Annotated in this window: 114 protein-coding genes (2 of these 114 cut by a window edge); 51 read left to right on the top strand and 63 right to left on the bottom strand. The window is 66.4% G+C overall.

The window, feature by feature from the left end; all coding sequences use genetic code 11:
• The 3 genes from GGQ61_RS02500 to GGQ61_RS02510 all read left to right on the top strand — a co-directional run.
• Positions 1-1,766, top strand: the 3' portion of a protein-coding gene (locus GGQ61_RS02500) for a DUF1156 domain-containing protein (RefSeq protein ID WP_221220811.1). It extends 1,027 nt beyond the left edge of the window; the window shows 1,766 of its 2,793 coding nt (coding positions 1,028-2,793); its start codon lies off the left edge, out of view; it ends in the stop codon at positions 1,764-1,766.
• A gap of 14 nt (positions 1,767-1,780) precedes the next feature.
• A complete protein-coding gene (locus tag GGQ61_RS02505) occupies positions 1,781-5,077 on the top strand; it encodes a DUF499 domain-containing protein (protein ID WP_183769781.1) in 3,297 nt (1,098 codons plus the stop codon).
• A 73-nt stretch (positions 5,078-5,150) separates the two neighbouring features.
• Positions 5,151-6,116, top strand: a complete 966-nt coding sequence (locus GGQ61_RS02510; RefSeq protein ID WP_082730586.1) for a LysR family transcriptional regulator — start codon at positions 5,151-5,153, stop codon at positions 6,114-6,116.
• Here the strand turns inward: GGQ61_RS02510 and GGQ61_RS02515 are convergent.
• The 11 genes from GGQ61_RS02515 to trbB are packed head-to-tail and all read right to left on the bottom strand — an operon-like array spanning position 6,049 to position 15,706.
• The gene (locus GGQ61_RS02515) at positions 6,049-6,288 is read right to left on the bottom strand and encodes a DUF2274 domain-containing protein (RefSeq protein ID WP_054362464.1); all 240 of its coding nucleotides are present in this window, start codon (positions 6,286-6,288) and stop codon (positions 6,049-6,051) included. The two genes, GGQ61_RS02510 and GGQ61_RS02515, sit on opposite strands and share 68 nt — an antisense overlap.
• Position 6,289: 1 nt before the next feature.
• On the bottom strand, positions 6,290-7,546 hold the full coding sequence (locus tag GGQ61_RS02520) for a TraB/TrbI/VirB10 family type IV secretion system protein (RefSeq protein WP_054362463.1): 1,257 nt from the start codon (positions 7,544-7,546) through the stop codon (positions 6,290-6,292).
• The gene (gene trbG, locus GGQ61_RS02525) at positions 7,543-8,571 is read right to left on the bottom strand and encodes a P-type conjugative transfer protein TrbG (RefSeq protein WP_054362462.1); all 1,029 of its coding nucleotides are present in this window, start codon (positions 8,569-8,571) and stop codon (positions 7,543-7,545) included. The genes GGQ61_RS02520 and trbG overlap by 4 nt, the downstream gene beginning before the upstream one ends.
• On the bottom strand, positions 8,568-9,251 hold the full coding sequence (gene trbF / locus GGQ61_RS02530; RefSeq protein WP_054362461.1) for a conjugal transfer protein TrbF: 684 nt from the start codon (positions 9,249-9,251) through the stop codon (positions 8,568-8,570). Before trbF ends, trbG begins: the two co-directional genes overlap by 4 nt.
• Positions 9,252-9,253: 2 nt before the next feature.
• A complete protein-coding gene (gene trbL / locus GGQ61_RS02535; protein ID WP_066652932.1) occupies positions 9,254-10,606 on the bottom strand; it encodes a P-type conjugative transfer protein TrbL in 1,353 nt (450 codons plus the stop codon).
• Between the two features lies 1 nt (position 10,607).
• Positions 10,608-10,928 (bottom strand): putative entry exclusion protein TrbK-alt, encoded by a 321-nt coding sequence (gene trbK-alt / locus GGQ61_RS02540; protein ID WP_054362459.1) that lies wholly within the window; start codon positions 10,926-10,928, stop codon positions 10,608-10,610.
• Between the two features lie 11 nt (positions 10,929-10,939).
• Positions 10,940-11,701 carry a P-type conjugative transfer protein TrbJ gene (gene trbJ, locus GGQ61_RS02545; RefSeq protein ID WP_054362458.1) on the bottom strand — a complete coding sequence of 254 codons (762 nt, stop codon included), beginning with the start codon at positions 11,699-11,701 and terminating at the stop codon, positions 10,940-10,942.
• Entirely contained in the window at positions 11,698-14,136 is a 2,439-nt protein-coding gene (trbE, locus tag GGQ61_RS02550; RefSeq protein WP_054362457.1) for a conjugal transfer protein TrbE, read from the bottom strand. Before trbE ends, trbJ begins: the two co-directional genes overlap by 4 nt.
• Before the next feature lie 12 nt (positions 14,137-14,148).
• A complete protein-coding gene (locus tag GGQ61_RS02555) occupies positions 14,149-14,427 on the bottom strand; it encodes a VirB3 family type IV secretion system protein (protein ID WP_200912150.1) in 279 nt (92 codons plus the stop codon).
• Positions 14,427-14,768: a TrbC/VirB2 family type IV secretion system protein gene (locus tag GGQ61_RS02560; protein ID WP_066652935.1), complete on the bottom strand. Its 342-nt coding sequence runs from the start codon at positions 14,766-14,768 to the stop codon at positions 14,427-14,429. The genes GGQ61_RS02555 and GGQ61_RS02560 overlap by 1 nt, the downstream gene beginning before the upstream one ends.
• Positions 14,765-15,706: a P-type conjugative transfer ATPase TrbB gene (gene trbB, locus GGQ61_RS02565; protein ID WP_246370423.1), complete on the bottom strand. Its 942-nt coding sequence runs from the start codon at positions 15,704-15,706 to the stop codon at positions 14,765-14,767. The genes GGQ61_RS02560 and trbB overlap by 4 nt, the downstream gene beginning before the upstream one ends.
• 380 nt (positions 15,707-16,086) lie before the next feature.
• On the opposite strand from trbB, the gene GGQ61_RS02570 reads away from it, so the two are divergent.
• The 3 genes from GGQ61_RS02570 to GGQ61_RS02580 are packed head-to-tail and all read left to right on the top strand — an operon-like array spanning position 16,087 to position 17,590.
• The gene (locus tag GGQ61_RS02570; RefSeq protein WP_054362455.1) at positions 16,087-16,686 is read left to right on the top strand and encodes a TetR/AcrR family transcriptional regulator; all 600 of its coding nucleotides are present in this window, start codon (positions 16,087-16,089) and stop codon (positions 16,684-16,686) included.
• A 10-nt stretch (positions 16,687-16,696) separates the two neighbouring features.
• Positions 16,697-16,981 (top strand): YciI family protein, encoded by a 285-nt coding sequence (locus GGQ61_RS02575; RefSeq protein ID WP_054362454.1) that lies wholly within the window; start codon positions 16,697-16,699, stop codon positions 16,979-16,981.
• Between the two features lie 3 nt (positions 16,982-16,984).
• The gene (locus tag GGQ61_RS02580; RefSeq protein WP_054362453.1) at positions 16,985-17,590 is read left to right on the top strand and encodes a DNA-3-methyladenine glycosylase I; all 606 of its coding nucleotides are present in this window, start codon (positions 16,985-16,987) and stop codon (positions 17,588-17,590) included.
• 18 nt (positions 17,591-17,608) lie between these two features.
• Here GGQ61_RS02580 and GGQ61_RS02585 read toward each other — a convergent pair whose 3' ends face one another.
• The 3 genes from GGQ61_RS02585 to GGQ61_RS02595 form a co-directional block, all read right to left on the bottom strand.
• Positions 17,609-17,782, bottom strand: a complete 174-nt coding sequence (locus tag GGQ61_RS02585) for a hypothetical protein (protein WP_246370424.1) — start codon at positions 17,780-17,782, stop codon at positions 17,609-17,611.
• A 12-nt stretch (positions 17,783-17,794) separates the two neighbouring features.
• The gene (locus GGQ61_RS02590) at positions 17,795-18,157 is read right to left on the bottom strand and encodes a hypothetical protein (RefSeq protein ID WP_054362452.1); all 363 of its coding nucleotides are present in this window, start codon (positions 18,155-18,157) and stop codon (positions 17,795-17,797) included.
• A gap of 89 nt (positions 18,158-18,246) precedes the next feature.
• Positions 18,247-19,017, bottom strand: coding sequence for a hypothetical protein (locus GGQ61_RS02595; protein WP_054362451.1), 771 nt, complete (start codon positions 19,015-19,017; stop codon positions 18,247-18,249).
• Between the two features lie 181 nt (positions 19,018-19,198).
• Between GGQ61_RS02595 and GGQ61_RS02600 the strand changes: the two genes are divergently transcribed.
• From GGQ61_RS02600 to GGQ61_RS02610, 3 genes are read left to right on the top strand one after another with little or no spacing between them, the layout of a single operon-like run.
• Entirely contained in the window at positions 19,199-19,582 is a 384-nt protein-coding gene (locus tag GGQ61_RS02600) for a helix-turn-helix domain-containing protein (protein WP_054362450.1), read from the top strand.
• Positions 19,579-21,027, top strand: coding sequence for a VIT domain-containing protein (locus GGQ61_RS02605; protein WP_066652942.1), 1,449 nt, complete (start codon positions 19,579-19,581; stop codon positions 21,025-21,027). The genes GGQ61_RS02600 and GGQ61_RS02605 overlap by 4 nt, the downstream gene beginning before the upstream one ends.
• Positions 21,024-21,599: a hypothetical protein gene (locus GGQ61_RS02610; RefSeq protein WP_066656330.1), complete on the top strand. Its 576-nt coding sequence runs from the start codon at positions 21,024-21,026 to the stop codon at positions 21,597-21,599. Before GGQ61_RS02605 ends, GGQ61_RS02610 begins: the two co-directional genes overlap by 4 nt.
• On the opposite strand, the gene GGQ61_RS02615 is transcribed toward GGQ61_RS02610, so the two are convergent.
• Positions 21,529-22,089: a hypothetical protein gene (locus tag GGQ61_RS02615; RefSeq protein ID WP_066652946.1), complete on the bottom strand. Its 561-nt coding sequence runs from the start codon at positions 22,087-22,089 to the stop codon at positions 21,529-21,531. The two genes, GGQ61_RS02610 and GGQ61_RS02615, sit on opposite strands and share 71 nt — an antisense overlap.
• 39 nt (positions 22,090-22,128) lie before the next feature.
• Positions 22,129-23,370, bottom strand: a complete 1,242-nt coding sequence (locus tag GGQ61_RS02620; RefSeq protein WP_152982305.1) for a hypothetical protein — start codon at positions 23,368-23,370, stop codon at positions 22,129-22,131.
• 133 nt (positions 23,371-23,503) lie between these two features.
• Here GGQ61_RS02620 and GGQ61_RS02625 point away from each other — a divergent pair, with 133 nt between their 5' ends.
• A complete protein-coding gene (locus GGQ61_RS02625) occupies positions 23,504-23,875 on the top strand; it encodes a hypothetical protein (protein WP_054362446.1) in 372 nt (123 codons plus the stop codon).
• A gap of 41 nt (positions 23,876-23,916) precedes the next feature.
• On the opposite strand, the gene GGQ61_RS02630 is transcribed toward GGQ61_RS02625, so the two are convergent.
• The 18 genes from GGQ61_RS02630 to GGQ61_RS02715 form a co-directional block, all read right to left on the bottom strand.
• Complete coding sequence (locus GGQ61_RS02630; protein WP_425500966.1) at positions 23,917-24,372, bottom strand: CopG family transcriptional regulator; 456 nt, start codon at positions 24,370-24,372, stop codon at positions 23,917-23,919.
• Positions 24,356-26,344, bottom strand: coding sequence for a conjugal transfer protein TraG (locus GGQ61_RS02635; RefSeq protein ID WP_054362469.1), 1,989 nt, complete (start codon positions 26,342-26,344; stop codon positions 24,356-24,358). The genes GGQ61_RS02630 and GGQ61_RS02635 overlap by 17 nt, the downstream gene beginning before the upstream one ends.
• Before the next feature lie 22 nt (positions 26,345-26,366).
• Positions 26,367-28,106: a relaxase/mobilization nuclease domain-containing protein gene (locus GGQ61_RS02640; protein ID WP_054362444.1), complete on the bottom strand. Its 1,740-nt coding sequence runs from the start codon at positions 28,104-28,106 to the stop codon at positions 26,367-26,369.
• 244 nt (positions 28,107-28,350) lie between these two features.
• Positions 28,351-29,067, bottom strand: a complete 717-nt coding sequence (locus tag GGQ61_RS02645; RefSeq protein WP_054362443.1) for a lytic transglycosylase domain-containing protein — start codon at positions 29,065-29,067, stop codon at positions 28,351-28,353.
• 4 nt (positions 29,068-29,071) lie between these two features.
• Positions 29,072-29,425 carry a DUF736 domain-containing protein gene (locus tag GGQ61_RS02650; RefSeq protein WP_054362442.1) on the bottom strand — a complete coding sequence of 118 codons (354 nt, stop codon included), beginning with the start codon at positions 29,423-29,425 and terminating at the stop codon, positions 29,072-29,074.
• Between the two features lie 68 nt (positions 29,426-29,493).
• Positions 29,494-30,051: a S26 family signal peptidase gene (locus GGQ61_RS02655; protein WP_066652952.1), complete on the bottom strand. Its 558-nt coding sequence runs from the start codon at positions 30,049-30,051 to the stop codon at positions 29,494-29,496.
• Complete coding sequence (locus GGQ61_RS02660; protein ID WP_066652954.1) at positions 30,048-30,569, bottom strand: DUF2840 domain-containing protein; 522 nt, start codon at positions 30,567-30,569, stop codon at positions 30,048-30,050. Before GGQ61_RS02660 ends, GGQ61_RS02655 begins: the two co-directional genes overlap by 4 nt.
• Complete coding sequence (locus GGQ61_RS02665; protein ID WP_066652957.1) at positions 30,566-30,820, bottom strand: hypothetical protein; 255 nt, start codon at positions 30,818-30,820, stop codon at positions 30,566-30,568. The genes GGQ61_RS02660 and GGQ61_RS02665 overlap by 4 nt, the downstream gene beginning before the upstream one ends.
• A complete protein-coding gene (parA, locus tag GGQ61_RS02670) occupies positions 30,817-31,470 on the bottom strand; it encodes a ParA family partition ATPase (RefSeq protein ID WP_066652959.1) in 654 nt (217 codons plus the stop codon). Before parA ends, GGQ61_RS02665 begins: the two co-directional genes overlap by 4 nt.
• A complete protein-coding gene (locus tag GGQ61_RS02675) occupies positions 31,467-32,642 on the bottom strand; it encodes a replication initiator protein A (protein ID WP_425500948.1) in 1,176 nt (391 codons plus the stop codon). Before GGQ61_RS02675 ends, parA begins: the two co-directional genes overlap by 4 nt.
• Positions 32,611-32,892, bottom strand: coding sequence for a helix-turn-helix transcriptional regulator (locus tag GGQ61_RS02680; RefSeq protein WP_066652962.1), 282 nt, complete (start codon positions 32,890-32,892; stop codon positions 32,611-32,613). The genes GGQ61_RS02675 and GGQ61_RS02680 overlap by 32 nt, the downstream gene beginning before the upstream one ends.
• A gap of 138 nt (positions 32,893-33,030) precedes the next feature.
• On the bottom strand, positions 33,031-33,453 hold the full coding sequence (locus tag GGQ61_RS02685) for a DUF2285 domain-containing protein (RefSeq protein ID WP_231731395.1): 423 nt from the start codon (positions 33,451-33,453) through the stop codon (positions 33,031-33,033).
• A gap of 82 nt (positions 33,454-33,535) precedes the next feature.
• Positions 33,536-33,790 carry a transcriptional regulator domain-containing protein gene (locus GGQ61_RS02690; RefSeq protein ID WP_183769782.1) on the bottom strand — a complete coding sequence of 85 codons (255 nt, stop codon included), beginning with the start codon at positions 33,788-33,790 and terminating at the stop codon, positions 33,536-33,538.
• A 113-nt stretch (positions 33,791-33,903) separates the two neighbouring features.
• Positions 33,904-34,176 (bottom strand): DNA -binding domain-containing protein, encoded by a 273-nt coding sequence (locus GGQ61_RS02695; protein ID WP_082730589.1) that lies wholly within the window; start codon positions 34,174-34,176, stop codon positions 33,904-33,906.
• 115 nt (positions 34,177-34,291) lie between these two features.
• On the bottom strand, positions 34,292-34,546 hold the full coding sequence (locus tag GGQ61_RS02700; protein WP_082730590.1) for a helix-turn-helix domain-containing protein: 255 nt from the start codon (positions 34,544-34,546) through the stop codon (positions 34,292-34,294).
• A gap of 195 nt (positions 34,547-34,741) precedes the next feature.
• The gene (locus GGQ61_RS02705; RefSeq protein ID WP_054362415.1) at positions 34,742-35,068 is read right to left on the bottom strand and encodes a DUF736 domain-containing protein; all 327 of its coding nucleotides are present in this window, start codon (positions 35,066-35,068) and stop codon (positions 34,742-34,744) included.
• A gap of 584 nt (positions 35,069-35,652) precedes the next feature.
• Positions 35,653-36,261 carry a hypothetical protein gene (locus tag GGQ61_RS02710; protein ID WP_246370425.1) on the bottom strand — a complete coding sequence of 203 codons (609 nt, stop codon included), beginning with the start codon at positions 36,259-36,261 and terminating at the stop codon, positions 35,653-35,655.
• Positions 36,236-36,403 carry a hypothetical protein gene (locus tag GGQ61_RS02715; protein ID WP_183769783.1) on the bottom strand — a complete coding sequence of 56 codons (168 nt, stop codon included), beginning with the start codon at positions 36,401-36,403 and terminating at the stop codon, positions 36,236-36,238. The genes GGQ61_RS02710 and GGQ61_RS02715 overlap by 26 nt, the downstream gene beginning before the upstream one ends.
• Before the next feature lie 360 nt (positions 36,404-36,763).
• On the opposite strand from GGQ61_RS02715, the gene GGQ61_RS02720 reads away from it, so the two are divergent.
• A complete protein-coding gene (locus tag GGQ61_RS02720) occupies positions 36,764-37,468 on the top strand; it encodes a hypothetical protein (RefSeq protein WP_054362413.1) in 705 nt (234 codons plus the stop codon).
• 42 nt (positions 37,469-37,510) lie between these two features.
• Here GGQ61_RS02720 and GGQ61_RS02725 read toward each other — a convergent pair whose 3' ends face one another.
• The 8 genes from GGQ61_RS02725 to GGQ61_RS02760 all read right to left on the bottom strand — a co-directional run bounded on the left by GGQ61_RS02725 (position 37,511) and on the right by GGQ61_RS02760 (position 48,619).
• Positions 37,511-38,437, bottom strand: coding sequence for a DUF2493 domain-containing protein (locus GGQ61_RS02725; protein WP_054362418.1), 927 nt, complete (start codon positions 38,435-38,437; stop codon positions 37,511-37,513).
• A gap of 326 nt (positions 38,438-38,763) precedes the next feature.
• Positions 38,764-39,804, bottom strand: coding sequence for a DUF7146 domain-containing protein (locus tag GGQ61_RS02730; RefSeq protein ID WP_054362412.1), 1,041 nt, complete (start codon positions 39,802-39,804; stop codon positions 38,764-38,766).
• Positions 39,804-44,150 carry a strawberry notch family protein gene (locus tag GGQ61_RS02735; RefSeq protein ID WP_183769784.1) on the bottom strand — a complete coding sequence of 1,449 codons (4,347 nt, stop codon included), beginning with the start codon at positions 44,148-44,150 and terminating at the stop codon, positions 39,804-39,806. Before GGQ61_RS02735 ends, GGQ61_RS02730 begins: the two co-directional genes overlap by 1 nt.
• A 151-nt stretch (positions 44,151-44,301) precedes the next feature.
• Positions 44,302-44,598 carry a hypothetical protein gene (locus GGQ61_RS02740; protein ID WP_054362410.1) on the bottom strand — a complete coding sequence of 99 codons (297 nt, stop codon included), beginning with the start codon at positions 44,596-44,598 and terminating at the stop codon, positions 44,302-44,304.
• A complete protein-coding gene (locus tag GGQ61_RS02745; protein WP_054362409.1) occupies positions 44,595-44,858 on the bottom strand; it encodes a DUF6117 family protein in 264 nt (87 codons plus the stop codon). The genes GGQ61_RS02740 and GGQ61_RS02745 overlap by 4 nt, the downstream gene beginning before the upstream one ends.
• The gene (locus GGQ61_RS02750) at positions 44,855-45,271 is read right to left on the bottom strand and encodes a hypothetical protein (protein WP_066650626.1); all 417 of its coding nucleotides are present in this window, start codon (positions 45,269-45,271) and stop codon (positions 44,855-44,857) included. The genes GGQ61_RS02745 and GGQ61_RS02750 overlap by 4 nt, the downstream gene beginning before the upstream one ends.
• Positions 45,272-45,367: 96 nt before the next feature.
• Complete coding sequence (locus GGQ61_RS02755) at positions 45,368-47,626, bottom strand: ParB/RepB/Spo0J family partition protein (protein ID WP_246370427.1); 2,259 nt, start codon at positions 47,624-47,626, stop codon at positions 45,368-45,370.
• Positions 47,627-47,668: 42 nt separating this feature from the next.
• The gene (locus tag GGQ61_RS02760) at positions 47,669-48,619 is read right to left on the bottom strand and encodes an ArdC family protein (RefSeq protein ID WP_066650625.1); all 951 of its coding nucleotides are present in this window, start codon (positions 48,617-48,619) and stop codon (positions 47,669-47,671) included.
• A 239-nt stretch (positions 48,620-48,858) separates the two neighbouring features.
• Here GGQ61_RS02760 and GGQ61_RS02765 point away from each other — a divergent pair, with 239 nt between their 5' ends.
• The 5 genes from GGQ61_RS02765 (at position 48,859) to GGQ61_RS02785 (ending at position 53,377) form a co-directional block, all read left to right on the top strand.
• Complete coding sequence (locus tag GGQ61_RS02765) at positions 48,859-49,470, top strand: DUF6088 family protein (RefSeq protein WP_054362405.1); 612 nt, start codon at positions 48,859-48,861, stop codon at positions 49,468-49,470.
• Between the two features lie 36 nt (positions 49,471-49,506).
• Positions 49,507-50,289, top strand: a complete 783-nt coding sequence (locus tag GGQ61_RS02770) for a DUF5131 family protein (RefSeq protein WP_054362404.1) — start codon at positions 49,507-49,509, stop codon at positions 50,287-50,289.
• Positions 50,290-50,315: 26 nt separating this feature from the next.
• Positions 50,316-51,584 (top strand): three-Cys-motif partner protein TcmP, encoded by a 1,269-nt coding sequence (locus tag GGQ61_RS02775; RefSeq protein ID WP_054362403.1) that lies wholly within the window; start codon positions 50,316-50,318, stop codon positions 51,582-51,584.
• Positions 51,585-51,767: 183 nt separating this feature from the next.
• Complete coding sequence (locus GGQ61_RS02780; protein ID WP_054362402.1) at positions 51,768-52,145, top strand: helix-turn-helix domain-containing protein; 378 nt, start codon at positions 51,768-51,770, stop codon at positions 52,143-52,145.
• Complete coding sequence (locus GGQ61_RS02785) at positions 52,145-53,377, top strand: type II toxin-antitoxin system HipA family toxin (protein WP_054362401.1); 1,233 nt, start codon at positions 52,145-52,147, stop codon at positions 53,375-53,377. The genes GGQ61_RS02780 and GGQ61_RS02785 overlap by 1 nt, the downstream gene beginning before the upstream one ends.
• 463 nt (positions 53,378-53,840) lie before the next feature.
• On the opposite strand, the gene GGQ61_RS02790 is transcribed toward GGQ61_RS02785, so the two are convergent.
• Entirely contained in the window at positions 53,841-56,021 is a 2,181-nt protein-coding gene (locus tag GGQ61_RS02790; RefSeq protein ID WP_183769785.1) for an esterase/lipase family protein, read from the bottom strand.
• 149 nt (positions 56,022-56,170) lie between these two features.
• On the bottom strand, positions 56,171-56,647 hold the full coding sequence (locus GGQ61_RS02795) for an Lrp/AsnC family transcriptional regulator (protein WP_183769786.1): 477 nt from the start codon (positions 56,645-56,647) through the stop codon (positions 56,171-56,173).
• Between the two features lie 126 nt (positions 56,648-56,773).
• On the opposite strand from GGQ61_RS02795, the gene alr (GGQ61_RS02800) reads away from it, so the two are divergent.
• The 8 genes from alr (GGQ61_RS02800) (at position 56,774) to panB (ending at position 62,302) form a co-directional block, all read left to right on the top strand.
• On the top strand, positions 56,774-57,913 hold the full coding sequence (gene alr, locus GGQ61_RS02800; protein ID WP_183769787.1) for an alanine racemase: 1,140 nt from the start codon (positions 56,774-56,776) through the stop codon (positions 57,911-57,913).
• A complete protein-coding gene (locus tag GGQ61_RS02805; protein ID WP_183769788.1) occupies positions 57,910-59,166 on the top strand; it encodes a D-amino acid dehydrogenase in 1,257 nt (418 codons plus the stop codon). The genes alr (GGQ61_RS02800) and GGQ61_RS02805 overlap by 4 nt, the downstream gene beginning before the upstream one ends.
• A gap of 16 nt (positions 59,167-59,182) precedes the next feature.
• Positions 59,183-59,527: a RidA family protein gene (locus tag GGQ61_RS02810; protein ID WP_183769789.1), complete on the top strand. Its 345-nt coding sequence runs from the start codon at positions 59,183-59,185 to the stop codon at positions 59,525-59,527.
• A gap of 108 nt (positions 59,528-59,635) precedes the next feature.
• Positions 59,636-59,983: an ArsC family reductase gene (locus GGQ61_RS02815; protein ID WP_183769790.1), complete on the top strand. Its 348-nt coding sequence runs from the start codon at positions 59,636-59,638 to the stop codon at positions 59,981-59,983.
• A gap of 135 nt (positions 59,984-60,118) precedes the next feature.
• Positions 60,119-60,490 carry a DUF6249 domain-containing protein gene (locus GGQ61_RS02820; protein ID WP_183769791.1) on the top strand — a complete coding sequence of 124 codons (372 nt, stop codon included), beginning with the start codon at positions 60,119-60,121 and terminating at the stop codon, positions 60,488-60,490.
• A gap of 27 nt (positions 60,491-60,517) precedes the next feature.
• Positions 60,518-61,099, top strand: coding sequence for an RNA polymerase sigma factor (locus GGQ61_RS02825; protein WP_183769792.1), 582 nt, complete (start codon positions 60,518-60,520; stop codon positions 61,097-61,099).
• Positions 61,092-61,472 (top strand): hypothetical protein, encoded by a 381-nt coding sequence (locus tag GGQ61_RS02830; protein ID WP_183769793.1) that lies wholly within the window; start codon positions 61,092-61,094, stop codon positions 61,470-61,472. Before GGQ61_RS02825 ends, GGQ61_RS02830 begins: the two co-directional genes overlap by 8 nt.
• Before the next feature lie 2 nt (positions 61,473-61,474).
• The gene (gene panB / locus GGQ61_RS02835) at positions 61,475-62,302 is read left to right on the top strand and encodes a 3-methyl-2-oxobutanoate hydroxymethyltransferase (RefSeq protein WP_183769794.1); all 828 of its coding nucleotides are present in this window, start codon (positions 61,475-61,477) and stop codon (positions 62,300-62,302) included.
• Here panB and GGQ61_RS02840 read toward each other — a convergent pair.
• Positions 62,299-62,559: a helix-turn-helix domain-containing protein gene (locus GGQ61_RS02840; RefSeq protein WP_183769795.1), complete on the bottom strand. Its 261-nt coding sequence runs from the start codon at positions 62,557-62,559 to the stop codon at positions 62,299-62,301. The genes panB and GGQ61_RS02840 overlap by 4 nt on opposite strands.
• Before the next feature lie 302 nt (positions 62,560-62,861).
• Here GGQ61_RS02840 and GGQ61_RS02845 point away from each other — a divergent pair, with 302 nt between their 5' ends.
• From GGQ61_RS02845 to der, 5 genes are all read left to right on the top strand, one after another.
• Complete coding sequence (locus tag GGQ61_RS02845) at positions 62,862-64,124, top strand: dicarboxylate/amino acid:cation symporter (protein WP_183769796.1); 1,263 nt, start codon at positions 62,862-62,864, stop codon at positions 64,122-64,124.
• A gap of 23 nt (positions 64,125-64,147) precedes the next feature.
• Positions 64,148-64,810, top strand: a complete 663-nt coding sequence (locus tag GGQ61_RS02850) for a TetR/AcrR family transcriptional regulator (protein ID WP_183770576.1) — start codon at positions 64,148-64,150, stop codon at positions 64,808-64,810.
• A gap of 100 nt (positions 64,811-64,910) precedes the next feature.
• Positions 64,911-65,687 (top strand): tetratricopeptide repeat protein, encoded by a 777-nt coding sequence (locus GGQ61_RS02855; protein ID WP_183769797.1) that lies wholly within the window; start codon positions 64,911-64,913, stop codon positions 65,685-65,687.
• Positions 65,684-67,075 (top strand): PQQ-like beta-propeller repeat protein, encoded by a 1,392-nt coding sequence (locus GGQ61_RS02860; RefSeq protein WP_183769798.1) that lies wholly within the window; start codon positions 65,684-65,686, stop codon positions 67,073-67,075. Before GGQ61_RS02855 ends, GGQ61_RS02860 begins: the two co-directional genes overlap by 4 nt.
• Before the next feature lie 20 nt (positions 67,076-67,095).
• Positions 67,096-68,727, top strand: coding sequence for a ribosome biogenesis GTPase Der (gene der / locus GGQ61_RS02865; protein ID WP_183769799.1), 1,632 nt, complete (start codon positions 67,096-67,098; stop codon positions 68,725-68,727).
• Here the strand turns inward: der and GGQ61_RS02870 are convergent.
• Genes GGQ61_RS02870 through radA form a run of 5 tightly spaced genes read right to left on the bottom strand, consistent with a single transcriptional unit; the run spans position 68,675 to position 73,979 of the window.
• On the bottom strand, positions 68,675-69,424 hold the full coding sequence (locus GGQ61_RS02870) for an SDR family NAD(P)-dependent oxidoreductase (RefSeq protein WP_183769800.1): 750 nt from the start codon (positions 69,422-69,424) through the stop codon (positions 68,675-68,677). The genes der and GGQ61_RS02870 overlap by 53 nt on opposite strands.
• Positions 69,417-70,439, bottom strand: coding sequence for a bile acid:sodium symporter family protein (locus GGQ61_RS02875; protein WP_343056000.1), 1,023 nt, complete (start codon positions 70,437-70,439; stop codon positions 69,417-69,419). The genes GGQ61_RS02870 and GGQ61_RS02875 overlap by 8 nt, the downstream gene beginning before the upstream one ends.
• Positions 70,440-70,492: 53 nt before the next feature.
• Complete coding sequence (gene purF / locus GGQ61_RS02880) at positions 70,493-71,986, bottom strand: amidophosphoribosyltransferase (protein WP_183769801.1); 1,494 nt, start codon at positions 71,984-71,986, stop codon at positions 70,493-70,495.
• Positions 71,983-72,606 carry a CvpA family protein gene (locus tag GGQ61_RS02885; RefSeq protein ID WP_183769802.1) on the bottom strand — a complete coding sequence of 208 codons (624 nt, stop codon included), beginning with the start codon at positions 72,604-72,606 and terminating at the stop codon, positions 71,983-71,985. Before GGQ61_RS02885 ends, purF begins: the two co-directional genes overlap by 4 nt.
• Positions 72,607-72,611: 5 nt before the next feature.
• A complete protein-coding gene (gene radA, locus GGQ61_RS02890) occupies positions 72,612-73,979 on the bottom strand; it encodes a DNA repair protein RadA (RefSeq protein WP_183769803.1) in 1,368 nt (455 codons plus the stop codon).
• Between the two features lie 148 nt (positions 73,980-74,127).
• Here radA and GGQ61_RS02895 point away from each other — a divergent pair, with 148 nt between their 5' ends.
• Complete coding sequence (locus GGQ61_RS02895; protein ID WP_183769804.1) at positions 74,128-75,300, top strand: Yip1 family protein; 1,173 nt, start codon at positions 74,128-74,130, stop codon at positions 75,298-75,300.
• Here GGQ61_RS02895 and alr (GGQ61_RS02900) read toward each other — a convergent pair.
• The 3 genes from alr (GGQ61_RS02900) to GGQ61_RS02910 form a co-directional block, all read right to left on the bottom strand.
• Positions 75,297-76,388 carry an alanine racemase gene (gene alr, locus GGQ61_RS02900; RefSeq protein ID WP_183769805.1) on the bottom strand — a complete coding sequence of 364 codons (1,092 nt, stop codon included), beginning with the start codon at positions 76,386-76,388 and terminating at the stop codon, positions 75,297-75,299. The two genes, GGQ61_RS02895 and alr (GGQ61_RS02900), sit on opposite strands and share 4 nt — an antisense overlap.
• Positions 76,389-76,467: 79 nt before the next feature.
• Positions 76,468-77,958: a replicative DNA helicase gene (locus GGQ61_RS02905; protein WP_183769806.1), complete on the bottom strand. Its 1,491-nt coding sequence runs from the start codon at positions 77,956-77,958 to the stop codon at positions 76,468-76,470.
• Between the two features lie 155 nt (positions 77,959-78,113).
• Entirely contained in the window at positions 78,114-80,462 is a 2,349-nt protein-coding gene (locus GGQ61_RS02910; protein WP_343056001.1) for a TonB-dependent receptor plug domain-containing protein, read from the bottom strand.
• Positions 80,463-80,752: 290 nt separating this feature from the next.
• Here GGQ61_RS02910 and GGQ61_RS02915 point away from each other — a divergent pair, with 290 nt between their 5' ends.
• The 6 genes from GGQ61_RS02915 to GGQ61_RS02940 all read left to right on the top strand — a co-directional run bounded on the left by GGQ61_RS02915 (position 80,753) and on the right by GGQ61_RS02940 (position 86,710).
• Positions 80,753-81,394, top strand: coding sequence for a DUF4129 domain-containing protein (locus GGQ61_RS02915; protein WP_183770580.1), 642 nt, complete (start codon positions 80,753-80,755; stop codon positions 81,392-81,394).
• Complete coding sequence (locus tag GGQ61_RS02920) at positions 81,391-82,608, top strand: DUF4350 domain-containing protein (protein ID WP_183769808.1); 1,218 nt, start codon at positions 81,391-81,393, stop codon at positions 82,606-82,608. Before GGQ61_RS02915 ends, GGQ61_RS02920 begins: the two co-directional genes overlap by 4 nt.
• Entirely contained in the window at positions 82,595-83,551 is a 957-nt protein-coding gene (locus tag GGQ61_RS02925; RefSeq protein WP_183769809.1) for an AAA family ATPase, read from the top strand. The genes GGQ61_RS02920 and GGQ61_RS02925 overlap by 14 nt, the downstream gene beginning before the upstream one ends.
• Before the next feature lie 68 nt (positions 83,552-83,619).
• Complete coding sequence (locus GGQ61_RS02930; protein ID WP_343056002.1) at positions 83,620-84,858, top strand: DUF58 domain-containing protein; 1,239 nt, start codon at positions 83,620-83,622, stop codon at positions 84,856-84,858.
• Positions 84,855-85,850 carry a stage II sporulation protein M gene (locus GGQ61_RS02935; RefSeq protein ID WP_343056003.1) on the top strand — a complete coding sequence of 332 codons (996 nt, stop codon included), beginning with the start codon at positions 84,855-84,857 and terminating at the stop codon, positions 85,848-85,850. Before GGQ61_RS02930 ends, GGQ61_RS02935 begins: the two co-directional genes overlap by 4 nt.
• Complete coding sequence (locus tag GGQ61_RS02940) at positions 85,847-86,710, top strand: RDD family protein (RefSeq protein ID WP_183769811.1); 864 nt, start codon at positions 85,847-85,849, stop codon at positions 86,708-86,710. The genes GGQ61_RS02935 and GGQ61_RS02940 overlap by 4 nt, the downstream gene beginning before the upstream one ends.
• 4 nt (positions 86,711-86,714) lie before the next feature.
• Here the strand turns inward: GGQ61_RS02940 and GGQ61_RS02945 are convergent, their stop codons facing one another.
• The 5 genes from GGQ61_RS02945 to GGQ61_RS02965 all read right to left on the bottom strand — a co-directional run bounded on the left by GGQ61_RS02945 (position 86,715) and on the right by GGQ61_RS02965 (position 89,640).
• Positions 86,715-87,506 carry a YciC family protein gene (locus tag GGQ61_RS02945; RefSeq protein ID WP_183769812.1) on the bottom strand — a complete coding sequence of 264 codons (792 nt, stop codon included), beginning with the start codon at positions 87,504-87,506 and terminating at the stop codon, positions 86,715-86,717.
• Between the two features lie 142 nt (positions 87,507-87,648).
• Complete coding sequence (rplI, locus tag GGQ61_RS02950; RefSeq protein WP_183769813.1) at positions 87,649-88,233, bottom strand: 50S ribosomal protein L9; 585 nt, start codon at positions 88,231-88,233, stop codon at positions 87,649-87,651.
• 13 nt (positions 88,234-88,246) lie between these two features.
• Positions 88,247-88,519, bottom strand: a complete 273-nt coding sequence (gene rpsR, locus GGQ61_RS02955; protein ID WP_183769814.1) for a 30S ribosomal protein S18 — start codon at positions 88,517-88,519, stop codon at positions 88,247-88,249.
• Positions 88,520-88,536: 17 nt separating this feature from the next.
• A complete protein-coding gene (gene rpsF, locus GGQ61_RS02960; protein ID WP_183769815.1) occupies positions 88,537-88,899 on the bottom strand; it encodes a 30S ribosomal protein S6 in 363 nt (120 codons plus the stop codon).
• 195 nt (positions 88,900-89,094) lie between these two features.
• On the bottom strand, positions 89,095-89,640 hold the full coding sequence (locus GGQ61_RS02965) for a peroxiredoxin (protein ID WP_183769816.1): 546 nt from the start codon (positions 89,638-89,640) through the stop codon (positions 89,095-89,097).
• A gap of 217 nt (positions 89,641-89,857) precedes the next feature.
• Between GGQ61_RS02965 and cpaB the strand changes: the two genes are divergently transcribed.
• From cpaB to GGQ61_RS03000, 7 genes are read left to right on the top strand one after another with little or no spacing between them, the layout of a single operon-like run.
• Positions 89,858-90,703: a Flp pilus assembly protein CpaB gene (gene cpaB, locus GGQ61_RS02970; protein ID WP_183769817.1), complete on the top strand. Its 846-nt coding sequence runs from the start codon at positions 89,858-89,860 to the stop codon at positions 90,701-90,703.
• A 23-nt stretch (positions 90,704-90,726) separates the two neighbouring features.
• Complete coding sequence (locus tag GGQ61_RS02975; RefSeq protein ID WP_183769818.1) at positions 90,727-92,040, top strand: type II and III secretion system protein family protein; 1,314 nt, start codon at positions 90,727-90,729, stop codon at positions 92,038-92,040.
• Positions 92,041-92,064: 24 nt separating this feature from the next.
• Positions 92,065-93,252 carry a CpaE/TadZ family protein gene (locus GGQ61_RS02980; protein WP_183769819.1) on the top strand — a complete coding sequence of 396 codons (1,188 nt, stop codon included), beginning with the start codon at positions 92,065-92,067 and terminating at the stop codon, positions 93,250-93,252.
• Positions 93,252-94,616, top strand: a complete 1,365-nt coding sequence (locus tag GGQ61_RS02985) for a TadA family conjugal transfer-associated ATPase (RefSeq protein ID WP_183769820.1) — start codon at positions 93,252-93,254, stop codon at positions 94,614-94,616. The genes GGQ61_RS02980 and GGQ61_RS02985 overlap by 1 nt, the downstream gene beginning before the upstream one ends.
• Positions 94,616-95,578 carry a type II secretion system F family protein gene (locus GGQ61_RS02990; protein WP_183769821.1) on the top strand — a complete coding sequence of 321 codons (963 nt, stop codon included), beginning with the start codon at positions 94,616-94,618 and terminating at the stop codon, positions 95,576-95,578. Before GGQ61_RS02985 ends, GGQ61_RS02990 begins: the two co-directional genes overlap by 1 nt.
• Positions 95,579-95,580: 2 nt before the next feature.
• Entirely contained in the window at positions 95,581-96,537 is a 957-nt protein-coding gene (locus tag GGQ61_RS02995) for a type II secretion system F family protein (protein ID WP_246370429.1), read from the top strand.
• 58 nt (positions 96,538-96,595) lie between these two features.
• Positions 96,596-97,567 carry a phosphoribosylaminoimidazolesuccinocarboxamide synthase gene (locus tag GGQ61_RS03000; RefSeq protein WP_183769822.1) on the top strand — a complete coding sequence of 324 codons (972 nt, stop codon included), beginning with the start codon at positions 96,596-96,598 and terminating at the stop codon, positions 97,565-97,567.
• 2 nt (positions 97,568-97,569) lie between these two features.
• Here the strand turns inward: GGQ61_RS03000 and GGQ61_RS03005 are convergent, their stop codons facing one another.
• The 3 genes from GGQ61_RS03005 to GGQ61_RS03015 are packed head-to-tail and all read right to left on the bottom strand — an operon-like array spanning position 97,570 to position 100,098.
• Positions 97,570-98,706, bottom strand: coding sequence for a DUF3667 domain-containing protein (locus GGQ61_RS03005; protein WP_183769823.1), 1,137 nt, complete (start codon positions 98,704-98,706; stop codon positions 97,570-97,572).
• A gap of 53 nt (positions 98,707-98,759) precedes the next feature.
• Entirely contained in the window at positions 98,760-99,362 is a 603-nt protein-coding gene (locus GGQ61_RS03010) for a 2-hydroxychromene-2-carboxylate isomerase (protein ID WP_183769824.1), read from the bottom strand.
• 10 nt (positions 99,363-99,372) lie between these two features.
• Positions 99,373-100,098 carry an SDR family NAD(P)-dependent oxidoreductase gene (locus GGQ61_RS03015; RefSeq protein WP_183769825.1) on the bottom strand — a complete coding sequence of 242 codons (726 nt, stop codon included), beginning with the start codon at positions 100,096-100,098 and terminating at the stop codon, positions 99,373-99,375.
• A gap of 80 nt (positions 100,099-100,178) precedes the next feature.
• On the opposite strand from GGQ61_RS03015, the gene GGQ61_RS03020 reads away from it, so the two are divergent.
• On the top strand, positions 100,179-100,646 hold the full coding sequence (locus tag GGQ61_RS03020) for a winged helix-turn-helix transcriptional regulator (RefSeq protein ID WP_183769826.1): 468 nt from the start codon (positions 100,179-100,181) through the stop codon (positions 100,644-100,646).
• Here the strand turns inward: GGQ61_RS03020 and GGQ61_RS03025 are convergent.
• Positions 100,624-102,699 carry a prolyl oligopeptidase family serine peptidase gene (locus GGQ61_RS03025; protein WP_425500968.1) on the bottom strand — a complete coding sequence of 692 codons (2,076 nt, stop codon included), beginning with the start codon at positions 102,697-102,699 and terminating at the stop codon, positions 100,624-100,626. The genes GGQ61_RS03020 and GGQ61_RS03025 overlap by 23 nt on opposite strands.
• Before the next feature lie 215 nt (positions 102,700-102,914).
• On the opposite strand from GGQ61_RS03025, the gene GGQ61_RS03030 reads away from it, so the two are divergent.
• From GGQ61_RS03030 to GGQ61_RS03045, 4 genes are read left to right on the top strand one after another with little or no spacing between them, the layout of a single operon-like run.
• The gene (locus tag GGQ61_RS03030; protein ID WP_183769828.1) at positions 102,915-103,709 is read left to right on the top strand and encodes a thioesterase family protein; all 795 of its coding nucleotides are present in this window, start codon (positions 102,915-102,917) and stop codon (positions 103,707-103,709) included.
• 35 nt (positions 103,710-103,744) lie between these two features.
• Positions 103,745-104,425, top strand: coding sequence for an ABC transporter ATP-binding protein (locus tag GGQ61_RS03035; RefSeq protein ID WP_221220813.1), 681 nt, complete (start codon positions 103,745-103,747; stop codon positions 104,423-104,425).
• Positions 104,403-106,970 carry an FtsX-like permease family protein gene (locus GGQ61_RS03040; RefSeq protein ID WP_221220814.1) on the top strand — a complete coding sequence of 856 codons (2,568 nt, stop codon included), beginning with the start codon at positions 104,403-104,405 and terminating at the stop codon, positions 106,968-106,970. Before GGQ61_RS03035 ends, GGQ61_RS03040 begins: the two co-directional genes overlap by 23 nt.
• Positions 106,970-108,043 carry a lipocalin-like domain-containing protein gene (locus tag GGQ61_RS03045; RefSeq protein ID WP_183769830.1) on the top strand — a complete coding sequence of 358 codons (1,074 nt, stop codon included), beginning with the start codon at positions 106,970-106,972 and terminating at the stop codon, positions 108,041-108,043. Before GGQ61_RS03040 ends, GGQ61_RS03045 begins: the two co-directional genes overlap by 1 nt.
• On the opposite strand, the gene GGQ61_RS03050 is transcribed toward GGQ61_RS03045, so the two are convergent.
• Positions 108,040-109,119, bottom strand: coding sequence for a zinc-binding dehydrogenase (locus tag GGQ61_RS03050; protein WP_183769831.1), 1,080 nt, complete (start codon positions 109,117-109,119; stop codon positions 108,040-108,042). The genes GGQ61_RS03045 and GGQ61_RS03050 overlap by 4 nt on opposite strands.
• A gap of 93 nt (positions 109,120-109,212) precedes the next feature.
• Here GGQ61_RS03050 and fabD point away from each other — a divergent pair, with 93 nt between their 5' ends.
• From fabD to GGQ61_RS03065, 3 genes are all read left to right on the top strand, one after another.
• On the top strand, positions 109,213-110,157 hold the full coding sequence (fabD, locus tag GGQ61_RS03055; protein ID WP_183769832.1) for an ACP S-malonyltransferase: 945 nt from the start codon (positions 109,213-109,215) through the stop codon (positions 110,155-110,157).
• Position 110,158: 1 nt separating this feature from the next.
• Complete coding sequence (gene fabG, locus GGQ61_RS03060) at positions 110,159-110,899, top strand: 3-oxoacyl-[acyl-carrier-protein] reductase (protein ID WP_183769833.1); 741 nt, start codon at positions 110,159-110,161, stop codon at positions 110,897-110,899.
• Positions 110,900-111,040: 141 nt separating this feature from the next.
• A protein-coding gene (locus GGQ61_RS03065; protein WP_056019455.1) for an acyl carrier protein crosses the window boundary here: on the top strand, positions 111,041-111,187 show its 5' portion. The gene runs 93 nt beyond the window's last position; 147 of the gene's 240 nt are visible here — the first part of the coding sequence; it begins with the start codon at positions 111,041-111,043; its stop codon lies off the right edge, out of view.

Consider the following 111,187-nt stretch of genomic DNA (forward strand, 5'->3'; position numbering starts at 1 on the left):
CTGCGGAGGCGCACGAGCATCTCGCTTTTTCGGCAAAACCCGACTGGAAACCAGGAACCAGTTTGCCGAATGATCCACGGAATTTCTGGACCGTGGACTACGGTTTGGCGACCTTCGGTGATTTGTTTACCGACCGACAGTTGGTAGCGCTGAACACCTTCAGCGAGTTAGTCCAAGAGGCGCGAACACAGATTCAGACTGACGCATTGGTTGCCGGGCTCGCTTCTGATCCGACCCCACTGCGCGATGGCGGCAAAGGTGCCAAAGCCTACGCCGAAGCTGTCAGCGTGTATTTGTCGTTTGCGATTGACCGGCTTGCGGATGCTGGCAGTTCGATCGCCACATGGTCGTCATCGGAGTTCATCCGTTTCACGTTTGCTCGGCAGGCGATCCCGATGACTTGGGATTTCGCTGAATGCAATGTCTTCAGCGATAGTACTGGAAACTATCTCGGTGCCGTCGATTGGGTCTGGAAGGCTCTCTCTGGGCTGAGTCCAAACGCGGCCGGCACTGAGATCCAGCACGATGCGCAGAATGTACGTTTGCCGAATGGAGCAGTCGTTTCGACTGATCCGCCATACTACGACAATATAGGATACGCGGATCTATCAGATTATTTTTATGTATGGCTCAGGCGTAATATCAAGGATGTTTATCCTGATCTTGGAAGCACTATTTCCGTTCCTAAAGAAGAGGAGCTGGTCGCGACGCCTTATCGGCACGGCGGGAAAGCGAATGCTGAGGAGCATTTTTTGACGGGTATGACGGCGGCTATATCTAGCCTCGCCCGCCAATCATCTTCATCATTTCCCGCGACAATCTACTATGCCTTTAAGCAAAGCGAGGTCGAGCAAGACGGCCTGAGTTCAACCGGCTGGGCAACCTTCTTACAAGCTGTGATTGAAGCAGGTTACGCGATTGTTGGAACGTGGCCTGTTCGAACGGAGCGTTCAGCCCGGACAATTGCGACTGGAACCAACGCTCTCGCAAATTCGGTCGTCTTGGTGTGCCGGAAAAAGGAGATCACAGCCGAGGTCGTTACCCGTGCCGAATTTATCCGTGCCCTGAAACGTGAATTGCCGCCGGCGATCTCAGAGCTTCAGGCTGCTACCATTGCACCAGCAGATATGCCGCAATCTGCGATTGGACCCGGCATGGGGGTATTCTCGCGTTATAAGGCTGTACTGGAGTCGGACGACAATCCGATGAGTGTGAAGACCGCACTACAGCTGATCAACAAGGAACTGGACGAATACCTGGGCGGTATCCAGGGGGAGTTCGACCCAGACACGCGCTTCGCTATCACCTGGTTCGAGCAGAATGGGCTGAAGACCGGCGAGTACGGGACGGCCAACAGCATCGCCACGGCGCGCGGCATCTCGGTCGAAAGCGTCAAGCATGCCGGGATCGTGGACAGCGCGGCCGGCAAGGTCCGCATCCTCGCCCGTGATGAACTCGACGAGGATTGGGACCCGGAGGAGGACCGACACCTGACGGTGTGGGAGTGCCTCCAGCATCTGGTCAGGCGGCACGAGAAGGACGGCATCTCCCACGACACCGCTGTCCTGTTGAAGAAAATCAACACCCAGGCCGAGGCGGTGAAGGATCTCGCCTACTGCCTTTACGACATCAGCGCCAACAAGCGGAAGGATGCGAAGGAGGCCACGGCCTACAACGCCCTGATCGCCGATTGGACCGAGCTGACAAAGGCTGCGGCAGCCATCCACGACACAAGCGGCGATCGTCAGATCCGGCTGGACATTTAAGGGGGGAACGGACCGTGGCAAAAAGTACGCGCCAATATGTGTTTGAAGGGATGGAACTGCTGCCGGCGGCGCTGATTCCCTTCGTCGAAAAGCGGCTCGAAACCTCGCTCAAGGGGCACTGGCAGGTCCAGGTTCTTGAGAAGCTGCCGGGCCTGCGCCCAAACAGCAATGGCGAGGTCGGTTGGGATCAGGCCGCGCTCTTCAATGCGATGGATCGTTTCTGGAGCGAGGCGTTCAAGGCGGTTCTCGGCCGCGCCGAACGCTCGTTGGTCAACGAACTGGGCGACGTCCGCAACAAACTCTCGCACAACGAGACCTTCACCTACGACGATGCCGAGCGCGCGCTCGATTCTATGCGTCGTCTAATGGAGGCGATCAGCGCCGGCGAGACGGCCGAGCTCCTTGGCAAGATGCGCGATACCATCCTCCGCACGAAATTCACTGAACTTCAGCGCAATGAGGAGCGGCGGAAAACCCAGCGCCTCGAGATCTCGGTAGAAACGGTGGCGGGGCTTTTGCCGTGGCGCGAGGTGGTCGAGCCGCACCAGGATGTCGCTACCGGCGAGTTCCAGCAGGCTGAGTTCGCGGCCGACCTCGCCAAAGTCCACTCGGGCAGCGCGCCGCCGGAGTACCGCGATCCGCGCCAGTTCTTCAGCCGTACGTATCTTACCGAAGGTTTGAGCGCACTTCTGGTCGGGGCCGCGAAGCGGCTGTCAGGCACCGGCGGCGATCCGGTCGTCGAGCTTCAAACCAACTTTGGCGGCGGCAAGACGCACTCGATGCTGGCCCTCTATCACATGGCGGGACCGACGCCGGTCCAGGACCTGTCCGGCCTGGACCAGTTGCTCGAGAAGCAGGGGCTCAGCGTGCCGAAGGCCATCAACCGGGCCGTGCTCGTCGGCACGTCACGGGGGCCGCAGGACTTGCTCCTTGCGGAGGGCGACCGCAAGATTCGCACGACCTGGGGTGAACTTGCTTGGCAGCTCGGCGGCGCTGACGCTTACGCGATGGTGGCGGAAAACGACGCCAGCGGCATCGCGCCGGGCTCACACCTCCTAGAGGCGCTCTTCAAGAAATACGCGCCGTGCCTGATCCTGATCGATGAATGGGTCGCTTACCTGCGGCAGATCTACAAGGTCGAGGGGCTGCCTTCGGGATCGTTCGACGCGAACCTGTCCTTCGTCCAGTCGCTGACCGAGGCGGTCAAGGCCAGCCCTGGCACACTACTCGTCGCGTCCTTGCCGGCCTCGCAGATCGAGGTCGGCGGCGAAGGCGGTCAAGAGGCGCTTGCGCGTCTCAAGCAGACCTTCAGCCGCGTGGAATCCTCGTGGAGACCGGCTAGTCAGGAAGAGAGTTATGAGATCGTCCGGCGGCGGCTGTTCAAGGACATCCCGGGAGACAAATTCCACCACCGCGACAACACGCTGAAGCAGTTCGCCAAGCTCTACCGCGAGAACGCCAACGATTTCCCGCAAGGCTGCGCGGATGAGGATTACCGGCGCAAGCTGGAAAAGGCTTATCCGATCCATCCCGAACTGTTCGACCAGCTCTACACAAGTTGGGGATCCCTCGAAAAATTTCAGCGCACGCGCGGCGTGCTGCGCCTGATGGCGCAGGCCATTCACGAGCTTGGGATGAATGCCGATCCGTCGGTGATGATTATGCCCGGCAGCGTGGCGGTGAGTTCGCCGCGTGTGGAGCCGGAATTGCTCCACTATCTCGACGTGAGCTGGCAGTCGATCATCGCCGGCGATGTCGATGGCACTGCGTCGACTCCCTACAAAGTCGATCAGTCGGCGCCGAACCTGAACCGGTACTCGGCGACCCGCCGCGTTGCCCGCGCGATTTTCATGGGAACGGCGCCCACTGCCCAGCAACAGAACACCGGCCTCGACGATAAGCAGATCAATCTCGGCGTCGTGCAGCCGGGCGAGCGCCCTGCGATCTTCGGCGATGCGCTGCGCCGGCTGACCAACCAGGCTAAGTTCATGCACGCCGATCTTGGTCGGTACTGGTATTCGATGTCGGCGAGCCTCAATCGCATCGCCGCGGACAAGGCTGCGCAGATCGAGGCGGCGCTTGTCGACGTGACGATCGACGCCGAACTCGGAAAATATGTGAACGGCCTCGCCGACCGCGGGCATTTCGATGCCGTGCAGGTGGCACCCGCGTCATCAGCTGAAGTTCCCGACGAGGCGGGCGGCGTGCGCGCCGTCGTGCTGGGCGTCAAATATCCCCACAACGGGCGCGATGGCTCGGATGCACTGGTCGAAGCGAAGGACATCCTCACTCAGCGGGGCAGTACGCCGCGCGTCTATCGCAACATGCTGGTGTTCATCGCAGCGGAAGCCCGGCAACTCGACCATCTGCGGGATGCCGTTCGCGCGTCCCTGGCTTGGGGCGAAATCGTCCGCGACAAGGAGCGCCTTGAACTCCGGCCGAGCGACCAGAAGCTCGCCGAGGCGAAGCAAGCCGAAGCGAGAGAAACGATGAAGACCCGCCTCAAAGAGGCGTGGTGCTATCTGCACTATCCGGCCCAGGAGAGTGCCCAGGCCGATTGGGAGTGGGTGTCGGGCAAGATTCCGGCGCAGGACGGGCTGCTGGCTCGGGCTAGCAAGAAGCTGGTGGCTGAAGAGGGCTTGCTGATGGAGTTGGGGCCGTCGCGCCTCGACCGCGATCTCCAGAAATACATCTGGAACGACAAGCCGAGACTGTCGCTCAAGGATCTGCGGGAATATCTGAACCGCTACATCTATTTGCCGCGCCTGAAAGGGCAGGATGTGCTGGTCAAGGCGGTGCATGCGGCGATCAGCGGCATCCTGCCCGGTCCTTTCGCCTATGCCGAGCGGTGGGACGAGAAGACGGACACCTATGCGGGGCTTGCTATCGAGCGGGCGGGCAATACGCCAGTGGTCATCGACAGCGACAGTGTCATCATTAAACCGGATGTCGCCGACGCACACCGTCCGGCGCCAGTACAAACCGATGCTGGCGGCACGCTAGGGGGCGCTGGCGGTACTCTGCCGACGCCGGGCGAACCTGTCATCGGTGGCGGACCTACCACGTCGCCGACAGAAAAGAAGCCGACGCGATTTATTGGCGCGGTGATGATCTCACCTGAGCGGCCAGCGCGGGACATCCATCAGATTGTCGAGGCGATCGTCGAGCAGCTCACAACGCTTCCGAATAGCGCCGTGAAACTTCGTTTGGAAATCGACGCTGATGTTCCATCAGGCCTAGATCGAGCAAAAGTGAGAACGTTGATTGAGAACGCGAACACCCTCGGGTTCATCGAGAAGTCAGTCGAATGAAAGTAGAGTTACCTAATTCCTCAAACTGCAGACGGCGATTGGCCCGAATCGGAGAAGAGGCGGAGTTGCTGCGTTGCCCTTTGAAATTCGGCACATTCGTTATGTGATTGCCGCTGCCGATCACGGTAGCTTTCGCCGAGCAGCTGCCGCACTGGGCATACAGGAATCAGCTATCAGCCGCCGAATTCGTGATCTGGAAGATCGGCTTGGCGCCCCCTTGTTCACGCGATCGGCAGGTGGCGTGCAACTCACCCAAGCAGGCAGGCAATTCGTTCAACGCGGTCGAAAGGCACTGTCGCAAATCGGGATGGCGCGAGCGGAAGTGTCTGCGATCGGCCGCGGGGAAGATGGCGAAGTTCGAATCGGCATCTTTTCGTCGCTGGCCTCTGGCTTTCTGGCTGACCTCTTCCAAGCCTTCGGGCAGCGCTACAAAGCGGTGAAGTTGAGCTTTGCCGATGGTAATCCCGCTGAACACGTCGCCGCCGTGCGGCAGCGTCAACTCGACGTTGCGTTCTTGACTGGGCTCACGAGCTGGCCGGATTGCCAGAGCCAGCACCTTTGGACGGAACGCATCTTCGCGGTGTTGCCTTTGCATCACCCTCATGCCGACGACATGGAAGTCACCTTCGGCGATCTGGCTGGCGAGCCCTTCATAGTCAGCGAGAGCGCGCCCGGCGAAGAAATCCACGACTATCTCGTCCAGCGTCTCGCCGACCTCGGACACCATCCCGAGATCCAGCAGCAGGCGGTAGGACGAGATAATCTGATGCAGCTTGTGGCGCTCGGACGCGGACTCACCGTGACCAGCGAGGCCACGACGGGCACGCAGTTTCCCGGCGTGGTGTTTCGCCCGATCGTCGGCGAGATATTGCCATTTCGCGCCGTCTGGGCGTCGCGCAATGATAATCCGGCATTCCTGCGACTGCTCGATCTCGCGCGTTCAATGGCGCGAGTGGATCAGTCTTTCGGGATCAACGGTTCCGCGAAGTCGGCAGCATTGCACGCCGGGCCTTCACAAACTCCCGATCCGTCGCGATGAAGCGCTGCAGCATTGGCACGATCAGACGAACAGGATCGCCAACAGCCTGCCCGGCGTCGCTGGCGAGGATGTCTGCATAGGCAACAAGTTCGCGGTGCAGACCGGCCGGCAGTTCCAGCGTGACTTTGACCGGCTTGTCGTCGGTTATGGGGCCGAGTTTCAGCTTCGCCATGTCAGCCTCCGTAGGGTTCGAGTACAAGATCGCGCGTGACGATCACGCGGACGGGGAAGCCCGGCCGGATGGTGAGCGTTGGTGCGATATTGAGCTGGCGCTGGACGATCTGCTGGCCGGTCTGGCTGATGCTGTTCGATGCGCCGTTACGCAGGGCCCGCACAATGTCGCTTTCGCCGCTCGACGAACCAGATTCTGCGCCGACGCTGAGCAGCGTGGACAAGGCCGCGGCCTTGAACAGTTCGCCCCAATGGTAATCGACGCCATCCTCCAGCCCGGCATAGCCCTCGGCGTCGGCGCCGGGTTGGCGTTCCAGTACGATCGAGTGGCCATTCGGGAAGATTAGCCGGCTCCAGACGAGCAGGATGCGGCGCTGTCCGAACCCGACGCCGCTATCATACTGGCCGATGACGCGGGTGCCCTGCGGCACGAGTAGGATCTTACCCGTCGGGCTGTCATAGACATTCTCCGTCACCTGCGCCGTGATCTGGCCTGGCAGATCGGAGTGGATGCCGGTGATGAGCGCGGCGGCGATCACCGCGCCAGCCTGAAGCACATTCTTCGACGCGGGCGCTACAACGCGATCCGGGGAGACGGTGCGCTTGTCGGGCGTCTGGTTGAGGAAGGCGAGTTGCCGATCCTGCGCCGAGGGTGTGGCTGGCTGCGGCGCGAGGCCGAGACTGGCGAGATCGGGTTGCGGTACGGTCGCGGTAGTCGGCGTTGTGGCGGTGTTCCCCGGCCTCGTTTCGGTGTTGGCGAACAGCCTTGCGGTCCGCGCCGATTCCAGTTCCTGCGCCCGGCGTTGTTCCTCCGGTGTTGGTCCGACAGGCCCCAAAGGGGTGGCAATCCCCGGCGTCGGTACGGGCTGACCGGCATTCTGTGCGTTGAGGATCGGACGGCCGAGATCGCCGGGCAGCGGCGGGCCGAGTTTGGGGACGCCGCTATAGTCCTTGGGTAGTCCGGCGAGGCCATCCGGCGTGGTGCGGTTATCGGTTGAGATCAGTTCCTGGCCTTGTTCGCCGCCATGACGGGTCTGGAGCGCATAGATCAGCGCGCCGCCGACGCCGACGCTGGCGGCAAGACCGAGACCTGCGAGCACCTTGCGCGACAGGCGGGTGATGCGCGGCGGCTCGGGCCGCAGCCGCATCGGCGCGACCGGCTCGCCGGTCAGCGGGCGTGCATTATCTTCAGTGGGCTCGACAGGACGCCCAACCTCTGGCTCGCGCCCTTCTTTCTTGTCGGGATCATCCTGTTTCACGACGCTGGCCTCCCATCGGTGCGGGAGATGCGGACGCGCTTCTGGTTCTTGTCGGCTCCGAAGCGAAGCTCGGCGGCGGCGAACAGCCGATCGACGATCATGTAGTTGCCGCGCACGCGGTAGTTCACGAGTTCGGATGTCGCGCCCTCCGGCCCGACGACGAACAGCGGCGGCATCTCGCCCTGGCCGATGCCGCGCGGAAACTCGATGAACACCTGCCGGCCGTCGTCGAATGCGCGGAGCGGCCGCCACGGCGCGCGGTCGCCCAACACCTCGTAGCGGAAATTTACACGGGAGAGATCGATGCCGTTCGCGATCGGTTGCTGGGCCTCGGCTTGGCTGTTCTGGCGACGCAGCGCGATGAGCTGGTCCTGCGGATATTGCCAAGACACTGACGCCATATAGGTCGAAGGCGTCGAGCGCAGTTCCATATGGTAGGTGCGACGATCAGTGTTGATAACCAGGTTGGTCATCAGCTCGGCGCGCGTGGGCTTCACCAGGATATGCACGACCTTCGCCGCGCCTGTGCCGCTCTCGGTATCGCCGATTATCCAGCGCACCGTGTCGCCAGCGGCGACCGGGCCGGAGCCGACGAGCTGTTCTCCGGGCTGGAGCGAAATGTCGGTGATCTGCCCCGGCGAGGCATAGACCTGATAGAGCGCGCCATCGACGAAGGGATAGACCTGCATCGAATTGATGAAGCCGTTACGCACCGGCTGCATCCGCGCGGCGGCATTGGCCTGGTTGACGCGCACGGTCGGATCGGCGGCTTCTGGCTCGGGCTTGCCGTCCTTGCTGACCGGTTTCAACTGGCCGGGAAGCGGCAGCGGCCTGGGCAGCTCGACGACCTGCACGGGCTTGGGCGGATCGGCGGCGATGACGGCCGGAGCCGCATCGTCATAGGAAATCTCCGGCGGTGGGGTGTGCCCCGCACAGCCCGTGAGGGCGCAAGCGGAAAGCAGGAAAGCCGCGAGTGAGGCATTGCGGAAAGCCGGCCTCCCAGCTTTGCGGAAGGTCGGTGTCATTGTCCAAGCTCCTTCGACCAGTTGATGGCGTTGATGTAGATTCCCAGCGGGTTCTTCCGCAGCGTGTCGGCATCGCGGGGCGGCTGTACGGCGACGGTGAGGATCGCGGACCAGCGTTCGGAGCTGGCGAGCGAACCGTCCTGATAGCGGCGCTCGATCCAGGCGACGCGGAAGCTCGATGGCGAGGCGCGGATCACACTCGACACCTCGACCGCGACCTGCTGCCTGCCGACCTTGGCGAACGGATCGTTCGAGCGCGCATAGTCGTTGAGCGCCAGCGCGCCGGCCTGCGTGGTGAAGTCATAGGCGCGCAGCCAGTTCTGCCGCACGATGATGGCGTCGGCCGGAATGCCCCGGACCTGCTCGATGAACCGCGCGAGGTAGAAGGCGATCTGCGCGTCGTTCGGCTGATAGTCGGCGGTCGCGGGCGCAATCGCCTGCGCCTGTCCAAGCCGATCGACCTGCACCACCCATGGCACGATCGAACCGTTCATCGACTGCCAGAACACTCCGGCCGAGAGAGCGGCGGAGAGCGCCAGCGAGCCGAAGGCCATCAGCCGCCAGTTCTTCGCCTGTACACGGGCCGAGCCGATGCGGTCGTCCCAGACCTGGGCGGCGCGCTGATAGGGCGTCTCGGGTTCGGGGGATTTGCCGTAGTGGGTGGAAGGTCGCTTGAACATGGTCAGTCGCTTTCGGAGAGGTTGACGGAAGAGCCGCCGCCATGGGCATCGCCGGATTTGACGGCGTGGGCAGCGGCCTGGACGCCATGCGTCATCTGCTGGCCGCGCTTCATGCGTTTGGCCCAGGCGGGCGGGCGGTCGGCGGACGATGGCGTGGCGGAGGCGGCGGGTGCAGATGCGGCGGAGCTGGCATCTGCCTCGGCCGCGCCCGCATCACCGGATACGGCGCGGCCACCCGCTTCAAAGCTCTCGCGCATCGAGGCGGCGGCACGCCGGAATGGGCTGGCGATGGCAGAGCCGGCTTTCGATGCGCCGGTCGATGCGACATTGCCAAGACCGGAGGCAACGCCGGATGCGCCGGACTGGCCGGCCGCGCCAAGGCTGTAGGCGGTGGACGCGCCACCCGCGAGTGTGGCCCCGCCACGGGCGGCAGCGGCAGCGCCTCCGGCAAGGGCAGCTCCACCAGATGCCACGGCGCCGACCGTCGCTGCACCCGCCGCGACCATGCCACCGGCGGCGAGACCCGTGCCGACCGCCGCGCCCGCACCAAGCTGCGGGCCGCCGGAAACGAGACCGTTGGCGATGCCGGGGCCGAAGATGCCCAAGCCCAGCAGTGCCAGGGCCGCGAGCACGATGGTCATGGCGTCGTCGATCGAGGGCGTCGCGCCGTTGAAGCCGGCGGTGAACTCGGAGAACAGGGTCGAGCCGATGCCGATGATGACGGCGAGCACCAGGACTTTGATGCCCGACGAGATGACGTTGCCGAGGACGCGCTCGGCCATGAAGGCGGATTTACCGAACAGGCCGAACGGGATCAGCACGAAGCCGGCGAGCGTCGTCAGCTTGAACTCGATCAGGGTGACGAAGAGCTGGACGGCGAGGATGAAGAAGGCGAGCAGGATCAGCGCCCAGGCGAACATCAGGCAGGCGATCTGGATGAAGTTCTCGAAGAACGAGACCCAGCCCATCAGGTCGGAGATGGAATCGAGCAGCGGCCGGGCGGCGTCGAGGCCGGTCTGCGCGACCTTGCCGGGGCGCAGGAGATCGGCGGTGGTGAACCCCGTGCCTGACGCCTTCAGCCCGAGACCGGCGAAGCTCTCGAAGACGATGCGGGCGAGGTTGTTCCAGTTGCCGATGATGTAGGCGAACACGCCGACAAACAACGTCTTCTTGACCAGCCGCGCGATGATGTCCTCATCGGCGCCCCACGACCAGAACAGCGCCGCCAGCGTCACGTCGATGACGATCAGCGTGGTCGCGATGAACGCCACTTCGGGGCGCAGCAGGCCGAAGCCGCTGTCGATATAGCGGGTGAAGACATCCAGGAAATGGTCGATGACGCCGGCGCCCTGCATCTCAGCGGCTCCCGTTCTGGTCTGGTATGGACGGGGTTGGAGCGGTCGGCTCCGGGGACGCGACCGGCGCGGGCTGGCCCAGGAAGCGGCGACGGTTTTCGGCCCAGGCGTGAAGGCAGGACGGATCGCGCCCACCGGCTTCGCCCATTGCGCCACACCGCGCGAGTTCCACGCGCAGCGGATCTCGCGCCGGTGCCGGTCGCACCTGCGCGACCGGATCGTCCGCCCGCTCGGCGGGCCGGTTTATCTCGATTGCGGTGGCGGTGATCGCCAGCGCGACGAAGACGATGGCGCCGATACGCGCGAGGGTCTTGCCGTCCATCACGCCCCCGCTCAGTTGTTACCGTGGAACATCTGCGCGTTGCCGGGCTGGTAGCCCGATCCCGGCGTCAGGAAGCGGCGGCGCTGTTCCTGTCCCTGTGCGGCGGCGGCAGCGCGTTCGGCATCCGTCAGCGCCTGCGCCCGGCCGTTGGCGGCAACGAGCGCGGTGAGGTCGGCGAGTTGCTGGGCCTGGAGCGCGAGAAGCTGGTTACCGGCCTGCGTCGCCTGCAACGCGCCGGTCGCCGACTGGCTCGACCCGACCAGCGCCGACATCTGCGTGCGGTTGGTGTCGATGTTGCCGACCACGGTGGCCTGCACGCGCATCGCGTCCTGCAAGCCGCCGACCGTGTTCTGCCAGCGCGATTTCGCGTCGGCGACGAGCTGCGCGTCCGACGCCGACATGGAAGCGGTCGAGTATTTCTGGCTGAAGACCTGATCGATCTTCTGGACGTCATAGGCGATGTTCTGCGCCTGGCTGAGCAGTTGCTGGGTGCGCTGCACCGACTGCTGCAACTGCTGGAGTGACGAGTAAGGCAGGCTCGCCAGATTGCGCGCCTGATTGATGAGCGACTGCGCTTCGTTCTGGAGCGAGGTGATCTGGTTGGTGATCTGCTGAAGCGAGCGCGCGGCGGTCAGCACGTTCTGCGCATAGTTGGACGGATCAAACACGACCCATTGCGCCTGCGCTGGTGTCGTGATGATCGGCGACAGGGCCAGCGGGACGGACAGGATGGACGCGGCAAGCAACGCCGCGCGTGAACGGCGCAGTTTCATTGGGACTTCTCCTTGTTGGTGAGGTTGGGAATGAGATCGGCGGCCCAGCCGACGCCGCGATGGCGCAGCCAGGCGTCGAGGAATCCGTCCGTGCCATGCTCGGCGGTGACGCGGGCGATGGCGGCCTGATCGGTCTTCGAGGATGCGGCGCAGAGCGCTAGCGCCACCTCCGACAGGCCCAGCTCGAACAGCCGGTTGCCGCGCCGCGACTGGCAGTAATAGTCACGCTTGGGCATGGCCCGCGCGATGATCTCGATCTGCCGGTCGTTGAGACCGAAGCGGCGATAGATGGCGGTGATCTGCGGCTCGATCGCGCGCTCGTTGGGAAGCAGCAACCGGGTCTGGCAGCTTTCGATGATGGCGGGCGCGATGGCGCTGCCGTCGATGTCCGACAGCGACTGCGTGGCGAAGATGACGCTGGCGTTCTTCTTCCTGAGCGTCTTCAGCCATTCGCGGAGCTGGCCGGCGAAGCCCTCGTCGTCGAGCGCGAGCCAGCCCTCATCGACGATGATGAGGGTCGGCGATCCGTCGAGCCGGTCTTCGATGCGATGGAACAGATAGGCCAACACGGCGGGCGCGGCTTCGGTGCCGATCAGCCCCTCGGTCTCGAACGCCTGCACCGTCGCCGTGCCGAGATGTTCGGCCTCGGCATCGAGCAACCGGCCCCACGCCCCGCCAATGCAATAGGGACGCAGCGCCTGCTTGAGGTCGTTGGACTGCAAGAGGACGCAGAGGCCGGTGATCGTGCGTTCCTCGATCGGCGCGGAGGCCAGCGAGGTCAGCGCTGTCCAGAGATGCTCTTTCACCTCCGGCGTGATGGCGACGCTTTCGCGGGCGAGGATCGCGCCGAGCCAGTCGGCCGCCCATGCCCGTTCGGCGGCGTCATCGACGCGGGCGAGCGGTTGCAGCGATACGCTGTCGGCGCTGCCCTCGGTCAGCCCGCCGCCGAGATCGTGCCAGTCGCCGCGCATGGAGAGCGCCGCCGCGCGGATCGAGCCGCCGAAGTCGAAGGCGAAGACCTGCGCGCCGGCATAGCGCCGGAACTGCAAGGCCATCAGCGCCAGCAGCACCGACTTGCCCGCGCCGGTCGGGCCGACGATCAGCGTATGGCCGACATCGCCGACATGAAGGGAAAACCGGAACGGGGTCGAGCCTTCGGTCTTGCCGAACAGCAGCGGGGGGGCTGCGAAGTGCTCGTCCCGTTCCGGCCCCGCCCACACCGCTGACAGGGGAATCATGTGGGCGAGATTGAGCGTGGAGATCGGCGGCTGCCGGACATTGGCGTAGACATGGCCGGGCAATGATCCCAGCCAGGCGTCCACGGCGTTGATGGTCTCGGCCATCGCGGTGAAGTCGCGGCCCTGAATGACCTTCTCGACCAGCCGCAGCTTCTCGTCGGCGATGCGCGGATCGGCGTCCCACACCGTCACCGTCGCGGTGACATAGGCGATGCCGGCATAGTCGGCGCCGAGTTCCTGAAGCGCGAGATCGGCGTCCGCTGCCTTGTTCGAGGCGTCGGTATCGACCAGCGCCGACGCCTCGTTGGTCATCACCTCCTTCAGGATCGCGGCGATCGACTTGCGCTTGGCGAACCATTGCCGCCTAATCTTCGTCAGCAGCTTCGTCGCGTCCGTCTTGTCGAGCAGGATCGCGCGGGTGGACCAGCGATAGGGAAAGGCCAGCCGGTTCAGCTCGTCGAGCAGGCCCGGCGTCGTGGCGGTCGGGAAGCCGGTGATGGTCAGCACGCGCAGATGCGCCGACCCCAGGCGCGGTTCCAACCCGCCGGTGAGCGGCTGATTGGCGAGCAGCGCGTCGAGATAGACCGGCGTCTCGGGGACGCGGACGCGATGGCGGTGTGTCGAGACGCAGCCATGCAGATAAGTCAGCGTTTCGCCGTCATCGAGCCAGCGGCATTCCGGCATGAAGGCTTCGACCAGGCGCAGCAGCCGGTCGGTGCGGTCGGCGAAGCCAGCCATCACCTCATGGGGATCGATACCGGTCTTCTCGCGGCCCTCATAGAGCCAGGTCTCGGCGCGCGCCGCGTCCTCGGCCGGCGGCAGATAGGTGAAGGTGAGGAAATAGCCCGACTCGAAATGCGATCCGGCTTCCTCGAAATCGGCTTTCCGTTCCGCATCGACCAGCGCCGACGCCGAATCCGGGAAGGTGCTGTTCGGATAGGTCGCGGCGGCATGGCGCTGCGCCTCGACGAAGATCGCCCAGCCCGAACCCAAACGGCGGAAGGCGTTATTGAGGCGGCCGGCGACGGCCACCAGCTCGGCCGGCACGGCCGAATCCAGATCGGGACCGCGAAACCGCGCGGTGCGCTGGAAGCTGCCGTCCTTGTTGAGCACGATGCCGGGAGCCGCCAGCGCCACCCAGGGCAGGAAATCGGCGAGCCGGGCTTGTCTGTCGCGATATTCGGCGAGGTTCATCATGGCCGCGCCCCCTCAGACCGAAAGGTGCGCGGGGATGCGTAGATGGCGGCGGCCGACCTCGACGAAGAGCGGATCGCGCTTCGCCGCCCACACCGCCGCGAAATGCCCGATCGCCCAGATGAGGATGCCGGCCAGCCAGAGCCGCAGGCCGAGCCCGACCGCGCCGGCCAGCGTACCGTTCATGATGGCGATGGCGCGCGGCGCGCCGCCGAGCAGGATGGGTTCGCTGAGCGCCCGGTGCAGCGGGACGGTGTAGCCCGGCACCTCTCCGCCCTGATCGACGACGCCCATCAGACCAGCGCCCCGCCGCCGAACGAGAAGAACGACAGGAAGAAACTCGACGCGGCGAACGCGATCGACAGGCCGAAGACGATCTGGATCAGTCGGCGGAACCCACCGTTGGTATCGCCGAAGGCCAGCGTCAGGCCGGTGGTGATAATGATGATGACGGCGATGATCTTGGCGACGGGTCCTTCGATCGACTGGAGGATGGATTGCAGCGGCGCTTCCCACGGCATCGATGAGCCGGAAGCATGGGCGGGCGCCGCCACCATCACGCTGAGCGTGGCGACCGAAACGGTCATGGCGAGGCGCCGGCGCGACAGGCGCAGGCGGTGGACAACAGGCATCATTGGGAGGCTCCTTCAGGCTGGGGGTGATGGTTGACGGGCGCGATGCGGTAATCCCCGTCCGGGCCGAGGCCCGCGACGCGGGCGAGTTCGGACACGCGCCGCGCGGAACCGCGGCCGGACAGCACGGCCACCAGGTCGATCGTCTCGGCGATCAGCGCGCGGGGTACGGTGACGACGGCTTCCTGAATGAGCTGTTCCATCCGCCGCAAAGCGCCAATGGCGCTGCCGGCGTGGATCGTGCCGACACCGCCGGGATGGCCGGTGCCCCATGCCTTCAGGAGGTCGAGAGCTTCCGCGCCGCGCACCTCACCGATGGGGATGCGGTCGGGGCGCAGGCGTAAGCTGGAGCGGACGAGATCGGAGAGCGAGGCGACGCCATCCTTGGTCCGCATGGCGACGAGGTTGGGTGCAGCGCATTGCAGTTCGCGGGTATCCTCGATGATGACGACGCGATCGGAGGTCTTCGCCACTTCGGCCAACAGCGCATTGGTTAGTGTGGTCTTGCCGGTCGATGTACCGCCGGCGACGAGGATGTTGGCGCGGGACGCGACACCCTCGCGCAGCGCATCGGCCTGGGCCGCCGACATGATCCCCGCCGCGACATAATCGTCCAGCGTGAACACGGCGACGGCGGGCTTGCGGATGGCGAAGGCCGGGGCCGCGACCACGGGTGGCAACAGCCCCTCGAACCGCTCTCCGGTTTCGGGCAGCTCGGCCGAGACGCGCGGGGCGCCGGCATGGACCTCGGCGCCGACATGGTGGGCGACCAGGCGGACGATCCGCTCGCCATCGGCGGGCGACAGCCGCTCGCCCGTGTCGGACAGTCCTTCGGAAGGCCGGTCGACCCAGATGCGCCCGTCCGGGTTCAGCATCACCTCGACGACGGACGCATCTTCCAGAAACCGGGCAATCGCTGGCCCTAGCGCCGTGCGCAGCATCCGCGCGCCGCGTGCGAAACCTTCTCGATTGTGTTGTGAAGCCTTCATGTCACCCCGAGTTCAGCGGGGATCGACAGACCTTCCCCTTGCGGGGTTGATTAAAAGAGCCGGATTTTGGGCGGTTACAACAAGTATTCAGCGTCGTAGTAGTGTAGCGTGCAAATACAGGAGAACGGCGGAACGCCATGTCCTATTGCTGACAACAGCTTCGAGGTTGACGAAGAACGCGGTGATGCGCCGTCGGCGATTCGCTGAGCAGACATAGTGCCTCAATCGAGGCTCTTGACGCCGTAGGACAATCGACCTAGAAAATTAGGTCAAATGTCCTACGGCGCGGGTCAGGTTGGCTTGTCTCTGCGCCCTGATCGTGGAAGCCGTATATGAGTGCGAGCAATACACGCCGGCAGATCGTCGATGTCGCCGACCGTCTCTTTTACGAGCATGGCTTCGAGGCGTCGTCGTTTGCCGACATCGCCAGGGATGTCGGCCTGTCACGCGGCAACTTCTATTATCACTTCAAGACCAAGGACGAGATCCTCGCCGCGGTGATCGCGCAGCGCATCTCGAACACCCGCGCCATGCTGGAAACGTGGGAGCAGGATACGGAATCGCCTTCGGATCGCATCCTGAGCTTCGTGCATATCCTGATCGCCAACCGCACGAAGATCATGGCGTATGGTTGCCCGGTTGGAACGCTGTGCAACGAGCTGGCCAAGCTCGATCATGTGGCAAAGGATGAGGCCGCTGGCTTGCTCACGTTGTTCCGCAACTGGCTCGCGGGCCAGTTCGCGGCGCTCGGGCGTGATGCGGATGCGGATGCGCTGGCCCTTCATCTCTTGATGCGAAGCCAGGGCGTCGCAACACTCGCCACTGCCTTTCGGGACGAACAGTTTATCCGCCGCGAGGTCGCGGACATTGAGGCGTGGCTGCGTACAGAATGTTCGGCCGCCTTAGCCGCCGATTCCCGCCACCCCGCTTGAGGATGCCAGCATGTTCATCATCACCCTTCGCTTCGCCGACAAGACCAAGGCTCCGCAGTTCATGGACGGGCATAATGCCTGGATCAGGCAGGGCTTCGACGATGGCGTCTTCCTGCTGGTTGGAAGTCTCCTGCCGAACATGGGCGGCGCGATCATCGCGCACAACGCTTCGGCCGAAGAGATCGAAACGCGGGTGCGCGACGATCCCTTCGTTGCCGAAGGCGTGGTCAGCGCCGATATCCTCGCCGTCACGCCCGGCCGCACCGATGACCGGCTCGCCTTCCTCAAGGTTTGAGCTATGAACGCAACCATTCCCGGTCCCGACGATCGCCCGCGCTGTCGCTGGTGCGCGGCGGCGCCCGAGTTCCTGCACTATCATGACACCGAATGGGGCTTCCCGGTCGCTGATGATCGCCGTCTATTCGAGAAGTTGTGCCTCGAAGGGTTCCAATCGGGTCTGAGCTGGCGGACCATCCTTGCGAAGCGCGAGAATTTCCGTGCCGCGTTTCACGGGTTCGATTTCAACCGCATCGCACGCTTCACCGATGCGGATGTCGAACGCCTCCTCGCCGACGCCGGCATTGTCCGACATCGTGGCAAGATCGCCGCTGTCATCAACAATGCCAAGCGGGCGCAAGAGATGGTGAAGCGGGAAGGCTCGATCGCCGCCTATATCTGGCGCTTCGAGCCGAAGGCGGACGAACTGGCTGCGCCGCAAACGGCGTCGACCACGGCCGCTTCCATCGCATTGTCGAAAGACCTCAAGAAACGCGGCTGGGCCTTTGTCGGCCCGACCACCGTCTATGCATTCATGCAGGCGATGGGCCTCATCAACGATCACGTCGTTGGATGTGTGATCCGCGAAGAGGCGGAACTCATGCGAGCAAGGTTCAAGCGTCCGTGACGCTATGTGACCTGATACCTACCCAGACTCGTTTGACGGCACGTCCTCCGAGATTTCCTGCCGCAGATTCGGTCCTTTGGCGAGACGGCGGCCGAGCGCGGTGACGAACTGATCGTAGCGCTCGCCGGCCGTGGCGCGTGCCGCAAGCGGATCGGCGCGGCTGCGACGGTTGGCGGCACTCGGTTCACGCACGTTGCGCGTTGCTTAGGAGCCGGGGTCAAGGATCATGACGCTGACGCAGACCAGCAGAAAGACTGGGATCAAGTTAGCGACGCTGATCGCCAATGCGCATCGTCTCGCGCCACGCGCCCGAACGATGCCGATAGCAGCAATGAAACAAAGAAGGACCACGGCCGCATACTGGCCGAATATCATCCGTTCCCGGATGTGCGTGCCGACCGCATGATGGTCTATCACGAAAGGACCCAAGAAAATCGTGAGACCCCACGGTATGATCATGAACAATAAGGCATTCAGACGACGCCGTACCTCCGGTGCCTTCGGAAAGGAGCGGACGACGATCACAACGGATCCGATCCACGCGAGAAGCAAGACCCAAATAAACATAGGGAGTTGTCGCCTTCCTGTCCTGGCGATCGTCCATAGACCACCAGGTATCGGCCTTTTAGCGATGTGGGCAATCAGATGATTGCTGCTCACCGCTTCGCATACATTGCTCTTAGTGCGTCAAAAAGCCGTCCGAGAGCCTCGCGGTTGGCGACAGGCTCGCTGTCGTCGCGGCGAATGTAGGTGGTCAGCAGCAACCGCTTCGTGCTGTTGGCGGTCATGGTGCAGATGCCCTCGCGTGACACCTTTATCGGAAACGCGATGCACCACGCCGCGGGGCCTTTGCCCGTGCTGCTCGTGCGCGCCAGTTCTCCGATCGGCATGTCGATGAGCCGGTCGGATTTCCACGCCAGCATCGACGCCGCATCTTCGGGCGCGGCGTTGGCGGGAACAACCGGGTCATCGAACAGATAGACTTCGATCGGCCTTGCACCCGCATAGACGACCCGTGACCGCGCGATCCATTTGGCATCCCGGGGCGGATCGAGATTGACCTCGTGCTGCACCACGCGTTCGGGTCCATCACCGCTGCCGACTGGCGGGAGGGTGCTGGCGAGCGCGCGTGCGGTGAACTCCCGCTCGCCCTCGGACATTCCGGGCGTTTCCTTCCTGACGCCCGAGGCACCGGAGAGATTGCCAAGCGCGAGCGCATCCTTCGCAAGCTCGACCGTGCGGTTGTAGCTGTCGATATCGGCGCGGGCGTCGAAGCCGCCTGCAAGGGCATTGGTCGCGGCAAAAGGTTCGGTCGTTTCCTGCGATCGGTTCTCCCCTTCCAACTGCGTCGCGGTGTTCGAGCTGTCCGATGGCCGATTGCATCCCGACAGCAACGCGATGGTCAGCAGCGCTAGACGCATATTCATCCGACTCGTCCCCTGTCTCTTTTGACAAGAATATTGTCGCAAGAAGCGAGATATACGGCAAGGGAGAATGTGCGCACCGTCACCGACCGAATTGCTTTTCACAAATCATGTGTTAAAAGGGAGCAACGGCGATGCTGGAATTCCTGGGTCGCCCACGGACAGGTCGATATGCTGATATCCCATGAAACTCGATGACCTGGCCGCCGCGACAGGCGCGACGGTTCGCCAGATCCGGTTCCTGATCGGCGAGGGCTTCGTTCCTTCGCCGGATGGCGGGCGGACCTATGCCCGCTACGGTGACGCGCATGTCAAGGCGATCCGGCGGTTCCAGCGCCTCAAGGATCTTGGCTTTCCCAACGCGGCGATCCGGTTGCTTCTCGACGCCCGCGAAGGCGTACCCGTTCCGGTCGTGGATGGCGTGACGCTGGTCATCGCGCCCGAGCTTCTGGGCAGTGATGCGGCGGTCGATCAGATCGTCGAGCGGACGGAGGCGCGGTTGCGGTCCGCCCTGTCCAGCGGGGCATCGAAGCCGCGCCGGCGCGCAGCGGCCGGGGGGGCGGGATGATCGAGCCGACCGGCCCCGGGCTGACCGATCCGCTGCTGCCGCTGTTGCGGCCCGCGGCGACACCCCGCCCGCCGTTGCTGCTCGATACCACCGACATCCGGCTCCGCATTGTGCCGCCGATCGCCCGGCTGATCCTCGTGCGCACGTTTACCAATCGAGAACACGTGCCGATCGAGGTGGTGTTGACGATGCCACCAGCGCTGGCCGGGGCCGTCGTCCACGACATGGCGGTCAGCATCGGCGACCAGCGCTGGAGCGCGCGCGCGCGCGCGCGTCGTCGCGCCGAAGGGACCTATGACGGCGGTGCGATCGACGGGAACCGAGCGATCCTTCTGGAAGAACTGAAGCAGGGCTGGCAGGCGCTGTCGGTCGCCGGCGTCCGGCCGGGAGAGTCGGTCACGCTGCGTTTCGAAAGCGTGATCGGTATCGGGGAGACCGGCGCGATGCTGCGGCTGTGCCCGGGCGTGGATCCGGACCGCGCCGTTCCGGCGTTGCCCGATCATTTGCTGCCGCGCCACAGCGGCGTGTCGCATCCGGTCACGCTGACCATTGAGGGCGCCGACGCGATCCGGGTGCTCGCCGCCGGACGCGATCTGCCGCCGAAGCAGCGGATCGACGGGTCGCCGATAATGCTGGAGGTCGTCGTCCCAGCCGGCTTCAAGGGGGCGCTGACCGATCGCTCGGCCGACGACGTGCGCGCGGAAATGGCGCTGCATTGCGCGACCGAAATCGCGGCGCTGCTCACGGCCGGCGGCAAAGTCGATCGCGCGCGGGTGCGCGACCTGGCGGTGAAGGGCAATCTGCTGACGACGGAAACCAGCCTCGTCTTCGTCGGCCCGGAGGGAGAGGCGTCCGGCGTCCTGCCCGCGATGCGCAAGCTCGCGCTGGTCGATGCGCGGGCGGCCGAGGTCCAGCCCGTCCCCGCCGCGATGCCGCCGGTCGCGGAACCCGTCTCACCGGTCATTGAAGCGCCGCCACTGGATGATGGTGGCGACATCCAGCCCGGCCGGCGAGGCAGGACATTGCCGAGGCTTCCGACCCCCAACGCCCGCGCGCCGTGGACCGTCCGGCTTGGCAACTGGCTGCGCGATCATCTGCTGCCACGGACACGGCCGCTCAACCTGCCGCTGCTCGGCCGCCGTCTGCGGTCGGCGGCCGGACAGGTGCTGTGGCGTCAGGACGGGATGCTGTCGCTGCGCTCCGGCGATCCCGCGCACCTGCCGCCGGCGGCGGCGGCGCTGGTGCGCGAGGTCGCCGCCGTGCCCGTCGTTCGCGATACGGCAGCCGCGTTGCATCTGACGCCGGATCACCTCGCCATCGCGCTGCTCGCGCGGGCGGCGGCGCGCGATCCGGCGACACCGCCGGAACTGCTCGATCAACTGTTCCCCGATGCGGTGCCGCAGCCGTTCGAGCGGCTAATGACGATGATGGAGCTTGGTGCGTGAGGTATCTGCTCCCGGTGGCGCTTCTGCTCGCCTCACCACGGCCGCTGCTTGCGCCGTGGGGCGCCGAACGCGCCGAGCGTTTCGCGTCCGACGATACGCGCGGCCCCTGGGCGCGGCGCTGGGTCGGACGCAGCGACGGCGCGCGCATGATGCTGACCTTCTACCGATCCGCAGAGGATGCGCGGCGGGTGGCGCTGCTGTCGCGCGGCCTGGGCGATGGACCGCAAGGCGATGACGATCGCGCGTTCCTGCGCGGCTTCCTGCCGTCGGGCTGGCTGGCGAGGGTCGGTCCGATCCGGTCGGTCGCCTATAGCGACGTCGCGCGCGGCCTGTGTGTGGTGGTCAAGATACGGAACGAGGCATCGCGGCTTTGCATGGCGAGCCGTCCGGACAGCGCCGTGGTCGCGACGGTGATGACCGGGATGCGACGCGATACCGCGCAGGCGGCGGCGATGCTGCTCGCCCGCCATGCCGCGCGCCATCCGCTGCGCATGGCGCGCGTCACCGCTGAACGTTCGAGCGATTCATCTCTTGCAGGCGCCGGTCCAACAGGTCGCGCGCCTCGGGGCTGAGACCCTGATCCTCGTCGCCAGTGGCGGTGGTCGGTGTGGCGCCCGGCGTCGCGGCCCGGTTGCCGGAATGCTCGGCCAGGTAGCGATCGAGATAGCGATGCCCGACCGGCGAGCTGGTTATGGCGTCGAGCGGGTTGTGCCCGTTTTTCACTACGCCACCGACGCCGGGAAACGCCTCGCTCCGAAACGCCTCGCTCCCCCTCCAAACGTCGTCGGAGATATCGACCGTGACCTTGCCCTGCATGATGCCGATGACGCCCGGTTTGCACGGGATCGGTTCGGCGCGCGTGCCGTTGATCCAGTGAAGCGGCCAGTCCCACCCGGTCGCGATCCAGTCGAAGAAACCGAACGCCTCTTCCTGGGTCGCCTTCACCGGATAGCAGTGACGGTCGCCCGCCTGCCGGCGCGCGCCCCAGACCCAAACTACCAACAGGACCATCAGTCCGACCTTGAGCAGATTGCCCGCCACGCTCGATACTTTCCCCATCATCGCCTTTCCCGCACCACGGTTCCAACGTCCCGGTTGACTTCATTGCACCACGGTCTTCGGTCCGCCGTCCCAGCATTGATCACCGGGCGCGAATCCGCCCCGCGCACACGGGGGTAGGAACCAGCCGTTCGCTTCCCCTTCTTGCAGCGGAGACGGCGCAGGCGGTCGCGCACGTGCGCGTCTGACTTGGGCAGCGCGCCGTTCGTAATCGGCGACATCATCGCCGAACAGCGCCCGGCAGTCCCGCGTCGTGCCCTGCTTCACATCATAGCAAATGTCGCCGCGACCACTCGCGGTCATCGGGCGCCCGAACACCCACCACAGTCGCGCGGCGTCTCCGTCTCCCCACCAGCGCAAGACAGCAGGGCCGTCGTCGCGACCGCCGCCCGCGACCGCCGGCAGGCCTGTCGCCGCGGCCGGGATGGCGTGCGCCGTGCCGGTCGCATCGCCCGGATAGGTCCGGCCGGACGGCAGTTGCCCCTTGGCGGGATCGAACAGCATGACCATCGTCACGTTCTTCTGCGGCGAATAGAAGGACGGGACGATGACCGGGTTCGTGAAATCGCCATCGTGCGGTCGCGCCTCCAGCGCGCGCAGTTCGGCGTCGGGCGACCAGGTGTGCGCGACGGCCAACGCCAGCGCGACGTTGGAGGCCATGTCCTTGCCCGTCGTCGCCACGCTGTCCGCCACGGTCCGTACCTGTCGGCCGGCAATCGGCCCGATCGGTTGAAACAGCAGGATGCGCTGTAGCATCATCGCGACCATGCCACCGCCCTTGACCGGCAACCATTGTCCCTCGTCGTTCCAGCCCTGATCGGAAACGAAGCGCAGACCGCGCTCGCTCGCCGCCAGTTGCCCGCGATCGATGTGGAACTCGTAGCCATCGTCCGCCAGCCCGTCACGGACCAGCGCGAAATAGCTGCCGTCAGGCATCACCGTCAGACCGATGGTCCCCGAACGACTATCGGCATCGGGCTGACGCACCGTTACCAGCCAACTGCCGCAGAAATGCCCGATGCCGGACCGGTCGCCGGCGTCGGCGGGTCGCGCGACGCCGCGGCGCATCCGATCGACCCAGAAATCGAAGCGCTGCCAGCGTATATCGTCGAGCGCGATGCTCTCGGCTTCTGCCACCGGGGAAACGATGCAATCGCCCGACTGTGCGGGCTTCCCGGCCGATGCCTGCACCTGCTCGGCATTCGTATCTGGTTTGGCGCTCTCATGCTGAGTGCTTGCATTGGAGCCGCAAGCCGCTGGCAAAAACGACAGGAGAGCGATCACCGCCGTCTTCCATCCGAATCGCCGCATCGCCGAGCGCCCCTTTCCGAACTTCCTCTATCAGGACAGCTTTCTTTTGCCAAGACATCTGTTAAAAGATTGGAGCGTCACGACGTGACTGCGCCAGGAGGCAGCGATGGGCGATTACGGACACACTGACGAAACGAAGGTCTACTTCGTTCGCATCAAGGATACCGGCGCGGGCGTCGGCATCTTCTGGGCGGACTGGAGTGGCCTTGATCTTCTGATCCAAAATCGGGTTGATCCATGGAAATGCGAAGCCGCCGAGATCGGCCGGTGGGTCCAGCCGTCCGGGGGGATCCTGTTTGCCCATGGTCCGGTTCTGCACGAAGGCATCGTCGAGAATCCCGGTCCGCATCTCTGCATGTTGACGAGCGGACTGGCCCAGTTGCTTTTCGAGAACGGTCAAGGCGATGACCCGACACCGCTGGACTTCGAGCCGCTTCATGTTTCAACCCCGATACGGGTCAGTAAGTCAGGCGATTAGACACCTTGTGCCGCGAGGGCTAACGTCGTGCGTAGGAAGACTTAATCTGACCCGTTTCCCATTATGTCCTCCGAGATTTCCTGCCGCAGCTTCGGTCCTTTGGCGAGACGGCGGCCGAGCGCCGTGACGAACTGATCGTAGCGTTCGCCCGCCTTGGCGCGGGCCGCCTGGGCGGCTGGCTCCGGCAAGGTCGGCGTGGTCGAGACCCAGTATTTGATGAAGACGGCAAGGCTCTCCACGGCGATGCCGACATCGCGCTCCAGCCTCGTCATGCGTCGATCGAGCTGGTCGAGGCGCTTGGCGATGACGGCCTCCTGCCGTTCGGCGGCATCGGGCGAGAGGAAGGATTCGATCGCCGCTTCCGCCACCAGCGAGCGCGAATGGTCGCGGCGCGCGGCATGTTCCGCCAGGCGGCTCATGATGGAGGGATCGAGATAGACGGAGAGGCGCTGCTTACGGGGCGGTTTCGTCATCGGTCCCTCACAGTTCCATTCCATCACCGGGATCGAGCGAGACCTGGCGCGCCACGCCCTGCATCAACCGGCTCATCCTGCTGTTGCGCGCTGCATCGTCCTCCGTCTCGTCGCGGTCGGCGTCGATCTCGAACGGATTGTCGATCGGCATCTTCTTCTCGGGCGACAGTACCCGGTTGAGTTCCGGCTGCTGGCGGCGTTCGGATTCGGTGGGATCGTCATCCCCGGTTTCAGCGGCTGCCGTCCCCTCGGCGATCTGCGGGCCGGGTGGCAATGGCAAGGCGGTCCAATCGTCAGGCCGGGCAATTTTGGGCGCGGCAAGTGCCGGCGGCGGCAGGATGCGTTCCTTGAACCTGGCGTCCTCATAGTAGCGCGCCTTCTTCGCCCGGATCGGGGCAAGGCCGGCGACCATGACGATCTCGTCGGTCGGCGGGAGCTGCATCACCTCGCCGGGCGTGAGCAGCGGTCGGGCGGTTTCCGAGCGCGACACCATCAGATGGCCGAGCCAGGGCGAAAGCCGGTGCCCGGCATAGTTCCGCATTGCCTTCATTTCGGTGGCGGTGCCGAGGGCGTCCGACACCCGCTTGGCGGTGCGCTCGTCATTGGTGGCGAAGCTGACGCGGACATGGCAGTTGTCGAGGATCGAATTGTTGGCGCCATACGCCTTCTCGATCTGGTTCAGCGACTGGGCGATCAGGAAGCTCTTGAGGCCGTAACCGGCCATGAAGGCCAGCGCGCTCTCGAAGAAGTCGAGCCGTCCGAGCGCCGGGAACTCGTCCAACATCAAGAGCAGGCGATGGCGGCCGCCTTTCGCCTGCAGATCCTCGGTCAGGCGGCGGCCGATCTGATTGAGGATCAGGCGGATCAGCGGCTTGGTGCGGTTGATGTCGGAGGGCGGCACGACAAGGTAAAGCGTGGCGGAATGCTTCCCACCCACGATATCGCCGATCCGCCAGTCGCAGCGGCGCGTGACCTCGGCGACGACGGGATCGCGGTAGAGGCCGAGGAACGACATGGCGGTTGAGAGCACGCCCGATCGTTCGTTCTCCGATTTGTTCAACAGCTCGCGGGCGGCGCTGGCGATGACGGGGTGTGGCCCTGCTTCGCCCAGATGCGCGGTCTTCATCATCGCCGCGAGCGTGGATTCGATCGGCCGCTTTGGATCGGACAGGAAGGCGGCGACGCCAGCCAGCGTCTTGTCGGATTCGGCATAGAGGACATGCAGGATCGCGCCGACCAGCAGGGCATGGCTGGTTTTCTCCCAGTGGTTTCGCTTCTCAAGACTGCCTTCGGGATCGACCAGGATGTCGGCGATGTTCTGGACGTCGCGCACTTCCCATTCGCCGCGGCGCACTTCCAGCAGCGGATTATAGGCCGAGGATTTGGCGTTGGTCGGATCGAACAGCAGCACGCGGCCATGCTTCGACCGGAAGCCGGCGGTGAGCTGCCAGTTCTCGCCCTTGATGTCGTGGACAATAGCCGATCCCGGCCAGGTCAGCAGCGAGGGCACGACCAGACCGACGCCCTTGCCGGAGCGGGTCGGCGCGAAGCACAGCACATGCTCCGGCCCGTCATGGCGAAGATAGTCGCGATCATAGCGGCCGAGCACCACGCCATCGGCGCCGAGCAGGCCGGCGCCCTGAACCTCCCCCTTCTCGGCCCAGCGCGCGGACCCATAAGTCTCGACATTCTTGGCCTCGCGCGCCCGCCAGACCGACATGAGAATCGCGACGGCGGCGCCGATCAATCCACCCGAAGCGGCGATATAGGCGCCCTCAATGAAGACCTGTGGCGCATAGGCATCATAAGCGTACCACCACCAGAAGAAGGACGGCGGCAGGTAGAAGGGAAAACCGAGCAGCCGGAACCACGGTGCGCCCAATTCGGGCTGGAAGGCGAGACGCCAGGCGACCCATTCGGTCGCGCCCCAGACGCAGGTCAGGACAATGGCGGCGACGACAAGAATCTGGCCCCAGAGTATTTTGGTAGCGGACATCGTCGGGTCTTTCTGCATGGGATCAAAGGCCGAGGCCGCGCTTGCGGCCGAAGCTCCAGTCGATGCCGCCATCGCTGCGGGCGATGCCCGAGACATGGCGGCCCAGGTGCTTTTCGAGGGAGGGCGTCCAGGGCACGAGTTGGAAGCCAAGGCCGTCGTCCAGCATGGCGAAGCGGCCGGAGGCGAGCGTGAAGCGCTGGCGATAGGAGCCGGCGACATATTCGCCGCTGGCGGCGCGGTTGAAGGACTGGCCGGTCTCGGCCGCCAGCTTCTCCCCCAGCGCCTCCAGCTCCCGGGCACGCAGCGTGTCGATCAGGTTCCGGGTGAAGATGACGCGCTGGCCGCCGCGTTCGGCGAAACCCTGCTCGACCAGATGCTCGGCTCGGCGGTCGAGCGCCTGGCGGACCTCGGCCCCGAACCCGCCATCGGACAGCGCGACCGGTTCGCGCGCGATGTTCTGCCGGTCGAGCCAGGTCGCACCCGATGCTGTGATCTGGCGATCGATGTCGAGATCAGAGCGGATGGCGATGGCGACCCGGCGCTGTCCCTTGGCGTCATCGAACCGACGCAGCTCGACGATCGACCCGGGCGCGCTGTCGCCGGCGGCATCGAGATCGGGCATCTTGATATGGTGGGTGCGCCCGTCCACACCATCGACCACGGCGTAAGCGGTGCCGCTCAGCTCGTCGTCGAGACCGCGCGTCACCAGCCGGCCTATGATGGGCACGTCAAGGCTCTCGGCGGCCAGCACATAGCTCGCCGATCCACGCTCGATGCCGCGCTCGGTCAGTGCGCGGTGCATCCGCTTGATGATGTCACCGCGCTCACCCAGTTCTCGAAGCACCGCCTCGGCCTTGTCGTCGATCGTCCATTGGCCGGGACCGACTTCGGCGGCGAGACCCAGCCCTTCGAGTTTGCGCAGCCGTCCGACCTTCTGGGCGTGATACGCATCCGGTTGCTCGCCCGGTCGTGGGGCCAGATCGATGACACCGGAGTCTCGTGCGTCGCGGACAAGCTGGCGATCGAGCTGCGTCCAGCGCTCCGCATCGACCTGGCGTTCCAGCCCGCGGCGGATGTCGAGATCGGTTCTCGGCCCCAGCTCCTGAGTGATGAGATCGCGGGCGCGGTCGCGCATTCCGTCCTTGATGTAATCGCGGGAGATGACGAGATCCTGGCCGTCGTCGCGGACGCCGCGCACGATCAGATGGACGTGCGGATGCTCGGTGTTCCAGTGATCGACGGCCACCCAGTCCAGACGGGTGCCAAGATCCTTCTCCATCTGACCGACGAGATCGCGGGCGAAGGATTTGAGGTCCGTCATCTCCGTCGCGTCGTCCGGGGACACGATGAACCGGAAATGGTGGCGATCACCTTCGCAGCGTCCGGCGAACGCTTTGGGATCGACGTCCTCCCCGCCGGGGCCGAACAGCCGGGCCTTCTCCCCGTCCCGGGTCACGCCCTCGCGGCGCAGATAGGTGAGATGGGCGGCGAGCGGCGCCGACCGGGCGCTATGACGCACCACCCGCGCCTTGATAACCGCGCCGCGTGTACGGGCCGTAATCAGCCGATTTGCCTGGACGCTGGCGCGCTGTCCCCGGCCGAAGCGGGAGCGATGACCGGAGACGATCCGCCCTGAGCGGGAGACGCCGGCCCCGGCCTTTTTGGCGGCGGCGAGCGCCTGGGCGATGAAGGGCCGTGCGCGCTGCGCGCCGGATGAGCGAATGCGGCCGGGACGGATGCGGAAATTGATCTCGTCTGTCATGGCTGAGGCTCCGCACATCTCGCCAAGCCCCGGAACAGATGAGAAAATCGGCATGGCCGCGAGGTGCGCAGCAACGCCGCACATCGCGAAAACGCCTCATAAGTCCTTGAAACAACACGACCGGCCAAAGCCGCACATTGCGGCCTTTTATCCTGCCATCCTTCGGTCGTGTTGCCTGTGCTCCACCTCTGCGCTCTCCGGAATACGCCAGCGCCCGCTATCGTGCGATCGGGAACTACGGTGCTCATCGCATCGTCCCCGTATCAGCGCGGGCGACGAACAGCCCGCCGGATTGCGGCACGATGGCAGAAACGTCGCGCACTGCTGGCGTCTGTCCCGTATCGGTCGAGGAGCGCTCGGCCTGCACAGGATCGGCAGCGGGGCGGCGATCCGGCTGTCCGATGAACAGCGGCGCACGGGTCCACGCCAGCGGATCGACGGCCGCCACGACGGTAGGTCTGGTCGCACCGTTGCCGTCCAGCGCTGGTGCCACATTGGCGAGATAGGCGCGGGTTTCGGATGGCAACGGACGGCCGCTCAGCGACGCCTCATAGCGACCGGGACCGGCATTGTAGGCGGCGATCCAGCCAGGCGAGCCGTAGCGGTCGAACAGCTCGCGGATATAGGCCGCGCCCGCGATGATGTTGTCGTGCGGGTCGTATGGGTCCGCGCCGAGACGGTGACGGACGCGCAGGCCCACCCAGGTCTGTGGCATGATCTGCATCAGGCCGATCGCCCCCTTGGGCGAGACGGCGCGCGGATCGCCATTGCTTTCCGCGCGCAGCACCGCCCAGATCCATGCAGCCGGAAGCTCGAAGCGCTGTGCCGCTTCCGCGACATGATCGGCGTAAGGATCGCGCGGCGTTGGCCGGGCGGTCGCGACGGGATCGGCGAGCGACGGCACGGATTGAACGCAAGCAAGCGCGAGGCCGGAAAGGAGGAGGAGGACGGTGCTGCGCATGGCGTCAGTCCTTCGCGTCGCGCTTGGCGGGACGGCTCCAATGCAATGACCAGTCCTTGCCGGCATCGTCGTTGCGGAACAGGTTGGCGCGGACCGGCTGCGGCAGTGCCGGATCGTCGATCACCACAGCAATGTATCCGCCCGCGCGCTCCCCGGTGCGCTTCCAGCCGGCGCCGATCTCCGCGCCCGCTTCTCCGGTCTCGCCATCGACGATATGGACGCGGTACTGGGGCGCGTTCTCGGCGTCTGATGGCTCGGCCGGGACGATGAGAATGTCCTGAGCCAGCATCAGTGTTGTCAGATGTCCGACGAAGCCAATGCCGTCTTCGTCGTGCGTAAATGTCCCGATCTGTGGCATGGTGGTTTCCTTAGCGGTGGCGTTGGAAGACCCATCGGCGAGCACCGCTCCCGCCGATGGGAAGCGGGTCAGTGCGTGGTCGTTGAGGTTTGGGCCCGCCAAACGAAACGGCTATCGCCGGCCTCGTCGGTGTAGATCGGCGTCGCCTTGCCGATGACGGTGCGTGCCGGCATCGGGCCGAAATAGCGGCCATCAAGGCTGTCGGGGACGGACGGATTCATCAGGAAGATGTCGCCATCCGCGATGCGGCGGCAGCCCTGCCAGACCGGCAGCGGACGGCCATGTCTATCACGGTCGAGCGCGCCGCCGATCGGCACGGTATCGACCGTCACGGCATCGCCGGTGCGGCAGACCTGTTGACCGGGAAGTGCGGCGACACGCTTCATCAGCGGCAAGCCGCGCCCGATATAGCCGCGCTCGACCATGAAATCGGCGAGCGGCTTGTCCGGCATGACGGCGACCAGATCGCCGACCGCCAGATGGCGGGGCGGATCGAGGTCATAGAGGCCGATTGGCACGCTGGCCGAGGCGTTCCACACGAGGCGTAGCGGCGTCGGAACGAACGACGCGATGGCGACGCCCATGATAGAGAAATACGTCACCATGACATAGCCGAAGCGGGTCATCGCTCGATCTCCCGCCGCTTGAGCCACGCCTGATGGCGCTCGGCCGTGTAGGGACGCGGCTCATGTCCGGCGCTCAGACGGTTGGCGACATGGCGCCAGTGATCGGCGCCGACCTCGCAAGGGTCGATCCCAGCGGCTTCCACCGCATCGATATGGCGGAGCACCCGTTGGACATTCGGCCAGCCCTCGATCTTGAGCAGGATGTCGCCGCCAGGGCGCACGAAGGGCAGCGTCTGATAGGCATCGCCGGGTCTGACGGCGCACACGATGTCGATGCGCGAGATGATCGTGCCGAAGTCATTGGACGCCCAACGGACGAAGGCGAAGGTGCTGCCGGGCCGGAACGACAGCACGCGGCGGCGGCGGTCGAGGATGGTTTCTCGCGCCTCGCGGCCGAACCTGATCCAGTTCTCGATTCTTTTTTCCACCCAGGTCAATTCGACATGGGTGAGGTCGTCGGATGCGTGTGCGATCGGCACGGAGCCGCCGAGCACGCGAGGAGCCGCGTTGCCGGTCATGGATGGTCTCCATCGGGGTCAAGGGGAAATTCACGCGCGAGCAGCTCGCGCAGCATGTCGGCGACGGTGACGCCGCGCCGGAAGGCGGCGATCTTGATCCGGCCGCGCAGCTCTGGCGTCACGTCGATGGTGAGCCGTGCGTAAAAACTGCCGGCGTCGCTGTCGCGCGGCGCACTATCTGCCGCCTTGATCCACTGCTCCGGATCGGCTGGGCGTGAGGCGAATCCGCGACGGGTCGGGCGTTCGCTCATGGCGTCGTCCTTCCTGTGTCGAGTGCATCGATCGCCGCTACCAGCACCGCGATCTCGCGCGCGGCGGGCGTTTCGTCGTCCAGTTCGGACACCAGCCGTCCCGATTGCGCGGCGACCGCGAAGGCGACGCGCTGACTGATGGTGGCGGTGAGCACCGGCGGATCGTGATCGGCCAGCGTCTCGGCCGTTTCGCGGGCGAGCACAGTGCGCGCGCCGCAGCGGTTCAGCACGAAGCGGGCGGTGAGATCCGGTCGGTAGATGCGCGCTTCCGCAAGAAGCGTCAGCATCTCGGCGGAAGCCCAGCCATCGAGTGGCGACGGCTGCACCGGAATCAGCACCAGGTCGGCGGCGAGGAGCGCCGAGCGCATCAGCGCTGCGACACGCGGCGGACCATCGATCACGATCACGTCGGCGGTGCGCCCCAGTTCCGGCGCTTCCCGGTGTAATGTGTCGCGCGCCAGGCCGACGACGCCGAACAGACGCGGCAGTCCTTCGCGCGCCCGCTGCTGCGACCAGTCCAGCGCCGATCCCTGCGGGTCGGCGTCGATTAAAGTGACCCGCTTGCCTTGCCGTGCCCATTCGCCGGCGAGATTCAGGGCCAGGGTCGTCTTGCCGACGCCGCCCTTCTGGTTGAGGAGCGCGACGATCATGGCTTCTTCCCCGGTGACGGAAGGGGAAGCAACGGCGCGACCAGGGTTTCGGCGGTTGGCGCTGTCGGCCGCTTGCGAGCACCGCGAAGGGCCTTTGCGGCGCCGCGGATGAGATTTTCCACCTCACGCGTCCGCTCTACAGAGTTAGATTCTCTGTTAGACTCTAAGTTAGGGGAGCAAATTCCGCTTTTCGTGCCGAGGGTTAGGCCTTGTTTAGGTTCCCGATGGCACGAGGGGGTGGTTCCCGATAGCACGCGCCTGCCGGTTCCCGATGGCACGACGCTATCCACAGTCTGTCCACAGGCCGGAATCGGCTCGAAGGCGAGCAGCATCCGCCCGCCGATTTCGGCTTCGAGAAACAGCGTGTAGCCGGGCAGTGGCTGGCGTCGAATGATGTCGCGCAGCTCGAAGGCAAAGCGCTTGAAGGGCGACAGGCTACCCGACTTCTGGTGCAGATGACGGAAGTCGAAACGCCAACCATTGCGTTGCCGGCCGCCATGCTTGCGCACGATGCGGTATAGCCAGCGATCGAGGCCGCCGGTGAGATCGAAATAAGCGCGGTCGATGGTCAGCACGAGCGCGTCGTCGAGCACGGCCTGGTAGAACCAGTCGGGAACGATCAGTTCGATCCCGTCAGGCCGCCCGTTGCGATCGGTGCGTTCCTTCCACTCGTTGATCCACGAGAAGCGATGCCGTCGGCCCTCGGCGCGCTGGCGGATCGTGGTCGAAATGGTGGTGGACTGGAGCCGATCGAGCGCCGCCTTCAGGCGTTGATAATCGCGCAGGCTCGTGCCGCGGCCGATGAACCGGAGAATTTCATACGGGGTGGCGGCCATCAGCCGTGAGGTGCGAAGCCTCGCGTCGCGGGCTTCGACGATCTGACTCGCCGCCCAGATCAGGATGTCGGCGTCCCATATGGTCGCCATGCCGTGATCGGGGACAGCCTCGACCCGGATCGCGATCTTGCCGGCGCAAAAGTCGATCGGCGCGACGCGATGGGATTTGGAGAGGGAGAAGAACGGATAGGCCATGAGATCCTGCGCGTCTCGTGGCGCGAAATCGCCGGGGAGCGCCCGGAACAGGTCGAGCTGTCCGCGCTCCGAGAGGGACTGATGCCGCGCCGCCATTCTGAAACCGCGATCAGCGTGCGAAGCGGCCAGGCTGCGCCACAAGCGGCTGCACCTGACGCTTGGCAGGCAGCACGTTGCCCCGCGGATCGGAGGTCGAGGTCACCGCGCCACGCGCGGCCCAAGCTTCGAGATCGTCTACCGAATAGACGACGCGCCCGCCGAGCTTGCGATAGGCCGGGCCAGTCCCGTAGGTGCGATGTTTCTCCAGCGTGCGGGCGGAAAGGCTGAGGAATTCAGCCGCTTCCTTGGTGCGCAGAAAGCGCGGCGGCAAAACGGCGAGGTCGGGTCGCATGGATCGGCCTTTCGTGATCTTCGGTGGGGCCGCCGATGATCGGCGGCGGACGAAGGTCACGATGGCGAAGGGCGAGTGTCGGGATGGAGGGCGAAGTTGGGGGGTATCGAAATCGCCCACCGGGCGAGCCATCTACGCCTAAAAAGCGCGGCGATGCCGAAGCAGTTTGCGATAGCCACCCGCGATCATAGTTCGGGCATCGCGGATCAGCGCCTTGACGGCATACCGCACTGAAGAAGTTTGCCATTCGCTGCGGTCCAGTGCGCCGGTTCTGAACATGACCTGCGCGATCTCGCGCCCGGTCGCGCCGGCCCGATGACCGTCGAAAGCTTGCAGCATTCGGCGCATTCGTGCCCGTTGCTGGGCAGTCAAACGTGTGTCGGGAGGAACCGCACGGCCATGCAGAGCAGCCAGAAGCCGATAAACGGCTTCGAGGCGATCGAACCCATCCACACCGAGCGGAATGATTGCTGCTGTAGCTGCAAGACCCTGGTGAATGAGTTGAAGTTGTTGGCCGCTGCCGAGGTCAAACAGCAAGTAAGCAGTGTTGTTTTCGGTCACTGAGACCGCTGCATCGATAACCGGTGGCGGATCGACTGGGCCCAACTCGGCTGGCGAAGCTCCGAGCACCAGGATGCTGGTGTCATGCTGCGGTAGCCAAAAGACGGGGGCGTTTGGTGGGGCGCGCAGAGGATCGACAGGGAAATCGTAACCCCCATTGCTGACGGATCTTACCTGTCAGCTCTTGTCGATCGACATGCGCGTCATCAAACGCTTCGTAGTCATGGTCATAAGCATCGTTTCGGCGCAGCCACTCCCAGGCAAGGTCGGATGCGGTGAGATCATCGATGTGATCGTAGTGCGCGGGCGAGCGCCACAGGGATGCGTCCGGCGTCATCGCGTTCCTCCCATCGATTGACCAAATTGCGGGAGCGATATGATTTCCCGGAAAGGTTGATTGAGGGAAGAGGTCTTGACGGCAGAGAGCGATGCCGGGGCGGCATCACTCCGTCAGTGCCTTTGACTGTCGCGGACCAGATTTCGATAGCCGCGGTCGGACATCCAGCGCGCACGGGCAAGATGCGAGTCGTGGATCAGGCGACAACGTCTTGGATCGAGTTCGGGATCGAGACCGAACAGAATCCGTACAGCCTCGCGCCAGTCGGCACCATCGCGAGCGGCGTCGAGCAAGCGGAGATACAAAGTCATGTGCTTTCGGTCATAGGGCGTCAGACCCTGGCCGGGAGGTGGTTCGTCAAGAAACTGCGGGGCTGATCGTGTCACCGGGCCATCCTATTCGCCTGACGCGATCCTGTTAACCAAATCCGCCGCCGTCATTGACGCAGGACATGCGGACCGTGGAAAAACAGGCAGGATCGCCGCCGCGTGGGCGCGACGGCTAGGATGGGGATCGTCGCTGGTGTTCGTCATGAAGCCGCAGCACTCCTTCGCCCTTGTCGGTGGACAGAAGGACGACGCCAGCGGCTTCCAGTGCCCGCCTGACTTGATCGCGCGTCGTCTCATACACATCAAGCCCGCTTTCGGATTCGAGGCGTTTGAGAGCGGTCAGCGATACTCGGGCCTTGTCAGCGAGCGTCTCCTGCGTCCAACCCAGCAACGCGCGTGCGGCCCGTGATTGTCGGGCGGTGATCATGCATGATCACCTCCCACCGGCCGAAACGCACTTGCCAGAACTACGGCTATTTTAGTCGTTCTTGGAGTGAGCGCCACCACAATTCGGTGTTTGTGGTGCTCAACTTCTGGCCCGTCGCCGCTCTACGTGCCGAACTGATTCGGTTTTGGCGGGTAAGCGGCCCCGGCCTTTCGACCGGGGCCTTGCTCCGGGGGCTCAGTCGCCCCGGCGCCCGTTGGGACGGGACCAGATCAGCGAGTAACCTTCGCCATCCTCATCGTCGAAGAGATTGGCGTAGATCGGGGCGTTGAAGCTCGGATCGTCGAGCTTGAGGCCCAGATAGTCGCGGCCTTCGTTGGAACGCTTGGACCAGGCGGCGCCGATCTCGGCGCGGCCGACCAGAACGCGGTGGCTGGGGGCGTTTTCGCCGGTGGCGCGCAGGTCGGGAACGATGCGCACGCCCTTGGCCTGGACGCTGAGAGTGACGATTTCGCCGGTGAATTCGTTCGAGCCGGTCTTCTTGAAGGTGCCGATGGTCGCCATGGTAAGTCTCCTTTTTTTGCGTTTTCGAGCCCGCACCATGCGGCCTCGATGGCGATCGGTGGGCCGGAGGCGACCGACGACGCATCGCTTGCGACCGAAGCGGAGCGGAGGACGGCGCAGGCGCGACTTTCTTGTCTCGCGAGGAATGGGTGAAACCCAGGGGAAGAAAGTTGCGACACGCCGTTGCGGCATAGGCGGTCGAGGCGAAGCCGGTCTTCGGCCAGATCAGGCCATTGGAGAGGCCGTGAGGTGCGCTCGTTCAACGGGACAGATGAAGGAGACGCACGGCGACATCTCGCGATCGGCAAGAGAACAGGACCGGCGGTTCACCGGCATCGTTGCATCTTGCAGGACAGGCAGGTTGTGCTCCCTCCCGTGCCCGGCCACCACAGAACAAACCCGTCACCCATGTTCGGGCTTTGCCGCCATTCGTGTGTGCCGCTGATCGAAGCTCCCTCGAGGGTGCGGGCCTTGGGGCGCGGCTCCGATCCGTCGCTCCTGCCCAACACCCACGCGATCTCTGGCGACAGGGATGGCGTCTATCCCCGCTGTTCGGGCGTTGCCGCCCACGGTGTCGGGGCCGCCTAAGCCCGCGCCAGCCCCTGGTTTACAGGGTCGGGCGCTGCCATGCCCGCAATGCGCAGAAACGCCGTGATGCCCACCGCAATCGAGCCGAGGACCGAGAAGACGATCTGCCAAGTCTCCGAAGGGATGGTGTGTTTCACGATTCCGTGGACGGCGTGATAACCCGCGATGACGGCGGGCGCGACGAAGATCGCGGCGATCGCAAACTTGGCCCAGAGCGGACGGACGGTTGCAAGCAAGACCTGGCCGAAGCCGAGCGTCAGCCCGGCCGCGACCGTGCCGATGAGGATTGCGCCCAGCCAGCCTGCGCCAGTGTGATAGGCCCAGCCGCCAGCGGTGACACCTGCGAAGAAAGGCAGCGCGAAGACGGCGAGCGTAAACAGCAGCCAGCAGAAGAAGCCGATGGCTGCGATGGACAAGATGATGCCAAAAATGAACATGGTGGTGTCTCCGAGACAGAAAGGTCTGAAGGTCGCGCCTCCACCACCACCGCGGCGCGGCCGGAACCATAGCAGAACATCGCCGTCGGCGGGAGCGGAAACCAGCAGGGTTTCGGCATCGCGCGCGGTAATTTTCTGCCGGTCATGGGGCGAAAGGGTCGATTTCATCGACGATGGCCACGCTGTCGCCGTCATATTCGCTGGCGGGCATGACCGAGAGCGTGCCGTCACCGGCGCGGAAGATGACGATGACGGCCATCAGGGTGGTGGCGAGGCTGAAGGCGAAGGCGTGTGCGTCGTGGAAGGACATTGATCCAGCTCCTGTTTCGAGCGGAGGTCCATCCCCCGCTGACAGGCGCCCGATGTGTTCGGCCGAGGGCCGCAATCACCGCGACAGGCGCAGCCGAAGCGGCGGCACGCGCATGCGTAGTCCGACCCTTTACGGGTTGATGGCGTCAGGCCCTCGGCCGGACCAAGGATCAGCGCATTTGAAGCGGGGGGTGGCTCTGCTCTGCATGGGCCGCTGATAAGTCCATAGATGTCATGCCCTCCGTCGTGCGAAGTCACTGTATGTCGGCTATGTTGGCATTGGCTGACTCGGATTCTGCGTCTTCAGCCTTGAGGCAGTCATGGTGACACATGCTTCAGTAAGAGAGCGAGGATCTACCGCATGGGAGAAATTAATATCCCTCGCGATCAGCAGACTGCCATCACGGCGATCGACGCCAGAGAATTGGACAGGCTGATCGACCAGGCAATCCGGGAGGAACGATCGGGCGAATTGCACCGTCTCCCTCTCGCGGCCTGCGGCTCCCACATCGGAACAAAGCTCCATTCCTTCGACCGGGCGTTGGCGAAACACCGCGAGGCCAAGGCGCCGCGAAAGCGGGCGGAAACAGGGGATGCCCTTCGACGCGCAGGCCATGATTTGTCCTTTGCCGTTGGGGCTATGAAGCAGCGTTTGGAAACCGAACAGAAGGACGCCCAATTCTTCATCGTCGATGACCAGATCGTGCCGCCCTACCGCTTCACCACGCAAATGAGTGTCAGGGTGAGCTATCGGTGGCGGCGAACCATCGAGGACGAATGGCAATGGGGTAGCATTACCTTTGTCCATCACCACGACCCGCGCCCCAACTACGCGGTGCCGGTGCCCACGCGGAAGCCAAGCGCCGCCAAACAGGAGCAGGAGCTTCAGAACCGACTTTATCAGACCTGGGAACACCTGATGCGCGGCGCGCTTTATTCGGTGAGAGATTATTTCAGGGACGGCGGTGACGGTGCCAAGATTCCAGAGACGTTCCAGGTAACGGTCGATTCCTACAGCCGCGATCTGAACAACTACAGCACGCAATTCTGGCGCCAGCAGCCCTGATCGCCTTCGCCCTTACGGAAGTGAAATAAGGGATGGCGGCGCTTACGCGCCGCCCGTGCCGAACCGATAGACCGGGATGCCGAGCTTCCTGGCTTTGTCGGCGAGGTTGTCCTGGATGCCCGTGCCGGGGAAGATAAGGACGCCGATCGGCATCACCGCCAGCATGGCGTCGTTGCGCTTGAACGGGGCGGCCTTGGCGTGCTTCGTCCAGTCGGGCTTGAAGGCGACCTGCGGCACCTTGCGCGTCTCCGCCCATTTGGCGGCGATCTTTTCGGCCCCTTTCGGGGAACCGCCGTGCATCAGCACCATGTCGGAGTGCTTGGCGTGAACCTGGTCGAGTTTGGCCCAGATCAGCTTGTGGTCGGCGGTGTCGCCGCCGGAGAAGGCGATCTTCGGGCCGGCTGGCACGAGCACCTCGGTGTCAGCGCGGCGTTTGGCGGCGATGAAGTCACGGCTGTCGATCATCGCAGCGGTGAGGTGGCGATGGTTGACCCTCGATCCTGTGCGCTGGGACCAGGGCGAACCGGTGGCGCGGTGGTAGTGGTCTGCGGCGCTGTCGCGGAAGACTTCCAGGCTGTCGCGCCGTTCGATCAATGATTGCCCGAGTTCGATGAGACGTTCGAGCTGGACGGATTTGACCTCCGATCCGTCCTGTTCGCGCTGGAGCCGTTTCTGCGCCTGCTCGTTGTCGTCGAGCTTGCGGTCTGCCCGTTCGACGGCGCGGTGGAACATATTGACGGTGGACCAGAGGAGGTCGTCGAGGTCAGGATCGAGGCTCGTATCGGCCACGGTGGAGATCAAGGCGTCGAAGATGTCGGCGACGGCGCCTTCGATGATGCGGTCCTCCGGCACGGGCCTGGGATCGGCTTCGTCTTCCGAAGGTCGGTAGCCGTAGAGCTGAAGCTCTTGTGCGATCTGGTCGGTCGGCGATGCAGCGTGTTCGGGTTCGTAGTCGTCGTGCTCGCTCATGGGATGCTCCGTCGGTTGGACCGCGACCGTCGCGGCCTTCATGGCGACGAAGCCGTCGGGCGGGACGGACCTGCACCCGGAGCGAAGCGAGAGGGCCGAAGCGCAGCGAAGGATGGCGAAGGCCGGCGATTTTGCTTCGCGATGGAAAGCGGCCCCCCTTTCTCTTCTTTGGGGGCCGCGCCGGAAAATCGTTGGCCGCAGCCATTGCCGATCCGGCTCGGCTGACGGCCGATCGCCCTCTCGAAGGCCGAGGCGCGGCCCTCTCCGAGGGTTGGACGCATCCGGGCGGGCATGATGATTGCGGCCCTGACACTCCTTGCCGGCGACTATCCCGCTTCGAGCCAGAAACGGGCGACGTCTGCCGGTGCGAGCTGCACCCGCAGATTGGCGCGGAGCGCGTCGATGCCGAGGCGTCGGAGATCCTCGTTGAAGTCCTCCAACACCGGCGAGAGCACGATGGCCTCGATCCCGGCCGTGTTCGCCCGTTCGACCAGGCTATCCCGCGCGCTGTCGCCCGCCGGGTCATTGTCGCGGACGATGTAGAGCCGGCGCAGGGGCTCGGGGAACAGGAAGGCGGCCAGGTGGGCAGCGGAGAGCGCCGCCGCCATCGCCATGTGCGGTATCGCCTGACGTGCTGACAGGACGCTTTCGATTCCTTCGCCTGCCGCCATCACCTCGCCGGCGATCCCGAAACGGACGGCGTGACCGAGCAGGTCGCCCATTGCTTTACGCTGCGTGTCGATCGGCGCCTTGTCGGAGCCGTCAGGAGCGATCCAGGTCCGATGCGCGCCGGTGATCGTACCCCTGAGATCGGTGACGGCGGCGATCATCGCCGGCCAGGTTTCGGTCTGGCCATGATCGTCGGGCCGGTAGTAGCAGCGTGGATGGAAACGGAGGTTTCCGGTTCCGTGCAAAGCCGCAATGCCGCGATGACGGAGATACGCCTCTACGGGGGTACAACCGATCGGCTGTGACATGGCGAACAATCGTCTCGCCGCTTCGGTCGAGCCTAACGGGGCTGGCGTGCGTGGTCGCTTCTTCGTTGCCGGCGCGGGTTCGGGACGCGGCAGGCTGAGGAAGGTGCGGGCTTCCGCGACGACATCGGCGAAGTCGATGAGACCGCAGCTTTCCCGGATCACGTCGAGCAGATCGCCATGCTCGCCGGTGGCGGCGTCGGTCCATTTGCCTGCCGGTCTCTTCGCCGTCGCCTTGAGTCGAACGAACATCGAGCGGCCGGGCGCGTTGCGGGCATCGCCGACCTGCCAGTAATTGCCCTGGCGATGGCCGGCGCCGAGATATTGGCGGCATACCGCCTCGGCCTCCCGGCCGAGACGGTTCGCCAGATCGGAAGCGTCGAGACGGGTCATCACGCCGCCTCGCGTTCGCCGATGCGCTGGACCGGATAGCGGTCCAGCACTCGCTCCAGCACCACGGGGCCGGCGGCATCTGTCGGCACGAACATCCTGAGCTTCCAGGATATGATCTCGTGGAACAGGCCGTAGGCGTTGAGCCGCTCGCGCATCGTGTCGGTGAAGCCCGACAGCTCGATGCGCTCGGCGCCCATGATGCGGACGCGGCGAAGTTGAAGCCCCTCGGCGAGGTCGAGGATGGTGCGGCCATCCATTAGCGCCACGAAAGCGTCGGCGGGCGTGAGCGTAGCTGCGCCGGTCGTGGCGGCGTTGGCCGCCCAGGCCGGCGAGACCTTGCGGCCGACGATCCGCTCGCCCTCGTCGGTCTGGAGCCGATAGACACGGGTGGACTCGTTGGGCAGCCGCTTCCAGATCGGCAGCAACAGACCGGCGACGACATGGATCGTGCTGTCGGAGAACTCCGGCACGTCCGCGACCTCGGCAGCCCAGGCCGTGGCGAAGGCGTCGCCATCCGCGTCGGTCCAATGGGTCTCACCCATCATCTTTACCGGAACGGTGTGCGATTCCATCGGCCGGATCAGCCGGACGCGGCGTTCGATCTCACCATCGTCGAGCATGATCGAGGTGGCGGGGATCTGGACGGCAGAGCGGCCCGAGCGTTCGTTGATCAGCAGCCTGGCGCCGGGTTCGCCGAGATAGGCGAGCGCGTCGTCCTGCGTGACCGGGCGGTTGCGCGTGCGCTGCGCGATGGTGAGCAGCCGGGTCTCCGCGCCCGTGCCCGGATGGGTGTAGATCGTCTGGCGGCCGGTGACGGTGAAGCCTTCCGCTGTCAGCGTCTCCAGTCCGACATCGTAGATGCCGGCGGCGATGGCGCCCTCGATCTTGGCGGTGAGAAGCTGCTCGAAGGCGGTAAACAGCACGCCCTGAAGCTCGATGGTCAGCGCCAGCAGCCGGTTGAGGAAGGTGGTGATCGGGGGCAGCTCGTCCTTGATGCCGTTCGCGTCCATCAGCTTCAGGCCGGTGGCGGACTCGAAGCGGTCGAGCGAGCAGCCTTCGACCTTGCCGCGCACCAGCAGGAGATAGAGCTGGCGCAGCGCATCGCGGGCGTAGGGGCTTTCCAGATTGTCCTCGGGGCGGAACAGGCCCTGGCCGCCGGTTTGGCGCTGGCCGCGGGTGATAGCGCCCAGCGTGTCCAGGCGGCGGGCGATGGTGGAGAGGAAGCGTTTCTCCGCCTTGACGTCCGTGGCGATGGGCCGGAACAGCGGCGGCTGCGCCTGGTTGGTCCGGTGCGTGCGGCCGAGGCCCTGGATGGCGGCGTCCGCTTTCCAGCCGGGTTCGAGCAGATAGTGGACGCGCAGCCGCGTGTTCCGCGCCGAAAGCTCGGCGTGATAGCTACGGCCGGTGCCGCCGGCGTCCGAGAAGATCAGGATGCGCTTGCTGTCATCCATGAACGCCTGGGTTTCGGCGAGATTAGCGGCGGCGGCCCGGTTCTCGACGACGAGACGGTCGCCGCCCGAAGGCGTGCTCTTGCGGACGATTCGCCGCGAACGGCCCGTCACCTCGGCCACCAGCTCCGTCCCGAAATGCTGGACGATCTGATCGAGCGCGCCGGGCACAGGCGGCAAGGAGGCAAGCTGCGCGATCAGCTCGTCGCGGCGCGCGACGGCCTCGCGGCTTTCGACGGGCTGGCCATCGTGCGTGACCGGCCGCGACGACAGATTGCCCTCGCTGTCGGTGAACGGCTCGTAGAGCTGCACCGGGAAGGAATGGGCGAGGTAGTCGAGGACGTATTCCCTCGGCGTGATGTCGACGCGAACGTCGTTCCATTCCTCGGTCGGCAGCTCGGCCAGCCGGCGCTCCATCAACGCCTCGCCCGTGGAGACGATCTGAATGACGGCGGCGTGGTCGGCTTCCAGGTCGCTGGTGATCGACCGGATCAGGGTCGGCGTCTTCATGCTGGTGAGCAGATGGCCGAAGAAACGCTGCTTGGCGCTCTCGAAGGCCGAGCGGGCGGCGGACTTGGCCTGCCGGTTAAGCGTGCCGGACGCGCCGGTGATATTGGCCGCCTCCATCGCCGCGTCGAGGTGGTTATGGATGATGGCGAAGGCCCCGGCATAGGCATCGTAGATGCGGGTCTGCTCGAGGGTCAGCGCGTGCTCGACCAGTTCGTATTCCACGCCGTCGAAGGAGAGCGAGCGGGCGGTGTAGAGGCCGAGCGCGCGCAGGTCGCGGGCCAGCACCTCCATCGCCGCGACGCCGCCGGCCTCGATCGCCTCGACGAACTCGGCGCGAGTGCTGAACGGAAAATCCTCGCCGCCCCACAGGCCGAGCCGCTGGGCGTAGGCGAGGTTGTGGACCGTCGTGGCGCCGGTCGCCGAGACATAGACGACGCGGGCGTTCGGCAGCGCGTGCTGGAGCCGCAGACCCGCGCGGCCCTGCTGCGAGGCGGCGACGTCGCCGCGTTCTCCCTTGCCGCCACCGGCGTTCTGCATTGCGTGCGCCTCGTCGAAAATGAGGACTCCGTCGAAGTCGGAGCCCAACCATTCGACGATCTGCCGGACGCGCGAAACCTTCTCGCCACGGTCGTCGGAGCGTAGCGTGGCATAGGTCGTAAACAGGACGCCTTCTGGCAGCGTGATCGGCCGCCCCTGCGGGAAGCGCGACAGCGGCGTGACCAGCAGGCGCTCCATGCCGAGCGCCGACCAGTCGCGCTGCGCGTCCTCGATCAACTTGTCGGACTTCGAGATCCAGACCGCCTTGCGGCGGCCCTGGAGCCAGTTGTCGAGTATGATCGCGGCGGACTGACGCCCTTTGCCGACGCCGGTGCCGTCACCGATCATGAAGCCGCGCCGGAAGCGCGCGGCGTTCGTCGCATCCTCGCGCGCGGCGGTGACGACATCGAAGGTGGCGTCCACCGTCCACGATCCGGCAAGATGATCGGAGTGAGCCTCGCCGGCATAAATGACGGTCTCGAGCTGCGCGTCGGAGAGCAGCTCGTGGATATTGACCGGGAGGTGCGGCCGATAGCTCGGTCTGGGCGGGGCGACCGAAGCCATCGCCGCCGATTGCACCAGCCTGGTGGGGTGCGCCTGAGAACCGGCAATACGGATCGCCTGCAATCCGTATTCTTCATAGATGCCGTCCGACAAGCGGCCGCCTTCGCCCGCTAGGCCGTCCTGGGTCTCGTATGAGAGTGGCAGGCCCTCCGGCTCGGCCATCGGCACGGCAGCGGGGACGGCCTTGGCGGTGCGGTTGATATAGCCGCGCACGCTGCGAGGGACGGAAGCCGCGACGGTCGGGACCGTGAGGGAGGGGGCGACGGCGAGCCGTGTCGGCAGATGATCGTCGAGCCAGCCCAGCAGCGTGGCGGCGTTCGAGGCAACGCCGGGTGCGGCCGGGAACACGGCCGGATCGTCGGCGGGCCGCTTGTCGATGACGGTCAGCCGCGTCGGAAACGTCGTGCCGTGTTTGGCATAGACCGCGCCGTCGATGGCGGCGGAGAAGACGATGCGCCCGCGCTCCTGCAGGCGAATGAAGGCGTCCCGCCAGGCCAGATTGTCGGGCGCGAAGTTGGCGCCGGTGATCGTCACCAGTCTTCCGCCGGGAGCCAGACGCGCCAGCGCTGAGGCGACATGGCGATATGTGGTGTCGGCTATGCGGCCTTCGACATTGGCCATTGCGGAGAACGGCGGGTTCATCAGCACGACGCTGGGCGTGACGGCGGGATCGAGATGATCATCGATCTGGGCCGCGTCGAAGCGGGTGACGGGAATGGCCGGGAAGAGAAGCGACAGCAGGCCGGCGCGGGTGTCGGCCAGCTCGTTGAGGACGAGCGCGCCGCCAGCGATCTCGGCGAAGATGGCGAACAGGCCGGTGCCGGCCGAAGGCTCCAGCACCCGGTCGGCCGGAGTGATTGCCGCGGCGTGGGCGGCGACGAGGCCGAGCGGGATCGGCGTCGAGAATTGCTGGAAGGTCTGGCTCTCCGTCGACCGACGTGTATGCGTCGGCAGAAGGTTGGCGATTTTCGACAGCGCGGACAGCCGCGCAGCCGGAGACCCGGCTTTGCGGAAAAGCGCACGTCCGTATTTGCGGAGGAACAGGACGGTCGCCGCCTCGCAGGCGTCATAGGCCGTCTTCCAGTCCCAGGCGCCGGTGGCGTCCGATGCGCCGAAGGCGGTCTCCATCGCCACACGCAGGGCGGCGGCGTCGACGCGCTCGCCGCGTTCGAGATGGGGCAGCAGCAGACCGGCGGCCGTGAAGATGGCGCCGGCGGGTTCGGGATTGGAGCCGAGCGGAAGCGGCGCGGCGGCGGACGCCGCCACGGATGCGGAAATCAGGGTCATGATGTGAGCCTTAAGGAGAGCGGAAACGGACGAGCCGCGCGGCGCTCTCTCTCGACCGCACCGGCTCAAACCCGTTCCGGCCGCCCTCTCACTCTCGGGACGCCGGCATGGAAAAAGCGCCCGACCGTTAGGTGGGGCGCTTTTCCGGGGATCAGTTCCAGTGTCCGTCCGCAATCTCGCAGGCGACGAGCGCGCGGGCCTTGCGGATCAGGTCATTGCCGCAGGTGTCGACATGGCCGAAGAACCTGGCGCGCGCGCCGTTCTCGGCCCAATCGGCATAGGCGCAATATTCGCGAGCCTCGGATCGGAAGGCTCGCATGTCGTTGGCCCAGTGCGGCTTGGGCTCGATGACCACGGTGATGCCGTCCCTGGTTTCCGGCCAGGGCAGAGACCGTTCGTGCGGCGGATGCTGGCGATCCGCCGCGAAGATGGCGTCGATGTCGGTCATGGCGCCTCTCCCGGCTCGGGGCGCACGAAGCCTTCGGGATCGCCGGGATCGGGCGGTAGATAGGCGTCATAGGGATTGCCGTCGGCGAGATGGCCGAAGGGCGTGAAGACGTAATCGCCATCGTCCCGCCCCACGACGCAGATGACGTAGCGCGGGCTGCCCGTCACCGCGTCGAGGCATTCCATGAGGGCGAGATTGCCGTCGCCCGCCGCGCGCAGCAGGGTCTGGAAATTGGTCCGGGCGTAGGAGGGGATGCTCATAGCGGGCCTCCCTCGCCGGAGATGGTCTGATCGAGCCAGCCATCGGTGTAGATCCAGTCCACGGTCTCGCCGGTGGTGAGGTCGAGGACATGCGCGCCCCCGCCGAATCCATCGAGCCGGGGCTTCGAGCAGGTGTTGGCGTATTGGAAGCCCCATCTGCCTTTGAGGCCGAACTCGGCGGCGCAGTGCTTCACGAAGTGGATGAGACGCTCGGGATCGCCGGTCACGTCGTCACGCATCCAGAGCTGGCTGCCGCCATGCTCCGGCTGGATCGAGAGGAGGAAACCTTCGGAGGGCGGTTCCTCCGATGCGCCGTCCTCGGACAGGCGGTTGTAGAGATCGAGCGCGCGGGCGGCGTTCTCGGGCGTGCCGACGTCGAGCAGGCACGAGAAATGGGTGAAATAGTCGGCCATGTTAGGCTCCTGAAACGAGCAAGCCCGGCGCGATGGCCGGGCTGCGGTTGATCTGAGAATGTGCGGGACGGCCGGAGCCATCCCGCGTTGAAGCAGCTATTCGGCCGCGATCGTCAGGGTGTCTTCGTCCTCGATCTCATCGGTTTCGTCGTCGCCATCCCCGCTGAGGAAGTCCGGCAAGGCGGCATCGTCTCCGGCGTCTGCCTCCGTGCCAGGTTCGATGGTCTGCCCATCGTCGAGGTCGACCAGGCGCAGCGGCTCCGGCAGCCAGCCGGTGTCGGCCAGCAGGCGCTCGGCCTCCTTGGCCATGTCGCCCTTCTTCAGATGGTCGATGAGCTGGGCAGCCCGCTCGCCCGCACCTTCGCGCACGGCTTCGAGGATGCGGGGCTTGGTGACGCGGCCGAGATAGTTGCCGACCGTCGGCCTCCAGCCCGCCGCCACCATGTCGAGGCCGGTGGCTCGTGCCAGCCGGTCAGCCTGCGAGAGGCGCACGTCCAGCCCATGCTGGCTGACGCCCGATCCGCTGTAGGGATTGGGCCGCTCGAACAGGGCGTTCACACCGTAGCTGACGCAATGGGCGAGCAGATCGAGGCGCGTGCCGGGGTCGAGCAGGGAGAGCCAGTCCCACAGAGCCTGGTCGTCGTCGGGAACGTGATTGCCCCAGCGCTCCTGTCGCTCGGCGACCTCGCGTGCGGGCGGGCTGTCCTTCAACTCCTCGGACTGTGCCGAGAAGAAGATATGATTGACGCGGGCCTCAAGGCAGCCGGCAGGTGCGGTGCGCCGGAAGGTGTCGCTGACCAGCTTGTGCAGCAGCATGGTCAAGGCGACGTCGGGATGTTCCGCAACCGCGTTGCGCAGCGCCAAGGTGCGATGCGCGGTCAGCTCGATAACGAGGCGCTCGGGTAACGGCTTGATGCCGTCCTCCTCATCGTCCTCCGGATCCGCGGGCTGGCCGCCGATGGTGATGACTGCGCGTTGAACGGCAGGCGTGGCCTGCTGGCCCGCTTCACCGTCAACCTCGTGCGCATCGCTGCCATCGGTCTCGACGGGACGTTCATCCTCGGGACGGACATAGCCGCGATCCACCGACAGCGAGCCGTCGGCATCGAGGCTGATGAAAACGCCGGCCAAGGCGATGTCGGCCGGATCGTAGATCGTCGGGCGCTGCTCGATGGCGTCGAGCGCCTGTTCAATCTCGCCGAGACGTGCGTCGATCTCGTCCGGCAACTCGTCGGCTTCGGCGTATTCGGCTTCGAGTCGGTCGTATTCGTCGCGCAGCGCTTCGCGGGTGGCGCTCTCCTCCTCGGTCAGGTCGACCGTTACGCCAACAAGCGCCCGAAGTCCGTGCTGGTGGCCGTAGGGAAAGCTCAAGGCGGCCTCGACCCATTTCCAGCCTTCGCTTGCGATCTCGTCGGCGGTGGTCTTCAGCTTCTCGGCCACCAGGCGGTCGAGCAGGGCCGGATCTTGCAGCCAGCCACCATCGTCCGACTGGAACAGGTCGCGCAGCACGACGCCGCTGGCCGCCTCGTAAGCCTCGACGCCGATGAAGACGGCCCTTTTGTCGGAGGCGCGTACCGAGGTCTCGGTCAGCATCCGACGGATCTGATAGGGCTCCTTCTGCCAGCTATCCTTGACTGCCTCCCAGACCTGTTCCTGACGGGCATGGTCGGAGCTGACGGTGAAGGCCATGAGCTGTTCGAGCGTCATGCCATCCTCGGCATAGATATCGAGCAAAGTCGGCGAGACGGAGGCGAGGCGAAGGCGCTGCTTCACGACATTGACACCGACGAAGAAGGCGGCGGCGATGGCTTCCTCGGTCATGCCCTTGTCGCGCAGCCCCAAGAAGGCGCGGAACTGGTCGAGTGGATGCAGCGGTGCGCGCTCCATGTTCTCGACCAGCGACACCTCGTCGACCAGGATGTCGCTGTTGGCGTCGCCGACGACGCAGGGCACCGGCGCGGTCTTGGCCAGGCGCTTCTGCTTCGCGAGCAGTTCGAGCGCCCGATAGCGACGGCCGCCGGCGGGTACCTCGAACATGCCGGTCTCGGCGCCATCGGCGTCGAGGACCGGACGGACATGGAGGCTCTGGATGAGGCCGCGCCGGGCGATGGACTCGGCCAGCTCCTCGACCGAGACGCCGGCCTTGACGCGCCGGACATTGGACTGGCTCAGCACCAGCTTGTTGAAGGGGATGTCGCGCGCCGACGATAGGATGATTTTCTGAATGGCAGTCGCCATGTTCGTTACTCCGCGACGGGCGGCCGGGAGCCTCTCTCTCGACCTCCAACCCGTCACGAAGCGAAGCGCCGCCCTCTCACTCTCGGAGTGCAGCGCCAGGCGGGCGGCAAGGCGCAAAGCCGGAAGCCCGCTTCTCCGCCTTTCCGGTTTTCAGGCTCGTTACGCCGCCCGCCGTTCGTGGTCGGCCGCATCGACGTCGGCGCCCGGCAGGAACCCGAGCAGCCAGTCGGCCGCCTTGCTGGCCTGGGAAGCTGCGCGCACGATGGCGCGATTGTCCTCGCGCAGCACCTCGAGCCAGGAGCCGATATAGTCGGCATGGCGGACGGTAGGGGTGATGCCGAGCGAGGCGCAGCAGAAGGCCGCGTTGATCTCGGCGACCAGCTCCTCGAAGGCGTATTTCTTCGAGCCGAACGAACCCGAGAAATCGCGGTTCAGGCGCGAGGGGTGGCCTGTGGCATGTCCCAGCTCGTGCAAGGCCGTCCTGTGCCAGTTGATCGGCTCGAAATATGCCTGGGGCGGCGGCACCTGCACATAGTCGAGCGCAGGGACATAGAAAGCGCGGTCCCCGCCGATGCGGAAGTCGATGCCGGTGGCCCGGATCAGGGCCTCGACCTGCGGCTCGATGAGGCCGGGCGGAGGCGGTGGAGACACAATGGCGACATCCTCCGGTAGGCCGTCACATTGCGCCGCGTTGAACACCGTGAAGCGCTTGAGGAACGGGATCGCGGCCGCTTCCTCGCCGGCCTCGCGGGCGCGGCGCTTCTCGTCCTCCGGCGTGAAACGGTCGGCATAGACGACGGTGGTGCCGCGTTCGCCCCGGCGGACATTGCCGCCGAGTGACAGGGCCTGGCGGAAGGTGAGCCAGCTCTGGCCGGGAAAGCCGTGCTGGATCACGGCACCCCATAGGATCAGCACATTGATCCCCGAATAATGCCGCCCGGTCGCGGCGTTCCTCGGCATAGCGAGGGGCGCCTTGACCGAGGCCGATCCCCAGGGCTGGACCCAGGGGAAGCGGCCTGCCTCAAGCTCGGCTATGATCTTGCAGGTGATGTCGTCGTAAAGGCTCGCCCGATCCGAGGCGAGGTGTGCGCTGGCGTCTTTCCTGAACATCGCGGTTCTCCGCGACGGGCGCCGGAGACCCTTCTCCAGTCCTCAACCCGTCACGGAAAATCCGGTCTGCACTCTCACTCTAATGGGGGCGTTGCGGGGCTCTCCCCGCAGAAGGGGTGGGCCGAGACCCTGGCTCGGCCGCAGGGGAAGGCCTTCCGCCCCTTATCCGGTCCTGTCCCTTCAGAAGGGTTGCTTGAAAACTGTCAGAAAATTGCGTATTTTTCTAACACGAAAAGACCATGACCCGGCTGACCGAACAGATTTTGTCGCATGCGGCGGGCTTGCCCGAAGGCGCTCCTGTGTCCGCCAAGAGCCTGCTGCACCTTGGAAACCGGGCGGCCGTGGATCAGGCGTTGTCGCGCCTGACGGAGCGCGGGCAACTCATCCGCGCCGGTCGTGGCGTCTATCTGCGCCCCATCACCGGCCGGTTCGGCACACGCACGCCTTCGGTCGAGCAGGCTGTAGAGGCCCTTGCCATTCAAAAGGGGGAGGTCATCGTCTCGAACGGCGCCGCCGCGGCGAACGCCCTTGGCTTGACGACGCAGGTGCCCGTCCGCTCGGTCTATCTGACCTCCGGGCGCAGTCGAAAGATGCACCTTGGCAAGCAGGTCGTGGAATTGCGGCACGCGCCGCGCTGGCAACTGGCCTTGGCCAACCGGCCGGCAGGGGAGGCCGTGCGGGCGCTGGCCTGGCTCGGCCCGGAAAAGGCAGAGGCCGCGCTCAAGACATTGAAGCGGAGTATGCCGCCTGGTGCGTTCGGCGAACTGGTCGCCGCCGCGCCGCAGCTTCCGACATGGCTCGCGCAAAGCGTTGGCAGGGTCGCGTATGAACCGAGAGAAATGACGAAATGATGCCTAGAAAGATCGAAATTCGCACGGGAGGGTGCAATGGCTGAAACTCAAATAGAATGGACGGACGCCACATGGAATCCTGTTGCCGGCTGCTCGATCATCTCTGCCGGCTGCACCCATTGCTATGCCATGGAGATGGCTAAGCGCCTTGAGGCCATGCACATCCAGAAATATGCCGGCCTGACCCGCAAGAGCGGGCAGAGAACGGTCTGGAACGGTGTTGTGCGTGAGGATCGGGATGCGCTTGCGATTCCCTATGCTTGGCGCAAGTCGCGCAAGATTTTCGTCAATTCGATGAGCGACCTGTTCCACGAGCAGGTCACGGACGCCTTCATTCTCGATGTCTGGAAGGTAATGCGTGAGACGCCACGCCATAATTATCAGATTCTGACGAAGCGGCCCGAGCGCATGGCGGAACTGGTCGCCACCAAGATCGGAGAGGTGCTGCCGAACGTCTGGCTCGGCACGAGTATCGAAGACGGGGACGTGGTGGGCAGGATCGATGCCGTCCGTGCTGCGCCGGCCGCGATCCGTTTCATATCGTTTGAGCCCTTGATCGGGTCTGTGGGGACCGTCGATCTGCGCGGCATCCATTGGGCTATCGTGGGCGGGGAAAGCGGGAAGTCAGCCCGTCCCATCCGGGAGGAATGGATCGACGAGATTTATGTCCAGTGCCTGTCGGCTGGTACGGCCTTTTTCTTCAAGCAGTGGGGGACCTGGGGCAAAGACAACAAGAAGCGATCGAAAAAGGCGAACGGCCGCGAATATCGCGGTCAGACCTGGGATGAAATGCCCACGGCGGCGCAAGCGTTTGCGTGATCGTCAGATAGGCTTGGGGGGATGCTATGGTTGAGAAGCGATACGAGTGGGCTGACGGCGCAAAGCTTGAGGAGCATTCGCGGCGCAAGCACAAGATTCTCCGTGAATATTGCTTCGATTACCTGACCGTTCGCTGCAAGCTGCCGCAGCAGGAACGTTTTCGGCTGGCCATCGTCGATGGCTTCGCCGGGGGCGGCCGCTACCAGTGCGGGACATCGGGCTCCCCGTTGATTTTCATCGAAGAGTTGAAGCGAGCCACCGAGGCAGTGAACACGCATCGCGCGGCACAGGGCTTGAACGCGATCGAGGTCGAGTGCCTGCTGGTCTTCAACGATGCCAGCCGTGATGCGATCGAACTTCTAAAAACGCATGTGGCGCCGCTCCAGGCCGACATCGTCGCGACCTGCCCGAAGCTCCATCTGCGCGTCGAGTATCTCAACGAGTTTTTCGAAACCGCCTATCCCAAAATCAAGCGTTTCCTGGAGCAAGGGCGCTATCGCAGCGTGATCTTCAACCTGGACCAGTGCGGCCACAGCCATGTCGAGCGGAATACGATTCTTGACATCATGCACTCGTATCCTGCGGCCGAGATCTTCTACACCTTCGTTATCAGTTCGTTGCTGGCGTTCCTCCAGAAAGACCAGCCGGAGCGCCTGCGTGCGCAACTCGATCATCTCGGTCTCGCCAGCGGCGATGTCCAGGCACTGGACGGGTTGATGAGCCAGAAGGATTGGCTCGGAACCGCAGAGAAGATCGTCTTCGACGCTTTCCGGCTTTGCGCGCCCTATGTGAGTCCGTTCTCGATCAACAACCCTGGCGGCTGGCGCTATTGGCTGATCCACTTCGCCAACGCTTATCGGGCACGGCAAGTTTACAACAATATCCTCCACGACAATGCCAGCCTTCAGGCCCACTTCGGCCGATCGGGCCTCAACATGTTGTCCTATGACCCGCGCCATGATGAGGGGATGCTCTATCTCTTCGACGACAATGGCCGTGCCTCGGCCAAGACCCAGCTTCTCGATGACGTGCCCCGTCTCGTGACTGAAGCTGGTGATGCCATGTCGGTGATGGAGTTCTATGAGAGCATCTACAACGTCACGCCGGCGCATGCCGATGACGTCCATGCCGCGATCATCGAGAACCCCGATCTTGAGGTGATCACGCCAGCCGGTGGCGAGAGACGCAAAGCGAACACGATCGGCGTCAATGACATCATCAAGGTGAAGACCCAGCGCAGCTTCTTCCCGATGTTTCTGGATGCCGGAAAGAGCCCGCAGGGGCGGAAGGAATAGTTCTCGCCATCATCCTGAGGCCAGCCGAGGTTGGCCAGGCGCTAGTCAGATTTTGCCTTCTACCGGGAGAAGGGTAAGGGATGTTTCCGGTTATTCCGCGTTCACATGGCCACCACAGCCTTGACATAACTCATCAAATATGACAAATATGGTACCATAATTCACCAGATTTGGGGCATTGTCATGGGCTCGCCAAAGGTCGGACCAGCCCTCGAAAGGCTTGGCCAGGACATTCGAAATGCGCGGCTACGGCGCAGTATTGCGGTTGCGGACCTGGCCATGCGCGCCGGAACATCGGCCAGTTCGATCGCGCGGCTCGAAAAAGGCGACCCTGGCGTTGCTATCGGGACGCTTGCGGATGTGCTGGTGGTCCTTGGGCTTCTCGAGCGGCTGGCCGATCTGATCGATGTCCGCAAGGATGATCTGGGGCTTGCGCTTTCTAACGAGCGCCTGCCGCAGCGAGGCAAGTCTTTCACGACGAGGATCAGAAGGCAAAAGGCCAAGTCGGATCCGACGCGCGCGCTCGATGACGTGGTCGATCCTGACGGAGCGTCGTTCTGATGGCGGAGTTTGCTGCCCAGGTTGTTCTTGGCGACCGACGTGTGCCCGTCGGTCAGCTGCGTTTCACAGCAGCGGGGCCGCGGCAGTTCTCGACCTTTGCCTATGACGCTGCCTGGATCGAAAATCCCCGCGCCTTCGCCGTGCAGCCGGATCTTCCCCTGGAAGGCGGCCCTTTTCATGCATCGGGCCAGCCAGGGAACACGCGTGATGCGCTCGCAGGCGTCTTTGCGGATGCCGCGCCGGACAGTTGGGGACGGCGCCTTCTCGAACGTGCCTATGGCAATGGTCTGACCGAGTTTGAGTATCTGACGCTGTCCGACGACGCTTGTCGTCAGGGCGCACTGCGATTCCAGGGGGACGATGGAGAGATCATCCGTGGTAAAGCAGGTGACGCCGTGCCCCGCCTCGTCGAGCTGGAAGCGATAACGGCCATAGCCCGCGCCTATGAGCAGGGTAAGGAGATATCTGCTGAAGAGATGCAGGCATTGGCGGGCGCGGGCGGCTCGGGCGGCGCCCGGCCCAAGGCCAATGTCCAGGACGGCGATACGCTATGGTTGGCCAAATTCACCTCGGTCCACGATCAGCAGCCGATCGAAAGGGTCGAGGTCGCGACGCTCCGGCTAGCCCAGGCTTGCGGCATTCGCACGCCTACAGCCAGGCTGGAACTCGCCGACACTCCCTTTCCGGTCGCGCTGATCCAGCGGTTCGACCGGCGAGGCAGTTCCCGGATTCCCTATATCTCGGCGCGCACGGCACTTGGGAAGACCGGGACGGAGTTGGGCTCTTATACGGAGATCGTCGATTTTATCCGTGCCTATGGCGCCGATCCCAAAGCCGATTTTCGCGAGCTTTTCGTGCGCCTGATTTTCACGATCCTCGTGTCCAACAAGGACGATCATCTGAAAAACCATGGCTTCCTTTATGTTGGAGGAGGCCAATGGCGGTTGTCGCCCGTGTTCGATGTGAACCCCGCACCGGATCGAAATCCGCACCTGGAAACTGCTATCCTGGAGGGCGGCGCGCATGATCGGTCCATCGCGCTCGCGCTTGAAGCCTGCGAGTTTTTCGAGATCCCGCCCGAGGAAGCGGGGCAGATCATCCGCGATACCGCACGGCACATATCGGAAGGCTGGCGTGAGACTCTGCGTCAGGTGGGCGTGTCAGGTGCATTGGCGCGGGATTACGAACCGGCGTTCATGAACGCGGAGACCGAGCTCGCGCTAGGCATGTAGTCAAATATGAACGACAATCGATCAATATCGGTCAGATATGGAGATTTGAAACGATGCTGCTGTTGGGCCGGCTTAACGGCGGGTTGAAATGGTAGATCGAAGCGGCGGTTTGACGTGCTTGGGGGCCAAGAGCGCTTAAGAAGGAATCCTTCTACGAGGATGGCAAACCGGCTCATGAATCGATACGATAAAGTTGTTGCGAGCATGTTCGCCATTCGTACTGCTCAAATGGCATCGGCTTCGTCACCGGCGATAGATGGCGAAGTCTTTCCCATGCCAATGAGCCGAAAAAAGCCAATGTTTTCATAAGCGGTAGCTTTTCGACGGTAAGGGTGACGGTATAATCATTCTTGAAAAAATTTTTTTGCTTTGTTCTTCAATTAGATAGGCCATTCAGCCGATAATTGAGTGGGAATAGGGGGCTAGCGGCAGGTTTGGCCTGCCGCCTTCCACAAAGGCGCCGTCAGCCGGGCTTAGACCAGGTCGAGAGGACGACCTCCTGCTCGGCCGGCTCGTCGTTTCTCAGCATCAGCGTCCAGGTTCCAGCCGCGACCGCTCGCTTGGCGTAGATGGATCGGAACAGCTGGCCGGCTGCGGGCGTGTCCTTGAGGTTTTCGCCCACGATGGCTCCGTGGTCGTCGCTCACGCTTGCCGAAACCCTGCTCGCCGCGATGAAGGTCATGCCGAAGTCGCTCGCCGTCTTGACGGGAAGCTCGACGTTCAACGTCTGGCCCGGGGCGAGCTTCACGATCTTCGAAAAGTCCGGCGTGAAGGCGTCGGTCTGTTCGGCGGCGTCGAGGCTGAAGGCGGTCGCGTCGAGCGCCGAGAGCTTGATCGGCTTCTGCCTGGCCGGGCCGATCGCAAGGCGCGGCTTGGCGAACGAGGAGAACACCTCGGCGGTGGCCATGTCGGTGTGGAGCACGCTCTGCTGCTCGGTGTCGGCGATCGCCCAGGTCGCCGACGGCACGGTCACCACGCTGTCGTTCTCGTCGTACATGTAGCAGACGGCGGGAAGCGGATTGCCAGCGAGCACCGAGAATTCTACGCCTTTGCGCTCGGTGTGGACGGCGTTGAACTGGGCGACCACGCTCGGCCGCAGTTCCCGCAGAGCATCCATCGAGCGTCCGGCGGTCTCCAGCGGCGCACTGATGATGTCGGCGCAGCGGCTGCCCATGTTCGGAGTTCCCAGCATGACGAGGTGCGCCACCTGCGGCTTGCCGTCCGGATAGGTCGGCATCGTCGCGTGGATGTAGCGCCGGCTTATCAGGCCGCCCATCGAATGAGCGACGATGTCGATGTGCCAAGCGTTGCGGTCCTGCTGGGCGTACTTGACGTACAGGCCGAGCTCGACGGCGTTCTGGGCGATGGTGTTGGTTGGCTCGGTGTTGGCGAGTTTCTCGCCAGTGCGCATCCGGCCGTGCTCGGGCTTCTCGCCGACCGGGAACGCCTTCCAGTCGTAGGAGTGGCTGGTGGTCAGGATGTTCTGCCAAGCTTCCCAGGCGTTCCAGGTCGACCATAGGCCGTGCACGAGCACGAGCGGCTTGGGCGCCACCTTTAGGTTCTGGGTCTTGTCGTCGACCTTCTTTCCAGCGTCCTCAAGCTCGGTCCTGATGCGCTGAACGAGGCGCGGCCGGCCATCGTCGTACCAGGCGTAGCCGGAGGAATCCCATTTGAACGACACTTCGCGCTGCTCGCCGGCCGGGACCAGGACCGACAACTCGTTGAGCAGGCTGTCAGGCTTGGCGCTGTCCCACTTGTCGCCCTTATAGGTCTCGCGGAACTTGATCGTCGCCGACTTTTCGTCGGGGCCGTCATTGGCGACGGTGGCCGTCACGCGGACGATGTTGCCGTCGATGGTGCCCTTTTGTTCGGAGATCTCCTGCCAGGCCTCCCAGGTCGGGAACCGCATGTCCTCGAACTTGACGTCGACCAGGCGCAGGGCGCCGCCGCAGCGCCGGAGGTTCCACTTCAGGGTTTCCGTTACACCGTAGGCCGACGCCGAGTAGCTGCCGCTCAGCCGATCGGGGTCCGAGGCGAGAACGCGGTCCTGGCCGCTGCTGCTGAAGGTGTAGCCGGTGATGGTCGTCGGCACGTCGGCGATGGACTGGTTCACGCCCTGCTTTGGCGTGCACTGGCCGCTGTAGCTCGACGAGTTCGAGCCGGACACGGTCCCCTGGATATCCGGCAGGCCGACACTGACGCGATAGGTTCCGTCGGAGTCCAGGCCGACATGTACGTCCGCCTCCAGCCCTGCGCCGTTCCCTCGGGTCTCGGTCTTGCTGATGAAGCTCCCGGACATGGCGCGAGGGGTGCGCTCATGGGGACAGATGTAGCGGTCCTGTGCGGACTTTGTTTCGGTCGAGACCGATGTCAGGCTGATGGTGGCCTTGCCGATGCTGTCGTCCGCCTCAGCCGCCGGTCGCACGGAGACCTGAGCGACATAGTCGTAGGTCATGGACCAGTTGGTCGTCTCCGTGCCTTTGCCGGTGACGCGCTGCTCGGTCTTGGCGTTGCTGTTGGACTGGTTGCGGCTGTACTGAATCGTCCCGGCCCACCCGCTCGAGCACTGGGCGGCTTGCGCAGCCAGTGGGATGGCCGTCGACGACAGCAAGGATGCGATTGCGAGGGCCGGCAAGATACGCAAGGCGCTTCTCCAAGTTTCCGTATCCGCGGAATCGCGCGGGCTGCGGCGAAGCTGAAGCGGCGTTCTACGAACCAGGCGATCGACGGGACGAAACCGCTCAGGGCCGACGACGGAGGGTCAAGCACGCCCGAAGGCGCCCGGCCCGAGGCTCAGCTGGCAGGCTTGCGACGCGTGGGCCGCTGCTGCAGGACGTTGCGCATCGCCAGGCTGGAATGGATGCGCGCCACGCCCGGCAGCCGCGACAGGATGTCCGTGTGGATCGCCTCGTAGTCGGCGGTGCTCGCGCCGGAGACCCGCAGAATGTAGTCGACGTCGCCGGTCATCAGGTAGCACTCCTCGATCTCGGGGTGCTCGCGGACGGCGGCCTCGAACCGGCGCAGGTATTCCTCGGTCTGCTTTTCGAGGGTCAGGCGCACGATGGCGATGATCCGACCTTCGGACTCCGGCGCGGCGACGATCGCCGTGTAGCCGCGGATCACGCCGCGTTCCTCCAGCATGCGGATGCGCCGAAGGCAGGCCGAGGCCGACAGCCCGACCTCGGCGGCCAGCTCGCTGTTGGGCCGGCGGCCGTCGAGCCGAAGGAGTCGGATCAGGCTGCGGTCGATGTCGTCCAGGGCGATGGTCATGTGTTGCGTATTTGCGCAAGAAAAATGCGCGGTGGGCCTCGTGGTTACGGAATATACGACGATGAGGCGAAACGTTCGAATAATATACGAGTATCCTCTAGCGCGCCGACAGACGGGAGGCGGGCGATGGCGAATTTCGAGGATCCGGCTGAGGCCCTGGCGGGCGGGCGCCTGACCATCGACCTTGCCGCGCTACGCGCGAACTATGTGCTGATCGCCGAGCGCGCCGCGCCGGCCCGAGCCGCGGCGGTCGTGAAGGCCAACGCCTACGGCCTCGGCGCCGAGCGCGTCGTCCGCACCTTGGCGGAGGCCGGCTGCCGCGACTTCTTCGTGGCCGTGATCATTGAGGCTCTGGCGCTCGTCCGACATGCGCCGGGCGACGCTCGGATCTATGTGCTCAATGGTCTGCCGCCGGGGGCCGAAGCCGTCTGCGCCGGCGCGGGCGTCGTGCCGGTTTTGAATTCACTTGCTCAGGTCGAGCGCTGGCGCGCTGAGGCCAAGCGACGGCGGGTTCGGCTGGCGTGCGTCCTCCAGGTCGACAGCGGCATGTCGCGGCTGGGGCTGGCTGCGAGCGACATCGATCAACTGCAGCCCGGCCTGACCGACGAGGTTGAGGTGGTGCTGGTGTTGAGTCACCTGGCCTGCGGCGACACGCCGGGCGCGACGGCCAACCAGGAGCAACTGGCGCGCTTCGAGGCGTTGGCCGATCGCATCGGACCCGCGCTGCCGCGCTCGCTGGCCAATTCCGCGGGCGTGTTCATCGGCCCGGAGTTCCAGCAGGACCTCGTGCGCCCGGGGCTGGCGCTTTATGGCGCGGCGCCGATCGAGGGCGCGGCGAGTCCCGTACGGCCCGTCGTGCGGCTGGAGGCGCGGGTGATTCAGCTACGCTCGGTCGATGCGGGGGCTGGCGTCGGCTATGGCCTGACCTATGTCGCGCGCGAGCCCCGGCGGCTGGCGACGGTGAGCGTCGGCTATGCCGACGGCTGGCCCAGAAGGCTTGGCGGTCGGGCCGCAGCCTATTTCGGCGATGTGCGGCTGCCGATCGTCGGACGGGTCTCGATGGACAGCGTGACCCTGGACGTCAGCGACCTGCCGTGCGGGACGCTCGCCGAGGGCGACTTCGTCGAACTGATCGGGCCGCATCAGACGCTGGAAGCGGTCGCGGCCGGGGCCGACACCATCGCCTATGAAATCCTGACCGGGCTGGGGAAGCGTTATTCGCGGACCTACCTGACCCAAGACGCGTGCGTGGAGATCGACGCATGAAGGTGGCAGTCCTGGGCGGCGGCGTGATCGGCGTCACCTCCGCCTACTATCTCGCCAAGGCCGGTCACGAGGTGACGGTGCTCGAGCGTCAGCCCGGCCCGGCGCTGGAAACCAGCTTCGCCAACGCCGGCGAGATTTCGCCGGGCTACGCCTCACCCTGGGCGGGGCCGGGCGTCCCGGCCAAGGCGGTGAAGTGGCTGTTGATGGAGCACGCGCCGCTGATCTTGCGCCCCAAGCTCGATGCGGCGACGATCGGCTGGCTGCTGTCGATCCTGCGCAACTGCACCGAGGCGCGCTACGCGCTGAACAAGAGCCGCATGGTGCGGCTGGCCGAGTACAGCCGCGACCTGCTGATCGCGCTGCGCGCGGACACTGGCATCGCCTATGACGAGCGCAGCCGCGGCACGCTGCAGCTGTTCCGCACCCAGGCGCAGATGGACGCCATCGGCAAGGACGTCGAGGTGCTGAAGTCCTACGGCGTGCCTTACGAGGTGCTCGACGCGGTCGGCTGCGCGGTCGCCGAGCCTGGCCTGGCCAACGCGCTGGAGCCGATCGTCGGCGGCCTGCGGCTGCCCAACGACGAAACCGGGGACTGCTTCAAGTTCACCAATGCGCTTGCCGAACTGGCCAAGGGCCTGGGCGTCGAGTTCCAGTTCGACACCGCGATCACCGGCCTGCGCAAGGAGGGCGACCGCATCGCCGCCGTGCGGACCAGCCGCGGCGAGGTCACGGCGGACGCGTTCCTGGTGGCGATGGGCAGCTATTCGCCGGCCCTGGTTCGGCCGTTCGGGATGAAGCTGCCGGTCTATCCGGTGAAGGGCTATTCGATTACAGCCCCGATCCTCGACGCCGAGCGCGCGCCGGTCTCGACCCTGCTGGACGAGAGCTACAAGGTGGCGATCACCCGGCTGGGCGACCGCATCCGGGTCGGCGGCATGGCCGAGATCTCCGGCTTCAACAACGACCTGCATCCGCGCCGGCGACGGACGCTGGAGCATTCGATGCAAAGCCTGTTCCCCGGCGCGGGCGACGCAGGCGCCGCCAGATTCTGGTCGGGTCTGCGCCCGATGACGCCCGACGGCACGCCTGTGGTCGGGGCGACGCCGATCGGCAATCTCTACCTTAACACCGGGCACGGGACGCTCGGCTGGACGATGGCCTGCGGATCAGGGCAGGTGATCGCCGACGTGATCAGCGGCGCTGCGAGCGCCATCGACACCCGGGATCTGGCGATCTCGCGATATTCTAACTGAGAAGGAATTGAGCCCCATGGCCATCGAACGCATCGAATCCGGCCCGCGCATGAGCCAGGCCGTGGTCCACGGCGACACCGTCTATCTGGCCGGCCAGGTCGGCGCCCCGGGCGAGAGCGTCACGGTTCAGACCCAGCAAGTGCTGGCCCAGATCGAAAAGCTGCTGGCCGCGACCGGCAGCGACAAGTCGAAGATACTGACCGCCACGATCTGGATGGCCGACATGGCCGACTTCGCCGAGATGAACGCGGTCTGGGACAAGTGGATCGACGGCAAGGACGCCCCGGCCCGCGCCACCGGCGAGGCCAAGCTGGCGACCCCCGACTACAAGGTCGAGATCATTATCGTCGCGGCCCGCTAAGGGCTCGACGATCGAGGCGAGAGGCCCGGCGGATCCGCCGGGCCTTTTCTTTTGCGCGCCGACCGAGTGGCGCTAATTCAGGGTTCAACCCAACGGCGGATTCGACCGATGAGCAACACGATCTACGGCATCAAGGCGTGCGACACGATGAAGAAGGCGCGCGCCTGGCTGGACGATCATGGCGTGGCCTACGCTTTTCACGACTACAAGGCGGCCGGGATCGACCGCGCCACCCTGGAGCGCTGGGCCGGACAGGTTGGCTGGGAGGTGCTGCTGAACCGTTCGGGCACGACGTTCCGCAAGCTGGCCGAGGCCGACAAGGCCGACCTGAACCAGGACAAGGCTATCGCGCTGATGCTGGAGCAGCCGTCGATGATCAAGCGGCCGGTCCTGGACGTCGATGGTCAGCTGCTGGTCGGCTTCAAGCCAGACGCCTACGCGGCGAAGTTCAGTTAGGTTGAGAGCGGGGGCGTTCTTCAGCCAACATGAAGAACATTTCATGCGCCCGCCTGCATCCGTACGCTTAGGCCGGCGCCTCTTCCCATCAGACGGGGCCGATGAGCCACCCGCACTGAGAGAAGGAAGAGCACAATGGAAGACATCCTGGTCCCGCTAGGGTTCTTCGCCATGATCGCCGCGATCGTCATCGTGCCGCGATACCTGAAGAGCCAGGAGCGTCAGAGGCTCCAGGAGACGCTGCGCGCTTCGATCGAGAAGGGCGCCGAGCTGCCGCCGGAGGTCGTCCAGGCGCTGACCAGCGACGCCAAGGCGCCGCCTTCGTCCTATCGAGATATGCGCGCCGGGATCATCTGGCTGGGCGTGGCGATCGGTTTCGCGTCGCTCGGCGTGGCGGTGTCGTTCAACGAGCCGGACGCGCTCTACCCGATGCTGGGCGTGGCGGCGTTCCCAGGCTTCATCGGCCTGGCGCTGATCGCGCTGTCGTTCATCTCCCGCGGCAAGTAGCCGGCGAAGGGGAGGGGAAAGCCCCTGATGTCGGGCTCTCAAAACACCAGGCTCGCAAGCGCCCATGACGTGGAACTGGCCGCGCTGGCCGCGGCCGGCGACCGCTCGGCGTTCGGCGAGCTGGTCCGTCGGCATGGCTCGGCGGTGCGCGGCCTGCTGCGCCGGATGGGCGCGCCGGCGGCCGAGGCGGACGACGTCGCGCAGGATGCGTTTCTGATCGCCTTCGAGAGGGTCGGCGAGTTCCGCGGCCAGGGGACGTTCGTCGCCTGGGTCCGCAAGATCGCGGCGCGGGCCTATCTGCGGCGGCTGCAGCGCGAGCGGAAAATCGCGGCGCTGACGGCGGCGGACGAGGCCGAGGACGTCGCCGCGACGCCTGACGCGGCCGGACGGATGGACCTGGATGACGCCTTGCGGGGGCTGGGCGCGGCGGAGCGGATCTGCGTGTCGATGTGTTACGGCGCGGGGCTGTCCCATGCGGAGGCCGCCGACGCCTTGAATCTGCCGCTTGGAACGGTCAAGTCGCATGTCAAACGTGGTCTGGAGAAGCTCCGAGCGCGACTGGCGCCGGCCGACGGCGCTACGCTGGAAGGGAGGCGCGGGAATGGCTGAGCTCGAATTCGAGCGGCGTCTGGAACGCCTCTTCGCAGAACCGCCGGCCTTCTCGGACGAGAAGGCCTTCGCCGTGTCGGTGGAGCGCAAGCTGAACCGCGGCTGGAACATCCGGCGTTGGATCATCGGGGCTGCGGGCCTGGCCGGCGGAATCGTCGGCGCCAGCCAGCTGATCATGTCGAACTTCGTCCACCAGGTGGAGAACGCGTCGGAAGGATCCACGCGACTGCTCCAGGCCGGGGTGCAGCAATTGGCCCCGCGCTCGGATCTGCTCGCAGCGCTGCCGGCGGGCTCTTCCGTGGTATGGATCGCCAGCGGAATGGCGGTGCTCGCCATCGGCTTCGTGGTGACCCGAGTGTTCGAGGAGTTTTAGCCATGTCGGCTCAGCGTCAGGAAACAGTCCGGCGGATCGCCGCCCCAGACATCGCCGCTCGTAAGGGCGGGTCGCCCGTGGTGTGCCTCACCGCCTACACCGCCCCGATGGCCGAGATCCTCGACGACCATTGCGACCTGCTGCTGGTCGGCGACTCCGTGGGCATGGTCGTTCACGGCCTGCCCAACACGGTCGGCGTGACGCTGGAGATGATGATCCTGCACGGCCAGGCGGTCATGCGGACCTCGAAGCGGGCGATGGTGGTCGTCGACATGCCGTTCGGCTCGTACGAGGGCTCGCCGGAAGTCGCTTACGCCAATGCGGCGCGGGTGATGAAGGAAACCGGCGCCCAGGCGATCAAGGTCGAGAGCGGCCCGACCGTGGTCGAGACCATCGACTACCTGGTCAAGCGCGGCATCCCGGTGATGGGCCACGTCGGTCTGCGCCCGCAGGCGGTGCACGTCGACGGCGGTTTCAAGGCCAAGGGCAAGGCGGGCGATGAGCGCGCCCGCATCCTGCAGGAGGCCAAAGCCACCGCTGCGGCCGGCGCCTTTGCGGTCGTGGTCGAGGGCGTTGCGGAGGGCCTGGCCCGCGAGATCACCGAGGCGATCGCGGTTCCGACTATCGGCATCGGAGCTTCGGCCGGTTGCGACGGCCAGATCCTGGTCACCGACGACATGCTCGGTCTGTTCGACTGGACCCCGAAGTTCGTGCGTCGCTACGCCGATCTGCGCGGCGAGATCAGCAAGGCGGTCGCCGGCTATGCCGACGACGTCCGGGCCCGCCGTTTCCCGGGGCCGGCCGAGATCTACTTCGCCAAGGCCGGCTAGAGCCGGCGCAATCCCGTAACGTCCAGCCCCGGTTCGAACAGAATCCGGGGCGAGACGTGCAGCGCGGTGATCAGCGCGTGCATCTGCGCCGAAGGCAGGCGCAATCGCCCATGCTCGGCCATCGACAGCTGTGTGTACGGGATCCTCGCCTGGTCGGCGAGATCGTCCAGCGCCAGACCTCTGGCCTCGCGGACGGCTTTCAGTCTCCGGCCGACGGCTTCGAGGTCCGCGCTGACCGGAGGCAGCGATATGATCATGCCGGTCCTCCCTGATGGGTGGAGCTTAGGATCAATTGGGCGGCCGGCTCAATCAACTTATCCTATTGAATAGATAGATGGTTTCGATGTTGCGGCGCCGTTCTGAGGCGAGATTTGGCGGCGTGTAAATGCTTCAATTGTGGGGCCAAAAGTTCACAAAAACAAATTTCTATGCGGCAATGCTAAAGTGACGTGCAGCGCGGGCGATCGACGCCGAACTGACGGGCGGTGCGCGCTTCGCTCATCGCAGAGACGCGAAATCCGGTTTCGCGGGCGCCCGAACGCGCACTAGTTTCCGGGCGATGGCCAAGCTTCTCAACGTGATCCGGGCGGCCGGCGCCCAGACGACCGTACGTATCCTGCTCGCCCTCGCGGCCGGCCTGACGGTCGGCGCCGCGTTGGCGGAGCATCCCTCGATCGACAGGATCATCGCCGTTGCAGACCCGATCGGCGGACTGTGGCTTGACGCTCTGCGCATGACCATCGTGCCGCTGGTGTTTTCGCTACTGGTGGTCGGCGTGTCGGCGGCGGCGGGAACCGCGGCGGCGGGCGGGACCGCGGCAAGGGCGCTCGGCCTGTTCGGCGTCCTGTTGCTCACCAGCGCGCTCTTCTCAGCCCTGGCGGTGTCGGGCGTGTTGGCGGCCTGGCCGGCCCCGCAGGCGGCGGTCGCCGGCCTGCGCGAAGCGGCCGGGAACTCGACGCAGAAGGTCCCGGACTTTCCGACCATGGGCGCGTGGCTGCGCGCCTTCATTCCGACCAATCCGATCGAGGCGGCCGCGGAGACCAACATGGCCCCGCTGGTCGTGTTCGCGCTGCTGTTCGGGCTGGCGCTGACCCGGATCCGCGCCGAGTTGCGCAGCGGGCTGACGAACGTCTTCCAGGCGGTGATGGACACCATGCTGGTGCTCGTCCAGTGGGTGCTGCTGGTCGCGCCGATCGGGGTGTTCGCGCTGGCGCTGATCGTCGGGGCCAAGGCCGGCTTCGGCGCGGCGGGGGCGCTGGGCCACTACATCCTGATCCTGTCGGGCGTTTGCATCTCAGTCGGGCTGCTCTCCTATCTGATTGCGCTGGCCGCCGGCGTACCGCTTCTGGCGTTCGCCCGGGCCGCGGCGCCGGCCCAGGCCGTGGCGTTCTCCACCCAGTCCTCGATCGCTTCGCTGCCGGCGATGATCGCCGGGACGCGCCAACTGGGCGCGTCGGAAGCGAGCATCGGCGTCGTGCTGCCGCTGGCGGTCTCGCTGTTCCGCATCACCAGCCCGGCGGCGAACCTCGGCGTGGCCATCTATTGCGCCCATGTGTTCGGCGTTCCGCTGAACGCGGCGCTACTGACGGCCGGGATCGGCGTGGCCACGGTGATCAGCCTCGCCTCGGTCGGACTGCCTGGCCAGATCACCTTCTTCACGACCACGGGGCCGATCTGCCTGATCATGGGCGTGCCGCTCGAGTTGCTGCCGATCCTGCTGGCGGTGGAAACCATCCCCGACATCTTCCGCACGGTGGGCAACGTCACCGCCGACATTGCGGTCACCTGCCTGGCCAAGGGCGTCGAAGGGCGCGCCAGGTGACCCGTGCGGCCAAGCCTGCGCCGATGACGCGGGGCCGGCGCAAGAAGGGCGATGGCCCCGATCTGCGCAAGGCCATCCTGGACGCGGCTGAGCAGTTGTTCGCCGCGCACGGCTTCTATGGCGTGACAACGCGCCAGGTGGCGGCGGAGGCCGGCGTCGATACGGCGCTGATCCACTACTATTTTGGAGCCAAGCGCGACCTGTTCGACGCGGTGTTTGCGCGGCGCGCCGAGATCCTCAACACCGTGCGGGTCGAGGCGATGGCCGCATACGAGGCGCAGGGCGGCGGCGACATGACGCCCCGCGGCGTCGTGGCCGCCTTCATCGACCCGCTGATCGAGATGTCGCTGACCGGCGAGCCCGGCTGGAAGAACTATTTCCGGCTCGTAGCGCTGGTGAACAACACTCCGGCCTGGGGCGGGGAGACGATGCACCACTACTTCGATCCCGTGGTTCGCCAGTTCATCGACACCCTGCGCAAGGTGATGCCGCAGGCGCAGCTGCCGGATCTCTACTGGGGCTACCAGTTCCTGACCGGCTCGATGATGCTGGCGCTCTCGGAGACCGGCCGGATCGACCAACTGTCGGAAGGCCTGTGCCGCTCGACCGATCTGGCGGCGGTGCGCGCCCGGCTGTTCGACTACTGCGCCGCGGGCTTCGAGGCGATCGTGGGACCGCGACCCTGAGCACGTCGCGGGGCGACGGTCCGGCGTTGCAGCCGCGCGCCCACCGCTATAGGTTCCGCCGCTCTGAACACTAACGCCTATTCGCGCGGAGTCCCCCGACGTGGTCGATGTCTTTGATGAAGTCGAGGAGCAGCTTCGCTCCGAGCGCTACAAGTCGATTGCGCTGAGGGTCCTCCCGATTCTCGGCGGCGTGCTGGTGGTGGCGCTGGTCGCCGCCCTGGCGGTCTGGGGCTATCAGCACTTCCGCAGCCAGGCCGCGGCCGAAGCGTCCGAAAAGTATGCGCAGGCGATCGACGCGTTCAACGCCGGGCGCCGCGACGACGCCATCCGGCTGTGGGGCGAGGTGGGACAGGGCTCCTCCAAGGCCTACAAGTCGCTGGCCCTGCAGCACCTGGGCGGTCTCAAGATCGCCGACAACAAGACCGCCGAAGCGGTGAAGCTGTTCGACGAGGCCGCCGAGGCCGCGCCGAACAACATCATCGGCGACGCCGCCCGCCTCAAATCCGCCTTCGCCTTGCTGGACACGGCTCCTTACAAGGACATGGAGGCGCGCCTGACCCCGCTTACCGAAGAAGGCCGCCCGTACCGCGCCGAGGCGCGCGAGGCGCTGGCCTTTTCCAAGCTGATGGCTGGCGACCTGGCCGGCGCGCGTAGCGACTTTACGGTGATCGGATTGATGGCCGACGCCGGCGAGTCCACGCGCCAGCGCGCGGAAGCGGCTAAGGCCCTGATCGAATCCGGCTCGGCCAAGGCCCTGCCGGCGACCGTGAAGGCCGCCATGGCCCTGCCGCCGCCGGTGCAACTGCCGGCTGGCGCCCTTCCGCCGGGTCTCGCGCCCCAGGCCGCCCCGCAACAGTCCGCCCCCGGAGCCCAATGACGTCCATGCGCCGCACCAGCCTCCTTGCCTTGTTCCTGGCGGCGAGCGTCGCCCTGACCGGCTGCTCGACCGTCAATCGGCTCAACCCGTTCAACAAGGGCGACGAAGGCCCGCAGGAAACCGCGTCCGAGGGCGAGCGCATCGCCATCGTCGCGGCCGACCAGACCCTGGAAGTCGCCGAGGCCCTGAAGGGCGCCGATTTCTTCCTGCCGACGCCAGAGATGAACGCCAGCTGGTCGCTGCCGGGCGGTTCGCCCGAGCAGTCGATGAGCCATGTCGAGGCTGGCGGGGGCCTGTCGATCGCCTGGAAGCGCGGCTTCGGCCAGGGCTCCGACCGCGGCGCGCATGTGACCGCGACCCCGGTCGCGGCCAACGGCAAGATTTACGTCATGGATGGCGAGGCGACGGTGACGGCGTTCGACGCCCAGTCCGGCTCGCAGCTGTGGCGGACCAACCTGCGTCCCGACTCCAAGCGCGACAAGGAAGCCTTCGGCGGCGGCCTGGCCCTGGCTGACGGCAAGCTCTACGTGACCTCGGGCTATCGTTTCGCCGCCCAGCTGAACGCCGACACCGGCGCGGTGACCTGGCGAACGAACACCGAGCAGCCGATCCACGCGGCGCCGACCGTGTCGGGCGGGCGGGTGTTCGCGGTGGCGGTCGACAACACCCTGCTGACTTTCGACACCGCGACCGGCGCGACGGGCTGGACCTATCAGGCCCTGTCTGAATCGGCTCGCATCCTGGCCGCGTCGAGCCCGGCGGTGTCGGGCGATACGGTTGTAGCCTCGTTCGGTTCGGGCGAACTTGTGGCCCTGCGGGCGGGCAACGGCAACGACCTCTGGAACGAGGCGCTCAGCCGCGCGAACCGCAACAACGCGCTGTCGGAAATCCGCGACATTCCGGGGCGTCCGGTGATCTACCAGGGCGACGTGTTTGCCGTAAGCCACTCGGGCGTGTTCGCCGCCACCGACCTGCGCAGCGGGCAAGCGCGCTGGAGCCTGCCGGTGACCGGCATCACCTCGCCGTGGCCGGCGGGCGATGTCGTCTATGTAGTCTCCAAGGCGGGTGAAGTGATCTGCGTGGCCCGCGAGAGCGGCCAGATCTACTGGATCACCGACCTGGGCAAGGACCGCGAGTCGAACGGCGGCGGCTTCATGGGCATCGGCAAGAAGAAGTTCACGACGCGGCCGATCTGGTCGAGCCCGCTGCTCGCCTCCAACAAGTTGATCGTGGCCGGTTCGACCGGTGAGCTGGTTGCGCTCAACGCCAAGACCGGCGCCGTCGAGAACACGGTGAACCTTGGTTCGCCCACCCTGATCAGCCCGATCGCCGTCGCTGGTACCGTGTATGTTGCGACCGACAAGGCGCAACTGATTGCGCTGCGCTAAGCGGAAGAAGCTGACTTAAAATGCCTATGCGGCTCGCTATCGTCGGACGGCCCAATGTCGGCAAGTCGACATTGTTCAACCGGCTGGCGGGCAAGAAACTCGCGATCGTCGACGATCAGCCCGGCGTCACCCGCGACCGGAAATTCGCGGTCGGCCGGATCGGTGACATCGACCTGGAGCTGATCGACACCGCCGGCTTCGAGGACGTCACCGACGACAGCCTCGAATCGCGCATGCGCCAGCAAACCGTGACCGCCATCGAAGAGGCGGACGTGGCGCTGTTCGTCATCGACGCCCGCGACGGCGTGACGCCGATGGACGAGGTGTTCGCCGAGCTGCTGCGCAAGCACGACAAACCGGTGATCCTGGCCGCCAACAAGGCCGAGAGCAAAGCGTCGGAAATCGGGGTCAACGAGGCCTTCGGCCTGGGCCTCGGCGAGCCGGTGGCGATCTCGGCCGAGCATGGCGAAGGCATGGCCGACCTTTATCAGGCGCTGCTGGCTGTCTGGCCTGAGGTCGACGACGAGCACGAGGACGAGGACGGCGAAAAGCCGATCCGCATCGCCATCGTCGGCCGGCCGAACGCCGGCAAGTCGACCCTGGTCAACAAGATGATCGGCGAGGACCGGCTGCTGACCGGCCCCGAGGCCGGGATTACGCGCGACGCCATCCCCGTCGATTGGACGTGGGAAGGTCGCCCCGTGCGGCTGGTCGACACCGCCGGCCTGCGGCGCAAGGCCAAGGTTCAGGAAAAGCTCGAGAAGCTGTCCACCGGCGACACCATCCGTGCGATCACCTTCGCCGAGGTAGTGATCCTGGTGATGGACGCCACGCACCCGTTCGAGATCCAGGACCTGCAGATCGCCGACCTAGTCGAACGCGAAGGGCGCGGCCTGGTCTACTGCCTGACCAAGTGGGACCTCATCGAAGACCAGGGCGCGACCCTGAAGGAACTCACCGAGGAAGCTGGACGGCTGCTGCCGCAGCTGCGCGGCTCTCCGGTCGTGGCGCTGTCGGCCGAGACCGGACGGCACCTGGACCGGCTGATGCCGGCGGTGTTCAAGGTGCACGGCGACTGGTCGACTAAGGTGAAGACCCGCGACCTGAACGACTGGCTGAAAATGGCGCTTGAACGGCATCCACCGCCCGCCGTCGGCGGCCGCCGCGTGAAGCCTAAGTACATGGCGCAGATCAAGGCGCGCCCGCCGACCTTCGTGCTGTTCGCCAGCCGGGCGGACCAGCTGCCGGACCACTATCGTCGCTACCTGATCAACTCGCTGCGCGAGAGCTTCGACATGCCGGGCGTGCCCATGAGGCTGACCGTCAAGTCGAACAAGAACCCCTACGCCGAGGGCGAGGAGAAGGGCGGCCCGGCGCCGCGCTCGTCCGTGCCGACCTTCGCCCCCAAGCTGGGCAAGAAGGTGGTGACTCCCAAGGGAGTGGCGGCCGTGCGCGCCAAGGCCGCGGGTGCGCTGGCGGAGGCAGAGATGCCGAAGCCCAAGGTCAAGCCGAAGACCAAGCAGGTCGCGCCCGGCAAGCCGAAGGTCGGCGCGGGCCCCACGCCGAAGGGCCGCGCCGCCAAGCTGAACCGTCCGGGGGTCAAGCCGAAGCGAGCGTCCCGGCCGACTTCCACGCGTCGAAGCGGACGTTAGTCTTCGGCAGGCCCAGGTTCGCCTGGGCCAGTTCCACGATCAGCGGACCGATCTCCGACGGGTGCGGCAGGTCCATCGGATCCTCGCCGGGCATGGCCTCGGCGCGCATCTTCGTGCGCATGGCGCCCGGATCGATCAGGGCGGCGCGGACAGACGTGTTCTCGAGTTCATCGGCCCAGGTGCGCACCAAGTGTTCGACGGCGGCCTTGGTCGCGCCGTACGCGCCCCAGAACGCCTTCGGGCGCTCGACACGGCCGGAGGTGAAGAACAGGCCGCGGCCGGCGTCGGATTCGCGCAGCAGCCGCTCGGTCGAACGGATCAGGCGGTAGGTCGCCGTGAGGTTGGCGCTCACCACCCGATCCCAGATCGGCGGGTCGATGTGGGAGACCGGCGTCAGGCCGCCGAGGATCGCCGCGGCGTGCACGAGGATGTCCAGGCGCTGGAAGCGCTGGTGGATCGCCAGGCCCAGGCCGTCGATGTCGTCGCCCTTCAGCAGGTCCAGCGGCACCAGTGTGGCCGGCTTGCCCGTGGCTTCCTTGATTTCATCGTCAAGCGATTCCAGCGCGCCTTGGTTGCGCCCCACCGCGATGACGTGAGCGCCGGCCTTGGCGAGCGCCAGGGCGCATTCGCGGCCGATGCCGCGGGTCGCGCCGGTCACCAGCGCGATGCGGCCGTCGAGGGGGGGGGACTCAGTCATGACTTGGCTCTTGAAGCGGACGTTGGGCGTAGCGCTGCGCCAGCACGGCGCAGAGCATGAGTTGGAACTGGTGGTACAGCATCACCGGCAGAAGCACGAACCCTACCGTGGCGGCGGGAAACAGCACGCCGGCCATCGGCACCCCGGCCGCCAGGCTCTTGTTGCAGCCGGCGAAGGCGATGGCGATCTCGTCCTCCTTGGGGAAGCCTCGGACGCGGGCGATCCAGATCATGAAGCCCAGCGAGATCGCCAGCAGCGCCAGACAGACGAGGATGATGCGGACGAGGTCGAAGGCCGAGACCTTCGACCATATGCCGGCGACCACCGCGCCTGAGAAGGCGTTGTAGACGACCAGCAGGATCGAGAACTTGTCGACTAGGCCCAGCGGCTTGGCGTGGCGCGAAATCCAGCCGCCGATCCAGCGGCGCAGCACCTGGCCGGCGAGGAATGGGGCCAGCAGCTGCAGGAGGATCGCCTCGAAGGACGACAGCGACAGGCCGCCGCCCTCGGCGCCGAGCAGCAGCCCGACCAGCAGCGGGGTGATGAACATGCCCAGCAGATTCGAGACCGAGGCCCCGCAGACCGCGGCGGCGACGTTGCCCTTGCCGATGGCGGTGAAGCCGATCGCCGACTGGATCGTCGAAGGCAGGCAGGCCAGGTAGATCAAGCCGGGCGCCAGCGCGGCCGGTACGATCCAGCCCGGCAGCGCCGAGGCGCCGAGGCCGATCAGCGGCCAGAGCACGAAGGTGGTCGCCAGAACCAGGCCGTGCAGGCGCCAATGCAGAAGGCCCTTGATCACTGCCTCCTGGCTGAGCTTGGCCCCGTGCAGGAAGAACACCAGGGCGATGCCGGCCTTGGTCAGGTCCGAGACGACGGGCGCGGCGGCGCCGCGCGCCGGGAGGATGGAGGCGAGCACCACCATCCCGACGATTGCGGCGATATACCAATCCAGGCCGAGGGACTTCAGCCGGCCCTGGAGGCTGGTGCGCGCAACGGCGGCCTTGGCGTCAGTCACGCCTCAACTCTTTGCGTAGGAGCCTTTCCCGGAGGAAAGGCTGCAATCGCCGCTCACGCGTCGACCAGGAACGATAGCTGACGGTCGGCGCCGTCGTTGCGTCCCTCGGCGATCTCGCGATCCAGCAGGCGGGTCGGATAGTCGCCGGTGAAGTAGTGGTCGGTGAACTGCGGGTTGGCCGGATCGCGCGGAGCGGCCTGCATCGCCTCGTAGAGGCCTTCGACCGACAGATAGCCCATCGAGTCGACGTCGAGGATCTTGGCGATCTCCTCGACCGACTTGTTGGCGGCGAGCAGGTGCTCGCGGTCGGGCATGTCGATGCCATAGTAGTCCGGCCATTTGATCGGCGGCGAGGCCGAGCGCAGGTGGACCTCGGCGGCGCCGGCCTCGCGGACCATGCGCACGACGCGGACGGAGTTGGTGCCGCGGACGATGGAGTCGTCGATCAGCATTACCCGCTTGCCGGCCAGGACGTTGCGGTTCGGCGAGAGCTTCATGCGCACGCCCAGCTCGCGGGCGCCCTGGGTCGGCTGGATGAAGGTGCGGCCGACATAGTGATTGCGGATGATGCCCATTTCGAAGGGCACGCCGGTTTCCTGCGAATAGCCGAGCGCGGCCGGCACGCCGGAGTCCGGCACCGGCACGACGACGTCGACGGGCACGTGACTTTCCTGGGCCAGGCGACGGCCCATGCGCTTGCGCACGTCGTAGACCGAGCGGCCGTTCACGACCGAGTCCGGACGGGCGAAGTAGACGTACTCGAAGATGCAGGGACGCGCGCGGGCCGCTGGGAACGGCTTCATGCTGCGGATGCCCTTGTAGTCGATGACCACCATCTCGCCGTGCTCGACGTCGCGAACGAACTTGGCGCCGATCATGTCGAGGGCGCAGGTCTCGGAAGCCAGGACCGGCTTGCCGTCGAGGTCGCCCAGCACCAGCGGGCGGATGCCCAGCGGGTCGCGGACGCCGATCAGCTTCTTATTGGTCAGGGCCACGAGGGCGTAGCCCCCTTCGATCTTGGTGAGCGCGTCGACGAAGCGTTCGACGAACTTGGCCTTCCGCGAGCGGGCCAGCAGGTGAAGGATCACTTCCGAGTCCGAGGTCGACTGGAAGATCGCGCCCTCGGCGACCAACTGCTCGCGCAGGGTCAGGAAGTTGGTGAGGTTGCCGTTGTGGGCCAGGGCGACGCCGCCGGCCTCGAGGTCGGCGAACATCGGCTGGACGTTGCGGATAAAGCTGCCGCCCGCGGTCGAATAGCGGGTGTGGCCGATGGCCGAGTGGCCGGGCAGGCGCTCGACCAGATCTGGGCCGGCGAAGGCGTCGCCGACATGGCCCATGTGGCGCTCGGTGTGGAAGCGCTGGCCGTCGAAGACCGCGATGCCGCAGGCCTCCTGGCCGCGGTGTTGGAGGGCGTGCAGACCCAGCGCGGTGACGGCCGCGGCAGCGGCGGTGTCGTAGACGCCGAAGACCCCGCACTCGAGCCGCGGAGTATCGTCGTCAGGATCGCGAAAGGTCGGCTGGCGCCATCGATCTTGATCCTGAGTCATCGGGATTTCTCCACCAGATCGTCGAGCCTGCGTCGTTCGCGCGGGTCATAGCCTTGGGCGTCCGCAGAGTCACCCCGGTCCGTCGCCGAACCTTCACGAACTGCGTCTCCAATCGAAGGCGCAAGTTTACCAGCCATGTCTAAGCCTTTGGGCGCGAAGGCTTTTAGCGCTTTGGCCGCCGCGCTGGTCAGAGGATAAAACGCCGCACCCGTCATCCATCCCGGAACCCGGTCCGGCGGAGTCGCCGCCTGGAAGGCCAGAAGCAGGGCTCCCAGGACCACGAGCGCGCGCACGAGGCCGAATCCGAGACCGATGGTGCGGTCCAGAACGCCCAGTACATGGGTGCTGTGCACGCCGCGCACCATGGCCCCGCCAGTGACGCGCAATGTCGCATAGACCACGACGAAGGCGGCGAGCCCGGCGACCACCGCTCCGGCCCACGGAGGATCCTCGAGCAGGCTGCGGCCAATGGGGGCCGTCCAGCGCAGGCCGAACACCGCGATGACTGCGGCCAGAACGAAGGACAGCGCCCGCACCATCTCGCGGGTCGCGCCGCTGAAGAAGCCGACCGCGGCCGAGATCAGCAGGATCGCCAGGACAATGATGTCGAACCAGGGCAAGCCGGCTACTCCCACTGACATTCGCCGATGCGGCGGATGGCGTCGGCTAGCCGCGTCGCGCCGATGGCCTTCATGGCGCCGCCGCCGTCGAGCCCTTGCGGCCCGAGCACGCGATTGAAGCCGAGCTTGGCGGCCTCCTTCATGCGGGAATCCATGCGGCTGACCGAGCGGATGTCGCCCGACAGCCCGATCTCGCCGAACACCACGCAGTCCTGGGGCAGGGCCTCGTCGAGCGCCGAGGAGGCGAGGGCGGCGGCGGCCGCGAGGTCGGCGGCCGGTTCTGTGACCCGCAAGCCCCCGGCGACGTTCAGATAGACGTCGCGGTCGCCGAGCGAGAGCCCGCATCGGGCCTCGAGTACGGCCAGCACCATCGCCAGACGGCCGGAATCCCAGCCGACGACCGCGCGTCGCGGCGTGCCGTAGGCCGACGGCGCGACCAGGGCCTGGAACTCGACCAGAACCGGGCGCGAGCCCTCAATGCCGGCGAACACCGCGGCGCCGGCGGCCCGCTCGCCCGAGGTGTCGAGGAACAGGGCCGAGGGATTGCGCACCTCGCCGAGGCCGGCGTCGCCCATCTCGAAGACGCCGATCTCGTCGGTGGCGCCGAAGCGGTTCTTGGTCCCGCGCAGGATGCGGAACGGATACCCGCGCTCGCCCTCGAACGTGAGGACGGCGTCGACCATGTGCTCGACCACGCGGGGACCGGCGATGGCGCCGTCCTTGGTGACGTGTCCGACGAGGATCATGGCCACGGACTGCTTCTTGGCCAGCCGCACCAGTTCGCCGGCGGCGGCGCGGACCTGGGTGACCGATCCGGGCGCGGCCTCGTGCGCGTCGCTCCACATGGTCTGGATGGAGTCGATGACGACGAGGTCGAACTTCTCACGCTTCAGGCTGTCGAGGATGTCGCGCAGCGAGGTCTCGGCAGCCAGCCGCACGGGCGCGTCGGCCAGACCCATGCGCTGGGCGCGTCCACGGACCTGCTCGACCGCCTCTTCGCCCGAGATGTATGCGCAGCGCACGCCGCGGCGGGCGGCGTTGGCGGCGACCTGAAGCAGCAGGGTCGACTTGCCGACCCCGGGATCGCCGCCCAGCAGGATGGCCGAGCCAGGCACGACGCCCCCGCCGCAAACGCGGTCGAACTCGTCGACTCCGGTGGAGATCCGGGGCGGGGCGGGGACCTCGTCCTCCAGGCCCTGGAAGTTGACGCCGCGGGCGCGGCTGGCCTTGCTGGGCGCGAGGGCCCCCGGCGGGCGGCTCTGCACCTCTTCGACCAGGGTGTTCCAGGCGCTGCAGGCCGGGCACTGGCCGGCCCACTTACTCTGCACTGCGCCGCAGGACTGGCAGACATAGACAGCGCCGTCGCGGGCCATGCGAACTCCGTGATTCGTAACAAAATCGCAGTCTAGCGATGGTCGCGGTGCAAGTCCGTCGCCCCGAAGTTGGCGTCCGTCGCATGGCGTGAGATAGATTCCCGTTACGCGGGTAGGGCGATAGGTTTTCAAGGGCTGGAGGGGTAAAATGAGCGCAGTTGAACCGGGGTCCGCAACGTCGGGTCTGGTCGAGCGAGTTAAGTCGATCCTGTTGAAGCCGGGCGCGACCTGGGACGTGATCGACACTGAGCCGGCGACGACCGGTGGGTTGTTTCGGAACTATGCAGCCATTCTGGCGCTGATCCCGGCGATCTGCGGCCTGATTGGCGGCGCCGTGATCGGCGGCGCGTTCGGCATCAAGATCCCGATCCTGTTCGGAATCGTCGGCGCGGTGGTCGGCTATGTGCTGAACCTGGCCATGGTCTTCGTCATGGGCCTGATCATCGACGGGCTGGCGCCGTCGTTCGACGGCCAGAAGAATCAGGTCCAGGCGATGAAGGTGGCGGTCTATTCGAGCACCGCCGGCTGGATCGCCGGCGTGTTCGCGCTGATACCGATTGTCGGACTGCTGGCGGTGCTTGGCGCGCTCTATGGGCTTTATCTGCTCTACCTCGGCCTGCCCAAACTGATGAAGGCGCCGCAGGAGAAGGCGTTCGGCTACACGGCCGTCGCCGTCGTCGTTGCGATCGTGCTGTCGATCGCGATCAACGCCGTGTTGGGTGCGATCACCACCTTTGGCCTGGTCGGCATGGGCGCGGCCGGAGCGCTAAGCTCCAACACCGTGCAAATCGGCGACAAGTCGGTGGACCTAGGGAAGCTTGAGGAAGCCTCCAAGCAGATGGAGGCGGCCGCCAAGCAGATCGAGAGCGGCGAGGCGCCGGAGGCCGTGCAGCCCGACGTGTTGAAGGCCTATCTGCCCGAAGGGATAGCTGGTTACGCGCGCACCGAACTGACCACGGGGTCGGGTGGCGCGGCGGGCGTCGCCGGTTCGCAGGCCGAGGGTGTCTACACCAAGGGCGACGCCACGATCCGGCTCAGCGTCACCGACCTGGGCGCGGCCGGCGCCCTGGCGGGCATGGCCAGCGCCTTCAACATGCAGTCGTCCAGCGAGTCGAACGGCAAGTACGAGAAGATCGGCAAGGTCGACGGTCGCATGACCCAGGAATCCTACGACAGCGCCACGCGGCACGGACAGTACAGCGTCCTGGTCGGCGATCGCTTCATGGTCGCCGCCGAAGGCGACGGCGCCAGCGTCGATGATCTGAAGTCGGCGGTGGCGGCGGTCGGCCCGGCCAAGCTGGAAGCCCTGTCGAAAGGCTAGGCCGCGCCGAGATAGACGCGCTCAGCCCGGCCGCCGAGGCGCACGAGGCATTCGTGCGCCACGGTGCCGGCGGCCGTGGCGATATCGTCTATCAGCACGTTGGGGCCCAGCAACTCCACATACTCGCCGATGGCGGCCGGAGACTGGCCGAGGTCGACGCCGATCAGGTCCATGGTGACGATCAGGACCTCGCGGCGCGCGCCGCCGTACCAGGCGTAGCCGCCGCGCTGGGAGGCACGGATGACTCCGTCGGCGTAGCCGGCGCCGACCACGGCCATGCGGATCGGGCGGTCGGCGACGAGGCGCGAGCCGTAGCCGACGATTTCGCCGGGCAGGATGTTCCGGATGTAGAGGATCTTGGCCTCCAGCCGCGCCACCGCCTTGAGCCGTGGATCAGGCCGTTCCTCCGGGCCGCCGCCATAGAGGCTGATGCCAGGCCGGATGATGTCGGCGCGGTAGTCGGGGGCAAGCATGATTCCGGCCGAGGCGGCGAAGCTGGTCCGCGCTTCCGGGAACAGCGGCCGCACCTGATTGAAGCGTTCCAGCTGCAGCGCGTTGCGGGCGTCGGCCGGATCGGTGGCCGAGCCGAGGTGGCTCATCAGCACTTGGACGTCGAGATGGCGCAGGCGGTCGGGCGAGGCGGCGAGGGCCTTGGCCTCGTCCAACGTGACGCCCTGTCGGTTCATGCCTGTGTCGACCTGGAGCGCGATCGGCATACGCCCAACCGAGGCGGCGTAAGTGTTGGCCGCCTCGATCTGGGGCAGGCTTTCCAGCACGGGGGTTAGTCCGGAAGCGGCCAGCCGCGGCCCGTCGCCGGGCAGGAAGCCGTCCAGCACGTAGATCGCCGCGGGACGATCGGGCCCGAGTTCGTCGCGCAGGGCCTCGCCCTCGGAAAGCCGCGCGACGAAAAAGGCGCGGGCCCCCTCGGCCCACAGCCGGCGACCCACCGGGCCGGCGCCGAGGCCATAGCCGTCCGCCTTGATGACGGGCGCGGCGTCGGCCCCGGGGGCGGCGGCGCGCAGGACCGCCAAGTTGTGCGCGAGGGCGTCGAGGTCGATGGTCAGGCGCGCGGGAGGGGAGGAAGACATCGCCAGTCCCATAGCCGAGCCCGGCGGACGGCGCGAGGCCGGGCCTATTCCGATCGGTGAAGAGGGCTTGCCCGACGGGTTAGTCGTCGGACGTGTAGAAGTGGCTGTGCGCCAGGTTGCCGAACTTGGTGATATCTTCGTTGAAGGACAGCTTCACTGTGCCGATCGGGCCGTGACGCTGCTTGGCGATGATCACGTCGGCGGTGCCGCGGACCTTGTCCATCTCCTCCTGCCAGGTCAGGTGCTCGGGCGTGCCTTCGCGCGGCTCGGAGCGGCCGAGGTAGTAGCTCTCGCGGTAGATGAACATGACCATGTCGGCGTCCTGCTCGATAGAGCCCGATTCCCGCAGGTCGGAGAGCTGCGGCCGCTTGTCCTCGCGGTTTTCCACCTGACGGGAAAGCTGCGAGAGCGCGATGACAGGCACGGCCAGTTCCTTGGCCAAGGCCTTCATCGACTGGGTGATCATCGAGACTTCCTGCACCCGGTTGTCGCTCTTGCCGTCGCCGCCCGTGACCAGCTGCAGGTAGTCGATGACGATGAGGTCGAGACCGTGGGTCCGCTTCAGGCGGCGGGCGCGAGCGGCGAGCTTGGCGATGGTGATGCCGCCGGTGGCGTCGATGAACAGCGGCGCGTCCTGGATCTCCAGCGCCGCGTCGCGGATCCGGCCGAATTCCAGGGCGTCGATCTCGCCCTTGCGCAGCTTGTCGCCGGAAACGCCCGAGACTTCGGCGAGCAGACGCATCGCCAGCTGGTCCGCGGACATTTCAAGCGAGAAGAATGCGACGACGCCGCCCGATACGGTCTTGCGGGTGCCGTCCGGCTGCGGTTCCCAGGCATAGTTGCGGGCCACGTCGAAGGCGACGTTACAGGCGAGCGACGTCTTACCCATCGACGGACGGGCCGCCAGGATCAGAAGGTCCGAAGGGTGCAGGCCGCCGATCTTGCGGTCGAGGTCGATCAGACCCGTCGAGATGCCGGCCAGGCCGCCGTCGCGGGCATGGGCCTCGGCCGCCAGGGTGACGGCGCCGTGTACGGCTTCGGAGAACGGCACGAAGCCCTGATTGTTGCCGCCCGATTCAGCCAGGGTGAACAGCTGGGCTTCGGCGGCTTCGATCTGATCGCGCGCGGATCGGTCGGTGTCGCCCTGCTGGGCGGCCAGGGCGATTTCCCCGCCGATGCGGATCAGGTCGCGCCGCAGGGCCAGATCGTAGACCGCGCGGGAGTAATCCGGAGCGTTGGCGGCGGGCGGGGCGCGGTCGACGAGGTCGGCGAGGTAGCGGATGCCGCCGAGTTCCTCAAACGCCGGATCGCGGGTGAACTGCTCGGCCAGCAGGATGGGTTCGGCCAGCTGGCCCTTGCGCACCGCGGATTCGATCGCGGTGAACAACCGCTGGTGAAACGGTTCGTAGAAGTGGCGGGCCTGCAGGAAGTCGCCAAGGCGCTCGAAGGCGGCGTTGTCGTAGAGCAGGACGCCGAGCAGGGCCTGTTCGGCCTCGATGTTCGCCGGCGCATGCGGGATCGCGGCGTCGTTCTGGGCGGGGCGGAGATCGAGTGCGGGAACGATGGACATCGGTTTTACAGATACCTAACCCGGAGGGGGGTGGTCTGCGCCGATGTCAGGGGAACCCACAGGAGAAATGTCGCCCCTGTGGATAGCTGTAGAATGACAGCGGCGCAGGGCCGAGATAGCCCTGCGCCGCGTCAATTCCGGACGTAAGTCTTAGCCTACCACTTGTAGGCCAGGCGGCCGTAGACGAAGCGGCCGTTGAACCCGAACGGCGAGAACGACGAGAACGGCGCAGCCGAGGTCGTGTTCTGGTTCGGGGTGATCTGACGCGGATAGACGTCAAAGACGTTGTCCGCGCCGACCGAGGCGGTCAGGCCGATCGGGAAGGTGTAGCGGGCTTCCAGGTCGACCAGGCCGCGCGTGCCGGTGTGGTTGTCGCCGCTTCCGTCCAGCGCCGCGCCCGGCGAAAGGACGTCGCCATAGATCGTGGTGCGCACGGTCGCGCCCCAGGCTTCGCGGTTCCAGTCGCCCTGCAGGGCCAGCTTGTGCTTCGGCGTGCCGTCCTCGAACCGCATGGTCGCCTGGCGTGCGAACAGCGAGGTCGGGGTCGGCAGGATCGAAGCCTTGGTCACTGGGGTCTTGGTGACATCGACGTCGTTGTAGTTGGCGGCCGCGGTCAGATCGAAGGTCCCGGCCTGTTCGTCGACGATGCGATAGCGCGCCACCACGTCGACGCCCACGGTCTCGGTGTCGACGCCGTTGATGAAGAAGCGGGCCGCCGTCGCGCCAAGCGGCGAGAGCAGATCGTAGATCACACGTGCGTTAGTCCCGGGCGCGGCGGTCGGGCTGCCGGTCAGGGTTTCCGAGAGGACGATGCGGTCCTTCACGTCGATCTTGTAGCCGTCGACGGTCAGTTCGAACGCCCCGCGGCGGAAGACGAAGCCGAGCGCGTAGTTATCGGAGCTCTCGGCCTTCAACGGCTCGGCGCCCAGGGCCCGGGCGACCGGGCTGGTGGCCGGGTAGGTGCCGGTCTCGTACGGGACGTTGTCGATGTAGAGGATCGACGTCGAGGTGAAGTACTGCTGCTGCAGCGCCGGAGCGCGGAAGCCGGTCGAGATGGCGCCGCGGATGGCGAACTCCGGCGTGAACTCGTAGCGCGCCGCGAGCTTGCCGGTCGTGGTGTCGCCGAAGTCGGAATAATCCTCGTAGCGAACCGCGGCCGACAGGGTCAGCTGCTCGGTGACCTTGCCTTCCAGGTCGACATAAACCCCGACGTTGTCGCGATCGACATCCACTTCGTTGGACGGGGTGAAGCCGGTGAAGCCGCGCGAGCCGAACGTCACGCCGGCGACGGGACCGCGGGCGTAGGACGCCACTTCGCCCTGGTTGACCTTGTAGGTTTCCTTGCGGGCCTCGAGGCCGAAAGCGACGTTGAGCGGGCCGGCGAGGCCGACGTCGAATTCACGGCTGAAGTCGGCGCCGAAAACCAGTTGGTCGTAGGTCAGGCCGCCGGCCTGGAACGAGGTCGGCGAGGTGGGGCCGTACGAGGGGTTGATGGTGTTCTGGACCCCGAAGTCGATGTCGTTCTTTCCGTAGACGATATTGAAGTCGGCGTTGAAGCCGCCGATCTGGCCGCGGACGCCAAGGCCGGCGCTGTTGTCCTCGGTGTCGGTCGTCAGATACGGCAGGTAGCCGTTCGGATAGACAGACAGGATGTTCTGCTGGGTGTCGGTCGGCAGGCGGTAGGTGGCGGCGCTGGAGGCGTCGCGATGCTGGTAGCCGTACCAGCCGTAGAGGTCCCAGACGTCGTTCAGCGACTTGCCGGCGTTGGCATAGAACGAGATGTCATCGACGTCGGCGTCGCCGAACCGCGAGGTGATGCGGTTGGGGGTGACGCGCTTGTCGATGTCGCTGCGGTTGGTGTTCTCGCGCGAGCGGTACTCGGCCGACAGCGTCAGGAAGCCGTCGCCAAGGAAGCTCAGGCCCTGCCAGCCGGACACCGTGGTGGTGGCGCCGTCGCTGATGTCGTCCTTGCGACCGTAGTAGCCGTCGAACTTGGTCAAGTACGAGCCGTAGGTCACCGACAGGCCGCCGCCGCTGGCGGCTTCGCGCAGGCGCATGTTGATCACGCCGGCGATGGCGTCCGAGCCGTACTGGGCCGAGGCGCCGTCACGCAGCACTTCGATGCGGTCGATGGCCGTGGACGGTATGGCGTTGAGGTCGACCGCGGCCGAGCCGCGACCGACCGAGCCGTTGGTGTTGACGAGCGCGGTGGCGTGACGGCGCGTGCCGTTGACCAGCACGAGGGTCTGGTCCGGGCCCTGGCCGCGCAGAGTCGCGGGGCGGATGGCGTCTGTGCCGTCGGTGTTGGACGGGCGCGGGAAGGTGATGGAGGGGACCGACGTCGCGAGCGCGGTCGCCAGTTCGGTCGTGCCGCGCTGCTGCAGCGCATCGGCGCTGATCACATCCACGGGAGCGAGGGTTTCGAGCCGCGAGCGGCCTTCGGTCCGGGTGCCGGTGACAACTAGCTCTTCGACTTCACCGGCGCCCGTTTGAGCGTAAGCCACGCCAGAAAACAGACTCGCGGCGGAAGTCGCCGCAAGCAGCAGTACGCGATACGTCATTGATATCCCCAGTTTATTTTTCCCGCCATTCGGCGGACGGATTATGGCCCTAGAGAAATGGTAGGAATTGCTGACGGCTTCCGAAAGCACATAATTGCAACGCTTCGCGGAAAACGCTGGGTAGAAGCGGGCCTGCTATGCTCAAGGGTCCGCCCTGATCCACGTCCAAGCTTGGAGTCGACGGCGTCTGATCCTGGCCCTAAACATCAAGGATCGGTTGTTCCGGGGTGGCGATGCAACGAGGCGTGGATGCAGGCGCCCCTGTCGGCAAGGCGGGCGATCCGCTTGCGGCGGCGCATGCGGAGCTGACGAGGGATCGCGGCTTCCAGTTCGACCGCGTCGACTTCCGGCCCCCCAAGATTCCGAAGTGGTTCGAGTGGATCGCCGAGGCGTTCCAGGCGATCGCCCCGCTGCTGAAATGGGTGTTCTGGGTCGGCGTGGCGATCATCGCCACCCTCGTGCTCTACGCGCTGGTGCGGGAGGTCCTGCGCCTGCGGATGCCGGCGGCCAGGCCCAAGACGGTCGCCGCCGAAACGGCCCCCGAATGGCGGCCCGACGCAGCTGCGGCGCGCGACCTGTTGGCCGCCGCCGACGCGCTGGCGGCGCAGGGCCGGTTCGCCGAGGCCGCGCACCTAATCCTGCTGCGCAGCGTCGCGGATATCGAGCGGCGGCGCCCAAGGTCCGTGAGGCCGGCCCTGACTACCCGTGAAATCGCGGGGCTTTCGGCGCTGCCGCCGTCCGCGCGGCCCGCGTTCGCCCAGATCGGCCGAGTGGTCGAGCGCAGCCTGTTTGGGGGCGCGCCCGTGGAGGCGGCCGAATACGCCGAGTGCCGACGCGAGTACGAAGCCTTTGCGCTGCCCGCGGGGTGGCCATGACGGGGGATCGCAGCCGGGCGTTCTCGCCCATGGTGATGCTGGTGCTGGTGCTGGTCGGCTGCGTGTCGCTGGCTGGGCTAGGCCTGCTGGCGGCCTACGAGCCTGAGCTGCGCTCGGGCGACAACGGCCAGGGCCACGCCCTGTCGCGCTCGGCGGTCGGCTTCGCCGCCGTCGCACGGCTTCTAGAAGCCTCGGGAACCCCTGTCGTCATGCGGCGCGGGCCGCTGTCGGCGACGGCCGCCGATGGCCTGTTGGTGCTGACCCCCGGTCCGGGGACGAGCGGTAGTCGGCTTAGCGACATCGAGCATGTCGGTCCCAAGTTGGTCGTCCTGCCCAAGTGGGTGACCATCCCGCATCCCGCCCGTCGCGGCTGGGTCCGCGTCGCTGCGCCGGTTGGCCAGGACGTGGCGCTGAAGGTGATGCCGGCAGCCTGGCGCAGCGGGCTGACCCTGCAGACGGGGGCTGGAACCGCGGCTGTGCGCCTGGCCCGACCAGACGGGCGAGCGGTGGGCGTGCAGCCGTCGATGGAGAACCTGCGAACCCTATCCGGTCCCGGCTGGATCCCCGTCGTGGTGGACGAAGCGGGACGGGGCGTCCTGGTCATGAACGCGAAATCCGGCGTCTATGTCCTCGCCGACCCTGACTTCCTCGACACGGCGGGCTTGAAGAGCCTCGGCGGCGCCCGCGCGGCGGTCGCCATGCTGTCTGTGATCCGCGCCGAGGATACGCCCGTCGTGTTCGATCTGACGCTGCACGGGTTCGAGCGCTCGCTCAATCCGTTGCGCCTGATGCTTGAGCCGCCGCTCCTGGGCGCCACGCTAAGCCTGTTAGTGGCTCTCGCTCTGGTCGGCGTCCAGGCCGCGGTGCGGTTCGGGCCGGCGCGGGCGCAGGCGCGAGCTGTGGCCCTGGGCAAGCTGGCGCTCGCGGACAACACCGCGGGCCTGGTGCGCATGGCCCGCCGCGAGCACCGGATGGCGGCGCCTTATGGCGAGGTGGTGCGAGCAGAGACGGCTCGCGCCGTTGGCGCGCCGCGCGGGCTTGAGGGCGATGAACTTAATCGGGTTCTCGACCGGCTCGGCGCCGCGGGCGGAACGAACTATCGGATTTCGGCCCTGATCGAACGCGCCCGGGCGGCGCGCACCAAGGGCGACCTGATGGAGGTCGCCCGAGACCTCTATCGCTGGAGACAGGAGATGACGCGTGAACGTCGCTGAAGTGAAGGCGCTGGCCGACGACATACGCGCCGAGATCGGCAAGGCGGTCATCGGCCAGGACGCGGCGGTCGATCTGCTGCTGACAGCATTGTTCGCGGGCGGCCACGTACTGCTGGAGGGCCCTCCGGGTACGGCCAAGACGCTGCTGGCCCAAGCCTTCGCCGCGAGCCTTGGGCTCGACTACGGCCGCATCCAGTTCACGCCGGACCTGATGCCCGGCGACATCATCGGCGCCAATCTGTTCAATTTCCAGACCAGCACATTCACCCTGAACCGCGGGCCGGTGTTCTGCGAGCTGCTGCTGGCCGATGAGATCAACCGGACACCGCCGAAGACCCAGGCTGCGCTGCTGGAGGCGATGCAGGAGCGGAGGATCACGATCGACGGGCAGTCGCATGAGCTGAACGCCCGGTTTACGGTCGTGGCGACCCAGAACCCCATTGAGCAGCAGGGAACCTATCCGCTGCCGGAGGCCCAGCTCGACCGTTTCCTATTCAAGCATGTGCTCGACTATCCGACGCGCGACGACGAGCTGGGGATCGTGCTGGGGCATGGTTCGCGTGCCGGCCTGCCGAGTCCTGCCGACCTAGGCGTGAGAAAGGTGCTGGACCGGGCCGGCGTCGACGCGGCGGTCGAAGCGGTCGCCCAGGTGCGCCTGACCGAGGAGGTCGCGGGCTATGTCGTCGACCTGATCCGGGCGACGCGCGAGTCCGCCGACATCGAGACTGGCGCCTCCCCGCGGGCGGGCGCGATGCTCGCGCTCGCGGCGCGGGCGCACGCGGCGCTGGACGGACGCGACTATGTCATTCCTGACGATGTGAAGACGCTTGCGCCGCCGGCGTTGCGCCACCGCGTGATCCTGTCGCCCGCGGCTGAGATCGAGGGGCGGCGCGTGGACCAGGCGTTGGCCGCGCTTGTCGATCAGGTGGCGGCCCCGCGGTGATCTATCCGACGCGACGCGCTGTCCTGGCCGTCGCGGCCGGAGCGCCCCTTGCGCTGATCGCGGGGAGCGTGGCCGAGCCCCTGTGGGCGGTCGGGCTGGTCTGGGCCGGCGGCCTGCTGCTGCTGATGGCGCTCGACGCGATGCTGGGCGGCGCGCGCGACCGTCTGACCCTGGACCCGATTTCCCCGTTGAGCGCAGCGGTGGCGCGGGCGGGCGCAGCGCGGTTCGTCGCGAGGTTCGAAGGGGGGGCGCCGCAAACGATCGAGGCGGCGCTGGCGGCGGGCGAGCGGCTAGGCCTGGAGAGCCGCACGTCGATCGCAGAGGTTCGCGATGGCGCTGCGGAGATCGTCGTCGCCTTCACGCCGCACCGGCGCGGACTGGCTAAGCTGGAGTCCCTGTGGCTTCGCTGGTGTGGGCCCCTGGGCCTGATCTGGAAACAGAAGACCTTCGAGCTCGACTACAATCTGGTCATCACGACGGACCTGCAATGGGTTCACGACGAGGCGGTGCGCCTGTTCGCACGCAACGCGCTGTTCGGAGCCAAGGCGCAGATAGAGGTCGGCGAGGGATCGGAGTTCCACGCCCTGCGCGACTTTCAGGCGGGCATGGATCGCCGCGCCGTCGACTGGAAACAGTCGGCCCGGCACGCTGCGCTGCTCGCCAAGGAATTCCGCACCGAACGCAACCACAACGTGGTCATGGCGGTGGACTGCGGCCGGGCGATGAGTGAGCCGGTGGACGGCGCGCCGCGGATCGACCGGGCGATCCACGGGGCGCTGCTGCTGGCCCACGCGTGCCTACGATCGGGCGACCGGGCGGGGCTCTTCGCCTTTGATTCAGCGCCGCGGCTGTCGACCGGGGCCGTGGGCGGACCGAACGCGTTCATGGTCCTGCAGCAGATGGCCGGGCGCATCGACTACTCCGCCGAGGAGACCAACTACACCTTGGGGCTTTCGGTGCTCGCCGGGGAACTGCAGCGGCGCTCGCTGGTCGTCGTATTCACCGACTTCACCGACCAGACGGCTGCGCAGTTGATGATCGAATCCGTCGGGCGGCTGGTCGGCCGGCACCTCATCATGTTCGTGGTGCTGAAAGACGAGGAACTCGAGGGCATGGTGGCCGCCGAGCCGAAGGCGCCGGAGGACGTCTCCCGCGCCGTGTTCGCCGCCAGTCTGCTGCGCGAGCGCGAGCTGGTGATCTCGCGGCTGCGACGGCTGGGCGTGCATATCGTCGAGACGCCGGCCGATCGGATCGGGCCCGAGGTGATCAACGCCTATCTGGATCTCAAGCGGAGGGACCTTCTGTGAGCTCGGCCCTCAAGAGCCAGCGGTTTCGTGAAGAGCGGGAAGCCGATTGGAAGCGGCTCGAGCGGCTGATGGACCGCGTCGAGAAGCGGTCGGCGGCGAGCCTGACCGACGACGAGTTGCTGGCGATCCCCGTCCTCTACCGCTCCACGCTCTCGGCGCTCAGCGTGGCGCGTGAGACCTCGCTGGACCGCAGCCTGATCGACTATCTGGAGGTGCTGTCGGCGCGGGCCTACTTCTTCGTCTACGGCTCGCGTTCGACCTTGCTGGAGCGGTTGGGCGGGTTCTTCCAAGGGGACTGGCCGGCCGCCGTGCGCAGCGTCTGGCGCGAGACGCTGGCGGCCGCGGCGCTGACGGCCCTGGGCGCGGTCGCCGCCGCACTGCTGATTGCGCACGACGCCCAGTGGTATCACGTGTTCGTCCCTGAGGGCCTCGCCGGAGGTCGCGACCCGGCCGCAGCCACCGAAACTCTGCGTCAGATGCTTTACGACGGCGGAGGCTCGGGCGACGGCCTGTCGGTATTCGCGACCTTCCTGTTCACCCACAACGCCCAGGTGGCGCTGCTGGCCTTCGCGCTCGGCTTCGCGTTCTGCATTCCGAGCCTGATGCTGCTGATCTACAACGGCGCGACGCTGGGGGCCTTCCTGTCCCTCTACTTTAGCCGCGGGCTCGGCTTCGAACTGGGCGGCTGGCTGCTCATCCATGGCGTGACCGAGCTGTTCGCGGTCATGCTGGCGGGAGCCGCCGGAATCCGGGTCGGTTGGAGCCTGGCGTTCCCGGGCGCCCTGTCGCGCCTCGACTCGCTGGCCGCGGCGGGCCGCACGGCGGGGGCGGTGATGGCCGGCGTAGTGGTCATGCTGTTCTTCGCCGGCATTCTGGAGGGCTTCGGCCGCCAGCTGATCAACCATGATCTGATCCGCTACGGCGTGGCGCTCGGGACGGCGCTGCTCTGGGGCGCCTACTTCTACGGCCCGCGCCGGGAGATCGCCTCGTGAGCGACGCCCTCGACAAGGTCACGCGGGCCTTCGTGACGCCCGAGGGCGTCGACCTGCGGCTGCAGATCGGCGACGGCGGGCAGCGGGCGGCGGCCTTCTTCATCGACACGGTGATCATCCTCGCGGCGCTGCTTGGGCTGACCATCCTGGCCATTGCAACCGGCGTGACCAGCGGCGGGCAGACCGGCATGGAAATCGCCGCGGTCATCTGGCTGCTGGTCGCCTTCCTGCTGCGCAACTTCTACTTCACCGCCTTCGAGCTGGGCGCAGCGGCGGCGACGCCCGGCAAGCGGATGCTGGGTCTGCGCGTCGCCGCGCGCGACGGCGGGCGGCTGCGGGCCGAGGCGGTGCTGGTCCGCAACGCCATGCGTGAGCTGGAAGTCTTCATGCCGCTGTCGGTGATCGCCGTGCGCGCCCAGGAGGGCGGCGGCCAAGCCTGGATGTACCTGCTGGGCATGGTCTGGGTGGCGATCTTCGCGTTGTTCCCGCTGTTCAACCGCGACCGGTTGCGGATCGGCGACCTGGTCGGCGGGACCTGGGTCGTGCGCACGCCGCGCCGGGGGCTGGCGCGCGACATGGCGGTCGAGGGTTCGGAGCGGCTGACCCGCTATCCGTTCACGCCCGCGCAGCTCGACGCGTATGGCGAGAAGGAACTGCATGTGCTGGAGGAGGTGATCCGCCGGCGGGACCGGCGCACGGTGCGGGCGGTGGCCGAACGGATCAGCATCAAGATCGGCTGGACCGCGTCGCCCGATCAGGACGACTACGACTTCCTCAGCGCCTACTACGCTGCTCTGCGAGGACGGCTGGAGGGACGGCTGCTGATGGGGCGGCGGCGGCGCGACAAGCACGCCGCCTGACGGATCAGTCGAAGACGGCAGCGAGTTGGGCGGCGCCGACGCCTTCCTTGATCATCCTCAGCTCGTAGTAGATCGACGAAATCCCAGCGGACGTCACGACGCCGGAAATGGCGCCGAGTAGGGCATTGGCGATTGTGGAGGTGATCTGCAGGCCGTTGAGGTCCCCGGCGATCATCGCGGCGGCGACAAAGATCCCACCCAACACGGCCGAGATGACGAAGTAGGCGACGAAGTAGACCACCGAGAGGCCGAAGATCGGCCAGCGGTGTCCGCGGGTGAGATTGCGGCTGCGGCCGAGGGCGCCGAACACCCCTGGGCGTTCCATGACGTAGGCCGGCGTCGCCACGATCCACATCACCGCCAGGATGATGCCGGGCACGATGAGCAGCAGCGTTCCCAGACCGATTCCGAAGCCTGTCACGATCGCCAAGCCGATGATCGGCAGGATGACGCCGTATGATCGGCTGAGCTCGCGGAACGCTGACGGCTTGTCGCCATTCAGAGTGGCGACGGCGACGCGAATGGTCGCGGCCTGAAGCAGCACCGAACCGATCATCAGGGCGATGACGCCCAGTGAGAACACGGGCAGCGCCACGGCGAAGTTCGGCTCGGCGCCAGTTCCGTCGATCGTGCCGCCCAGCAGCGCCTGGCCCCAGCCCATCATCGCCGCCGGCACGCCGGCCAACAGCAAGGCGACGATCGACAGCTCACGAAGATTGGAGCCGACAACACGGAGGGTGTTCGAGACCACCCGTCCGAAGTCGAAACTTGCGCTGGTCGCTTGCGCTGCGGTCATGCCTTCCCCCCGTCGGTCGTGGCCGAGCAGAACATCATGGCGCGTGCAGGGTTGGAACTACATTCTTGAGTGCAGTTCAAAAGAAACGGCGCGGATCCGAAGACCCGCGCCGCTCCTGAAGTCTTAGGACTGCGTCCGGCGATTAGTGGTCGCCGTATTCGCCGTCCTGTTGGCCAGCGCCGCCTTCCAGCATGTCCTGGGCGGCTTGCTCATCGGCCGCGCGATCTTCCTCGAACTGCGAGGCGATCACGTTTTCACCGCGGGCTTGGCGCTCGGCCTCGTCCTGGCTGCGGGCGATGTTGATGTTGACGCTTACCGTCACTTCCGCGTGCAGGCGAACCTTCACGGGGTGGACGCCAAGGGTCTTGATCGGCTTGTCGAGAACGACCATCGAGCGGTCAATCTTGCCGCCTTCGGCGTTGACCATGTCGGCAACGTCGCGACCCGAAACCGAACCGTAAAGCTGGCCGGTCTCGCCCGCCTGACGGATCAGGATGTACGAGGTGCCGTCCAGGGACTCGCCAGCCTTGCCGGCGGCGTCCTTGGCCTTCTGGTTGCGGACTTCGATCTCGGCGCGTTGCGCTTCGAAGACCTTGAGGTTGGCGGCGGTGGCGCGCAGGGCCTTCTGACGAGGCAGGAGGTAGTTGCGGGCGTAGCCGTCCTTGACGGTGACGACATCGCCGAGGCCGCCACGGCCTTCGACGCGTTCGAGCAGAACAACTTTCATGTGTCGGTCCCCCTTACTTCACGACGTAGGGCAGGAGGGCGAGGAAGCGAGCGCGCTTGATGGCGCGAGCCAGTTCGCGTTGCTTCTTGGCCGACACCGCGGTGATACGCGACGGCACGATCTTGCCGCGCTCGGAGACGTAGCGCTGCAGCAGCTTCACGTCCTTGTAGTCGATCTTCGGAGCGTTGGCGCCCGAGAACGGGCACACCTTGCGGCGGCGGAAGAACGGGCGGCGGGCGCCGCCAGCGGCGGGGGCCGACGGAGCGGCGGAGGTTTCGTCAGTCATGGTGATCCCTCCCTTTCTTAGCTTTGGAATTCTTCACGGCGCGGTTCGCGTTCGCGATCGCGGCGAGCCAGAACCGGGGAGAGCTCAAGGTCGAGTTCCTCGACGCGAACGGTCAGGGTGCGCAGAACGTCTTCGTTCAGGCCCAGCTGACGCTCCATCTCCTTCACCGCCGCCGGGGGGGCGTCGATGGCGAGCAGGGAGTAGTGCCCCTTGCGGTTCTTCTTAATGCGGTAGGTCAGGTTGCGCAGACCCCAGTACTCGATCTTCGCGACGGAGCCGCCGCCTTCTTCGATCAGAGCCTTGATTTGGTCGTTGAGGGCTTCAGCCTGTTGCGGCGAGATGTCCTGCCGCGAAATAACAACGTGCTCGTAGAGCGCCATATTTCCTTTTCCCATTTGGAGGGCGGCGCGCCCGACACCGGGTAAGTGTCGGAAACGATGGCTCTTGTGGCGCGGCGACCGGGAGTTTCCCGATCCTTTCGCGTTCCGGCCCAAGACCGCCTTCCGTGAAGAGGCGGGCTAGTACGGGAAAAGCGGTTGCAGGGCAAGGCTTTTCCCGTGCGGCAGCCCCTTAGGCTACTTCGGGTTCTTGGCCCGCCACGCCTTCACCGCGCTGAGGGTCTCGGTAACGTGGTCATTGGCCTTCATGTCCGAATAGGCGTGGATCACTTGGCCGGACGGCGAGATCACGTAAGAGGTGCGGCTCGACCAGCCGGGCTTGACCGCCAGGCTGGCGTCATAGGTGGCGGCGATCTTGGCGCTAGGGTCGGCGGCGACCGGGAACTTGCCCGAGCACTTTTCGGTGTCGGCCGAGAACGACGCCAGCTTGTCGAGGTTGCCGGCGGTGACGCCGATGACGGTGGCGCCCTGCGCCTTGAACTGATCGATCGATTCCGCGAACAGGCGGGCCTCGAGGTTGCACCCAGCCGTCTCCGCAGCCGGGAAGAAGTAGAGCACCACCGGGCCGTTCTTGCGGGCCTGGGCCATTGAAAAGGTTATCGGCTTGCCGGCCTGAAAGCCCTGGGCGGTGAAGTCAGGGGCCTTTGCGCCCTCCTTCAGCGCCGCGAAGGCGGGGGTGGCGGCGAGCGCCGCGAGGGCGGCGGCGAGGGCGAGACGGCGCATGTGGGATCCTCCGGAATCCGTTATACTATAGGCGGCCGGCGCCAGCTTGTCTGCGCGCCGAATGGCGCGCGCGCCTCATCGAACGTTGGTCGATTCAGGCTTGGCTTTAGTTGACGCGGTGTTGACCGTCTTTGTTACGGTTATCGAAACAGCGGGCCCCCTAACTCATTGATGTTGCGTAGCATCCAGGGGTGGGGCGATGCGTGTTGGGACTTTGGTGAGCTTGGGCGCGTCGGCCGCGCTTGGGCTGGGGGCGCTGTTCGTGGCGAAGGTGGCCCTGCCGGCGCACGGCAATGTCGCCTCCGCCGCGGCTCCCGCGCCAGTCGTAAGCGGCGTGCCGGTCGTGGTCGCCGCCAAGGACATCAAGTACGGCGAGCGCCTGGACGCCAGCCACCTCAAGCTCGTTCAAGTTCCGCGCGATGCCGCGCCTGCGGGCGCCTTCGCCACGCTCGACCAGGTGCTGGCCCAGGACCATGGCGGCGCGCCGGTCGCGCTGTCGCCGATCCTGGCGCGCGAACCCCTGCTGCCGACCAAGCTCAGCGGACCCGGCGCACGGCCCTCCGTCGCCGCCGAGATCGGGCCGGGAATGCGCGCCTATACGATCGGCGTTTCAGATGTCTCCGGCGTCGGCGGTCATGCGCTGCCCGGCGACCGCGTCGACGTGGTGCTGATGCGCAATCTGTCGGACGACGACACGCACAAGATGCTGCAGGCCGAGGTGGTGATCCAGAACGTGCGCGTGCTGGGCGTCGACCTCAACGCCGACCCGACCTCGAACAAGCCTGAGGCGCCGAGCACTGCGACTCTGGAGGTTAGCGTCCGCGACGCCCAGAAGCTGGCGGTCGCCGCCGACCTCGGCTCGCTGTCGCTGGCGCTGCGGGCGGTCGGTCAGGCAGAGGTCGAGCCGGCCGCGCCTGTCGGCGCGCGCGAGGTGGTCGGCGGTGCGCCGCGGGCCGCCGCGACCGCCAGGCCCTGGCGGGCGCCGCAGTCCGGCGGCGGCACGGGCCGTTCGCTGATCACCATCGTCGAGGGGGAGGGCGGGGCCAAGCACCCCGGCGAGTGACCCCTATGAAGAGCGTCCATCCGATGTCGCGTGTGATCCTGGCCGTCCTGACCTGTCTATTGGGGCTTGGCTGCCTGCCGGCCCAGGCCGAGACCTTCGTCAGTGAAGCCGTGCGCAGTCGCACGATCAACGTGCCGAAGAACAAGTCGCTTTCGTTTCGGCTGGATGGTCCGGCCTCAAAGATCGTGGTCGCTCAACCCGACACCGCGCAGATCGTGGCCACCACGGATCGCAGCTTCTATGTGCGCGGCAAGGCGTTGGGCGCCACGAACCTGTTGATCTACGGCCAGGGCGGCGCGCTGCAGGAGGTCGTCGACGTGCGCGTCGGCTATGACGCCGAGGCGCTGCAGGCCGATTTGGCGGCCGCCATCCCCGGCGAGGTCATCAAGGTTCGGAACCTGGGCGAGGGCCTACTGCTGACCGGCGAGGTCTCGACGACCGCCGTCGCCGCCAAGGCCAAAACGCTCGCCGACAAGTTCGCCCCGGAAAACGTCACCAGCGCCCTGACCGTCCGCGCCTCGCAGCAGGTGATCCTGGAAGTCCGAGTGCTGGAGGCCGGGCGTTCGGACCTGAAGGACGTCGGATTCAACATCACCGCCACCGACGGGATCAACTTCGCGCTGGCCAGCGGTTCGGGCCTGATCGGCCCCAGCACGCCGCAGGGCGCGCTGCAGGTCCGGGGCTCGATCGGCTCGGTGGACATCGATCTGATGCTGCAGGCGTTGGAGGAAAAGGGCGTGGTCCGCACCCTGGCCCGCCCGAACCTGGTCGCGCTGTCGGGCCAGAAGGCGAGCTTCCTGGCCGGCGGCGAGTTTCCATTCCCGGTGCCGAACGGCCGCGACACGGTGACGATCGAGTTCCGCCAGTTCGGGGTGAAGCTCGACTTCGAGCCGGTCGTCCAGGACAACGGGCTGATCCGGCTGCTGGTCGCGCCCGAGGTCAGCGCCCTCGACAACAGCGCCAACCTGCGTCTGAACGGCATGGAAGTGCCGTCGCTGACGGTGCGGCGCGCGGCGACGACGGTGGAGCTGAAGTCCGGCGAGAGCTTCGCGGTCGCGGGACTTTTCCAGCAGGACTACAGCAACGCCGTCCGACAGTTGCCGGGGATCGGGCAGGTGCCGGTGATCGGCGCGCTGTTCCGCTCGGCCCGTTGGAAGCGTCACGAAACCGAACTGGTCATTATCATTACGCCGCGCCTCGCCACCGCCAACGATCTGACCGGCGACACGCGGATCATGGCTGGCCGTGAAACCAATCCAATCGACCTGATCCTGATGGGCATGTCGCTGGACAAGCCGCTGTCGGCGCCGGTCGGCGCCGGCCCGGCTGGACAGTAAACGCGTGAGTTCGAGGTCGCTGTCATGACCCATTGGAGCCTTCTAGGCCGACGCGTGCTGGCGGTCGGGCCGAGCCTGGCGCCGCTGGCCCGCGGTCCGCTGTTCGGCGCAGCGTTGGAGACGGCCGGACTTGAGCGGTTGGCCGAGGCCCGCAGCACGGCGGTGGACCTGGCGCTGGTCGACGTCGACAGCCTGGAGCCTCAGGCGCTGACCGCCGCGCTGGAGGCGATGGCCGCCTCCGGCCAGGCGCCGCCGGTGCTGCTGGTCGGCGAGAAGCTGCCGGCCGGTCTGGTGCGCGCGGCGATGCGTCTGCCCCAGTCGGACGTACTGGAGCCCCCCTTCAACGACGATCAGGTGCGCGAGGCGGTCTTCGGGTTGCTCGACGCAGCCGGCGCGCAGGCCCCGGCGTCGAGCGACAGCACTTCGCGCTGCTGGTCGGTCGTGGGCGCGGTCGGCGGGGCCGGGGCGACGACCTTGGCGATAGAGTTTGCGGCGCTGCTGGCGGCGCGCGCCAACCGCGACCATGCAGTGTGCCTGATCGACCTGCATCTCGCCGACGGGGCCGCGGCCGCCTATCTGGGCGCGACCGCGGCCATGGGATTGGCCGAGTTCGGACCCGCGGCCGAGCGCATGGACGCCGCGCTGCTGGCCGCCTTCACGACGCCCATCGCCAAGGGCCTAGACTTGATGGCCTGCCCACGCGATCCGCTCGCCTTCGAACAGATTTCCAAGGAAGCCGTGCTGCGGATCCTGGAGATCGCCTGCGAGGCCTATGAATTCGTGATCATCGACATGCCGCGGCATCGACGGCCCTGGACGCTCGAAGTTCTGGCCGGGTCAGACGAAGTCTTCGTGGTCTCGGAACTGACTGTCCCCGCCCTCCTGGCGGCGCGGGCGCTGGCCGGAGAGATCGAGGCCGGCCTGCCGGTCGGGGTACGCACTCGCATCGTGCTCAATCGTCTGGCCAGCCGGATGTTCGGACCTGCACCTTCGGTCGCGGAGGCCGAACGGGCGCTCGAACGCAAAGCCGAGGCGGGGATCAGTTCGGACTGGGAAGCGGCCGCAGCCTCGGTCAACCTGGGCGGGCCGATCTGCCAGCACCGCCCAAAGTCGAAGATCGTTCGCGACGTTTCGGCGGTCGTCGACCGGCTGCTGGGCGTTCAGACGCCAGCGTCCCGCCGCAGCGGTTGGCGTCCGAGGAGGGCCGCCTGATGGCCCGCTTCACGCTTGCGCCGCGGCCCGAGCCGCCCGTCCGGGAAACACGGCAGATCGAGGCCGCGCCGCCGCCCGCTCCGGCGGCCACCGACCACCTGCTGGACATCAAGCTCAAGCTGCACGCCCGCCTGATCGACGAACTGGACCTGTCCAAGTTGGAGAGCTTGTCGGAGGCGGAACTGCGTCGGCAGGTCATGGCTCTGGTGGCCGACTTCGCCCGCGCTGAACGGCTGGTGCTCAATACGACCGAGTTGGAGGAACTGGGCGCCTCGGTCCACGATGAGATGGTGGGGCTGGGGCCGATCGAGCCGCTGCTCAAGGACGACAGCATCAACGACATCCTGATCAACGGCCCGTTCCAAGTCTATGTCGAGCGGCGAGGGGAGCTGGAGCCGACGCCGGTCCGGTTCCGCGACAACGATCACCTGTTGCGGATCGTCAATCGCATCGTCGCCGGGGTAGGCCGTCGCATCGACGAGAGCCAGCCGATGGTCGACGCCCGTTTGCCGGACGGCAGCCGCGTGAACGCCGCCATTGCCCCGATCGCCATCGACGGGGCCTGCGTCTCTATCCGGAAGTTCTCCAAGAAGCCGTACACCCTGGAGAAGTTGGTCGAGGTCGGCGCGATGCCGGCCTGTGTCGCCGAGTTCCTGCACGGGGCGATCAAGGCCCGGGTCTCGACTGTGATCTCGGGCGGGACAGGCTCGGGCAAGACGACCCTGCTCAACGCCCTGTCGTCGGCGATCAGCCACAAGGAACGCCTGATCACCATCGAGGACGCGGCCGAACTGCAGCTGCAACAGCCTCATGTCGTGCGCATGGAGACCCGGCCGCCCAACATCGAGGGCAAGGGCGAAATCCGCCAGCGAGAACTGGTCAAGAACGCCCTGCGGATGCGTCCCGACCGGGTGATCCTGGGCGAAGTCCGGGGCGAAGAGGCCTTCGACATGCTGCAGGCCATGAACACGGGCCACGAAGGCTCGATGGCGACGATCCATGCGAATACGCCGCGCGACGCGATCACCCGCCTTGAGCAGATGGTGGCGATGTCAGGGATGAAGCTGTCGCCTGAAGCTGTTCGCGGCCAGATCGCTTCGGCGGTCGGGATGATCATCCAGATCATGCGGATGTCGGACGGCAAGCGGAAGATGATGAGCGTCAGCGAGATCGTCGGCATGGAGGGCCAGGTGGTCCAGATGCAGGAGATCTTCGCCTTCCACCGCAGCCACACGACCGCCGACGGCGTGGTGCACGGAGAGTTCAGGGCCTCGGGGCTGCGGCCGCGATGCCTGGACGAGATGATGCGTCGGGGGATCGCCTACGACACCGCCTATTTCGATCCCAACCGGGTGCTCGGCTGATGTCGTTCGACGCGACGTCGGTCTATCTGGTGCTGGTGTTCGCCGCGGTGTTCGCCGCAGTTCAGGCGGCGGTCGGCCTGCTGAGGACCGCCAAGGTCAAGCAGCAGGTCAATCGCCGACTGTTGGTCGCCGAACGGACCGGCGGCACGATCGCAGAACTGGTGATCGAACTGCGCAAGCAGCGCGGACTCAACGCCGCCGGCGACGCGCGCGGCGGCTGGATGTGGCTGAGCGAGCTGATCGTCCGCTCCGGCGTGCCCTATGACGGGCGGCGCTGGCTCGTCATCGCCGTGGGACTGGCGCTGACGGGCGCGATTCTCGCGTTCGCCTGCACCCGGCAACTGCTGGCGATCCCGCTCGGCGCGGTTCTATTTGGCGTTTTCGGTCCGATCGCGTTTCTGAAGGTCAAGGCCGGCCGCCGGGCGGTCGCGCTGGGTCAGCAGCTGCCGCAGGCGCTGGAGATCATCGTCCGCAGCCTGGAAGCCGGACACCCTGTGCCGACAGCCGTGGCCCTGGTCGGGCGTGAAATGCCCGATCCGATCGGCTCGGAGTTCGGCATGGCCGCCGACGAGATCGCCTATGGCGCAACGATGGAACAGGCGGTCAACCGTATGTCGGTGCGTTGCCAGCATCCCGACGTCGACCTTTTCGCCGCGACCGTCCGGTTGCAGGAAAAGGCCGGCGGAAACCTGACAGGCCTGCTTAAGCTCAACGCCGCCACGGTTCGCGACCGGCTTCGCATGCGCCTGAAGATCAAGGCGGCGACCGCCGAGGGCCGCGCCTCGGCTTTGATCCTGACCGCCGCGCCGTTCCTGGCGGCGGGCGCGATCATCCTGCTGTCCCCGGAGTTCTATGGCGACGTCATGCACCTGCCGATGGTGCGCATCGGGCTGATCGTAATCGGCGCCTGGATGGTCATCGGCAACCTCGTGATGCGTAAGATGATCGACATGCGGATCTGACCATGGACGTCGCGCAGATTCAGAATCTGATGACCTTGGCGGCGTTCGGCCTGCTGGCCGTCGCCGTGATCGGCGGCGCCGCTGTGCTGGCCGGCGAGATGCGGCTTCGGTCGCAGCGCCGCGCCCGCTTCCAATCCCCGGGGGGCGCGATCTCGACGGCGGGTGTCCAATCGCTGGGACAGGCGCAGCTGGTGGGCCGGCTGGCCGACGGTTTGCGGAGGCTGGGGCAACAGGCGGCGATCCGCGATCCTTCGCAGATCTCTGAGTTGCGGATGCGGCTGACCCGTGCCGGGTTCTTCAGCCGCGATGCGGCGATATACTATCTCGGCGCGAGGGCGGCGGCGCTCGCCGCAGCGACCCTGGCCGTGATCACCGTGCTGCCGTTCGCCCTGAAGGGCGGCGGCGTGGCCGCGGTGGCGGTGGCGTGCGTGTTTGCTGGGATCGCGCTGCTCGGTCCCGACCAGGTGCTGAAGGTCCGCCAGAAGAGTCGCGAGCTGGAGTACGCCGACGGCTTTCCCGATCTGCTGGATCTGCTCGTGGCCTCGGTCGAGGCCGGGCTCAGCCTGGACGCGGCGGTCTCGCGGGTCGCCGACGAGCTGGTGAGGCGTTATCCGCGCCTGACGATCCACCTGCGGATGCTGACCCTGGAGCTGAGGGCCGGCAAGGCGCGCAAGGACGCCTGGTCCTCGTTCGCCGACCGGCTTGGGATCGACGATGCCCGTGCCCTGGCCACCATGCTGCGCCAGGCCGAGGAGATGGGCACCAGCCTGGGTGAGACTCTGTCGGTGTTCTCGCTGGACATGCGCGCCAAGCGCATGCTGCGGGCCGAGGAAAAGGCGCTGGCGCTGCCGGTCAAGCTGACGGTGCCGCTGATCCTGTTCATCTTCCCGTGCCTGATCGGCGTCCTGATGCTGCCGGCGATCGCCCGGATCATGCAGACGATGGGCGCGGGCCAGTAGCGTTCCGGGCGCGCAATAGGCTAGAGAGCCGCTTCAAGTCTCCGGCGCGGATACCCCCATGGACAAGACGGCCCTGGCTCGCAACGCTCACCGCGTTCTGCGCGACGCGATCATTCCCGAGCTGCCGAACCCGTACTACGGCAAGGTGCGGGACAATTACGATCTGCCGGACGGCCGGCGGATCATCATCGCCAGCGACCGGATCAGCGCTTTCGACCGCATCCTGGCGGCGATACCGTTCAAGGGTCAGGTGCTGACCCAGACCGCGCGGTTCTGGTTCGAGAAGACCGCAGACATCTGCCCCAACCATGTGCTGGCCTATCCTGATCCCAACGTCGTCGTCGGCCGCCGGCTGGACATCCTGCCGGTCGAGATCGTCGTGCGCGACTATCTGGCGGGCACGACCGGCACTTCGATTCTGACGCTCTACAAGAAGGGCGAGCGGGAGATGTACGGCCACCGTCTGCCGGACGGCATGGCCGACAATCAGAAGCTGCCGCACCCGATCATCACCCCGACCTCAAAGGCGTTCGATGGCGGCCACGACGAGCCGCTGACGCCGGCGCAGATCGTAGAGCAGGGACTGCTGACCGCCGAACAGTGGGAGACGCTGTCGAAATACGCCCTGGCGCTGTTCGCGCGCGGGCAGCAGATCGCCGCCGAGCGCGGGCTGATCCTGGTCGACACCAAGTACGAGTTCGGCGTCGACGCCGACGGTCAGATCATCCTGGCCGACGAAATCCATACGCCCGACTCCAGCCGTTACTGGTTCGCTGAGAGCTATCCGCAGCGCTTCGCCGCCGGGCAGCGTCCCGACAGCTTCGACAAGGACTTCGTCCGCGCGTGGGTCGCCGAGCGCTGCGACCCGTACAAGGACCCGATCCCGGAGATCCCGGCGCAGATGCTGGTTGATACGGCGGCGGTCTACATACAGGCCTTCGAGACCATTACCGGCCAGACGTTCGTGATCGACGAGACCGACGAACCCGTCCTGGAACGGGTCCGCCGCAACCTCGCTGAGTTCTTCTAGCGCTAGCCAGCGACGCCGAGCATCACGACCGCCGCCAGGAATAGCGCCAACGCCAGGCTGCAGAACAGTAGCAGCATGCCGGTGCGCCAGAGCGCCGAGAAGGTCGACAGGCCGTAGGCGCCCTTCACCTGGGCGAACATGTGCACAGGTGCAATGGCGGTTGCGGCGAGCAGAGAGACGGCTGCGATCGCGCCGCCGAACCGCATGAGCCCCGCGGTCAGCATGATCAGCATCGCCATGAAGGTCAGCGAGTAGAGAACGAAGACCCCGTGGTCGTAGAGCGTAAAGCCGCGCTTCCACAGGAACAGCAGGGCCACGAAGGGGATCGAGATCGGAATGAGAAGGAAAGAGAACTTGTAGAAGGTCTGCTGCAGCTTGTAGAGCGTGAGCTCCGGGTTCTGCAGTTTTTTCATAAGCTTCTTGTCTAGAGCCTTGTCGCCGGTGTTGACCTTAAGGTCTCCGTTGGCGGCTGCGGTGCGCAGGGTGTCAGCCAGGTTGACGCCCATGACCGCGACGTTGGGGGCCGTGGGTGATTCCGACATCGCCGCATCGGCGGCCTTCTCCGCCTCCTGAGCACGGGCGAGCCGCGCCTGTAGCTCGGCGCGCCTTGCGACTGAGGCTGGGGCGTCGTCCTTGAGGGCGTTATCCAGTGCGGTCTCGGCCTGCACCAACTCGTTGGTGGCCATCATGTAACTCGTGCCCGTGGAAGCCGGGCCGCTGGCGGCGTCGCGCACGGCGGTCTCCGCTGCCTGGATCTGGGTGTTCACCGGCAGGAAGCTGAGGATCATGAACATCACGAAGACAGTGAACAGGTACATGGCCAGCGGCGAGACGTAGCGCGTTCGCTTGCCCAGCACCCATTCACGGGTCAGCCGGCCCGGGTTAGCCGCCAGCAGCGGCAGGGTGCGCCAGATCCGGCTGTCGAAGTGCATCACTCCGTGCAGAATCTCTTCGCCCAGATGCAGCAGGGTGCGGTGCGTGTGGGTCGGCTGGCCGCAGTTCGAGCAGTACCGGCCGCTGACCTCTGCGCCGCAGTCGTCGCAGTTATGGCTGTGATCCCCGGCCTTGCCGGTCGGCTTTTCGACGGCGGCCGCCATCATCGCGCCCGTCACCGCTCCACCGGTCGAATCCACGTCCATAGTCCGCTCCAAGTCCACAGGAGCGAGAGTTAGACCGGATCGAGCCGGCGGCGCTAGGCCGCCAGTTCCTCCTCGACCTGACCCAGGCGCTCCTTGCCGAAGAACATCTCGTCGCCGACGAAGAAGGTGGGAATTCCGAAGGCGCCGCGTGCGGCGGCGCGCTCGGTGTTGGCCAGCAGTTCGGCCTTGACCTCGGGCTCCTGGGTGGCCGCGAGGATCGCCTCGGCGTCGAGGCCGGCTTCGGTCAGGGCGGCCGCGACCACCTGCGGGTCGTCCATCTTCAGGCCGCGTTCCCACATGCCGGCCATAACGGCGTCTAGATAGGCCTGCTCGACGCCTAGCCGCCGCGCGGCGACCAGCCCGCGCATGATCAGCAGCGTGTTGACAGGGAAATGCGGGTTGAACTGATAGCGGTCGAGCTTGTGCTTTGCGACGAAACGTTTCGTCTCCAGCGCCTCGTAGGCCAGCTTGCCCTGGATTCCGCCGAATGCGGTCATCGGAGCCTGATTGCCGGTGATCTTGAACAGGCCGCCCAGTAGGCACGGCGTGAGTACGACCTCCGCGCCGGTGCGGGCGGCTATGTCTTTCAACACCCCGTAGGCCAAGTAGGCGTTGGGGCTGCCGAAATCGAAGATGAACTCGACGGTCTTGGTCATGGGGCGTTCCTCACCAGGACTCGGTCCAAGGGCGCACATCGAGTTCATGCGTCCAGGCCGAGCGTTGTTGTTTGTGCAGCCAGACGTAGTTGCGGGCGATCTCCTCGGGCTTGAGGATGCTGTCGCCCTGTAGCCGGGCCTCAATGTCGGGGATGTTCGAGCGGGAGAAGACCCCGTCGATGGCGCCGTCCACCACCACGTGGGCGACGTGGACGCCTTGCGGTCCGAGCTCGCGGGCCGCCGCCTGCGCTACGGCTCGCAGACCATGCTTGGCCGACGAGAAGGCCGAGAAACCCTGGCGGCCGCGTAGCGAGGCCGAGGCTCCGGTGACCAGGATCGTGCCGCGCCTGCGCGGCGTCATCACCCGAGCCGCTTCACGAACCGTCAGGAAGCCGGCGAAGCAGGCCATTTCCCAGACCTTATGGAACACGCGGCTCGTGGTCTCGGTCAGGCTGAAGCGGACGTTAGCGCCGATGTTGAAGACCACGACTTCCAGCGGTCCTACCTCGGCCTCGATCTTGTCGACGAGGGCGATCATCTCGTCCTCTGAGCGGGCGTCGACGCCGTAGGCGCGGGCCTTACCGCCGCCGTCGCGTATCGACTGGGCCAGCTCTTCAAGCTGCTCGAGATTTCGGGCCCTGCGCGTGATGCAGACCTCCAATCCCTCCGCCGCGAAGGCGCGTGCTATCGCTCCGCCGACGCCATCGCCGGCGCCGACCACAAGACAGGCGGCCATGGCTCGTCCCCTTCAAGTTTATTTTCTGGACGGACCATGGTATCGAATCTGGACTTGGTCAATGGCGGATGGAGCCGGCGATGAAATGGGACGAACTCAGCCGCGAGCCGTGCTCTTTGGCGCGTTCGGTGGCCGTGATCGGCGATCGCTGGACGCTGCTGATCCTGCGTGACTGCTTCCTCGGCGTGCGGCGGTTCGAGGCGTTTCAGGAACGCCTGGGCATTTCACGCACCATCATCGCCGACCGGCTGAAGGTGCTGACCGATGAGGGGGTGTTGGCCAAGGTCGCCTATCAGGACCGTCCGGTGCGGCACGAGTACCGTCTGACCGAGAAGGGCCTGGAACTCTACCCAGTGATCCTGGCGATCGTCAGCTGGGGCGATCGGCACTACGACGACGGTCGCGGTCCGCCGATCCTGCGGCGGCACAAGGCCTGCGGCTGCGACTTCCAGCCGGTGATGACTTGTTCCGAATGCGGCGAAGAGGTGAACGCCCGGGGGGTGGAGGCCCGCCCGGGGCCGGCCTTCAGTCCATCAGCTGTTGGCTGAGATAAGTGTATTCGAGCGCCTGCCGCTTGGCGGTCTCGTTGAGGTTGGCGGCGGCGGCGTGACCGCCGTCGATGTTCTCGTAATAGAGGTAGTCGTAGCCGAGCTCCTTGAGCCGGGCAGCGGCCTTGCGCGCGTGGGCCGGATGCACGCGGTCGTCCTTGGTCGAGGTTTCCAGGAAGACACGCGGATAGGGCTGGCCCTTGGCCAGCTTCTGGTAGGGCGAGTAGGTGTCGATCACCTTGCGCTCCTCCGGAACGGCCGGGTCGCCGTATTCGCCGACCCACGAGGCGCCGGCGCCGATGTGCGTGTAGCCGATCATGTCGAACAGCGGCACCTGGATGACCACAGCGTTGTAGAGTTCGGGCCGCTGGGTCAGGGCCACGCCCATCAACAGGCCGCCGTTTGAGCCGCCCATAATGCCGAGCTTGGCCGGGCTGGTGATCTTGCGGGCGATCAGGTCTTCGGAGACGGCGAAGAAATCGTCATAGACTCGCTGGCGGTTCAGCTTCAGGCCGGCCTCGTGCCAGCGCGGGCCGAACTCGCCGCCGCCGCGGATGTTGGCGACGGCATAGGCGCCGCCGCGTTCCAGCCACAGCTTGCCGACCGTCGCGGCGTAGCCAGGCGTCTGCGAGACCTGGAAACCGCCGTAGGCGTAGAGCAGGGTCGGCGTCGAGCCGTCCAACTTCATGTCCTTCGAGCGGACCAGGAAGTACGGCACCTTGGCGCCGTCCTTCGAGATGGCCCAGTGTTGCTCCACGACCTGTTGTGAGGCGTCGAAGCGCGCGGGCATGGTCCGCAAGGTTTCGCGCGCGCCGCTGGCGGCGTCGGCGAGCAGTTGCGTCGACGGCGTCAGGAAGCCGGCGACCTGGAGGATCAGCCGATCGTCGTGATCCGAAGCTGACGCGATGCTGACCGAGATGTCCGCCGGCAGGTCGAGCTTGGTGGACGTCCAGCCCTTGTCGTCGTGGCGGAAGCTGAGCACACCGCCCTTGACGTTGTCGTACAGCGCCATGACCAGCCGATTGCGGGTGGTCGCCACCTGCTCGACGGACTGGCTGTCGGTCGGGCGCAGGACGAGCGCGGCCTTGGGCTCGTCGGCCTCCGACTTCAGTTCGGCGAGATTTAGCGCCATCAGGTCGCCGGACTTGCCGGACTGAGCGGTCCAGTCCTCTTCCAGCGTGAGCAGCACCTGGCCGTCAAGCAGGCCCTGGATCGACGAGCGGAGCGGCAGCGGCAGCCTCTTTGCGCCGGCCTCGGTGATCAGGTGATGCTCGGCGTTGAAGGTATCCAGCGGACGGTGGGCGATCAGCGCCTGCAGCTTGCCGTCGGCGTCGCGCAGAGCGATCGGGCTGACGCCGTAACCGCCGTCGTCGGCCTTGCCGCGGAACACTTCGCTGGCGTCGGCCAGCGCCTGGCCGCGTTTCAACAGCTTGATCACATAGGGGTAGCCGGAGGTCGTGACCTCGCCTTTGGTCCATTCGGTGGCGACGGCCAAGGTGTCTGCGTCGACCCAGTCGACGCGATGTTTGCCCTCGGGCAGCAGGAAGCCGCCTTTGATGAACTGACCGGTCTGGATGTCGAATTCGCGGACCTCGACGGCGTCCTTGCCCCCGTCGGACAGCGAGATCAGGCACAGCCGGTCGTCCGGCGGCAGGCAGGTCGAACCCTTGTAGACCCAGTTTTTGCCCTCGGCCTTCGCCAGGGCGTCGACATCTAGAATGTTGCGCCACTGGGGTTTGCCGGTTCGGTAGCTGTCCAGGGTGGTGGAGCGCAGCAGACCGCGGACGTGCTCGGCGTCCTGCCAGAAGTTCCGCAGCGTCCCATCGCCGGCGAATCCGACGACGGTGATCCGGTCCTTGGCCGTGGCGATGGCCAAGGCGTCGTCATAGAGCTTGGCGTAGCGTGGATCGTTCTGCAGTTGCGGCAGCGAGCGTTCGTTCTCGGCTTTGGCGAAGGCCATGGCGCGGGCGCCCTCGATCTCCTCCATATAGACGTAAGGATCGTTCGGATCGGGCAGGGCGGCGGCGGGAAGCGTGGTCATGCCGCTCAACATGGCGCCGGCCGCCAATTTTCCAAGGAACGGGAAACGCATCTGGGAACTGCCTCTCGGAGTGATCTTGCCAAGGTCGAGCTTAGGGCAGCCGGGTTGCGGCGAGCAAACGCGGCGCGACGAAATGAAATGCGTCGCCTCGCCGCCACGCGGGGAAAGGCCTTCCAATGTCGCCCAAAACTAGGCTGGGCCATGGGAATCCGTCATGGTCCCGCGCCATGACGAACGAACCCTTTTTCAAACGGGACGGTCAATATTACGTCCCAACCCCCGCTGGCCGCGGTCCCTGGAATCCCAACTCGCTCCATGGACGGGTCATCATCGGTCTTCTCGGCTTCGTGCTCGAGCAGAAGCACGGCGATGCGGACTTCATTCCCGCTCGCCTGACCGTGGACATGTACAAGCTGCCGGGCTTCGATCCGATCGAGGTCACCACCAAGGTGGTGCGCGAAAGCGGCCGGATTCGTGTCATCGACGCCGAGTTCATTTCCGGCGGCGTCAGCATGGCCCGCGCCACCTGCCAGTTCCTGAAGCGCACTGAGAACTCGGAAGGCAATGTCTGGAAGCCGGGGACGTGGAATGTCCCGGCGCCTCTGGACATTCCCGAACCGGAGAACCGCGGCGGCATGGGCGGCATGTGGGCCTCTCGTCCGATCAGCGGCGGGCTCGCCACGGCCGAGCAGCGCCGGACCTGGATGAGCGAAGTGCGCGACATCGTCGAGGGCGAGCCGCTGACCCCGTTCCCGCGCGTGGCGGTGGCCTGCGACTTCGTCAGCCCGCTGACCCACGTCGGCGACCAGGGCCTCGGCTACATCAACTCGGACGTGACGCTCTATCTGCACAAGCTGCCGGACACCGAGTGGGTCGGCTTCGAGAGCGTCTATCACGGCGCCGACGACGGCGTGGCCGTGGGCGACGCCCGCGTCTACGACGAAAGCGGCCCGATCGGGGTGGCTTCCTGCACGGCTCTGGCCCAGCGCAGGCTGGCGCCGCCTCCGCCCAAACCATCCTAGCTCAGAAGGGCGCGGTTCAGGCTAGGATGACGCCGATGACCGCGCCCGTTCTGCAGATTTCGAACCTCGCCAAGTCGGTTCCCGGCGGACGGGTTCTGTTCAAGGGCCTGAACCTCCGGTTGGCCGCTGGTGAGTTCGTGGCGATCATGGGCGAATCCGGGGTCGGCAAGTCGACCCTGCTGAACTTGATCGCCGGCCTCGATCAGGCCGACGCCGGGACCATCGTCATCAACGGCGTGGACCTTGCCGGTCTCGATGACGACGCCCGCACGCTGCTGCGCCGGGATCGCGTCGGCTTTGTCTTCCAGGCCTTCCACATCCTGCCGCACCTGACGCTTGGCCAGAACGTCGCCCTGCCGCTGGCGCTGCAGGGCCGGCGGGGCGAGCCGGCGCTGGAACGCGCGGAGCAGATGCTCGCCGCCGTCGGTATTCCTGGACGTGGCGGCGACTTTCCGCGTCAGCTTTCCGGCGGAGAAATGCAGCGCGTGGCGATCGCCAGCGCCTTGATTCACCAGCCGGCGTTGCTGCTGGCGGATGAGCCGACCGGCAATCTCGATCCGGAGACGGCGAACCGCGTCTTGCAGGTGTTCGCCGAAGAGGTCCGGCGCTCCGGCGCCGCCGTGGTCCTCGTCACACACTCGGAGGTCGCGGCCGCCGCCGCAGACCGCACGCTCATCCTGGGACGGGACGGCCTTGTCGAACGCCCGCGCGCCTGAGCAGCGGGGCCTGGCGGCCCGTTGGATGATCTTCGGCGAATGGCGGGCCCATCCGATGCGGGTGATCACCGCCGCCGCGGCGATCGCGGTCGGCGTGGCGCTCGGCCTGGCCGTGCACCTCGTCAACGCCTCGGCGCTCAGCGAGTTTTCCAAGGCCGTCAGCGCGGTGAACGGCGAGGCCGAACTTCAGGTGCGCTCGACGACGACGCTTGGGTTCGCCGAGGCGCTTTATCCCCGAGTTGCGCGGACCGAGGGCGTCGCCGCGGTCAGCCCGGTCGTGGAACTTGAGGCAGTGACAGACCGGCCGGGGGAGACGCTCACGGTCCTGGGTCTCGACGTCCTTCGCGCGGCCTACGTGACCCCCAGCCTGATCGGCCGCCCGCTGGCGGCCGAGGGCGACGAGGCGAGGGGCCCGACCATGGAGGCGGCGTTTGACGAGAACGCCGTCTTCCTCTCTCCCGCGGCGCTCGAGGGGCGGGCGGTCGGCCAACAGATCGAATTGAGCGCCGGCGGGCGGCGAGAAGTGTTCCGGATCGCCGGCGTGCTGCCGGGAGTCGGCGACGAGCGCCGGCTGGCCGTGCTCGACATCGCCGCGGCGCAATGGCGGCTTGGCACGCTCGGCCGGCTGCAACGGCTGGATCTCAAGCTCGCTGAGGGGGCCGACGTCGCCCGCGTGGCCGATGAACTGCGCGCGGCGCTGCCGAATGACGCGCAACTTGTCAGCCAGGAGAGCGAGGCGCGGCGCAGCGACAGCCTCAGCCGGGCCTACAGGGTCAACCTCGACATGCTGGCGCTTATGGCGCTGCTAACCGGCGGCTTCCTCGTCTACTCGGCGCAGTCGCTGTCGGTGGCCCGCCGCCGACCACAGTTCGCGCTTCTGCGGGTGTTGGGCGTTCGCAGGCGCGCGCTGCTTTCACAGGTGATGGCGGAAGGCGTCGGCGTCGGTCTGGCGGGCGGTGTCGTTGGCATCGGCCTGGGTTTCGCGCTCGCAGACGTGGCGTTGACTCTGCTCGGCGGCGACCTCGGCGGGGGCTATTTCAGCGAGACGAAGCCGCAGCTCGTTCTGACCCCGGGCCCGGCTCTGCTTTTCCTGGCGCTCGGCCTGGCGACAGCCGTCGTCGGGAGCCTCGCACCGGCGCGCGAGGCCGCTCGCGCCCCGCCGGCCGTGGCGCTGAAGAACGCCGGCGACGCCATCGATCCGCGAGCGACGCCCCCGATCTGGCCCGCGGCTGTGCTGCTGGCCTTCGGCGCGGCGGCGGCTTTTGCGCCGCCGATCGGAGGCGTCCCGCTGCTCGGCTACGCCTCGATGGCCCTGCTGCTGGCAGGCGGCGTGGCCGCAATGCCGCGACTGGCGCGGGTGTTGCTGGCGGGGCTCAAGGCCCGTTCGTTCGTCGGCGCCGCTCCGGACCTGGCGGTCAAGCGGCTGTGGGGCGCGCCTTCGCAAGCCGCCGTGGCCCTATGCGGCGTCGTCGCCAGCACCAGCCTGATGGTGGCGATGGCGGTGATGGTTTCCAGCTTCCGGGGCTCGGTCGAGGATTGGCTGGCCCAGGTCCTGCCGGCGGACCTCTATTTGCGGATCGAAGCGGCGGAGAGCGGCGGAGGCTTCGACCCCGAAGAACAGGGCAGGCTGGCCGCGACGCCTGGCGTTGCGCGGATCGCGTTCATGCGGACGACGACCCTGCGGATGAGCGCCGACGCTCCGCCCTTGGCCCTGGTCGCGCGACCGGAGGGCGGGCTGGACGCCGGCGCGCCGCCGATGATCGGGCGAACCGCGGAGGCGCCGGCCGGCACGATCCCGATCTTGGTGTCGGAGCCGGCCGCCTGGATCTATGGCTGGAAGGTGGGGCAGCGCATCAGCCTGCCGATCGGCGGCGCACCGCCTAACGGGTTCTTCGTCACCGGCGTCTGGCGCGACTACGCGCGGCAGCATGGGGCTGTGACACTGGAGAGCCGTGACTACACCGCCATCACCGGCGACCGCACGCGCAGCGAGGCGTCGGTGACCCTGAAGCCGGGCGCCGACCGCAAAGCGGTCGCCCTCGCTCTGCAATCCAACGTGCCGGAGCGGCTGGCGGGGCGGGTCACTGTGGCTGAGCCGCGGGCGCTGCGCGACATGGCGCTGCGGCTGTTCGATCGCAGCTTCGCGGTGACTTATGGCCTGGAAGCGATCGCCATTGTCGTCGGGCTGGCCGGCGTGGCGGCGACGATCTCGGCCCAGACCTTGGCGCGGACCAAGGAGTTCGGGATGCTGCGACACCTGGGCGTGACGCGTGGACAGATCGTAGCGATGCTGGCGACCGAGGGCGCCTTGCTGGGCATGGTAGGCGGCCTGGCCGGGATCGGACTGGGGCTGATCATGAGCCAGGTTCTGATTCACGTGGTGAACCCCCAGTCGTTCCACTGGACGATGGAGACCAAGCTTCCCTGGGTTCTGCTGGGCGGCGTCGGCGTGGCGTTGGTGGCCTCGGCCGCCGGCACGGCGTTGCTGGCCGGACGTCAGGCGGTATCGGCGGACGCGGTGCGCGCCGTACGGGAGGACTGGTGATGCGCCGCGTGATCCTGGCGCTGCTGGCGCTGTTCGCCGCCTTGGTCGTCCCCGCACGCGCCCAGGCGCCCGGCTATGCGGTCGTGAGGCCAGGGGTGGCCCTGCGCTTCCCGTCCGATCATGGCGCCCATCCCAGCTTCCGGACCGAGTGGTGGTACGTGACCGGCTGGCTGAAGACCGCCGATGGCAAGGACCTCGGCTTTCAGGTGACCTTCTTTCGCTCGCGCCCGCCGGTCGCGACGGCCAACCCCAGCGCCTTCTCCCCGCGCCAGATCCTGTTCGCGCACGCGGCGATCTCGGATCCATCGGTCGGGAAACTGATTCACGGACAGCGGATCGCCCGAGCTGGTTTCGGCTTGGCGGAGGCGGCCGTTGGCGACGCCGATCTCGTCATCGACGATTGGCGGCTGCGACGTGAAGCCGACGGACACTTCACCACCAAGGTCGCCGGAGAGGGCTTCGACCTGGACCTCGCCTTCACGCCAACCCAGCCGGTGCTGTTGCAAGGCGAGGGTGGTTTCAGCCGCAAGGGCCCGCTGGCGACCCAGGCCAGCTACTACTACAGCCTGCCGCAGCTGAAGGTCGCCGGGACGGTGCGTCGGGGCGGCAAGGCCGTGAAGGTCACAGGGACGGCTTGGCTGGACCGAGAATGGTCGTCGACTCTGCTCGATCCGGCGGCGGTCGGCTGGGACTGGGTCGGGCTCAATCTCGACGACGGCGGGGCGCTGATGGCCTTCCAGGTCCGCGACGCGAGCGGCAAGCCGTTGTGGGCGGGCGGTTCGCTTCGCGGCCCGGACGGCCGGACGGTCCGGTTCTCTCCGTCGCAGGTGCGCTTTACGGCGCAGCGCAGCTGGCGCTCGCCGCGGACGGGCGCGGTCTATCCCATCGAGCGGACGGTGGCCGTCCAGACGCCCGGCGGCGAGCGGAACTGGACCCTCAAGCCGCTGTTCGACGACCAGGAGCTGGACAGCCGCGCCTCGGGCGGCCCCGTCTATTGGGAGGGGGCGGTGCGCAGCGAAGGCGGGCGCGGCTATCTGGAGCTGACGGGCTACGCCAGCCCCATGAAGCTCTAGGGCTGGACGAGGATCTTCACGTGCGCCTCGGGATCGCCGAGGTCCTTGAACGCTTGGGCGACGCCGTCGAGCCCCACCGTGCCGGTGACCACATTGCTGACGTCGATGCGGCCCTCGGCGATGTCGTGCAAGGTGGCGGCGAACTCCTCGGGCGAGTAGCCGAACACGAAGGTCAGTTCGATCTCCTTGGTGATCGCGATCGCCGGCTCGATCCGGTCGGTTTCCATGCAGACGCCTGCGACGACGATCTGCGATCCGGCGGGCGAGGCCTCGATGAGGCTCTGCAGCACGCCGGGCGAACCGACGCATTCGAACACCACGGGACGACCGAAGCTGCCGCCCATCATGCGGACCATGTTCTGGGCGGCGCGCGCGGTGGGGACGCCGAAGCCTTCCCAGCGGGCGTGCGGGCTCTCGACCGCCGGGTCGATGACCACGTCGGCGCCCAGCATTTCGGCGGCGGCGCGGCGACGGGGCGAGAAGTCGGCGGCGATGACGGGGCCGTGGCCGCGCGCCTTGAGCCCGGCGATCACCGCTAGGCCGACAGGGCCGCAGCCGACGACGAGGGCGACGCTGTTCGGATCGAGCCGCGCCTTGGCGACGGCGTGGGCGCCGACCGCGAACGGCTCGGTCAGCGCGGCCTTGTCGGTTGGCAGGCCGTTGGGAACGGGCAGCAGCAGCGCCTCGGAGAGGATCATGCGCTCGGAAAAGCCGCCAGGCAGCTTGTTCGAGAAGCCAAGCATCTCGACGCCGCCGACCGGGGTGAGCGTGGCGGGAATCGACACTACCCGCGTGCCTGCCTTGAGCGCGCCGGTCGTACCGGGGCCGTGCTCAAGAATCTCGGCGCAGAACTCGTGACCGAACACGGTGTCGGCGGTGGGATCGAAGCCGTTGGTCATGCCGCCATTGGCGCGGCTCGTCAGGTCGATCATGTGCTCCATGTGGTGCAGCGCGTGCAGGTCGGAGCCGCAGATTCCGCAGGCAAGGGTGCGCACCAGCACCTGGCCCTGATCGGGCTTCAGGTCGGCGATCTCGTCGCAGACCAACTGCTTGTTCCGGCGGATCACCGCGCGCATGACGTCCTCCCGTTATCGATCGCCGCCTTGCCGGGGCTTGGCTTATCCCCTAACCCTCCCGGCTCGGAATCGTAAGTGCGTGGGAGACGCGCCATGAGCCTCGCCTTCATTTTTCCTGGCCAGGGCAGCCAAGCTGTCGGGATGGGCGCGGACCTCGCCGAGGCCTTCGCCTCGGCTCGTGAGGTCTTCCAGGAAGTCGACGACGCCCTGGGCCAGAAGCTGTTCGCGCTGATGCGCGAGGGCCCGGAAGGGGATCTGACCCTGACCGAGAACGCCCAGCCGGCGCTGATGGCTGTCTCGGTGGCGGTGACCCGGACCCTGGAGAAGGAATTCGGGGTCGGCATCGACAAGGCCGCCTTTGTGGCCGGTCACTCGCTCGGCGAATATTCGGCCCTGGCGTCTGCGGGCGCGATCAGCCTGGCTGACACGGCCCGGCTGCTGAAGCTCCGCGGGCAAGCGATGCAGCGCGCTGTGCCCGTCGGCGCCGGCGCAATGGCCTCGCTGATCGGCCCGAAGACCGACGTGGCGCTGGCCGAAGCCGCCGCCGAAGCCGGCGCCAAGGTCGGCGTCTGCGTCGTCGCCAACGACAACAACAACGGCAACGTGGTGATTTCGGGCGACAAGGCCGCGGTCGACGTGGCCATTGAAAAGGCCAAGGAATTGGGCGCGCGGGCCATCCCTTTGAACGTCTCGGCGCCGTTCCACTGTCCGCTAATGCAGCCGGCCGCCGACGAGATGGCCCAGGCCCTGGCTAGCGCGACGATCATCGCGCCCCGTGCGCCGGTCGTCGCCAACGTCACCGCGCGCCCGACCCTGGATCCGGAAGAGATCCGCCGCCTGCTGGTGGAGCAAGTCACCGGCCGGGTGCGTTGGCGCGAAAGCATGATCTGGCTGGCCGGCGAGGGCGGGGTGACCCGCTTCGCCGAGGCCGGCGCCGGCAAGGTGCTGTCGGGCATGGCCAAGCGCATCGCGCCCGACGCCGAGGCGACGCCGCTGAACACGCCCGCCGACCTTGAAGCCTTCGCGAAGGGACTCTGAGATGTTTGACCTGACGGGAAAGACCGCCCTGGTCACCGGCGCGACCGGCGGCATCGGCGGCGAGATCGCCAAGGCCCTGCACGCCGCCGGCGCGACCGTGGTGCTGTCCGGCACGCGTGAGGCCGTGCTGCAGGACCTCGCCCAGCAACTCGGCGGACGCACCTTCGCTGTGCCGGCCAACCTCTCGGATCCGGAATCGGTCGACAGCCTGCTGTCGCGCGCCGAAGAGGCCGCCGGCGCCGGGGTCGACATCCTGGTCGCCAATGCCGGAATCACCCGCGACGGCCTGCTGATGCGGATGAAGGACGAGGACTGGGACGCCGTCCTGAAGGTCAACCTGGAGAGCTACTTCCGGCTCAGCCGCTCGGCGATGCGCGGCATGATGAAGCGGCGCCATGGCCGAATCATCGGCATCACCTCGGTCGTCGGGGTGATGGGCAATCCGGGGCAATCGAACTACGCCGCCTCCAAGGCCGGCATGATCGGATTCTCCAAGGCGCTGGCCCAGGAGGTCGCCTCCCGCGGGATCACAGTGAATTGCGTGGCGCCGGGCTTCATCGAAAGCCCGATGACCGATGCCCTGAACGAACAGCAGAAGGCCCAGATCATGGGCACGATCCCGGCCGGACGGCTGGGTTCGGGCTTGGAAGTGGCCGCCGCCTGCGTCTATCTGGCCAGCGACGAAGCCGCCTACATGACGGGTCAAACCCTGCATGTGAACGGCGGCATGGCCATGATCTGAGCCCGCTGGCGTGGCCGTGGCGAACATGCTACGTCGCCGCGCGAACCGGCGAGGCGAAGGTCTCTACCCGTATGTCCGCAACGGTTGACATCCCGTCGGCCGTCGCGGATGGATTTAGCGAAACACAAGGGACTTAAGCGAATGTCCGACATCCTCGAGCGCGTGCGTAAGATCGTCATCGAACATCTGGACGCCGACCCCGAGAAGGTCACCGAAAAGGCGAGCTTCATCGATGACCTGGGCGCCGACAGCCTCGACAACGTCGAGCTGGTCATGGCCTTCGAAGAA

Origin of the sequence: Phenylobacterium haematophilum (assembly GCF_014196295.1) — a bacterium.
In the GTDB taxonomy this organism is placed as follows: Bacteria; Pseudomonadota; Alphaproteobacteria; order Caulobacterales; family Caulobacteraceae; genus Phenylobacterium; species Phenylobacterium haematophilum.

Bases quoted from the DNA above. Each gene is read 5' to 3' on its own strand.
- GGQ61_RS02515 (WP_054362464.1), bottom strand. From the start codon at position 6,288: ATGGCGAAGCTGAAACTCGGCCCCATAACCGACGACAAGCCGGTCAAA.
- trbG (WP_054362462.1), bottom strand. From the start codon at position 8,571: ATGACACCGACCTTCCGCAAAGCTGGGAGGCCGGCTTTCCGCAATGCC.
- trbF (WP_054362461.1), bottom strand. From the start codon at position 9,251: ATGTTCAAGCGACCTTCCACCCACTACGGCAAATCCCCCGAACCCGAG.
- trbL (WP_066652932.1), bottom strand. From the start codon at position 10,606: ATGCAGGGCGCCGGCGTCATCGACCATTTCCTGGATGTCTTCACCCGC.
- trbK-alt (WP_054362459.1), bottom strand. From the start codon at position 10,928: ATGGACGGCAAGACCCTCGCGCGTATCGGCGCCATCGTCTTCGTCGCG.
- trbJ (WP_054362458.1), bottom strand. From the start codon at position 11,701: ATGAAACTGCGCCGTTCACGCGCGGCGTTGCTTGCCGCGTCCATCCTG.
- trbE (WP_054362457.1), bottom strand. From the start codon at position 14,136: ATGATGAACCTCGCCGAATATCGCGACAGACAAGCCCGGCTCGCCGAT.
- GGQ61_RS02555 (WP_200912150.1), bottom strand. From the start codon at position 14,427: ATGGGCGTCGTCGATCAGGGCGGAGAGGTGCCGGGCTACACCGTCCCG.
- GGQ61_RS02560 (WP_066652935.1), bottom strand. From the start codon at position 14,768: ATGATGCCTGTTGTCCACCGCCTGCGCCTGTCGCGCCGGCGCCTCGCC.
- trbB (WP_246370423.1), bottom strand. From the start codon at position 15,706: ATGCTGCGCACGGCGCTAGGGCCAGCGATTGCCCGGTTTCTGGAAGAT.
- GGQ61_RS02570 (WP_054362455.1), top strand. From the start codon at position 16,087: ATGAGTGCGAGCAATACACGCCGGCAGATCGTCGATGTCGCCGACCGT.
- GGQ61_RS02575 (WP_054362454.1), top strand. From the start codon at position 16,697: ATGTTCATCATCACCCTTCGCTTCGCCGACAAGACCAAGGCTCCGCAG.
- GGQ61_RS02580 (WP_054362453.1), top strand. From the start codon at position 16,985: ATGAACGCAACCATTCCCGGTCCCGACGATCGCCCGCGCTGTCGCTGG.
- GGQ61_RS02590 (WP_054362452.1), bottom strand. From the start codon at position 18,157: ATGTTTATTTGGGTCTTGCTTCTCGCGTGGATCGGATCCGTTGTGATC.
- GGQ61_RS02595 (WP_054362451.1), bottom strand. From the start codon at position 19,017: ATGAATATGCGTCTAGCGCTGCTGACCATCGCGTTGCTGTCGGGATGC.
- GGQ61_RS02600 (WP_054362450.1), top strand. From the start codon at position 19,199: ATGAAACTCGATGACCTGGCCGCCGCGACAGGCGCGACGGTTCGCCAG.
- GGQ61_RS02605 (WP_066652942.1), top strand. From the start codon at position 19,579: ATGATCGAGCCGACCGGCCCCGGGCTGACCGATCCGCTGCTGCCGCTG.
- GGQ61_RS02615 (WP_066652946.1), bottom strand. From the start codon at position 22,089: ATGATGGGGAAAGTATCGAGCGTGGCGGGCAATCTGCTCAAGGTCGGA.
- GGQ61_RS02625 (WP_054362446.1), top strand. From the start codon at position 23,504: ATGGGCGATTACGGACACACTGACGAAACGAAGGTCTACTTCGTTCGC.
- GGQ61_RS02630 (WP_425500966.1), bottom strand. From the start codon at position 24,372: ATGGAATGGAACTGTGAGGGACCGATGACGAAACCGCCCCGTAAGCAG.
- GGQ61_RS02635 (WP_054362469.1), bottom strand. From the start codon at position 26,344: ATGTCCGCTACCAAAATACTCTGGGGCCAGATTCTTGTCGTCGCCGCC.
- GGQ61_RS02640 (WP_054362444.1), bottom strand. From the start codon at position 28,106: ATGACAGACGAGATCAATTTCCGCATCCGTCCCGGCCGCATTCGCTCA.
- GGQ61_RS02645 (WP_054362443.1), bottom strand. From the start codon at position 29,067: ATGCGCAGCACCGTCCTCCTCCTCCTTTCCGGCCTCGCGCTTGCTTGC.
- GGQ61_RS02650 (WP_054362442.1), bottom strand. From the start codon at position 29,425: ATGCCACAGATCGGGACATTTACGCACGACGAAGACGGCATTGGCTTC.
- GGQ61_RS02655 (WP_066652952.1), bottom strand. From the start codon at position 30,051: ATGACCCGCTTCGGCTATGTCATGGTGACGTATTTCTCTATCATGGGC.
- GGQ61_RS02660 (WP_066652954.1), bottom strand. From the start codon at position 30,569: ATGACCGGCAACGCGGCTCCTCGCGTGCTCGGCGGCTCCGTGCCGATC.
- GGQ61_RS02665 (WP_066652957.1), bottom strand. From the start codon at position 30,820: ATGAGCGAACGCCCGACCCGTCGCGGATTCGCCTCACGCCCAGCCGAT.
- parA (WP_066652959.1), bottom strand. From the start codon at position 31,470: ATGATCGTCGCGCTCCTCAACCAGAAGGGCGGCGTCGGCAAGACGACC.
- GGQ61_RS02680 (WP_066652962.1), bottom strand. From the start codon at position 32,892: ATGCGACCCGACCTCGCCGTTTTGCCGCCGCGCTTTCTGCGCACCAAG.
- GGQ61_RS02690 (WP_183769782.1), bottom strand. From the start codon at position 33,790: ATGACGCCGGACGCATCCCTGTGGCGCTCGCCCGCGCACTACGATCAC.
- GGQ61_RS02700 (WP_082730590.1), bottom strand. From the start codon at position 34,546: ATGATCACCGCCCGACAATCACGGGCCGCACGCGCGTTGCTGGGTTGG.
- GGQ61_RS02705 (WP_054362415.1), bottom strand. From the start codon at position 35,068: ATGGCGACCATCGGCACCTTCAAGAAGACCGGCTCGAACGAATTCACC.
- GGQ61_RS02710 (WP_246370425.1), bottom strand. From the start codon at position 36,261: ATGAAATCGACCCTTTCGCCCCATGACCGGCAGAAAATTACCGCGCGC.
- GGQ61_RS02715 (WP_183769783.1), bottom strand. From the start codon at position 36,403: ATGTCCTTCCACGACGCACACGCCTTCGCCTTCAGCCTCGCCACCACC.
- GGQ61_RS02720 (WP_054362413.1), top strand. From the start codon at position 36,764: ATGGGAGAAATTAATATCCCTCGCGATCAGCAGACTGCCATCACGGCG.
- GGQ61_RS02725 (WP_054362418.1), bottom strand. From the start codon at position 38,437: ATGAGCGAGCACGACGACTACGAACCCGAACACGCTGCATCGCCGACC.
- GGQ61_RS02730 (WP_054362412.1), bottom strand. From the start codon at position 39,804: ATGACCCGTCTCGACGCTTCCGATCTGGCGAACCGTCTCGGCCGGGAG.
- GGQ61_RS02735 (WP_183769784.1), bottom strand. From the start codon at position 44,150: ATGACCCTGATTTCCGCATCCGTGGCGGCGTCCGCCGCCGCGCCGCTT.
- GGQ61_RS02740 (WP_054362410.1), bottom strand. From the start codon at position 44,598: ATGACCGACATCGACGCCATCTTCGCGGCGGATCGCCAGCATCCGCCG.
- GGQ61_RS02745 (WP_054362409.1), bottom strand. From the start codon at position 44,858: ATGAGCATCCCCTCCTACGCCCGGACCAATTTCCAGACCCTGCTGCGC.
- GGQ61_RS02750 (WP_066650626.1), bottom strand. From the start codon at position 45,271: ATGGCCGACTATTTCACCCATTTCTCGTGCCTGCTCGACGTCGGCACG.
- GGQ61_RS02760 (WP_066650625.1), bottom strand. From the start codon at position 48,619: ATGTTCAGGAAAGACGCCAGCGCACACCTCGCCTCGGATCGGGCGAGC.
- GGQ61_RS02765 (WP_054362405.1), top strand. From the start codon at position 48,859: ATGACCCGGCTGACCGAACAGATTTTGTCGCATGCGGCGGGCTTGCCC.
- GGQ61_RS02770 (WP_054362404.1), top strand. From the start codon at position 49,507: ATGGCTGAAACTCAAATAGAATGGACGGACGCCACATGGAATCCTGTT.
- GGQ61_RS02775 (WP_054362403.1), top strand. From the start codon at position 50,316: ATGGTTGAGAAGCGATACGAGTGGGCTGACGGCGCAAAGCTTGAGGAG.
- GGQ61_RS02780 (WP_054362402.1), top strand. From the start codon at position 51,768: ATGGGCTCGCCAAAGGTCGGACCAGCCCTCGAAAGGCTTGGCCAGGAC.
- GGQ61_RS02785 (WP_054362401.1), top strand. From the start codon at position 52,145: ATGGCGGAGTTTGCTGCCCAGGTTGTTCTTGGCGACCGACGTGTGCCC.
- GGQ61_RS02795 (WP_183769786.1), bottom strand. From the start codon at position 56,647: ATGACCATCGCCCTGGACGACATCGACCGCAGCCTGATCCGACTCCTT.
- alr (WP_183769787.1), top strand. From the start codon at position 56,774: ATGGCGAATTTCGAGGATCCGGCTGAGGCCCTGGCGGGCGGGCGCCTG.
- GGQ61_RS02805 (WP_183769788.1), top strand. From the start codon at position 57,910: ATGAAGGTGGCAGTCCTGGGCGGCGGCGTGATCGGCGTCACCTCCGCC.
- GGQ61_RS02810 (WP_183769789.1), top strand. From the start codon at position 59,183: ATGGCCATCGAACGCATCGAATCCGGCCCGCGCATGAGCCAGGCCGTG.
- GGQ61_RS02815 (WP_183769790.1), top strand. From the start codon at position 59,636: ATGAGCAACACGATCTACGGCATCAAGGCGTGCGACACGATGAAGAAG.
- GGQ61_RS02820 (WP_183769791.1), top strand. From the start codon at position 60,119: ATGGAAGACATCCTGGTCCCGCTAGGGTTCTTCGCCATGATCGCCGCG.
- GGQ61_RS02825 (WP_183769792.1), top strand. From the start codon at position 60,518: ATGTCGGGCTCTCAAAACACCAGGCTCGCAAGCGCCCATGACGTGGAA.
- GGQ61_RS02830 (WP_183769793.1), top strand. From the start codon at position 61,092: ATGGCTGAGCTCGAATTCGAGCGGCGTCTGGAACGCCTCTTCGCAGAA.
- panB (WP_183769794.1), top strand. From the start codon at position 61,475: ATGTCGGCTCAGCGTCAGGAAACAGTCCGGCGGATCGCCGCCCCAGAC.
- GGQ61_RS02840 (WP_183769795.1), bottom strand. From the start codon at position 62,559: ATGATCATATCGCTGCCTCCGGTCAGCGCGGACCTCGAAGCCGTCGGC.
- GGQ61_RS02845 (WP_183769796.1), top strand. From the start codon at position 62,862: ATGGCCAAGCTTCTCAACGTGATCCGGGCGGCCGGCGCCCAGACGACC.
- GGQ61_RS02850 (WP_183770576.1), top strand. From the start codon at position 64,148: ATGACGCGGGGCCGGCGCAAGAAGGGCGATGGCCCCGATCTGCGCAAG.
- GGQ61_RS02860 (WP_183769798.1), top strand. From the start codon at position 65,684: ATGACGTCCATGCGCCGCACCAGCCTCCTTGCCTTGTTCCTGGCGGCG.
- der (WP_183769799.1), top strand. From the start codon at position 67,096: ATGCCTATGCGGCTCGCTATCGTCGGACGGCCCAATGTCGGCAAGTCG.
- GGQ61_RS02870 (WP_183769800.1), bottom strand. From the start codon at position 69,424: ATGACTGAGTCCCCCCCCCTCGACGGCCGCATCGCGCTGGTGACCGGC.
- purF (WP_183769801.1), bottom strand. From the start codon at position 71,986: ATGACTCAGGATCAAGATCGATGGCGCCAGCCGACCTTTCGCGATCCT.
- radA (WP_183769803.1), bottom strand. From the start codon at position 73,979: ATGGCCCGCGACGGCGCTGTCTATGTCTGCCAGTCCTGCGGCGCAGTG.
- GGQ61_RS02895 (WP_183769804.1), top strand. From the start codon at position 74,128: ATGAGCGCAGTTGAACCGGGGTCCGCAACGTCGGGTCTGGTCGAGCGA.
- alr (WP_183769805.1), bottom strand. From the start codon at position 76,388: ATGTCTTCCTCCCCTCCCGCGCGCCTGACCATCGACCTCGACGCCCTC.
- GGQ61_RS02905 (WP_183769806.1), bottom strand. From the start codon at position 77,958: ATGTCCATCGTTCCCGCACTCGATCTCCGCCCCGCCCAGAACGACGCC.
- GGQ61_RS02915 (WP_183770580.1), top strand. From the start codon at position 80,753: ATGCAACGAGGCGTGGATGCAGGCGCCCCTGTCGGCAAGGCGGGCGAT.
- GGQ61_RS02920 (WP_183769808.1), top strand. From the start codon at position 81,391: ATGACGGGGGATCGCAGCCGGGCGTTCTCGCCCATGGTGATGCTGGTG.
- GGQ61_RS02945 (WP_183769812.1), bottom strand. From the start codon at position 87,506: ATGACCGCAGCGCAAGCGACCAGCGCAAGTTTCGACTTCGGACGGGTG.
- rplI (WP_183769813.1), bottom strand. From the start codon at position 88,233: ATGAAAGTTGTTCTGCTCGAACGCGTCGAAGGCCGTGGCGGCCTCGGC.
- rpsR (WP_183769814.1), bottom strand. From the start codon at position 88,519: ATGACTGACGAAACCTCCGCCGCTCCGTCGGCCCCCGCCGCTGGCGGC.
- rpsF (WP_183769815.1), bottom strand. From the start codon at position 88,899: ATGGCGCTCTACGAGCACGTTGTTATTTCGCGGCAGGACATCTCGCCG.
- GGQ61_RS02965 (WP_183769816.1), bottom strand. From the start codon at position 89,640: ATGCGCCGTCTCGCCCTCGCCGCCGCCCTCGCGGCGCTCGCCGCCACC.
- GGQ61_RS02975 (WP_183769818.1), top strand. From the start codon at position 90,727: ATGTCGCGTGTGATCCTGGCCGTCCTGACCTGTCTATTGGGGCTTGGC.
- GGQ61_RS02980 (WP_183769819.1), top strand. From the start codon at position 92,065: ATGACCCATTGGAGCCTTCTAGGCCGACGCGTGCTGGCGGTCGGGCCG.
- GGQ61_RS02985 (WP_183769820.1), top strand. From the start codon at position 93,252: ATGGCCCGCTTCACGCTTGCGCCGCGGCCCGAGCCGCCCGTCCGGGAA.
- GGQ61_RS02990 (WP_183769821.1), top strand. From the start codon at position 94,616: ATGTCGTTCGACGCGACGTCGGTCTATCTGGTGCTGGTGTTCGCCGCG.
- GGQ61_RS02995 (WP_246370429.1), top strand. From the start codon at position 95,581: ATGGACGTCGCGCAGATTCAGAATCTGATGACCTTGGCGGCGTTCGGC.
- GGQ61_RS03000 (WP_183769822.1), top strand. From the start codon at position 96,596: ATGGACAAGACGGCCCTGGCTCGCAACGCTCACCGCGTTCTGCGCGAC.
- GGQ61_RS03005 (WP_183769823.1), bottom strand. From the start codon at position 98,706: ATGGACGTGGATTCGACCGGTGGAGCGGTGACGGGCGCGATGATGGCG.
- GGQ61_RS03010 (WP_183769824.1), bottom strand. From the start codon at position 99,362: ATGACCAAGACCGTCGAGTTCATCTTCGATTTCGGCAGCCCCAACGCC.
- GGQ61_RS03015 (WP_183769825.1), bottom strand. From the start codon at position 100,098: ATGGCCGCCTGTCTTGTGGTCGGCGCCGGCGATGGCGTCGGCGGAGCG.
- GGQ61_RS03020 (WP_183769826.1), top strand. From the start codon at position 100,179: ATGAAATGGGACGAACTCAGCCGCGAGCCGTGCTCTTTGGCGCGTTCG.
- GGQ61_RS03025 (WP_425500968.1), bottom strand. From the start codon at position 102,699: ATGTTGAGCGGCATGACCACGCTTCCCGCCGCCGCCCTGCCCGATCCG.
- GGQ61_RS03030 (WP_183769828.1), top strand. From the start codon at position 102,915: ATGACGAACGAACCCTTTTTCAAACGGGACGGTCAATATTACGTCCCA.
- GGQ61_RS03035 (WP_221220813.1), top strand. From the start codon at position 103,745: ATGACCGCGCCCGTTCTGCAGATTTCGAACCTCGCCAAGTCGGTTCCC.
- GGQ61_RS03045 (WP_183769830.1), top strand. From the start codon at position 106,970: ATGCGCCGCGTGATCCTGGCGCTGCTGGCGCTGTTCGCCGCCTTGGTC.
- GGQ61_RS03050 (WP_183769831.1), bottom strand. From the start codon at position 109,119: ATGCGCGCGGTGATCCGCCGGAACAAGCAGTTGGTCTGCGACGAGATC.
- fabD (WP_183769832.1), top strand. From the start codon at position 109,213: ATGAGCCTCGCCTTCATTTTTCCTGGCCAGGGCAGCCAAGCTGTCGGG.
- fabG (WP_183769833.1), top strand. From the start codon at position 110,159: ATGTTTGACCTGACGGGAAAGACCGCCCTGGTCACCGGCGCGACCGGC.